Source organism: Desulfosporosinus sp. FKB (assembly GCF_002196705.1).
Classification (GTDB): Bacteria; Bacillota; Desulfitobacteriia; order Desulfitobacteriales; family Desulfitobacteriaceae; genus Desulfosporosinus.
The window spans coordinates 1-90,907 of record NZ_NADJ01000010.1; the positions used below are offsets into that span (position 1 = coordinate 1).

At 40.5% G+C, this 90,907-nt stretch carries 81 protein-coding genes, 1 rRNA gene and 4 pseudogenes; 9 read left to right on the plus strand and 77 right to left on the minus strand.

The genetic code is table 11. The features are described from left to right. Window positions 1–205, minus strand: a 16S ribosomal RNA gene (locus B5Y67_RS01690); the annotation flags it as partial. A gap of 644 nt (window positions 206–849) precedes the next feature. Between B5Y67_RS01690 and B5Y67_RS01695 the strand changes: the two genes are divergently transcribed. Further along, window positions 850–3,546: a PAS domain S-box protein gene (locus tag B5Y67_RS01695; protein WP_348982270.1), complete on the plus strand. Its 2,697-nt coding sequence runs from the start codon at window positions 850–852 to the stop codon at window positions 3,544–3,546. A gap of 183 nt (window positions 3,547–3,729) precedes the next feature. Here the strand turns inward: B5Y67_RS01695 and B5Y67_RS01700 are convergent, their stop codons facing one another. From B5Y67_RS01700 to B5Y67_RS01715, 4 genes are all read right to left on the minus strand, one after another. Next, window positions 3,730–4,989, minus strand: a complete 1,260-nt coding sequence (locus tag B5Y67_RS01700; protein WP_088224859.1) for an MFS transporter — start codon at window positions 4,987–4,989, stop codon at window positions 3,730–3,732. A gap of 379 nt (window positions 4,990–5,368) precedes the next feature. Beyond that, window positions 5,369–6,052, minus strand: a complete 684-nt coding sequence (locus B5Y67_RS01705; RefSeq protein ID WP_088224860.1) for a response regulator — start codon at window positions 6,050–6,052, stop codon at window positions 5,369–5,371. Then, on the minus strand, window positions 6,045–7,628 hold the full coding sequence (locus B5Y67_RS01710; protein WP_088224861.1) for a sensor histidine kinase: 1,584 nt from the start codon (window positions 7,626–7,628) through the stop codon (window positions 6,045–6,047). The genes B5Y67_RS01705 and B5Y67_RS01710 overlap by 8 nt, the downstream gene beginning before the upstream one ends. Before the next feature lie 541 nt (window positions 7,629–8,169). Beyond that, window positions 8,170–8,595 carry a universal stress protein gene (locus B5Y67_RS01715; RefSeq protein ID WP_170932550.1) on the minus strand — a complete coding sequence of 142 codons (426 nt, stop codon included), beginning with the start codon at window positions 8,593–8,595 and terminating at the stop codon, window positions 8,170–8,172. A gap of 329 nt (window positions 8,596–8,924) precedes the next feature. On the opposite strand from B5Y67_RS01715, the gene B5Y67_RS26300 reads away from it, so the two are divergent. Both B5Y67_RS26300 and B5Y67_RS01720 read left to right on the plus strand, forming a co-directional pair. Further along, complete coding sequence (locus B5Y67_RS26300) at window positions 8,925–9,065, plus strand: hypothetical protein (RefSeq protein WP_170932551.1); 141 nt, start codon at window positions 8,925–8,927, stop codon at window positions 9,063–9,065. A gap of 259 nt (window positions 9,066–9,324) precedes the next feature. Further along, window positions 9,325–9,591, plus strand: a complete 267-nt coding sequence (locus B5Y67_RS01720) for a hypothetical protein (RefSeq protein ID WP_088224863.1) — start codon at window positions 9,325–9,327, stop codon at window positions 9,589–9,591. 173 nt (window positions 9,592–9,764) lie between these two features. Here the strand turns inward: B5Y67_RS01720 and B5Y67_RS01725 are convergent, their stop codons facing one another. The 3 genes from B5Y67_RS01725 to B5Y67_RS01735 form a co-directional block, all read right to left on the minus strand. Further along, complete coding sequence (locus tag B5Y67_RS01725; protein ID WP_088224864.1) at window positions 9,765–11,744, minus strand: methyl-accepting chemotaxis protein; 1,980 nt, start codon at window positions 11,742–11,744, stop codon at window positions 9,765–9,767. 248 nt (window positions 11,745–11,992) lie between these two features. Further along, complete coding sequence (locus tag B5Y67_RS01730; RefSeq protein ID WP_088224865.1) at window positions 11,993–12,361, minus strand: hypothetical protein; 369 nt, start codon at window positions 12,359–12,361, stop codon at window positions 11,993–11,995. A 666-nt stretch (window positions 12,362–13,027) separates the two neighbouring features. Further along, entirely contained in the window at window positions 13,028–14,308 is a 1,281-nt protein-coding gene (locus B5Y67_RS01735; protein ID WP_088224866.1) for an amino acid permease, read from the minus strand. A gap of 121 nt (window positions 14,309–14,429) precedes the next feature. Between B5Y67_RS01735 and B5Y67_RS01740 the strand changes: the two genes are divergently transcribed. Then, window positions 14,430–15,377 carry a LysR family transcriptional regulator gene (locus B5Y67_RS01740; RefSeq protein ID WP_088224867.1) on the plus strand — a complete coding sequence of 316 codons (948 nt, stop codon included), beginning with the start codon at window positions 14,430–14,432 and terminating at the stop codon, window positions 15,375–15,377. 113 nt (window positions 15,378–15,490) lie between these two features. On the opposite strand, the gene B5Y67_RS01745 is transcribed toward B5Y67_RS01740, so the two are convergent. The 20 genes from B5Y67_RS01745 to B5Y67_RS01850 form a co-directional block, all read right to left on the minus strand. Next, window positions 15,491–15,787 (minus strand): hypothetical protein, encoded by a 297-nt coding sequence (locus B5Y67_RS01745; protein WP_242975777.1) that lies wholly within the window; start codon window positions 15,785–15,787, stop codon window positions 15,491–15,493. A gap of 376 nt (window positions 15,788–16,163) precedes the next feature. Then, on the minus strand, window positions 16,164–16,529 hold the full coding sequence (locus B5Y67_RS01755) for a hypothetical protein (protein ID WP_088224868.1): 366 nt from the start codon (window positions 16,527–16,529) through the stop codon (window positions 16,164–16,166). A 243-nt stretch (window positions 16,530–16,772) separates the two neighbouring features. After that, window positions 16,773–17,360 carry a poly-gamma-glutamate hydrolase family protein gene (locus tag B5Y67_RS01760; protein ID WP_088224869.1) on the minus strand — a complete coding sequence of 196 codons (588 nt, stop codon included), beginning with the start codon at window positions 17,358–17,360 and terminating at the stop codon, window positions 16,773–16,775. Window positions 17,361–17,754: 394 nt separating this feature from the next. Next, the gene (locus B5Y67_RS01765) at window positions 17,755–18,573 is read right to left on the minus strand and encodes a DUF92 domain-containing protein (protein WP_088224870.1); all 819 of its coding nucleotides are present in this window, start codon (window positions 18,571–18,573) and stop codon (window positions 17,755–17,757) included. Between the two features lie 27 nt (window positions 18,574–18,600). Further along, the gene (locus B5Y67_RS25130) at window positions 18,601–18,837 is read right to left on the minus strand and encodes a hypothetical protein (protein ID WP_170932549.1); all 237 of its coding nucleotides are present in this window, start codon (window positions 18,835–18,837) and stop codon (window positions 18,601–18,603) included. Between the two features lie 783 nt (window positions 18,838–19,620). Beyond that, entirely contained in the window at window positions 19,621–20,463 is an 843-nt protein-coding gene (locus B5Y67_RS01775; RefSeq protein ID WP_242975778.1) for an FAD/NAD(P)-binding oxidoreductase, read from the minus strand. Further along, the gene (locus B5Y67_RS25670) at window positions 20,420–20,824 is read right to left on the minus strand and encodes an FAD-dependent oxidoreductase (RefSeq protein ID WP_242975779.1); all 405 of its coding nucleotides are present in this window, start codon (window positions 20,822–20,824) and stop codon (window positions 20,420–20,422) included. Before B5Y67_RS25670 ends, B5Y67_RS01775 begins: the two co-directional genes overlap by 44 nt. Window positions 20,825–21,130: 306 nt before the next feature. Further along, a complete protein-coding gene (locus B5Y67_RS01780) occupies window positions 21,131–21,391 on the minus strand; it encodes a hypothetical protein (protein WP_088224871.1) in 261 nt (86 codons plus the stop codon). 205 nt (window positions 21,392–21,596) lie between these two features. Then, window positions 21,597–22,181 (minus strand): UbiX family flavin prenyltransferase, encoded by a 585-nt coding sequence (locus B5Y67_RS01785; RefSeq protein ID WP_088224872.1) that lies wholly within the window; start codon window positions 22,179–22,181, stop codon window positions 21,597–21,599. 122 nt (window positions 22,182–22,303) lie between these two features. Further along, the gene (locus B5Y67_RS25675) at window positions 22,304–22,528 is read right to left on the minus strand and encodes a non-oxidative hydroxyarylic acid decarboxylases subunit D (protein WP_088224873.1); all 225 of its coding nucleotides are present in this window, start codon (window positions 22,526–22,528) and stop codon (window positions 22,304–22,306) included. A 4-nt stretch (window positions 22,529–22,532) separates the two neighbouring features. Beyond that, the gene (locus B5Y67_RS01795) at window positions 22,533–23,954 is read right to left on the minus strand and encodes a non-oxidative hydroxyarylic acid decarboxylases subunit C (RefSeq protein ID WP_088224874.1); all 1,422 of its coding nucleotides are present in this window, start codon (window positions 23,952–23,954) and stop codon (window positions 22,533–22,535) included. 252 nt (window positions 23,955–24,206) lie between these two features. Beyond that, on the minus strand, window positions 24,207–24,851 hold the full coding sequence (locus B5Y67_RS01800) for a hypothetical protein (RefSeq protein ID WP_088224875.1): 645 nt from the start codon (window positions 24,849–24,851) through the stop codon (window positions 24,207–24,209). A 197-nt stretch (window positions 24,852–25,048) separates the two neighbouring features. Further along, on the minus strand, window positions 25,049–26,803 hold the full coding sequence (locus B5Y67_RS01805) for an acyl-CoA dehydrogenase family protein (protein WP_088224876.1): 1,755 nt from the start codon (window positions 26,801–26,803) through the stop codon (window positions 25,049–25,051). A 29-nt stretch (window positions 26,804–26,832) separates the two neighbouring features. Further along, a complete protein-coding gene (locus B5Y67_RS01810) occupies window positions 26,833–27,612 on the minus strand; it encodes an enoyl-CoA hydratase-related protein (RefSeq protein ID WP_088224877.1) in 780 nt (259 codons plus the stop codon). Between the two features lie 49 nt (window positions 27,613–27,661). Next, window positions 27,662–28,525: a 3-hydroxyacyl-CoA dehydrogenase family protein gene (locus B5Y67_RS01815; RefSeq protein ID WP_088224878.1), complete on the minus strand. Its 864-nt coding sequence runs from the start codon at window positions 28,523–28,525 to the stop codon at window positions 27,662–27,664. A 60-nt stretch (window positions 28,526–28,585) separates the two neighbouring features. Beyond that, window positions 28,586–29,902 carry a CoA transferase gene (locus B5Y67_RS01820; RefSeq protein WP_088224879.1) on the minus strand — a complete coding sequence of 439 codons (1,317 nt, stop codon included), beginning with the start codon at window positions 29,900–29,902 and terminating at the stop codon, window positions 28,586–28,588. Between the two features lie 61 nt (window positions 29,903–29,963). After that, complete coding sequence (locus B5Y67_RS01825) at window positions 29,964–31,166, minus strand: thiolase family protein (RefSeq protein WP_088224925.1); 1,203 nt, start codon at window positions 31,164–31,166, stop codon at window positions 29,964–29,966. Between the two features lie 401 nt (window positions 31,167–31,567). Next, on the minus strand, window positions 31,568–33,670 hold the full coding sequence (locus tag B5Y67_RS01830) for a sigma-54-dependent Fis family transcriptional regulator (protein WP_088224880.1): 2,103 nt from the start codon (window positions 33,668–33,670) through the stop codon (window positions 31,568–31,570). A 499-nt stretch (window positions 33,671–34,169) separates the two neighbouring features. Further along, window positions 34,170–34,865 (minus strand): hypothetical protein, encoded by a 696-nt coding sequence (locus B5Y67_RS01840; protein ID WP_088224882.1) that lies wholly within the window; start codon window positions 34,863–34,865, stop codon window positions 34,170–34,172. 711 nt (window positions 34,866–35,576) lie between these two features. Next, the gene (locus B5Y67_RS01850; RefSeq protein ID WP_088224884.1) at window positions 35,577–35,789 is read right to left on the minus strand and encodes a helix-turn-helix transcriptional regulator; all 213 of its coding nucleotides are present in this window, start codon (window positions 35,787–35,789) and stop codon (window positions 35,577–35,579) included. A gap of 104 nt (window positions 35,790–35,893) precedes the next feature. On the opposite strand from B5Y67_RS01850, the gene B5Y67_RS01855 reads away from it, so the two are divergent. Further along, window positions 35,894–36,301, plus strand: a complete 408-nt coding sequence (locus B5Y67_RS01855) for a response regulator (RefSeq protein WP_088224885.1) — start codon at window positions 35,894–35,896, stop codon at window positions 36,299–36,301. Between the two features lie 345 nt (window positions 36,302–36,646). On the opposite strand, the gene B5Y67_RS01865 is transcribed toward B5Y67_RS01855, so the two are convergent. From B5Y67_RS01865 to B5Y67_RS01885, 5 genes are all read right to left on the minus strand, one after another. Further along, entirely contained in the window at window positions 36,647–37,915 is a 1,269-nt protein-coding gene (locus B5Y67_RS01865; RefSeq protein ID WP_088224887.1) for a condensation domain-containing protein, read from the minus strand. A gap of 170 nt (window positions 37,916–38,085) precedes the next feature. Next, window positions 38,086–38,877, minus strand: a complete 792-nt coding sequence (locus B5Y67_RS01870; RefSeq protein WP_088224888.1) for an alpha/beta hydrolase — start codon at window positions 38,875–38,877, stop codon at window positions 38,086–38,088. Window positions 38,878–39,054: 177 nt separating this feature from the next. Then, on the minus strand, window positions 39,055–39,483 hold the full coding sequence (locus tag B5Y67_RS01875) for a hypothetical protein (protein ID WP_088224889.1): 429 nt from the start codon (window positions 39,481–39,483) through the stop codon (window positions 39,055–39,057). After that, window positions 39,480–41,003 carry a DNA methylase gene (locus B5Y67_RS01880; protein ID WP_088224890.1) on the minus strand — a complete coding sequence of 508 codons (1,524 nt, stop codon included), beginning with the start codon at window positions 41,001–41,003 and terminating at the stop codon, window positions 39,480–39,482. The genes B5Y67_RS01875 and B5Y67_RS01880 overlap by 4 nt, the downstream gene beginning before the upstream one ends. A gap of 132 nt (window positions 41,004–41,135) precedes the next feature. After that, a complete protein-coding gene (locus tag B5Y67_RS01885; RefSeq protein ID WP_088224891.1) occupies window positions 41,136–41,453 on the minus strand; it encodes a hypothetical protein in 318 nt (105 codons plus the stop codon). A gap of 470 nt (window positions 41,454–41,923) precedes the next feature. Here B5Y67_RS01885 and B5Y67_RS25680 point away from each other — a divergent pair. Then, a pseudogene (locus B5Y67_RS25680) lies at window positions 41,924–42,416 on the plus strand (TrmH family RNA methyltransferase); the annotation flags it as partial. 138 nt (window positions 42,417–42,554) lie between these two features. Here B5Y67_RS25680 and B5Y67_RS01900 read toward each other — a convergent pair. The 3 genes from B5Y67_RS01900 to B5Y67_RS01910 all read right to left on the minus strand — a co-directional run bounded on the left by B5Y67_RS01900 (window position 42,555) and on the right by B5Y67_RS01910 (window position 44,755). Then, the gene (locus tag B5Y67_RS01900) at window positions 42,555–43,181 is read right to left on the minus strand and encodes a type 1 glutamine amidotransferase family protein (protein ID WP_088224892.1); all 627 of its coding nucleotides are present in this window, start codon (window positions 43,179–43,181) and stop codon (window positions 42,555–42,557) included. A 109-nt stretch (window positions 43,182–43,290) separates the two neighbouring features. Further along, window positions 43,291–44,253, minus strand: a complete 963-nt coding sequence (locus B5Y67_RS01905) for a YafY family protein (RefSeq protein ID WP_088224926.1) — start codon at window positions 44,251–44,253, stop codon at window positions 43,291–43,293. A gap of 301 nt (window positions 44,254–44,554) precedes the next feature. Next, window positions 44,555–44,755, minus strand: a complete 201-nt coding sequence (locus B5Y67_RS01910) for a YwbE family protein (protein ID WP_088224893.1) — start codon at window positions 44,753–44,755, stop codon at window positions 44,555–44,557. Between the two features lie 156 nt (window positions 44,756–44,911). On the opposite strand from B5Y67_RS01910, the pseudogene B5Y67_RS01915 reads away from it, so the two are divergent. After that, window positions 44,912–45,288: pseudogene (locus B5Y67_RS01915) on the plus strand (TrmH family RNA methyltransferase); the annotation flags it as partial. A gap of 376 nt (window positions 45,289–45,664) precedes the next feature. On the opposite strand, the gene B5Y67_RS01920 reads toward B5Y67_RS01915, so the two are convergent. The 3 genes from B5Y67_RS01920 to B5Y67_RS01925 form a co-directional block, all read right to left on the minus strand. Further along, entirely contained in the window at window positions 45,665–46,231 is a 567-nt protein-coding gene (locus B5Y67_RS01920) for a restriction endonuclease (RefSeq protein WP_088224894.1), read from the minus strand. A 170-nt stretch (window positions 46,232–46,401) separates the two neighbouring features. Then, window positions 46,402–46,527 carry a hypothetical protein gene (locus B5Y67_RS26100; RefSeq protein ID WP_282432741.1) on the minus strand — a complete coding sequence of 42 codons (126 nt, stop codon included), beginning with the start codon at window positions 46,525–46,527 and terminating at the stop codon, window positions 46,402–46,404. Between the two features lie 274 nt (window positions 46,528–46,801). Then, window positions 46,802–47,776 (minus strand): YafY family protein, encoded by a 975-nt coding sequence (locus B5Y67_RS01925; protein ID WP_088224895.1) that lies wholly within the window; start codon window positions 47,774–47,776, stop codon window positions 46,802–46,804. A gap of 88 nt (window positions 47,777–47,864) precedes the next feature. Between B5Y67_RS01925 and B5Y67_RS01930 the strand changes: the two genes are divergently transcribed. Further along, complete coding sequence (locus B5Y67_RS01930) at window positions 47,865–48,758, plus strand: alpha/beta hydrolase (protein ID WP_088224896.1); 894 nt, start codon at window positions 47,865–47,867, stop codon at window positions 48,756–48,758. A gap of 549 nt (window positions 48,759–49,307) precedes the next feature. Here the strand turns inward: B5Y67_RS01930 and B5Y67_RS01935 are convergent. From B5Y67_RS01935 to B5Y67_RS25690, 6 genes and pseudogenes are all read right to left on the minus strand, one after another. Further along, the gene (locus tag B5Y67_RS01935; RefSeq protein WP_242975780.1) at window positions 49,308–50,426 is read right to left on the minus strand and encodes an IS91 family transposase; all 1,119 of its coding nucleotides are present in this window, start codon (window positions 50,424–50,426) and stop codon (window positions 49,308–49,310) included. Between the two features lie 11 nt (window positions 50,427–50,437). Next, window positions 50,438–51,274: a tyrosine-type recombinase/integrase gene (locus tag B5Y67_RS01940; RefSeq protein WP_088224897.1), complete on the minus strand. Its 837-nt coding sequence runs from the start codon at window positions 51,272–51,274 to the stop codon at window positions 50,438–50,440. A gap of 216 nt (window positions 51,275–51,490) precedes the next feature. Then, a complete protein-coding gene (locus B5Y67_RS01945) occupies window positions 51,491–52,399 on the minus strand; it encodes a class I SAM-dependent methyltransferase (RefSeq protein ID WP_088224898.1) in 909 nt (302 codons plus the stop codon). Beyond that, complete coding sequence (locus B5Y67_RS01950) at window positions 52,389–53,405, minus strand: GNAT family N-acetyltransferase (RefSeq protein ID WP_088224899.1); 1,017 nt, start codon at window positions 53,403–53,405, stop codon at window positions 52,389–52,391. The genes B5Y67_RS01945 and B5Y67_RS01950 overlap by 11 nt, the downstream gene beginning before the upstream one ends. Window positions 53,406–53,723: 318 nt before the next feature. Next, window positions 53,724–53,936 (minus strand): annotated as a pseudogene (locus tag B5Y67_RS25685) (DUF3102 domain-containing protein); the annotation flags it as partial. Continuing rightward, on the minus strand, window positions 53,902–54,108 hold the full coding sequence (locus B5Y67_RS25690) for a DUF2398 family protein (RefSeq protein ID WP_348982272.1): 207 nt from the start codon (window positions 54,106–54,108) through the stop codon (window positions 53,902–53,904). The pseudogene B5Y67_RS25685 and the gene B5Y67_RS25690, both read right to left, overlap by 35 nt. A 195-nt stretch (window positions 54,109–54,303) precedes the next feature. Between B5Y67_RS25690 and B5Y67_RS01965 the strand changes: the two genes are divergently transcribed. Further along, a complete protein-coding gene (locus tag B5Y67_RS01965) occupies window positions 54,304–54,822 on the plus strand; it encodes a Uma2 family endonuclease (protein ID WP_088224900.1) in 519 nt (172 codons plus the stop codon). A 293-nt stretch (window positions 54,823–55,115) separates the two neighbouring features. Here the strand turns inward: B5Y67_RS01965 and B5Y67_RS01970 are convergent, their stop codons facing one another. The 32 genes and pseudogenes from B5Y67_RS01970 to B5Y67_RS02130 form a co-directional block, all read right to left on the minus strand. Continuing rightward, complete coding sequence (locus B5Y67_RS01970; RefSeq protein ID WP_088224901.1) at window positions 55,116–55,508, minus strand: hypothetical protein; 393 nt, start codon at window positions 55,506–55,508, stop codon at window positions 55,116–55,118. A gap of 427 nt (window positions 55,509–55,935) precedes the next feature. Beyond that, complete coding sequence (locus tag B5Y67_RS01975; protein WP_088224902.1) at window positions 55,936–56,526, minus strand: hypothetical protein; 591 nt, start codon at window positions 56,524–56,526, stop codon at window positions 55,936–55,938. Window positions 56,527–56,655: 129 nt separating this feature from the next. Then, on the minus strand, window positions 56,656–57,315 hold the full coding sequence (locus B5Y67_RS01980) for a Uma2 family endonuclease (RefSeq protein ID WP_242975781.1): 660 nt from the start codon (window positions 57,313–57,315) through the stop codon (window positions 56,656–56,658). Window positions 57,316–57,477: 162 nt separating this feature from the next. Continuing rightward, window positions 57,478–58,362, minus strand: a complete 885-nt coding sequence (locus B5Y67_RS01985) for a DUF4163 domain-containing protein (RefSeq protein ID WP_088224903.1) — start codon at window positions 58,360–58,362, stop codon at window positions 57,478–57,480. Between the two features lie 824 nt (window positions 58,363–59,186). Continuing rightward, on the minus strand, window positions 59,187–61,184 hold the full coding sequence (locus B5Y67_RS01995) for an FtsX-like permease family protein (protein WP_088224905.1): 1,998 nt from the start codon (window positions 61,182–61,184) through the stop codon (window positions 59,187–59,189). Next, complete coding sequence (locus B5Y67_RS02000; protein ID WP_088224906.1) at window positions 61,177–61,944, minus strand: ABC transporter ATP-binding protein; 768 nt, start codon at window positions 61,942–61,944, stop codon at window positions 61,177–61,179. Before B5Y67_RS02000 ends, B5Y67_RS01995 begins: the two co-directional genes overlap by 8 nt. 199 nt (window positions 61,945–62,143) lie before the next feature. Continuing rightward, window positions 62,144–63,037 carry an alpha/beta hydrolase gene (locus tag B5Y67_RS02005; RefSeq protein ID WP_088224907.1) on the minus strand — a complete coding sequence of 298 codons (894 nt, stop codon included), beginning with the start codon at window positions 63,035–63,037 and terminating at the stop codon, window positions 62,144–62,146. A 95-nt stretch (window positions 63,038–63,132) separates the two neighbouring features. Next, window positions 63,133–64,176, minus strand: a complete 1,044-nt coding sequence (locus tag B5Y67_RS02010; RefSeq protein ID WP_088224908.1) for a sensor histidine kinase — start codon at window positions 64,174–64,176, stop codon at window positions 63,133–63,135. Between the two features lies 1 nt (window position 64,177). Continuing rightward, complete coding sequence (locus tag B5Y67_RS02015; RefSeq protein WP_088224909.1) at window positions 64,178–64,849, minus strand: response regulator transcription factor; 672 nt, start codon at window positions 64,847–64,849, stop codon at window positions 64,178–64,180. Window positions 64,850–64,875: 26 nt separating this feature from the next. Then, window positions 64,876–65,037: an EamA family transporter gene (locus tag B5Y67_RS25695; RefSeq protein ID WP_242975782.1), complete on the minus strand. Its 162-nt coding sequence runs from the start codon at window positions 65,035–65,037 to the stop codon at window positions 64,876–64,878. Window positions 65,038–65,251: 214 nt separating this feature from the next. Continuing rightward, window positions 65,252–65,440, minus strand: coding sequence for an EamA family transporter (locus B5Y67_RS25700; protein ID WP_242975783.1), 189 nt, complete (start codon window positions 65,438–65,440; stop codon window positions 65,252–65,254). Between the two features lie 90 nt (window positions 65,441–65,530). Next, window positions 65,531–65,674 (minus strand): hypothetical protein, encoded by a 144-nt coding sequence (locus B5Y67_RS25135; RefSeq protein WP_170932552.1) that lies wholly within the window; start codon window positions 65,672–65,674, stop codon window positions 65,531–65,533. A 267-nt stretch (window positions 65,675–65,941) separates the two neighbouring features. Beyond that, the gene (locus B5Y67_RS02030; RefSeq protein ID WP_242975788.1) at window positions 65,942–66,445 is read right to left on the minus strand and encodes a hypothetical protein; all 504 of its coding nucleotides are present in this window, start codon (window positions 66,443–66,445) and stop codon (window positions 65,942–65,944) included. 26 nt (window positions 66,446–66,471) lie between these two features. Next, window positions 66,472–66,591, minus strand: a pseudogene (locus tag B5Y67_RS25705) (YccF domain-containing protein); the annotation flags it as partial. 214 nt (window positions 66,592–66,805) lie between these two features. Beyond that, complete coding sequence (locus B5Y67_RS02040; protein ID WP_088224911.1) at window positions 66,806–67,027, minus strand: hypothetical protein; 222 nt, start codon at window positions 67,025–67,027, stop codon at window positions 66,806–66,808. A gap of 9 nt (window positions 67,028–67,036) precedes the next feature. After that, window positions 67,037–67,270 (minus strand): phosphopantetheine-binding protein, encoded by a 234-nt coding sequence (locus B5Y67_RS02045; protein WP_088224912.1) that lies wholly within the window; start codon window positions 67,268–67,270, stop codon window positions 67,037–67,039. Window positions 67,271–67,284: 14 nt separating this feature from the next. After that, window positions 67,285–69,525, minus strand: a complete 2,241-nt coding sequence (locus tag B5Y67_RS02050; RefSeq protein WP_088224913.1) for a UvrD-helicase domain-containing protein — start codon at window positions 69,523–69,525, stop codon at window positions 67,285–67,287. A 75-nt stretch (window positions 69,526–69,600) separates the two neighbouring features. Continuing rightward, the gene (locus B5Y67_RS02055) at window positions 69,601–70,203 is read right to left on the minus strand and encodes a TetR/AcrR family transcriptional regulator (RefSeq protein ID WP_088224914.1); all 603 of its coding nucleotides are present in this window, start codon (window positions 70,201–70,203) and stop codon (window positions 69,601–69,603) included. 1,113 nt (window positions 70,204–71,316) lie between these two features. Continuing rightward, on the minus strand, window positions 71,317–72,948 hold the full coding sequence (locus B5Y67_RS02065) for a S8 family peptidase (RefSeq protein ID WP_242975784.1): 1,632 nt from the start codon (window positions 72,946–72,948) through the stop codon (window positions 71,317–71,319). Next, on the minus strand, window positions 72,949–73,782 hold the full coding sequence (locus B5Y67_RS25710; protein WP_242975785.1) for a hypothetical protein: 834 nt from the start codon (window positions 73,780–73,782) through the stop codon (window positions 72,949–72,951). A 3-nt stretch (window positions 73,783–73,785) separates the two neighbouring features. After that, window positions 73,786–74,751 carry an ATP-binding protein gene (locus B5Y67_RS02070; RefSeq protein ID WP_088224916.1) on the minus strand — a complete coding sequence of 322 codons (966 nt, stop codon included), beginning with the start codon at window positions 74,749–74,751 and terminating at the stop codon, window positions 73,786–73,788. Between the two features lie 378 nt (window positions 74,752–75,129). Then, complete coding sequence (locus B5Y67_RS25140; protein ID WP_170932553.1) at window positions 75,130–75,297, minus strand: hypothetical protein; 168 nt, start codon at window positions 75,295–75,297, stop codon at window positions 75,130–75,132. A gap of 805 nt (window positions 75,298–76,102) precedes the next feature. Next, complete coding sequence (locus tag B5Y67_RS02080) at window positions 76,103–76,825, minus strand: TatD family hydrolase (RefSeq protein WP_088224917.1); 723 nt, start codon at window positions 76,823–76,825, stop codon at window positions 76,103–76,105. After that, a complete protein-coding gene (gene qatC / locus B5Y67_RS02085) occupies window positions 76,825–78,189 on the minus strand; it encodes a Qat anti-phage system QueC-like protein QatC (protein WP_088224918.1) in 1,365 nt (454 codons plus the stop codon). The genes B5Y67_RS02080 and qatC overlap by 1 nt, the downstream gene beginning before the upstream one ends. Next, window positions 78,186–78,878: a hypothetical protein gene (locus B5Y67_RS02090; protein ID WP_088224919.1), complete on the minus strand. Its 693-nt coding sequence runs from the start codon at window positions 78,876–78,878 to the stop codon at window positions 78,186–78,188. The genes qatC and B5Y67_RS02090 overlap by 4 nt, the downstream gene beginning before the upstream one ends. Window positions 78,879–78,880: 2 nt before the next feature. Continuing rightward, window positions 78,881–80,743 (minus strand): P-loop NTPase fold protein, encoded by a 1,863-nt coding sequence (locus tag B5Y67_RS02095; RefSeq protein ID WP_088224920.1) that lies wholly within the window; start codon window positions 80,741–80,743, stop codon window positions 78,881–78,883. Window positions 80,744–81,259: 516 nt separating this feature from the next. Further along, on the minus strand, window positions 81,260–82,168 hold the full coding sequence (locus B5Y67_RS02100; protein ID WP_170932554.1) for a DUF4238 domain-containing protein: 909 nt from the start codon (window positions 82,166–82,168) through the stop codon (window positions 81,260–81,262). Between the two features lie 242 nt (window positions 82,169–82,410). After that, window positions 82,411–83,691, minus strand: coding sequence for a hypothetical protein (locus B5Y67_RS02105; protein ID WP_088224922.1), 1,281 nt, complete (start codon window positions 83,689–83,691; stop codon window positions 82,411–82,413). Window positions 83,692–83,787: 96 nt separating this feature from the next. Further along, window positions 83,788–84,189 carry a hypothetical protein gene (locus tag B5Y67_RS02110; RefSeq protein ID WP_088224923.1) on the minus strand — a complete coding sequence of 134 codons (402 nt, stop codon included), beginning with the start codon at window positions 84,187–84,189 and terminating at the stop codon, window positions 83,788–83,790. A gap of 205 nt (window positions 84,190–84,394) precedes the next feature. Beyond that, window positions 84,395–85,303: a hypothetical protein gene (locus B5Y67_RS25565; protein WP_207652384.1), complete on the minus strand. Its 909-nt coding sequence runs from the start codon at window positions 85,301–85,303 to the stop codon at window positions 84,395–84,397. Then, a complete protein-coding gene (locus B5Y67_RS25570) occupies window positions 85,293–88,397 on the minus strand; it encodes an ATP-binding protein (protein WP_207652385.1) in 3,105 nt (1,034 codons plus the stop codon). Before B5Y67_RS25570 ends, B5Y67_RS25565 begins: the two co-directional genes overlap by 11 nt. Window positions 88,398–89,038: 641 nt before the next feature. Then, window positions 89,039–90,781, minus strand: a complete 1,743-nt coding sequence (locus B5Y67_RS02130; RefSeq protein WP_088224924.1) for a DEAD/DEAH box helicase family protein — start codon at window positions 90,779–90,781, stop codon at window positions 89,039–89,041. Window positions 90,782–90,907 lie beyond the last annotated feature (126 nt).

Here is a 90,907-nt window from a genome sequence, read left to right on the forward strand (position 1 = left end):
CCCGTCCGCCACTATCTAACACTTAACACTCAGCGTTCCGTTTCCCAAGTATGTTGGCACTTTTAATGCGTGGAGCGCTCATGCTTCGCGCTCTCGCTGTCCCGACTTCACTGAACACTCAGTGTTAAGCATTAGACCGTTCGACTTGCATGTGTTAGGCACGCCGCCAGCGTTCGTCCTGAGCCAGGATCAAACTCTCCAAAAAAGTTATCTCAACTTCTTTAAAGAAGATGATATCTTGCTCATGATTTCATGATTCTTTTGAAACTCTTGCGAGTTTCTCTCATTGGCTGTCCTTGTTGTTTAGTTTTCAAAGACCACGGATGGTCTGGGTGTCGCGAAGGACATGGACGTCCGGGAGCGACCAAAGACCATGGATAGTCAGCCATCATGGCCGGAGTTACATAATAGCATTTTCAATTCTCATTGTCAATTGCTAATTTTCAACTCCTTGCGTCCCTTTACCAAATTTCACTCGCTTGGTATTGAACGGAACTTGATGTTAGCATTTTCGACTTATATTGTCAATTACTAATTTTTAAATTCTTACATCCAAGTTGCCGAATTCTCTCTCAGCTGTTTTGGCCGGAAACACATCTTAACATCTTTATCTTATGCTGTCAATTACCAATTTTGATCATTGCTCTTCTCTATGATAAGTCCTGATGCCAGATAAATTCGGCATTCGTTAAAAGCAGTATTAGGAAATTGCAATTAATTTATACAAAAAGTTATTTTATTAGATATTAAAGCTTAATCAAAATAATAATACGACATAACATTCCGACAACATTTTTTCAAAATTAGGAATATAATTTTAACCGTTGACATAATTTGCAGAAATGGGAAGTGGTTTATTTGTACTACGACTTCTTATCAAATGTACTCAATGTCTTGTTTCTCTGCGCTGCTGTCATATGGATCAACCTATCTTTGAACAAAAAATACTCTCCTTACTTCTTAGGCGTAATGTTTGGACTCATTACTATCCTTACAATGGATGGTAAAATCACAGTCGTTCCTGGTCGCTTCTATGATTTCCGACACATTACCATGACCATGGCTGGGTTTGTTGGCGGTCCCGTGACAGCAGCAATAGCCGCTATCATTAGTTCGCTTTATCGATACAATGTTGGAGGAAGCGGTTCAATGGGCGGTGTAACCAGTATCGCCGTTTTTGCCTGTTTTGGAACTTTCCTAAGAAAATACATTAAGAGTACCCAAACTGGAAAGAAACTCTTTTTTTGGTGTATCATAGGCATGTTTATGGCATGTATCTTTCTATTTATCATAGGATTCATTCCCCCCTGGAAAGGAGATGCTGCAAAAGTCCTTAGAATTGTTACGGCTCCATACTTAATCATTACTCCATTAGCCACGACGATTATTTTTAACTTCTATTTCTGGACTTACGATTTTTTGGGTAAAGCCTCCATCCTTAATACAATCTTAGCAAATAGTCCTCTAAACTTAATGGTCTTTAATAACCACGGGCCACTTTTGCTTAGTAAAAATATAACGGAAAAATGCTCGTTAAAGTCCTTCACTGAAACTCCGAATCTTCTGTTAAACCGTTATAAATCAGTGTTTGATACCACAAAACAGCTTCAACAGGAAATTTTAACAGAGAATAACCGGTATTTTATCGCCGACTTGGCAAGATTTCAAATGCCTAGTGGTGAAGAAGCATATGTTGCCATCATCAACGATATTACTGATCAGAAAAAGGAACAGAAAAAGCTTAGAGGAGCAACAGACCGATTTCGAAAAACGTTTCAGTTGAGTCCCAACATGATGGCTATTCTAAAAAAACCCGATTATCGGTATATAGATGTCAACAATCGTTTTCTAGAAGAAAGAGGCTTCTCTCGTGAGGAAGTTATTGGTAAAACCCCTATTGAAATGGGGGTTCCTGAGCAAGAATTTAAACTAATTACCAAAATTATTAACAGTCAAGGATCAGTGCATAACATAGAAAGTGCACTTATTACAAAATTTGGTACAATTGGAACATCCATCCTTTCCGCTGAAACAATTACTATGGATGATCAAGAATGTATTTTAATAGCGTGTAATGATGTGACCGAAATGAAACGAATGCAGCGAGAACGAGTGGATCAACTTACAAAATACCTTTCCTTAGAGGCCGAACTATCCCGAAGTAACCAGCTTATCGCAGATATTATCAATCATATGCCTGACGGATTTTACGTCCTTGACCATCAATGGCGTTTTACCTTCATCAATAATAAAGCTGAGGAATTATTGCGCAAATCACGAAATAAACTTTTAGGCAATGTTCTCTGGAAAGAAATTCCACAAGCACAAGGGACGTTTTTCCACTTGAATTATCAAAAAGCCATCGCCCATCATGAACCTATGACCTTTGAATATCAAAGCTTTTTAGAGAAAGGCATCTGGTATCAAGTAAAAGTATATCCCTCTGAAAATGGATTATCGGTTTATTATCAAGATATAACTGAGCAAAAAACAACATGTGAAAATTTAATCAAATCGCAGCAAGAGATAGTCTCAATCCTTGAAAGTATGACTGATTGTTTTCTCGCTGTAGATAGAAACACTCAATTGACGTATATCAATCGTGCAGGTGAAATCGCTTTCGGAAGATCTCGTGATGAATTGTTAGGTAAAAAAATGACGGAAGAATGGACCATTATGAACACTGCCCTACTACACTCTCAAGACGTTCTCAGCGAAAACAAATCTATAACCTTTGAAGTTTTCTCTGAGGTGTTAGGCAACAAATGGTTTGAAGTTAGCACTTACCCTACAGAGACTGGTCTAAGCTCTTATTTCCGAGACATTACAGACCGAAAGGTTGCTCAAGATGAAATGGCCAGACTAGATCGCCTGAACCTTGTAGGGCAAATGGCTGCTGGGATTGGGCACGAAATACGGAATCCAATGACGACCGTGCGCGGTTACCTGCAGCTTATGGGGGTGAAACCTGATTATGCTGCCCAAAAATCCACCTTCGAACTGATGATTTCAGAACTCGATCGAGCAAACGATATTATTACAGAATTTTTATCCCTCGCTCAAACAAAGCAAACCGAGCTGAAACTTCAAAGTCTCAACGACATTCTTACACATCTTTACCCGCTTTTAGAAGCTGACGCGTTTACTCAAAACAAGAGAATTCAGTATATCCCGGAGAAAATCCCAAATCTTGAATTGAATAGAAAGGAAATTACTCAACTAATTTTAAATATAGCTCGTAACGGGCTTGAAGCTATGGAAGAAGGCGGTAGTCTAACTCTTAAAACTTATTTGTATAATAACCAAGTAGTGCTTGCCATTAAGGATGAGGGTTGCGGTATCCCTCCTGAAAATATGAATAAACTTGGAATCCCATTCTATACGACGAAAGATTATGGAACGGGATTAGGGTTAGCAACCAGTTACAAGATTGTAGAATCGCATAACGCCAAAATTAGGGTTGATTCCAATTCTAGCGGAACAACTTTTTACATAGTCTTTTCGATTCCAAACTTAGGCGAAAAGCGGGAAGGTATGATTGCCTAAGGATACATTTAGCTGCTGTATTTTATTGTTATCTGGTCACGAATTATAAAAGCCGCTCACAGAGCGGCTTTTAATAGTCCTTTATCCATCCTTCACTTATCCATTATCAATAAAGAGAGGCAATCTATCAAAGTATCGGTGGTAATGATATCCACACAAAGAATTGTTAAACTTACAGAGAAATCAAGCTGCTGAGGCTTTGCTTTCTTCTTGCACTTTTGAACCCGGAAGCATCGTATAGTAGATAATCGCACCAACAAAAGCCAGGATTCCTGCCAGGATCAAAGCGCTATTGAAGGAATGGGTAGCCTGAACGAGTATCCCAGTAATAGTTGGGGCCAGGAAACCGCCGACATTACCGCCGAAGTTTTGGATAGAGGCAACGGAGGCAGCCTGTCCTGCGGGAGCAATTTCCGAAGCAGCGGCCCATGCGGCTCCGTTAGAAAACATAACTCCAAATTCAGATATAGTCAAAAGGATTAGAGCTGTGAAGGCAGAATTTGCGTAAACCGCAGGAATGATGGTCATCGCCAGAATGAGCCCCAGGCTCATGGCAATTTTTCTGCCGTTCGGCGTCTTGCGCACCCAGATATCTGAGGTCCTGCCGCCAAGGAAGGCACTAATCGTACCGGCAATAAACGGCATCATCCCATAAATTCCGGAATGCAGGAGGGTCATATGGCGAGCCTGCACAAGGTAGGTCGGTAGCCAGGTGACAAAGACAAACATGATATAGAGCTGACAAGCGTAGCCGAGCATCAGACCCCAGGTCGACACTTTCTTAAACAGCTGTATCCAGGGCACGCGGGGCTGTTCCTGCACCGTTGTGATGTCGGCGTCAATTAAAGCGTTTTCAGCCGCATTGACCCGCTTGTTGTCTTTTCGGTCACGGTAGAGAACAAGCCAGAAAAGGAGCCAGATGAAACCGAGGGAACCGGTAATGATGAAAGACATTTGCCAACCAAAAGAACTCACGATCCAAGCAACCAGAGGGAGGGCAATAGCGGAGCCCATGTTTACCCCGGCAGTGAAAAATCCGGTTGCAATTCCTCTCTGCCGCCGGGGAATCCAGTCAGCAGCTGTCTTTGTCGCTGCCGGAAAAGCAGGCGCTTCGCCAACACCCAAGAGTAAGCGGAAGATGTAGATCGAACCGAAAGAAGTACCCAAAGCTGTCGCCATCGAGGCGAGAGACCAGATAATGACAGACCAGATATATGTCATCCTGGTTCCGATTTTGTCAATGAAAACACCAATTGGCATTTGCAAAAGTGCATACGTTAAAAGAAAAGCTGAAGAAATAGCGCCCATGGCCGCAGGTGTCCAGTTTAACTGTTTGGCAATGACCGGGAGCGCAACTGATAGATTAGTTCGGTCGAGATAATTAATCGTCGTTGCGAAGAATAACAGGGTTATTACTTCCCAACGCACTTTTGTAGGTTTCATTAAAGATCCCCCCAATTCATTCTGTAGTTTAATGTGTAGTTTGAATTGAAACAACGGCTAATCTGTGTTACGAATATGCAGCAATTCATTCCGGAGTCTTTTGTTTCCAGAATCTGAAAATTAGAAAACCTCCTTTTTATATAGAAAATAAACGCAACTTCATATTAGCCGAAGAGGAGGACCATTGACAATATTCTGTAAATTAAGAGTTATTTTTGTAGATTAAGAACTTTAAATTCATTTTGCTCCTGCGAACTTTATCACCACAATTGTTCTTGACTTGTTCTTTTCTTCAGGTGCTTTCTTAATTTGAATGGATGAGTTCTGCAGCCTTCGGTAAGAAGGTATCACTGTGTGCGTTAAAAACGGGCAGTATCTCCTAGAAGTCCTTGAGTTTGAATTTATGCTGAGGCCGGCCGACTTTTCCATACTCGATCAAAAGTTCTAATTTTCCTTCCCGTTCCATGACGTCAAGATATTTGCGAACGGAAACCCGTGCCATCCCTAAAGATTCTGCTGCTTCATCTGCGGTGAAATACTCTTCACCGTTCTGGACAATGTGATTCCAAATTCGCTGAAATGTATATTTACTCAAGCCCTTTTCCAAAGGCTTATCTGTTTCATCCTCCGCTCTTCCGGGCAGAACGTAGCGATCCAAGGCATCCTGTTCTATAAAAATACTGTTTAGCAAGCTGTCGGCCCGCTCTTTATATTGCTGCATAGCATCTTTGAAACGTTCAAAGGTAAAAGGCTTGATCAGATAGTCGACAGCTCCAAAACGAAAGGCTTCCAGTACACTCTCGCTGCGTTTGTCGGCTGTAATCAAAATAACATCGATGTGAATTTCGTTGCTGCGCAGCCACTTGAGAAAGTCAATGCCGTTTTCTTTAGGGAGAAATAGATCGAGCAGAATCAAGTCAATCTTTTCCTTTTGTACATACTCGCGGGCTTCCGCCAAATTTGCGGCCGTTCCCGCCAAATTAAAACCTGGAACTTTCTTGAGAAATTTTGTGTTCACGTGGCTTACCATGGGATCATCTTCTACGATCAAAACATCAAACATTCATGTTCCTCCCCTTGATGGGCACTGAGATGTACCATGAGGTCCCCTTATCAACCTCAAAGCGAATTGTACCCCTAGCGTCATCGATAATTTTCTTCACAATATACATACCGTAACCTCGTTGTCCGGATTTGCTTGACATGCCTAGGTTGTAGATGTATGGCTGAACAGCTTCAGGAATACCTGAACCATTGTCCGAAACGGTAATATTGAGAAAGTCGTCTTCCTCATCAAGCTTCACATAAATTTCTCCGCTGCCATCACTCTTAACTGCATCAAATGAGTTCTCAATCAGATTTCCGAGTACGGAACACAGATCATCGGCAGTCATTGCTTGAGGAAGTTCAGACAGGTTGGAATTGGGGTCGATTTTCAGCTTTATCCTAGACTCTTCCGCTTTGTTGTATTTGGCAAAGAGCAGCGCTGACACGGAAACATTTTTTATCTTCCTGGTCAAAATGCCATTAATATTGTTTCTCGCTTTCGCCGTGCTCGAAATATAGTCGACGGCTTCATCGTACTCTTCCATCTGAATCAAGGCAGAGATCGTGTGCAATTTATTCATGAACTCATGATTCTGCGCCCTCAGCGACCAGGCCATTTTCTTAATGCCTGTAAGCTCTTCAGCCATCTTTTTCACCGCTGTCAGATCACGAAAATTGATTACGGCACCCATGACTCGGTTTTTTTCGTCCAGGAGAGGACTATATTTGCATACGATCGTAAGTCCTGGTTTTATTCTGATTTCCACATCCTCCAGCAACTGACCAAGGGACAAAGGACCCTGCTTTTCGTTCCTGAAGATGAATTCAAAGACGTTCTTTCCTTTGTCGCTTTCATTAAGGTCCAAGATGTTAGCTGCTTCTTTGTTATATAAAGTGATTTTTCCCTTGTCATCGACAGCGACAATTCCTTCTTTTACATTTTCCAAAACAACTTCCCTCTCCTTGAGTGCTAAAGCAATCTCTTCCGGTTCCATTCCGTAGATTGTGTTCTTAATACTCAACGACAGGAAAGCTGCACCCAATCCTCCGAGAAAAAGGCCAAGAACTATGAACGGCAAAAAACTCAGCAGGGCTTTGTACACATCTGAGTTAAGTTCTGTCAATAAGATACCGACAGACACGGCACCTATTTGCTGCCCGTTTTTATAAATTGGGGCAAAGGCACGTAACGATATGCCCAGCGTTCCATGAGCCTCAGAAACATATTCTTGTCCGGATATCAGGACTCTTTTTTCGTCTCCGCCTTGAAATTTTTCTCCAATTCTTGTTTCTACCGGGTGAGAATAGCGGATTCCTTTCATATTCATGACAACGATGAAGGCAACTCCGGTTTTCGACCGAATCGATTCAATCTGCTCATTAAATGCATTCTCTGTTAAAGTGCTCTTCCCACCTAGAAAGTCCTGAACTTCTGAAAAATTAGCCACAGAATTGGCAATATTTAAGAGACTCTTACTAACCTGGTTTTTTACAAGACTTTTCATTTGATAGACTGATAAAAACACGATGCTTCCAATAGAGACAGATAAGATGATGAGAAAATAAATGCTGATTTTACGTTGCAGACGCATTAAGTTTCCTCCGTATGAAATTTCTTTAGCCAAAGAAGTACGCCCCAGAGCAGCCGGTAGGAAGGAGTTTGTGTCAATTATACCACTTTCCTATCAAAAGTTGACGATTTGACGTAAACCATCTTCAAGCTGTTTGATGTAGTTTTTACGTCCCTACGCTATCCACATGGAAAGGGCTCTCAACGAGAGCCCTTCCACGGATACATTTCGCAAAATTGTTTATTGTTTACATACTTGTCTCCGTCTGTGGATTTGATTTGATTTGATTATCCGTACCATATTCTCCCTCTCCTTCTTTGGTTATTTAAAATAATTTCACCCGACCAGCAAAGGGATGCAGGCCAAGCAGACGGTTTTTCAATGTTCGAAGCACACGCACCCTTTGCAACATAGGAAAAATGCTTGCACAACTATAGCATGAACAAACAACTGGCGGGATATAGTATTACCCACCAGTTGTTTATGGGAATTCCTGATGCCGAAGTCATCAAGGTGATCTGTAAGGAATTAGTCAAAGGAACGACATGGAATGCTTTCTGTTTTATTTAGCGATAAGCACAGAACATTTTGCTCCGTGGAGAACGAATTGGCTGACACTGCCCAGCATAGAACCGGCAATTGCTCCATAACCATGGCTCCCCATAACAACAAAGTCAATCTTCTCATTATCAATTTCATCTAAAATTACTTTCCCCGGTTTGATCCCTACTTTTATCTTTTTGGTCAAATTGATATCACTTAAATCGATTCCTTCAAGTGTTGCTTGCAATACAAATTCGCCTTCTTTTTCAACGAGTTCCGGCGGAAATACATAACTTGAAACACGAGAATTATACACATATGGATCGTGCATGACAAATAAAAGTTCTACTTCCGCGTTAAATTTTCGAGCAAGCTCTAATGCTTGGATTAACGCACGCCGCGAATACTCAGAAGAATCTGTTGGTACCAATATTTTATTCAACACAATCACCCCTTAAAGAATATTAGCCCTTAATATTCTACACACTTCTTTTTATTTCCTTTTATATTTTAAAATTATTATAAACACTTCCTCTGCTCCAGCTGCATTTTCTTGAGCAACAGACACGATGGATTCAATACCCTCTCAAAGAACTCGATCGAGCAAACGAAATTATTGCAGAATTTTTATCCTTCGATCAAACAAAGCAAACCGAGCTGAAACTTCAAAGTCTCAACGACATTCTTACACATCTTTACCCGCTTTTAGAAGCTGACACGTTTACTCAAAACAAGAGAATTCAGTATATCCCGGAGAAAATCCCGAATGTTGAATTGAATAAAAAGGAAATTACTCAACTAATTTTAAATATAGCTTGGAATGGGCTTGAAGCTATGGAAGAAGGCGGTGGTCTAACTCTTAAAACTTATTTGCATAATAACCAAGTAGTGCTTGCTATCAAGGATGAGGGTTGATTCCAATTCTCGTGGAACAACTTTTTACATAGTATTTCTGATTCCAAACTTAGGGAAAAAGCGGGAAGGCATGATTGCCTAATATTCGTTATAATTAATATCCAAATCGAACTCCTTAGGGAAATTTATAATATGTTGTTATCACCTTCTTAGGACAAGTTTCATAGTATGTATTAGAAACAGCCCAATCCAACATCTCCTTTCTCATCTTATCTTGGCTCAATAGCCAAAAATCAAAAAACGAGAGGAGATAATATTTATGGCCGGTTTAGGATTCCCTCCTTTTGGCGTACCCCCTTTTGGTGCCCCCCCATTTAATGCTATTCTGTTTGACACTTTGCCGATAGGAGCCCGTATAGTAATTGGTACTGATTCGAGCACTTGGGTTGGAAATTACGGCGGCGTTATTGACGGTGTGGCATTTGTGACTAACGCTCGGTTATTCTCAAATATCGGAAACCAAATTGACGGAATTCAATCCGTAGTGAGAATCCCTGTCCGACAAATAACCTATGTAAGCTATTAAAATCAACAGCCCCGGTGAACCGGGGCCCATTTTACTTAAGATTTTAGTTTATGGGCTAGGCGCTTTCGGCGGAAGTGTCCACAGGACACTTCCGTCACCGAAGCCCCGATGTTCAGCTTTAGCTGAACGAGTTCACTCAAGACAATATTTATATTATAAAGAATTGTCTTGGCTTAAAGCTTAAAAATAGCCACAGCTTTATCCAAGTCTTCTCCCAACATAACTAAAGTTCTGGCTGCAGCGGCAATTTGCTCTGTTGCGGCACTCAATTCCTCTGTACTTGCGGACACTTCCTCAGCTCCAGCTGCATTTTCTTGAGCAACAGACACGATGGATTCAATACTCTCTGAAATGTCACTGACATGGCCGCCAATTTGTTCTGAAGAATGCTTAACGTTTTCCATTTGCTCACCCATGGACCTTACGATCTCGGAGATTCTTTCAAAGGAATGATTCGTATAATTTACAGCTTGCTCTTGCGCTTCAACTACCGTTTTTGCCTTACTCATCTGATCCGATGCTTCTTGAGCACGACTCTGAATGTTGCCAACAATTTTGGCAATTTCTTCAGTTGCTTGTCGAGATCCTTCTGCTAATTTTCTTACCTCATCGGCTACAACAGCAAATCCTCGTCCATGTTCCCCAGCACGTGCTGCTTCGATGGCCGCATTGAGAGCAAGCAAATTCGTCTGTTCGGCAATGTTGGAGATGGTACTTAAAATGACTCCAACTTCTTGAGATTGTTGGGCTAGATGCTCAATGGTCACAGCAACTTGATGGCTTACTTCTAAGTTTTCCTTCATTTTTATAGTTTGGTTTGAAACTGCTTGCATTCCCTCTTCTACGGATGCTTTCGCTAAATTTGCATCGTCAACCGTTTTATTGATCATAGCATTTACATGATCAACTGCGTGAACGATTTGATTAACCATTTCAACAATTTGTTGTGAGCTCTCAGCTTGATGACTTGCTCCTCCCGCCATTTCTTCTATCGCACGGGCAACCTGTTCAACGGAAGACGAAGACTCATCAGTGGAAGTACTTAATTCCTGAGCCGAAGCCACTAATTGGCTTGAACTTTGATGCACTTCTGAGACGGTATTTCGCAAATTTTCCGTCATAGTTTTTAACGACTGTCCAAGAATACCCAGTTCTCCCATAAAACCGTCACTGATCGTTACGTCTAATTGACCTGTCGCTAAAACGTCAGTTTGTTCTGCTAAAGTTACAATCGGTTTGGAAATCCGTTTGCTAATAAACCAAGCTAAGATTGCAATAAGTAACGCCACTCCGAAGCCTACTCCTAAACTCATGTACAAAAGCTTCGTGGCAAAGCTATAGAATTCACTAACAGGCGCTGTAAGAACCAGATGCCAACCTGTATTGGGAATCGTCGTATAAACCACTTCTTTGTCAATATTTTCAAAGATATATTCCCCGGTACCTTGTTGATTTTTTAACATATGGGAGCCAATCTGATTAAGGCTTTCAGAATTTGATTTTATAACATTGAGTTTTAGAATTTGTGTCTTTTCCGGATGAGCAATAACAAGTCCTGTATTATCAAACAAATATGAATACCCTGTCTGTCCATATTTTGCATTATCAACGATTGCTTGAATAGCATCACCTTTAAGACTCATAACAAGTACGGAAGATCCATTGTTACCCTGTAATGGTATAGCTATTGGAAGGATATCATTTTGGGTACTCTTGGATACAAGCATCGTGGAAATGACAGGCTTCCCTTTGAGAGCAGATTGAAAATAAGAGCGATCGCTAATCGTTAATGTTTTTCCTGAAGAATTAACGGCTTGTCCCTTCTCATCCGCCCAAAGAAGATCCTCCGCGTAAGGAACAGCTTCAGATTCACGTTTTAGATAATCCATAATCTGTGCTTTATCACCTGTGGCAAACACGGGATTTTTGCCGATGGTATTAAGAACATCCATTTTTTCTTTTAACCAATCGTTTAAAACGTCAGCAGCTAAGGTAACAGTTTGGTTCATATTATGAATGGCGTCCTGAGTCATATTATTTTTACTCGTATAATAATTAAAGGTGCTTAAGCCCAAAAGGGGTATCAGGGAAAGCACAAGAAACCATAGGATTAATGTTCCGGCAATTGATTTTAAGAAACTCGTCTTTATCATTTTTATCACCCTCTCAGCAATATGTATCCTATAATAGACTCCTAACTATAAGGTTTATTTAGTTCTTATTAAGAACCATTCCTTTGTTATTATCTATTTAATAGATACTTGATTTCGACAAATTTCCGAAAATTCCTCTATTAATCTGACTGTAAAATGGAGTTTATTTTCACTACCTAGATAAAATACCAAAGACACCTACCCGCTCATCCAAAAAGAGCTGCACGATATTAAGTACTCGATACTTCTCACTCAAATAAATTAATCTGTTTATGCTCAGAAACCCTGAATATCGCTTTTTCCAGCTTCTCATCGTTTTGAATATTACTATCATCCCGAATTATTTCTTCGAATTCCAAATACTCATTGCTGCCGATAGCACTGGCTCTAACTTTGAGGATGGAGTTCTGTTTCAGATCGGATAGACAAATCAGTTGAGTGCGATGTTTCTTAGCGATTTCAAAAAGCGGGTTGAGTACCGGAATACTGGAATTACCCAAATAGATATTCAATAACTCCCGGTTATACATTAGTTTGGCTATAGACTTTTTGATCTCTTCTTCACCTTTTTCCTCTAGCATTGACAATGACAAAGCTGTTGAACCAAAAAAAAACAAAGGACTTACCTACTCCTAGAATACAGAAAAGTCCTTTGTTTTTTTATCCAGTCAGAAAGGGATTTATGTTTATGAAAAACCCATTTCTCCTGAAGGAGAATGTATGTTGTGTTTTACCAGTTAATAATCCTCGACAAGAAGCCTCTTTCACTCATTAGTTTTTACTTCGTCTAGAAAATTCCCTCGGTGGATCGTTACAATATATAATATAGCAGCTTTCCGTGACGAACATGTATTCCTAATATGATTATAACCATTATTTTGCATATTAAACATTTCTTTTAATTTTTAAAGCAAATAGTCAGGATACTTGTCTGGTAAATAAATTCACCTTGTCAAATTATATATTCTATGCTAAAATTAAATTTTGTAAAAGGAGGTGTGCATTTGAGTAAGAAACAGATTACTATGATTCATGAAATTCTCGCTTCAGTTGGGCTTGAATCTTTAAAAGCTTCTGAGCCAAAGAGAGTCCTCAAAAAAATCTCCTAAAAAGGGGCGTGATGAAAATGATGCTAATTTCATATAGCCAAACCTTAAGTGAGTGAAAACGAGTTCCTGATTAAAAATTAGGAACTCGTTTTTTATTTATATCTCTCTTTTCTGCCTTCTTTTCCGCTTTGTTTAATCGCCTCTCTTCACCGCAATTCTGCTTCTCAACCGTAACTAACTTCGATATTTAAATGACAAACTGTTTATATTTCTTAGCCTTCTTGTCACCCCGAAACCAACAATAATGACCAAAGGGTACAAAATTGCCCAACCGACAAATGGAAATACGGCCGCTGTTGAAAGAAAGGAAAGCCAGCTTATGCGCACTCCCCAATAACTACCTTTTAGCAACCGGATTCCAGCTGCACAGCCGCCAAGATATGTAAGAATGAAGGTTGCATTTGGTATTTGTATAAGGGTTGTTAAGGATATTGTTCCATTCGCATATACATAAAGAACAACAACAAAGCATAGAACAAGAAAGGCAATTCCACCGATTGGCGTACCAAATCGTTTAGACATAACACTCATCCAGCGTGGAGCCTCCCCCTCTCGGGCCAAGGCGTACGCAAGACGAGAAGCTGCACCCGTATAGGCGATAATAGTCGCAGTACAGATGAACACACCTGTTAATCCAGCAGCCAAAGCCCCCCATCGCCCGAAAAGCTTACTTATAACCAATACAAGTGAAGCATCTGATCCTGCTGTGTTGTAATTATGGGTCCCAACAGTAGCAAATGCTGTAAGAAAATACAGTAAGCCAACAATGACAGCAGCAATAGTTACTCCTTTTACCGCCGCACGTTGAGGATCTAAGAATTCTTCGGATAAATGAGAGACCGCCTCCCACCCAATATAACACCAGAACAAAATAGAAGCAGCCTTGCCAACACTCCACCAACCATGGGGCATGAACGGCCTAAAATTTACATACTCAATATTAGGAACAGCTCCGACAATGACGACCATCAGCACAGCAACGATTGCCAGGACAACAGCAATTTGCACTTGACCCGCTACTTTCATGCCGACAACGTTGATAAATAGCCCAACCGCAAGCATAACTGCTGCCATAGCAACTCGCATACTATTACTCCAGCCCATAGCTGCTGACATATAGCCAGCACCTGTCAAGGCAGCCACTGGGGCGCCAATAGGTACAGACATGAGAAAAAACCAGCCAACAAGCGATCCAGCTTCCGGCCCAAATGCCTTTGTTACAAAATAGGAAACCCCTCCAGCATTCGGAAACTTAGATGAAAGCAACCCCATAGACAATGCCAGTGGTAAGATAAGCAAAGTCATAAGCCCCCACGCCAGCAGGGAAGCCGGGCCAGCGATCTCCGCTGCCAACCCAGGAACAATTAGAACTCCCGATCCTAGTACGGCTCCGATATAGAGAGCTATTGCCTGGGGCAATCCGATAGTACCCTTAAGTCTTCTTTCATTACTCAATATTCTATCTCCCACTTCACTTGAATTTTCTCTAATAGTACCAGATAATGATATCATCAGGAAAACGGAATATTTCGATGATATGCATCGAAATAACCGATGATAAAAGGGAGATCTGAAATTGGAAATACGTAATTTATTTACATTTCTCAGTGTAGTCGAAGCTGGTAGTTTTACCCGCACCGCTAATATGTTGGGATACGCCCAGTCCAGCGTAACAGCTCAAATTCAAGCACTTGAAGCAGAACTTGAAACGCCTTTATTTGATAGGTTAGGCAAAACCATTGTCCTTACCGATGCTGGACAACGACTAATACCTTTCGCCCAAGAAATTACTAAAATGCATGCCTTGGCCAAAGAAGCGGTCCGGTCGGACACTGCTCTTGCCGGTACACTGACAATTGGCGCTCCGGAATCGCTGGCAGCCTTTCGCTTGCCCGGTATTATCCGTGAATATAAAAGCAATTATCCAGAAGTTAAAATAACGTTAAAGCCCGGTGTATGTTGGGAATTACGTGACCTTATCCGTTCAGGAGAACTGGATCTTGCCTTCCTGCTTCAACCGGAGACTGAAGACCGGGAGCTCCACATTGAAACTCTCGTACACGAAAAAATGGCTCTCATTGCACCACCGGACCATCCCCTTGTCCGTTGTGAGCATGTCGAGCCTGCCAATTTAAAGGACGAAACGATACTGCAAACTGAGCAGGGATGTACCTACCGCACATTGTTCGAGCACCATCTTAACAAACACGGAATCTTTCCCAATCCTGACCTTGAGTTCTGGAGCATTGAAGCCATTAAAAACTGTGTTATGTCAGGATTAGGCCTATCACTTCTTCCGCTGATCACCGTGCAAAATGAAGTGCGTGAGGGTAAACTCGTTCAGCTTGCCTGGGATGACAGGGAAGAACGTCTAGCCACCCAGATTGCATATCACAAAAAGAAGTGGCTATCACCAGCATTACATGAATTCTTGCTTCTTGTTGGGCAGCACGCTGAAAAATGGCGACAGGACTGGGGGTGTAATGCCTTTTCATCTAGTACAAATTTAAACCTAGATAAATAGGCTCCACATATTTTGGGGGCATCACTTGATTGCTCCTATTCTTCTATTACTTTATTCATCACTGGGTCTTGCATAGCAATCTCCTCCAAGGTCTTAAAAAAAATCAAGGGTCTCTAGATGACGCTGATTTCTTGAACCATCTCACTTTGTTTTTCAGATACCTCTCTATAGATCTCTAACACAGCTTTATTCGTAACTGCTCCAAAGTAAGCCGTGATCATTGATCCGATAACTATACCATAGAAACCCATCCGTGTTAAAGAGTAAATACATATCCCTACAACAGAAAATAGAAAACCAAAAGAAAAACCCATCCTAAAGCTTAATCCAAAGTTATTAAATAAGAAACTTATTCCAAGTTTGAAATTATCTCTTAGGCTTACTCTATCAACAACGTTTGAGTAAAGCATCTAAGGCACCCCTGTCAGGACATTTACTTGAATATCTTGATCTCTTCTTCCGAAAGACCTGATATCAGAAATTGATTTAAACTCCATGCCCTTCTTAAGGAGTTTTTGAGTTACTTCCAGCAAACTCTCTACTCTACCTTCTTCTCTACCCTCTTTTCTGCTTAGTTTAATCGCCTCTCTTAACCGCAATTCTGCTTCTTGAACCGCAGCCTTTTCATCGAGTACAAACTTACGCCGAGCTAAATATTCTTCACGTATTTTGGGGTCATTTTACAAGAAGTTTAGGTAGTCCCATGAAATGGATCTCAAGAGCATCGCTAAGTTCAAATCCCTCATTCTCCTTGTTTGCTTGATTAGGCTGTTTATACCCTTTGCCCTAAATTGTTTTTTCAAGCGCAAGTAGGGGGTCAAAGTCAGTCAGTTTGCAAATCTCTTTGAAATAAACGAGTAAAATGAAGATTTCGCGGGGTTCTTCAAATTCATCGACATGCTCGATATTAATTTTCTTCTCTTTAAAGAAACTTATCAAGCTTAACTCTTGGCGTTCTTCCTCGTTAAGTAAATTATACTCCTCGACTAGCTTCAGAAGCTTCGCCTGATTTTCTTCGTTAACTTCTATATTCGGGAAACGACAGTTGCTTGAGTTTTCTCCGAAGTATACCATCTCTTTGAGGGATGATTCCGGGAATTTCGTAACATCCCCATGCTCCTCGGAATTCCAGATTACATATTTTTTTTGCATATTTTAAAAAATCTCCTTTAATGAATGTCAAAATTTATTCCCTATAACTTCATAGCTTTTTCATTTCTAATTGTTCTTTTTTTACTTTACCACCTTGATCCGAAATATTTCAATAGCAGTATGTCATAATTACATCCCATATGCTGTTTGATTTTTAGGAGTTTTAGCTGCATTATGGCCTCCCAAACAAAAATACCGACGCCCTATTTGGCCATCTTGTAACTTTATAATATAATCCACTTCTCAACGTAATTCCTGAGCTTTAATAACTGACCGAATCGCGTCTACAAATCGGTTCCTACATTCTGCATCTTTAACAATTCTGCTTCTCAAAGCATAACTAATTTCTAACTGTACGCCTTTTCCAGTACGTCCTCTATTACAAATATTAGTTGCCCGCTCCCCACGATATTTCTGTTCACAGTCTTTAACAATAAAACCTCGATTTTGTAATTCTATCCGTAACAAAGTTGTAAATTCCGAATCTAACCCGCCAATCATTAGGAATTCTTCGGTTGAGTTTTTAAGGCCATGAATTGTTAACACGATATACGCTTCATGAAGGGCTTGAAGCAAAGTTGGTTCATCAAAATTGTGGCTCGTAATATGGAGCTTCCTGACTTCTATATCTCTTATTCCCTCAAATAAATACCAGGCAAAATCTTCTTTTGCTATCCATTGTGCAATTTCAGAAGTATAGGGCTCAATATTTCCTCCATGTGGAGCAACGACTAAAACTTGATGCCAATTTTGGCTAACCTTTATCCGATAATCCCGATCCTCTTGTTCATGCAACTGTAACTCCCGGAAATTCGAATAAGTATCTGGCATTGTTTCCTCCCATGTTTCTCTAGTAATCAGATATGCAGGAGATAAGATTCCTAGATCATCGTAATTAATCTATTGAAAACTTCAAAAAATTCTTTTTCCACGCCAAGAAAATCTCTCAAAGAGAAATCTGGTTCCGTTGCTTTATCTGGTGGAACATCAAATATCGGAAAATCTATTTGCTTAAGTTCTTCCTCCGATAAGTCACCAAGCCAAACCTTACATAGTCAAATATGTTATCAATTATACCACTGTACTTAGACAAATTGTTGTTCACGTCTCCCGTTTTTGCCTACATAAGTAAAATCCAGAGCAACACGCCCTGGATTACATCCCCGCAAAGCCGTTTAGATTATTTGGTTTTTAACCCCGCTCTCGCAGGTTTGAAAGAAGTTCATTACAAAAAAGTTATAGCACAATATGCAAGACCTGCAGCCACTAGGGAGCTTACGAAATTGACCATATCATTACCGAAAAATTCAAAGCCTTTTACCTTCTTGTTTTTCACTCTACCGTCGGCTCTTTTTTCCGTGAGCTTCCCGGTACTGTCAACATAGGCGGGTTGGAAAAGCAACCCTAAGGCACTGTCTATAGCAGCCCCTGCAAATCCAAATATCGCAATAATTGTACAATTCCTTATCAGTTCAAGGAAAGGAAAATGTACAAACATAAATATTGTATATATTCCAGCAATAAACAAAGCACCGCAAGCACTTGCAAACAATCCAAGGAATGTCACCCCACCAGACATGCCTTTTTGTACAGGCTTTAAATTTATAATGGAAAATGGGGTTGCCTTACTCATAATACCGATTTCCGAAGCCCATGAGTCAGCATTACAGGCTGCTATTGCTACAAAATATGCTACGTAAAGCTGTTTATCAGGCATCAGGAAATGAGCTGCTGCAATGATAAATGCAGCCCCACCGTTGGCTAAGACCTGAACATGGTCTCTGTTTCCTCCCTTTTCATACAATGCCTTTTCGAGCTCTTCTTTCTCCTTTGCACGAAATTTTGTAAAAAAGCTGGAGGCTATAAAGAATCCTAACAAAGCAGCCAAGAAAGGAATACCACCAGAACTATAAATCCCAACAGTCAGGAAAAGGGCAAAAACAGCCCCCAAAAGTGTGAGTGCCTTCGCTTTGTATGCCAAAATACAAATTGCTATAATGCTGACAATTACTGAAATATCTATCCAAAGAGTATCAAAAAGCATTTTCTTCCAGAACCTTTTTAGTTTATTCTAGCATAAAGAAAGATATGGGCTGTACACCTCTTTGTCAACTGAAATGAAGTCAGGTCCCAATCCAGGGTTCTTCTCAGCCACACTTCGCCCAATCACCCGTAATACATTCGGTGCATTCTCCGATATGTAACAGTTTGTTCCGGCACACTGGGCATTGATCATGGCAATTAACCATTCTTCACAGGGTTCCGTACAATAGGATTTCCTACTACACTTAGCACAGACATCTCTCATTTTAATCGCCTCTTAGCACATATACTTGGTATATATAGAACTATTGTTCCTATTACATCCACTTTCCGTTCGAATATCAATCATTTCTTACGTAAGAGTATATATCAACCCTCACCGTCAAAAGATGATGAGGGTTGATTACTGTTTTTGAAATACATCACCTACTTAAAGGCACAAATTCCCTGCATTTAAATTTTCGTATAGGAAATTCTAAAATCATTGAAGTATTAGTTTAGAAAAAGAACGGCGTTTTCTTTACGAAAGAGGTTAATGATATACGAAAAATTGATAACTCTATGGTAGCTGGATTATTGGGTGGATTAATTGGTGTCATGTGTATGGACATTTCGAATTTCATATTATGGCGTAATAAGACAACAGAGGGTCTTTACGGTCATATTGCAGGATCAATGATTATGAAACCATCCAAACTTAATAAGACGAGTAATTTCCTACTTGGGCAGGTATTTCATATGACAGTTGGATCATGTTTAGGGGTTGGTATGTCTCAAATATTGAAGCGATTTGATAAAGATAATTACATAATTAAAGGGGGTCTTTTTTCAGTAGTTGTATGGGCGGTTTTCTTTATAATTTCGGACAAAAAATGAATTTCTTTCGAATGAATCCTCGCCTAACAAAAAGTGGTTATGCATCGATTTGGCACCATCTCATTTATGGACTTGCGACCTCAAAGGCTATAGTTACTCTATCTGCTCCAAATGTTTTTCCTGAAAAAGAACCTATTAATACTCAAGACAAAAGGCTAGTACACTGAGAGGGTTAAGGTAACATACTGTAGCCATACCTTACTTTCCAAAGATAATACTTTTCAAACATTAGTTTGCAAACATCATAAAAGGGATTTGGTATCACTATGGAAAACTTTCGAGGTTTAAGTAAACTATCTGTTATACTCAGCATTTCTTTGTCACCGGCATCCATTATGCAAATGTCCGGTATTTTACTCATCGGCTTCGCCTCTAACTTAGTTTTTCCATTTATTAATCTCACTATATTTTCCGTTGCAGTTTTGGCGGATTCATCTGCTGCATATCCCGTCTTCGGTACACCAATGGGTACTGGAGTTCTAAATTTAACGGGAAGATCTGCAGCAATGCCAACTCCAAAAATATTTGAGTATTGTGTATGTTGGTACGTATTGTGAACAGGTATAAAGGCATCTGTAGTACCTAATTCGATAGAATCTCTGACGACCTTAGCGCCTTTAAACATTGGCATAATCATCGAAAACTTGTAGGGGATGCTTTGCCCGCTTTTAAGAACTATGTTTTTGCTCGAAACCTCTTGGATTTCCGCGTTCGTGATATAGTTTATCCTAAACATAGGTAACAGTTTTTTAAGAATGAAGTTACTTCCAGTGATGCCGCCTATGCCCAAGTGCCCTAAGAAGGGCTCAGGGGTAATAAAGGTAATGTTGACTTTCTTTCGTATACCCAAATCACGACATCGCTTTTCAAGGTTAAACATGAATTCGTAAGCGGGACCAGTACATTGAGAGCCTTGAGTGACGCCAACCACTACGGGACCCGGGTCTTTAATAAATTCTAACCAGCGTTTTCTAGTTTCCAGCGCCGTTTCTGGAGTGACGATAAACGACAACATTGCTATTTAAACTTAAACCTGTTATTTGATCAAAGATCCATTCAGGGCCAGTTGCAATGATTAAATAATCATACTCAAAGTCTTTGTCGCCACATCGGATAAACCTATCTTTCGCTAATATTTCAGTGATTTCACTACATATGAATTGAACCCTTGCTTTCGCCGCTAAAGGTTTTAAAGGTACCGTAATATCCTTGAGTTGCCTCTTCCCAAAGGGGAGCCATATGAGCGAAGGAACAAACAAGAAATTGGGTGATTTAGAAAACATGATAATCTCATGTCCATGACCTAATTTTCGTCTGAGTTCTAATGCACTTGTGAGACCCGCGAAGTTACCACCTATCACGATAATCCTAGCCACAGTTTTTCCACCTTAGTTTCGAAGCGACTATGCCTTTCATTATTTTTGTTGGTATCCGGCATCTATACTTCGTCAATCAATGTTGAATCTGATAATAACATTGATTTTAGTATGTGAATTATAAAAGATAAAATTCAGTTCTGCTACAATTACCAATAAGATTATTGTTTTGAGAGAAACTTCCAAAAGGTAACCCTACCAGTTCAATTTCTCGTCAAAATTGATACGCATTGTACATGAAAATTCAGGTGTACTTGAAGGATCCAAAGGTTCCTCGCTCGGTCCGATACAAGATTGTGTTTAACACTAGGTGTGTATATCCGCTTTTGTCACCATTTTATGTATTTTATTGTAGTCCTCACCTATATACTGTGGTAAAAGCGAGACCAAAAGCACTTTTAGCTCCGTTAGATTATTGGCTCTACATTTTTCACGCTGTTGTAACTCGTTCAACTCGTCATCAATATCAACCAATTCGGTTCTATATTTTGCACGATTTTCATTTTTGTGGTTTAAATTTCTTACTAATTCTACCCATCGTATTAATAGAATTTCTGAACGAGTCATTTAGATCCTTCCTTTCTATTTAACTTAAGCAGCATAATCAAGAATTGTATTTAAAGAAGAGATTAAATTTTCGAATTCTAATCTTTCTGCCATTCAATTTACGACACGAAAAAATCCAAACATGTGATATTTGAATTACTTAGCTTTCATAATAAAGAAAAGTATCTTGGACATTGCGTTCGTAGATACTTTTCTTCTTTACGAATTACGGCAACAATGTTGTGACATGTCCCTCGCCGGCCCAAGGCTTAAAACCACTGTGTTCAAGCCCAAACTGCCTTAATATCTTGCCGGTTATATGATTTATCTGATCGTGGATAGTCTGGGGATAATTGTAGAACGTCAAGACCGGTGGAATAATTGTACATCCCAAATCAGCTGCTGCAAGGAGGTTTTTTAAATGAATTCTGTTAAAAGGAGCTTCTCTTGGGACGAGAACAATACGACGGTTCTCCTTAAGGCATACATCGGCCGCCCTGACAAGTAAATTATCTGCATACCCTTGGACAACAGCGGACAGGGTCTTCATGCTGCAAGGAATAATAATCATGCCGTCAGTCGTAAAGGAACCACTGGCAATTGATGCTGCCATGTTTTTAACGTCATAATAATAATCGGCCATTGCTATTAACTCTTCCATTTTCAAATCAGTTTCAAGGCTTAACGTCTTCTGAGCTCCGTCCGATATTACCAAATGAGTCTCACACTCGGGTTGAGACTGAAGTGCCCTTAATAATTCAACACCCAGTATAGCCCCGCTGGCTCCAGATAGCCCAACGATTATCTTCATTATAATTACCTCCCTTCTCGGTTGATCAGGTTCCATAAGAAATATATCTATTTTAACCATCTTGCTTAGTAGTGGGGATACTCTTCAACATTAACTAATAATGCTTCAAACAAACTATCAAGCTACTTCTTAAGGTTTGGGATGGGGGGTATTATTTCAAGTGACGGTATTTCCTCAGGTTTAATTTTAAATCTCTTATCATACTTAACAGGGTCTGTTATGTCCTCACTTTCGGTCGATCTCCAGGAGAAGTTACATGTATTGCAGAAATAAACTTCCCATACATTGCCAACCGGAGATTGGACCATTAAGTCGACCGTGTCCGAATCACATCTTGGACAAATCATGTCATTACCGCCCTCCCATATTTCTTACAGTGTTTTTCAGATAGTTGGTCCAATAGTCAGTTTTTACGGGCACATCCAAAAGTTCGGTTTCTCTTCCTACATCCGGGGCAACCGGGGTAGTGGCATCTATTATAAGCTTGGTGTGCATCCCGGCCGGTTCTGATGATGGATCCAGCGGCATGCCAGGTGCCCATGGTATGAGGATCACGTCTTTCGAAGGCCGAACTCTGGTAGTTAAGGCCCACATGACCTGCGGCAGGTTAAATGGGTCAACAAATTCATCCACAATGATGACTATTTTGGAATAGGGCATACCGTGAGGCGTTGACAAAAGCCTCATAGCCACTGCCTTGCCATATCCGCCTAACCGTGATTTGGTGGAGACAATTACCCCTATTCCATGAGTGTACATGGCATTAACAGCTACCACTTCGGGAAAATCCCTTTTGAGCTGTCTGAATAGAGGAATACTGGTGTTTAAGGCCATTAGATAATCAATCTCCGTCCAGGGCATGCCCAGATAGAGGTTTTCAAATATGGGGTTTGCTCTATGGGTAATGGTGTGAATTTTTATTTCTGGCTGGAGTCTGGCTCCGGAATAACTGCCCGGAAACTCACCAAAAGGTCCCTCAATATGTCGTTCTCTGGGTATGATGTACCCTTCCAGAATTATTTCGCTGCGGGCAGGAATATCAAGACCAGCCACTTCACTTTTGGTAAGCTCGATTGGTTCTCCTTTCAGTGCTCCAGCAAAGGCATATTCCGATTGAACGTATTCAATTGGAGTACTGGCCATAAAGCTGAGAACGGGATCATTGCCCAGGCAAATAGCAATAGGCAGCGGTTGATTCAGTTCTTCCGCCTTCCTTAAATGAATTGCGATGTCATGGAAAGGCAACGGTTGAATACTCAGCCGGTCTTTTCCTTGGACTTGAATTCTGTATATTCCTACATTTTCTTTATCAACGTTGTCAGGCTCATCCAGATCTTTGCTGACGACTAAGGCTTTGGATAGATAGAACCCGCCATCAAATTTGTTAATACGAAACAGGGGAAGCAATTCAAAAAGGTTGATCCCCTCCGTGATTTTGATTTCTTTGCATGGAGCATCCTTAACCCATACGGGTTTTACCGGATAGTCAGACCATAATTTATCGAGAGTAAAAAATTGATCCTGTATCGAGGTATCCTTAGGCAAGCCGAGCATGAGTGCATGGTTCTGCCACGAACCATGCACATTTAAAACCACACTGTTTTTATATCCAGTTACCTTTTCCACCAGCACAGCTGGGCCGTTATCCAAATTGGGAGCAGCCCTTCCTATGGCGCTTAAATCAGGTTCCGGCATAAGCTCTTCTTCTATTCTTACTAACTGGTTTTCTTGCTCCAAGAGGGCTAAAAATTCACGTAAATCTTTATAAGCCACAATATCACTTCTTTCAAGATCGATTATGAAATCAGTTTTCCCAAGAAACAAATCTTGAATATTAATTCATAAATGCCGGGCAACGGGTTTCTACCCATTGCCCCAAGCATAAGGGGGATTAAGGTTTTTGAGTTCGAACATTATACCGTGCGCATTAAAACAAACCTTTCTTATCACACATGTATTATTTACTCTGCGATCTGGGGAGGTACCCATTACCTTCCCGGTAACATCTTTAAGGGAACAAAGAAATTATGCTCTCGGGACTCCAGTATTCCCTCTTGGCGTATGACCACTCAGAATTGGACCTGGATTAGGTATCACTTCCCTTTCAAAAGCCCAGTTTATACAAATGACACCAGACCACCAGAGGCCTAAACAACCGGCTATAAGAGACAGCCAGGCGGCAATAGGGGCACAAATAGCTGGAGAAACCCAATCTAATTTCATTAGAGTAATGAAAATCGATGAGGTAATCATAGCCATCATAATCAGATTCAAGTATAAAGGAGTGCGTTTGAAAAACGCCGGCGACCATAGTATTTGAGCAAGGGTCAGGCCAATCCATCCCCAGCCTTCAATTGTACCGTCAAATTTTAAACCAGCATGCCCGCCGAAATATTCCATCAGCATGGCAAGACCCGTTGCCAACATAAAATAGCCACTAAACCAGGTAAACAGGTTCCCTCCCAAAATATTATTAATGCGCAATTCAATGATTCCTACCACTATCTGAATAACAAAACCACCCAACAGCCACATAGCAAATATTGGCAGGCAGGTTGGTGCCACTCTTCCAGAAAGAAGGGCAAAAAACATGATTAAAGTTGTTCCTAACGCGACTAAACCGGCTGGACTAGGGTTGGCAAATGCTGAATCTTGGTGTTCGCCTGACATAAAATCTCTCCTCCCAATAATAACGTTTGGCCTATAATTAACTAGTAGTCGTCTGAGGGCATCTCTTGACTCTTTTCCCTCTAAGCGCTGCTTATTTTTTAAGGCAGTACCACTCAATCCCCCAAGATATGCCAGTTGTTGCGAGCAATCCACCTTTATCCAGCCAAGTTTAGATAAGACATCGCTTCAATCCCCTATTAAACTACATACTTACCCGCTTCCGAAACAGCCGAAGCAATCTCTTGTCTCAGCGCTATAATATTCCGAGGAATATAGCGGTGTAACTTCGAAAGATTATCCAGATCGTTTGCTAGTTCTTGACCATCAGTCAATGCTGACAATACTTCTTTTGCAGACTTAACCAACATCTCTATGTTGGAATAAATATAGACTGTGGCCATAATCCGTTTTAGTCTGGCGCCGGCTTCACCATCCGCAGCTATAGCTTTTTGGGCTCGCAGCCAGGCGCTTTCCATGGCAAACGTATACATGGCGATATCAGCTAAGCGGCCAATAATTTCTTGGTGCTTCAGTATTCCTGCCTCATATTTTTCAATACCCGCTCCCAGGGTAAATAGCAGAATATCCTTGGCAGCCTGAATCATCTGCTCTTCGTCTTTCCGAATTAAAACTCCACTGGCAACAAGCTCCTTAACCTTTTCTATGGCAGGCTGTAAGAGAATATCGCCTTTCAGGCCCCGACGAACCAAGGTATTTATGGTCACAGTTCGGTTAACTTCATTGGTGCCCTCGAAAATGCGGTAAATACGACAGTCCCGGTAAAGCCTTTCAATCGGATATTCTGAAGTAAAACCGTATCCTCCGTGGATTTGGACCCCTTCATCCATCACAAAGCCTTGAATTTCAGTAGCTAGAACCTTATTTATAGAACATTCCATGGCATACTCTTCGATGCCTTTGGCCGCAACCTGCCCCCCGTTCGGACCAGAAAGATCCAAGCTATGAAGGATATTGCTCAACAGACCCCCGGTACGATAAACCATGCTTTCCACGACATAAGTTCTAATGTTCATTTCCGCCAATTTTTCTTTAATCATTCCCATTTCGGCAATAGGTTTGTTAAACTGCCGGCGATCATTGGCGTAAGTGGCGGAAAGTTCCAGGGCATATTTATTATTACCCACCACATTAGCAGCCGTTTTATAACGGCCCATGTTGAGGATATTAAACGCAATGACATGCCCTTTCCCGATTTCATAGAGTACATTTTCAACCGGAACCTTTACGTCCTCCAATATCAGGCTGCTGGTATTTGAACTCTTAATGCCCATCTTGTGTTCTTCAGGTCCCGTTGACAGGCCTTCCGAATCCCTTTCGACAATAAAACAAGTGAATTTTTCCCGGTCAATCTTGGCAAAAACCATGAATAAGTCGGCAATGGGTGCGTTGGTGATGAACTGTTTCGTGCCGTTCAGGATATAATGTTTGCCATCAGGACTTAATACAGCCCAAGTCTTGGCCGCCAGGGCATCTGATCCTGCGCCAGGCTCGGTCAAGGCATAGGCCGAGACCGTTTCACCGGCTGCAATGCCTGGCAGATACTTCATCTTTTGTTCCTGAGTGCCAAAGAAGACAATTGGCAGACTGCCAATGCCCGTTTGAGCTCCATGAGTCATGGCAAAACCGCCAGACCAACCCATACACTCGGCTACAACGCTGGTACTGATTTTATCCATCTCAAATCCGCCGTACTCTTCAGGAATATCGATTCCCAGCAACCCTAACCCACCCGCTTCCAAAAGCAGCTGCTTGTTTAAACCTTCCTTTTTTGCTTCCATATCTTCGATAGTTGTCAGAATTCTATCTTTAACGAATCCTAGGGCGGTTCGAAAAATCATTTTATGCTCTTCAGCAAAATCCTCAGGAGTGAAAATATCGTTAGGGTCTGTTGGGCCTAGGAGATAGCTTCCTCCTTTAGGCAGCTCCGACATAAATCTCCACCTCATTTTCCTTGAACTTTCTATTTGCCCGTATAGTTTGGCTTGCGTTTTTCCAAAAATGCTCCCAGGCCTTCTTTGGCATCTTCACTAGCAAATGCAGTGATGAAGCACTGATTTTCATAATTTAAGGCCGAGCTGCTATCCAGATTAACCCCTGCTTGGATGGATTCCTTGGCCATCTTCATAGCGACAGAAGGTCTTGCGGCCAATTTGGCGGCATAGTTCTGTGCCTCGTCCATTAAAGCATCCACAGCGACTACTTTAGTAACAATGCCGAGTTTTTCTGCAGTCGCCGCATCAATCATCTCGCCTCCATAAATCAGTTCCTTAGCCCTACTAACGCCGATTAGCCTCGGAAGACGTACGGTACCGCCGCCGCCCGGTATGATCCCCAAACCCGTCTCGGGAAAAGCGATCTTTACGTTTTCAGCCGCAAAACGGAAGTCGCAAGCCAGTGCCAGCTCACATCCACCGCCAAAGGTTACCCCTGCAATTGCAGCTATGACCGGTTTTCCCAGGTTCTCAATTTTATCAAAAGTCTTTCTGGAGCCCATATTAAAGTTATAGACTTCCACCGGACTCAGATAGGCCATTTCTGAAACATCAGCACCAGCCGCAAAGGCCTTGGAGCCCGATCCGGTGATAATAAGGACTTTTATAGAATCGTCTTCCGCAATTTCGTCCACAGCATGACCTAGTTCCTTGAAAAGTTGACTATTTAAAGGATTCATGGGCGGGCGGTTCAAAGTGATGGCAGCTACTCCATTTTCCTTAGCAAGCAGAATGGTCTCATAAGTCATGGATCTTTCCCCTTTCAAATGGTGAGTTTCTCCAGCCATTACGACCAGATTATTTCTTTACTCTATCCGTATACCAGCCAGCGCCGGTTTTGTCTCCCAGACGACCGGCTCTTATCATACTCTTCAAAGCATGGGGAGCTTTCCATAGTTCTCTCCCTGTTTCAGCGTAGAAATAGTCCGTAACAAAGGCTGCAATATCAATTCCCGTCAAATCCATGAGTTCGAAGGGACCCATGGGATAATTCAGACCCATTTTCACTGCGGTATCAATGTCTTGGGGTGTCGCAACGCCTTCATCCACTAAACGAATAGCCTCCAGGAACTGGGGCATCATACACCGATTTACGATAAAACCAGGTGTGTCTTTCTTGACTTCAACTGAGGTTTTGCCTAAAGCCGACGCGAGATCAGCTGCTGTTTGCATCGTTTCATCACTAGTCATGGCTCCCCGGATAAGTTCACAAAGGCGCATTACCTGAGCCGGATTAAAGAAATGTGTTCCCAGGAATTTGTCAGGACGGCTGGTGGAAGACGCCAGAGCAGTAATCGACATCGATGATGTATTTGATCCCATAATGACTTCTGGTCTCAGAACCTTGTCTACTTTGGCCAGGGCTGTTTTTTTGATATCTAGGTCTTCAATGATTGCTTCAATAAAGAAATCAACCTCAGCAAAGTCCTCCAGATTCGTAGTTTTAGTAATCCTGGCTAATATGGTCTCTTTATCTTCAGCTGTGATTTTTCCTTTCGTAATACTTTTGTCCATGAGTTTTGTCATTTTGGCAACCCCAGCTTCAACAAATTTCATGTCTACATCACACAAGACCACTTCAAATCCCTTTTGAGCGGCCAGATGGGCTATTCCCCCTCCCATTGCTCCTGCACCTAATACTCCAATTTTCTTTATAGTCATTTTTAATTACCTCCTTATTTAAGCCGTTGCTCCATTTTCAATGTTTAACGTTTTATAACGTTAAACCACGATGCCCTTTTCTTTTAAAACTGCAAGTTCACTATCGTTAAGACCGGCCAAAGATTTTAAGATGACGTCACTATCTTGTCCTATACTAGGGCCTCCCCTCCAGATCTTCTGCGGAGTACCGCCCATTTTAGGAGCAAACCCAAAGCCAGTTACTTCTTTACCCAAAGTTTCATCAACATAATTGACAAAATTGCCTCGAGCTTGGTAGTGTGCGCTATTTGCAAGATCCTGTACAGTCCTTGGAATAGCACAGGCCACATTGAACTTACGTAAATGCTGGAATCCTTCTTCGGCTGTTCGCGCACCTACCCAATCCTCGATATATTTTTTAAATTCCTGTCCCTTAGGAGACTCAACTGCTTCCCGGGTGGCAGCGCAGACATGGTAAGGAAATCTCTTGGTATCAGTATCAATCGCTTGAACAAATTTATTGTAGGCAGGTTCTCCATAGCTGCCGATATAGAGATAATTGTCTTTTGCCTTATACAAGTCTCCAGGCTGGAATATGCCGGTTGCATTGCCGCGCCGCCCTCTGATCATTCCCAATAAGAAGTAATTTACGAAGGTGTCATTCAGCCCTTTACTCATAGCTTCGATTTGAGCGACGTCAATAACCTGACCTTTGCCAGTTGCTTTTGCACTGATATAGGCCATTAAAATTCCATAAGTTGCCTGATAGGCGGTTATATAATCATTGATAAAGACAGAACCGTAGATCGGCGGTCCATCGGGGAATCCGTTTAAATTCATCCAACCGCCTTCCAACTGGCCAATGGGATCATAAGAACGCCGTGTGCTCCAGCCTTCGGCTTCACCAAATTCCTTACGTCCAAAGCCGCTTATATGGCAAATAACCAGCGATGGATTGACTTTAAGCAATTCTTCATCGTTTATTCCTAACTTTTCGGTCCAAACAATATTCTCCAAATAGACATCAACTTGCTTAATCAAAGCAAGGAATGCTTCTTTCGCCTCTGAAACTCTCAAGTCCCAATTAAACGTTAAGCTTAGCTTGTTTCTCCCCTCTTGAATCCAGCCTGTGCTTATTTTTTTATCTAAAGGTACTTCCGAGTCAGCAACTGCGATTTTATCCTCTTTCAGCGTAACCACCGGTGATTGGAGGCGGTAAGGATCTCCACCGGGACGTTCTACATGAATAACTTCTGCTCCATTCTCTGCCAATAACGTCGCAGCAAACGGTGCAGCGACTATTGTTCCAGTCATTAAAACACGCATCCCCGACAGTGCGCCAAACTTTGGAATAAAGGCCGGTGCTGGAATTCTCTCCATAGTCTCCCATTTGGCCATTTTTATAATCCTCCCCACAACGTATTTCGCATCAACTCGCCTGGAGCTGCCTAAGCTATATTTAGTTCACTTTCACTACCAGCGAAGCCCCTATATCACCTGCAGCACATCCGGTAAATGCGCCATAACCGCCCCCCTGAACAGCTAGAGCTTCAATAAGTTCTATAACCGCTCTGCCTGCGGTTGGTCCCTGAGGATGTCCATAAATCATGGAAGATCCATAGTTATTAACAATTTTCTGGTTTACCCCAAGTTTCTTAGATAGGTTAACATCATTGACCACAAATGGGTTATGAGTCTTAATCTGAGATAGGTCAGCTGCTTTGAGTCCAGCATCGTTTAAGGCTACTTCCAAAGCAGGGACCGGAGCAGCTGCCATACGACCTGCTCCTACCCTCGTTATTGCATAGGATAGGATCTGCACCGTTATATTCGGATCTTTACTTATTTCTTGGGCCCTTTCTTTAGTTGTTACAATCGTGCCGCAGTTTCCGTCGGCGGGATGAGTTTGACTGCCGAAAGTAAGTACCCCATTAGGCGTTACCGGTTTAAGCTTGGCCAGCCCCTCTTTGGTGCTGGGCGTTACTCCCTCGTCTTCAGCAATTATTTGAATTTTTTTCTTGTTAAGGTGAGCTTCCAGGGGAAACATATAACGTTTCTGAAAGGCTCGGTCATTGGCCAGTGCATCCAGGTATTGTTCATATCTTAAAACTGCTATTTCATCACATTCTTCTCTAGTTATGCCTGCTTCTTTAGCGACTGCTTCGGCTGTTTGGAACATTGCCAATCCAGCACCTGGTGATGGATCACGTTCAAAATTATCCAGAACAATGTTTTCTGTAGACACCGCACCGGTGAGAGGATCAGGGCAAACTAATAAGGGGGTGCTTGAAGTGCGGTCAACCGAAAGAGCAAAAACTTCTCCATGTGAGTCAGTCTCGATATCCTTGGCTGCCAACCCCAACGTCGTACATGAGGTCGCGCATACTTGATTTATTTGCAAAGCCGGTATGTCTTTGCCCTGACGATCAAGAATAACTGCAGCTGAATAGGCATGTCCATAAAAAGACAAAGGCTGAGCTGTCGTTATACCATAATAGAGAAAATCTAATCCATTGGGGTCAATCTGTTTTTCGACAAACCAGCGCCTGGCGGTCGAAGCCCCTAAAATAACGGAATTATCACCTTTTAACGAACCGTTCCAACGAACAAATGGTGAAGAAAAGTATCCTCCATAAGGAATGTAAGCTTTCGTAAATTTCAATTTGATAACCTCCTTTGTTTCATACTTTGTAAACACGATGTTGAATTTAGCCTCCTTCCATAGCAGACTAGTCCCAAGCTTCCACACTCAGCTGCTTACCGTAGTTCATGAAATCAATCGGAACCCAAATATAATTAGGTTAATTAAGTATTTATGCAACAAATATGCCAACTCTAAATATTGTAATTTTTAAATAATTTTCTCCCCATATCAGCTTGTCTCAATAAAAAATGAGGAAGAAATGACAAGAGCCATTCCTTCCTCATGGTGCCGAAAATCACCATTATAGTTTTCTTTCTTAATAAATTAACGACCAAATTACTTACAGACAGCCCATCTCACTCACGGTTCCATTTAGAACCAATTGGTGAAAACCATCACCAATTTTCTATCTTTTCAGATTATTTATTTAAATTCTGTTTTGATATTCCATACTTTGCAGCTTTTTTAACAATGGTAGAATGATCAACTTGAAGCAATTTTGCCATCTGCCTGGTTGTAAGATTTTCGCTATACGCTTTCTGTAGAAGCTGTTTCTCTAAACTTTCTATGGCAGCCTGCAACGGAACAATTCCTGAAACAAGGACACCTGATGGTTTTACTGAAGTTTGGTTAAAATAAGAAGGTAAATCTTTCCTATTAATTAAATATCCAGTACTAGTCACCATCAGTCTCTCAATCAGGTTCTCTAATTCTCGAACATTTCCCAGCCAGTCATAATCTATTAATCTATCTATTACTTCCGAGGACATTTTTTTATTTTGGTCGTACTTTTTATTAAATAAGTTGATGAAATGATTTATCAGAATCGGTATATCTTCCTTCCTTTCCCTTAAGGGAGGAACATGTATTGGCACTACATTTAGGCGATAATACAAATCTTCTCGAAATTCCTTTTTTCCCACTAAGTCCAAAAGGTTGCGATTGGTCCCTGCAATAAAGCGAACATCTATGGGAATAGATTTTTCACTGCCAACACGAGTAATTTCCTTATTCTGTATGACGCGCAGGAGTTTGACCTGCATATTAAAAGGCAAATCTCCTATTTCATCAAGGAAAATAGTCCCTCCATTAGCCAATTGAAACTGGCCTGCCTTTCCCTGTTTTTTAGCACCGGTAAACGCTCCGTAGTCATAACCAAATAATTCCGATTCCAACAGGTTCTCTGGTATAGCGCCACAATTCACTTTAATATAGGGCTCATTACAGCGGCTGCTGTTATTATGGATAGTCTCAGCAATTAGTTCTTTCCCCGTACCAGTCTCCCCTGTGATCAGAATAGTAGAATCGTAATGTGCAAGTTTTACCACCATACCAAGAAGACTCTTCATCTTTTCTGATTTAAAGATAATTTTATCAGAACCGCTATACTGCAAGCGTAATGCGCGCAACTCACTCTCATAGTGTTGACTTAGGCCCTTAATTTCTTCAATTCTCCGTCGCAAGTCATTTAATTCGGTTATATCCCGGACATTACATACTACTCGATAAACATTCCCATGATCGCCAAAGCATAAATTAGCTGTTGTTAGATGAAGTCTGCCACTTTTATTGGTTTGGTGGGATATGGTAACGGATTCTTTCCTCTCCAGCGCAAGCTTAACTGCAGATTCCGAGACCAACCCTTCTTTCTCAAAATCAATCATGCTTCGTCCGAGTATGTCCTCTCTCTTAACGCCAGTAACTTTCTCGAAGGCTTCATTTGTTCGAAGCACTATTCCATTGCCATCAGCAACTAGAATTCCATCAAAGGAAGAGTTTATAATCATATCCAGCTCATTATTTAGGCTTTTATAGTGTTCTAATTCTTCAGCTATGTTATCCAATTCTGTAATATCCTGCAGAACCGCAACCGCCCCTATTATCTTACCATCTTTTTTAATGGGGAAACGATTCGTTAAAAACCAACGATTGAAAACCATAATCTTTTGGGCAAGTTCCGCTTTGCCCGATTTAACTACCTCTTCTAAACCGCTTTCGGGAGCAATATTTTTAACATGAATTCTCTTTAACTCTTCAGCCGTCATACCCAGAAATCTTTGAAATGCGTCGTTTGTAACTTCAACAAAGCCGTTTCGATCCACGGCTATTATTAAATTGTGAATGGAATTAATAATTGCTTCAAGTTCACAGAAGATTTTCGTATAAGACCTAAAAAATTTGTTGCCAAGATCCTTATGAGTGATTATACCCATGATTTTCTTTTCATCCACAACCAATAAATATTCTAAAGAGGGATTTAGATAATCTTCAATCTTATCATCTGGATGCCCAATTACAACCCGATTGCTCATTATATCAGTTATCGAAGTAGATAAATTGCCTTTTTGGCTTACTAAATTTAAGATGTGCCTAGTTGTTAAAAGACCTTCAATATTGCCTTTTTCATCGATTACCGGTGCGCAGTCCACATTTTTTTGTAACAATATGGCTGCCGCTTCTTGTACTGTAAGGTTGGTTTGTAATATTGCAGGATCATGCATTTTTATTTCCCTAAGCTTCATAACACTACACACTACCTCACATTTAAATTCAGATATACTACTGCAAATTGGCTAAATCTTTTCTAATCTGATAAACTATATGTTTTTTGAATCTTATATGAATATTTTACACTAGTATCTTTGTATTAGGTATAGGAACTACTATATCAAGACCTCTTATTGCCTATTGGCGTATCCCTATGCCTCTCTTTCTTTTTAGATAAACGCTCTCACTTCCTTTAGGCGTCTAATTATAAATGCTTTGATTTGTTCGATTGTGGCCCTTTCTATGTCAACATCACCGAATAATGTCATCTGAGACGATTCTTTATCTATTTCTTGTTCCCACATTGTTGTCCCTAATACTTGATTAAGTTTAACTCTATGGGATTCTGGTATATTTCCATGTCTTGGCAATACTCTGTTCACAGCAGATAATGGAAAGAGATACCATACATCAAATGCTTTTGTTTTTGCTATTGAAGTCAAAGAATCCCAATTTAAATTCATAGCATATGGGTCAAGAAATATTACTCCGCGCTATCTTACTTAATTCAGGCTTGTTATAACAGGTTCGATGGGTACAACGATAATTTCCATGAACACGCTTCATAGTCCAGCCACAGTAGGGGCAAATGGCAAATTGATCATACGGATGAGGAACTTCTTCATACAACATCATGATAAGGTTAAATAACTCCTGGTCCTCAAATGAAGAGGCGAAATCATATACCTCTTCGGAGGGAAGTATTGCATTTTTGGGCATTGAAATAAATCCGCGTATGGTCCGATAGAACCCATCGTATTTTTTCTGTATCTCCTCTGTACCTGCGGACATTTTTTCACGACAATATATGAGGATTTGGCGCATAACTTTTTGCTCCGACTCTTCAACTGATCTATGATCTTCCAAAAAATCTTCCGCTTCCTCTGTTAATCCTGAGTATTTTGTTAACAGCGAGCAATCCGGATCGAAAATATCTAAATAGGAATTTATTCCCCATTCATTCAATGGCTTTTGAAGGAATACAAGAAGATCATAGATATTTCCGGGTGGGGCAACCCCGTTTTCTAACGCAAGCCGAATCAAGATAGAATATCCTGTGATTAAGTCTTTAGGAATAGTTTTGCAGTTTTTGTTCCATTCTTTTAACCCCTTAATGAGATAAATGAGCGAATTTTCTGGCTTGTGATATTGCTGCTTCTTCCAAATCATTCCTCCTCAACTAATTGCTTACATTAACAGCATATCATAGCAGGCAGACAAAAAAGTGAATAAAAAATGCGAGTACTTATTTAAGCATCGCATAAACGAACAACAATTTAATGCCATATGTAATTTCTACAAGTAGTCTTAATAGCTTAATATTCTGCACGTACTTTGGTCCGTCGTTCCATATCATGTTTATTTGCTAGCCAAATTTCGATACTTACTTGGACTCCTTCAGCGTCACTGCACGGGATATCCATAACAGATTTCTTATCTTCTTTATATTCCTTATTAATTTCAAGACTCAATAATGTAACCGGTGTAATCTGATTGTCCTGCGGGAGTTTATAAGGAAGCATTTAAAAGACTATAAGAATTGTCTCATTACCCGCGTCTTTTACTATAACCATATAGTATTCTGACAGCAATCAACAGCGAATCTTAGTGATTATTCTAATGTAGACACTGTAAAAACAACATCTAGTATTTGACATTTACGTATTAAAGGAAAAAAGCTTGCGCAGTATTTCCTCTGAAACATGTTACCACTTTAGATAACATTTTGCTCTTATGCCTTTTTAGAAACCACTTCGAAGGCAAAATCAAACGGCAAGTCGCAAATTTGAATGCACTTTCGAATTTGCGACTTGCCTGTCTGAAAAGACCTTAACGGAGATTCTATTATCTCAGAGCGACCATCTACAAAAGCTTCATCACTCAGCGGTAAGGTTTCTTTTCTTCTGTAAGCCCGACCAAATAATCAATGCTGGTTACATAAAACTGGGCGAGTTTAATCATGATGTTCAGTGGAACATCACGCTCCCCGCGCTCATATTTGGAATATAATGATTGATCGCAGAGAAGGTATTGTGCAACTTGCTGTTGAGTCAAGTCATGATCTTCTCTAACATCACGTATTCTTAATTGCATAATTATCACCTAGGCAATTATATCTTAGGACATTTAGTCCTATTGACATTTTGGACTATTTGTCCTAAAATTACTCAACAACGCTTGATGTTGGAGGAGATGTTTTGTTTACGATCGGCATTTGCGATGACAGAACCTTGTGTCGCCGCTTACTAGAGGCACTGATTAATCAGTATAAAGAAGAAAGGAACGTTTTATTTAATATTTACGAATTCAGCAGCGGCGAAGAACTTCTCGAAGGAATTCAAAAGCAGGGCTTGGTTTTTGACCTCCTATTTCTTGATAACAAGATGAAAAAGCTGACTGGTCTTGAAACCGCCAGACAAATACGGCAATCCAAATCCACATCAGCGTGCAACATAATATTTGTGACGTCAGCGGATGATCATGCTCAATTCATTCAGGTCAATCCTTTACAAGTTGTATGCAAGCCCTGTACTCAGGGGTATATTGAAACTATCCTAGACAAGGTTCTGATCAAGCCCACAGATAAATCTATGCATTATTTATAAAGGGCAAGCAGAAAGTACAAATTCATAAAGTATTTCAGATCAATCCTCAATTTTATTGCCATCATGTTATACTGCACAGGAATCAGCTTTTACCAAGTTTAAACCATCTATCAGACCAGACAACATATTTTCCATTCGTAATTCACGGTCATGATGTCCCCAAAAGTTGCCATCAAAGTAAACCTTCCATTCAGGTATCTTCGATTTGATAGGAGCCCACTCCTTCCGTATATTTGCTTCCGTATATTTGATGATCTGTAGTATAAAAAGATAAGGCTTATATAAAGCCCCCATGTTTCAGCCTTAATACGAAGCTGGATTGGAATATCTCAATGAAGAATCGAATCACATAACATTTTGTAATACTTGAACAAGTTGATCCAAAAAGATCGATATTTTATTTCTGTCAGATTGTGATCCGTATAAATTAACACTAAGTGTTGCCCGATCATCAAATGTTGAAAGAGCTAGTTGAAAATAGGGATTATATTTAATTGAACCTGTCATATAAGCTTCAGTAATTTCAACTTTTCCAAAATCAAGTTGCTTTTTATCAAGTATTCCGATATTTGTGAATGCAATCTGAGGATTGGAAAAGCTCTTTTCAACAATGCTTCTTGCCAATTTATAAGGAAGAAAATCAAAAACCTTTTCCAATATAACGAGACTTTTAACGCAGGCAATGTCTGATTTTTCCCTATCCATTGCTTGTTTTACTTTATTGAGGGTTTGCTCAAATGCCGCGCCAATCTCTAAACCTATATTACAGTTAAGATTGGTGACCAGATTGCAGATACCGTCTACCCTGCGTTTTGGAAGATATTTTCTCAGGTCCACCGCACAGGGTATGATGATAGTACGGCCAAATAGTTGATAAAGGACACGCATGTAAGCCGTAAGAATGACATCGTTCACAGTGGCATCATGTTCTTTAGCGTAGGTCTTAAGAAGACAAAAAACCTCCTGCGAAATCGTCCGCATCTCAATAAAAGGATTGTTAAGATCCCCTTCAAATTTGAACTTGGCCGGATCGTGCGTAGACATATCATTTTTACTAAACATTATTTTTATCTTGTCGCGAATTGAAAATGCCCTAAGTAATTGCCTGATCTTTCTATTACCCATTGCCGCCGATTGGCAATTTGGTTTTTCCAACATATTTAAATAAATATCACTCAACATATAAAGATAATTTTTAAATCCAGCAGCATCGCACAACATATGATTCATTGAAACACAGAGAGTATCATTTTTATCGTTTCGAATCACTTTCAGTCTCAGTTGTGGACCATTAAATGCATTCACTTCTTTATTGATAAATTGGGCAACACTTTCATCCATATTATGGGTTTCTGAAAATTCCAGCATATCTTCTGTTGTATAGCCTTTATCTTCCCAGTAAGGCTGACCTTCAGTTTCATTAAACCTGCTTCTTATCAGCGGAAAGGCATCTGCTGATAAGTTAACTGCCTGCCTAAAGCGGTCTAAATCCAGCTTTCCTGAAAACGTTGCAACAAAATGCAGAGTATGGTCATTAATATTTTTCACTTTAAATAGATGTTGAAGAATATCCCATGCTTCAACTTTATATCTAGTAAAACGATTATCCGGCATTTTGTTGCACCCTTCTCATCTGATTATAGACAGTTTGCTATAGTTTCCTTATCTTTCTTAAATTACCTTATATCACTATATTACTTTAGTTGGCTTAACTTTTCATTATTAGCTCTATGAAAATATGGATAATGTGCAGCTTATAATATCAAATCAACTGCCCAGTATGCTCATAATTTACGCTGAATAGTGTTACATAAAATTTTATAAAATTGTTCTTTGGCAAATTTTTCATTAAATGGTGAGTGCCCGCATTTGGGTAAAATATGAGTTTCAAAAGTAACTTTTTGTTCCCTCAAAGGCTTAACGACACCTTCTACAGGATGCGAATCAAATTCACCTTGAATAACAATGACAGGACATTTAAGCCCTTTTAGAGAGTTAAACAATTCACCACTGCTCCTCAATTCATCAGCTTGCGTCCATAGTGAAGCATACATTTCTCCGTCTGTATCAAAGCAGTCTTCTGTATCCTCTTGGTCGATTATATTATAATTATCTGCTTTTTTTGCTAATTGGCCTAAAACACTTAATGCTTTATCCTTTTCAATAAACGTTTTATCATTGAGTTGTTCTAGCGCTTTAATAAATAACTTGCCCTCTTTTTCGGACAGATTTTTTAATCGGCGTTCCATAATCCTTTTGACATATTCTTTTTTGAATGGGCCACTACCAACTAAAACAAGTTGTTTGACCATATCAGGATAATCTTTTGCAAATAATACAATAAGCCATGCGCCCCAAGAATGTCCGATTAATGTTATCGGATTTTTTGTATAAGCGTTAATCTGTTCGCAAAGCTCTGTTAATAATTCAGAGATAGTATATTTACTCTGTATTGGCTCAATAACTCCAAATGTTTTTGATAATTCCTTGGCAATACATGCTACAGAACCAAAAGCTCCCGGACCTCCATGTATGACCGCAGCTTCAAAGGGTTCGTTTCCGTATTTTCTTATCATGGACTACTTCCCCCTTCACCTAATATAAATAATCCACAGTCTAAGCTTCGTGACTAATTGGAATTTGCTTTAATAATTCTTCCTCAAATTACTTAAAGCATTTTGATAATTCATGCGACGTGATCAATATCTTCTGTGTGCTTGTATTCACTATCTGTTCTAACCTTTACTATCGGGTCAAAATATTTCCATAGATTCGAATATTTGCCCATCTATGCTGATTATTTCATCAATGGGGATCGCTGTGCCATCGGTCATAACGACAACCCGTTCATATTCGTCTATCTTTTTAGCCGTACTGATAGCAGTAACATAGGCGCCGCCATTCTTCTTTGCATCCGGTTGAAAGTAAGTAATTGCGATTTCAGGATACTCTTTAATCCGATCTGCTATGATTTGCAGCCTATTACTCAAAGCGTCCTTCATATATTCGTCCAATTTTACTCTCTCGTCAGTCAGTCTTGCGGTCTCTTTGATGGCGGCATCATAGCCGGTCAGTGCGGCGAAAGGGGAAAACTGAGCTGCCCGGTCAATAGCAGTCATATGAGGGCGTGTCGTAGAGACATGGTGAGGTAGATTAATGATATCGTCATATGCCTTCGTCATGCCTTATGCCCTCCAATCTGCTTGTTCCGGTCTATTGTGGTAGCGCCTTCCTCCAGATTCATACCCTTTAGAATGGCGTTCTTTCCGTGTTTCTTTTTTATCTCCAGCATTGCTTGCTGCATCTTTTTTTCTCGTGCAAGCTCAACTTCTTCATCTTCTTTTTTCGCCTGCGCAGCCGCGTAATCCATAAAGAGATCAAGCTGTTCAAAGTTGCCCGCATTTTGAGCAGTTGCCTCATCAACGACATGATTCGCTGTAATGTTGACTCTTCTGATCAGAAGATTTTTGTCAACGATGCGTTCAAACAGATCCGTGACGGCATCCATGATGAGCTTTGTAGAGGAGGTCTGTCTGCCAAGATTTACTGAACCATGCGCGGATTTCGGAACGGTGCGTCCGTAGCGGTCAGTGGTGATGGCCCCGCGATATGATCTCTTTATCTCTGGATTTGTTAGATTATCGATATCATATCCGACCGTCAAAACAAGCTGGTCGCTCATAAGTCTTTTATCTACCAGATCAAGTACCAGCAGATCAGTCATTTCCCGCACGATCAGCTTCGCTTTATCAAAAGTATAGGCATAGTGCAGCACCTGCCCCGATCCAATACTGTTTGTGCTTGGCTTATACGCTTTAATATCGGAAATTGTGCATGGCTCCCACCCCCACGCATGGTCGATCAGCAGCTCAGCGTTGATGCCGAACAGCTTATACAGTAAGTCTTCGTTGCAGTAATCGGTAGGTTTACCGAGAGAGCATCTTGCAATATCTCCCATTGTATAGAGACCTTTTTCCTCCAGCTTGTTAGCATATCCTTTTCCAACGCGCCAAAAGTCTGTTAGAGGCCGATGCGACCACAGGGAGCGACGGTAGCTCATTTCGTCCAGCTCGGCGATCCGCATACCGTTGTTATCAGCAGGGATGTGCTTCGCCTGAATATCCATAGCGATCTTGCTTAGATACAGGTTTGTGCCAATTCCCGCCGTTGCTGTAATGCCCGTTGTTTTGAGTACATCCAGAATCATTTTCGTGGCAAGCTCACGGGCTGAAAAATTGTAGGTGTTCAGATAATCGGTGACGTCAAGGAATACCTCGTCAATGGAATAGACATGAATATCTTCGGGCGCGATGTACTTCAAATAGATATTGTAAATCTGCGTGCTGTACTCTATATAATACGCCATCCTCGGTAGAGCAACAATGTAGTCCAACGAGAGACCCGGTGAGGATTTCAATTCAGTATCGTTGCAGGAAACGCCGGAAAAGGCTCGTCCTGGGGCTTTGAGCAGCCGTGCTGCATTTGCTTCCTTGACCTTCTGTACGACTTCAAACAGCCTCGCCCTACCGGGAATGCCGTATGCTTTGAGGGAGGGAGAGACGGCGAGACAGATGGTTTTTTCTGTGCGGCTTGCGTCTGCGACAACAAGGTTGGTGGTCAGCGGATCAAGCCCTCGTTCCACACATTCGACCGAAGCGTAGAAGGATTTTAAATCAATTGTGATATAGGTTCTGTTCTTCATGCTTATTCTCCGGTTGCCTACTTAAATACAAATTATCTGCTCGACAAATTTCTGTTTATCTGTGCGTTATATAATTAAAAGAAATTCACTTTAATCGTTCATATACCCATTATTAGCCTTATGATTCTCATATTATAAAAAGGGATTTTCCGCACCGGCCACTTCTTGCAAAATCACAATCGGATCTGATATGAGGCCAAATTGCACGTCATCCGGGTAAGTTACGGCTATTGTCGGTTTATTACCTGCATATGCAATCACACTAGCCATTGTATCCCATTTTGTACATAAAAAGAAATGTGCATATTCCCCTTGTTCAACTATCTTCAAATATGCCCCCATGTTTCCTTTTATTATCGTTGTATCTCTTATCCCTGTTTCATATTCATATTTTTCAAACGCATCCTTCATATGAATAGGTACAATACCATGCCATGTTCTTGATATCATCTTATTTTCATTACCTTCTTTGTGTTAATTAATGTGCTCATTATTAGGCTAATTATAACTTACGCAAGTTCCTTCTAATTTCTGGTGCATGTAGAAACACACGCTTTGGGGTTACCTATCTATGAATTAACTGCACTAGTTTTAAAATACGGAAAAGATTACTTTCCAAAACCAGTCAGCGAAAAGATAATCTATTATTCTGACCGCCTATTGTACTGGCAAGAAAATACAGATAAACTTGGATTTGATTGGGCTGACTTCTTATTGGATGACACCAAACCTAATAAGGAAAGATTATTAAGCGAAAAAAAAGTTAAAACAATGAGCTTAATCTTCATTTCGCATTTTTCTTATATTGTTTCGTAGTGTAGAAAGATGTGTCTTATAAGCAATATAGTGTAGTTAATATTATAGTATATTGATGGTGGTGTAATTCTTACTTACGGTAAAGCGATTTTTCATCGTCCAATTTGGATGTCTTTGCTCGCCTGACGGAAACGCAGCTGCGCAACCGGTTGGAGCCGGAGATGGGCATCTTTATTGCGGAGAGTACCAAGGTAATTGGACTTGCCCTCGACGCTGGATGCGAGCCTATTTCACTTTTGATGGAGCGCAAATACATTGCAGGGCAAGCGCACGGTATAATCACCCGCTGCGGAGATGTCCCCGTCTATACTGCCGATAGCAACCTGCTAGCAGGGCTGACTGGCTTTCAGCTGACCCGCGGTGTGCTGTGTGCCATGCGGCGTCCTCATCTACCCAGCGTTGAGGAGGCGTGTGCCGGTGCAAGTCGAGTGGCTGTGCTTGAAGGTATCGCGGACTCTACCAACGTCGGTGCCATTTTTCGCTCGGCTGCGGCGCTAGGCATCGATACCGTGTTGCTTACCCCCTCATGCTGTGACCCACTGTGCCGGCGTGCATTGATGTTACTTTATTGATACTTTGTATAATGATCCATATGCCTTGAGTAGACAAAAATAATGTCAGCAGGACCTGGTTATTCCTTGGCGGCAAGGCTTCTTCCTGAAAACACTCCCCAGAGTTCTTATACTTAAAGAATTTCGCTCAAGTAATTGAACAAACATATCCGCAATTATATTCTTATTGTATTGAATTCATTAACGCATAAAAGTATTCAGATTCGTGAGTCTCATAGAGCTTATACCAGGCATCTATTGTCTTTGGCGAAAACACATCCAAAGCTTTCAAGACATGTACAGCAAATTCCAATGGAGCTACCCCCGAAGCAGTGATTAATTTTCCATCTGTAACAGCAGGCTCATTCTTGTAATACTTTTCACCTTTATAATCGGAACACACCATTTTGAGGTATCCCAAATCATTGCTTGTATGCCATCTTGAATCCAGCAAGCCATTCTGAGCAAGCCCTATTGTAGCGCCACATATCGCCGCTACAACAATGTTCTCCTTTATACACTGCTCTGCTTTATTTATTATAGGTTCATGGATTATTTCCATCCATGTATTTCCACCCGGTAAAATCAAAGCGTCTGTGTTTTTAATGCCGCACTCCTCTAGTTTAATATCAGGTAATATTTTCAAACCTCCCATTGTAGTAACAGGAGTCTTTTCAACTCCCAAGGTAACTATTTTTGATGGGGATAGCCCCTTCTTATAATATCTTCCTGAGTTTAGTTCAGCAGTTAAATAACCTATCTCCCAATCTGCCATCGTATCAAATACATAAAGATATACAGTGCTGTTCATTCTAAATTCCTCCTTTTACATCTAAAAATCGCTAAACAAAATTCGTTGATGATTAATGTCTATCACCATAATAGTACAGCTTCACTGACATCTACTGTCAGTGAAGCTGTTATATTTGATAATATTCCATTAACTCCGATGCTACAGAAACAAGTTTTTGCTTACAGCTCTGCGGTTCGATTACTTGAATAGCTTTTCCGTAAGAAAGAAGAAAATTAGGTACATATGCATGAATTGCTTTTTCATCAACTAAAAAGACTGCTTGGTTTGAAGTCCTCTCTTTTAAATGATGACCTAAAAACCAATGAATGCATAAGTCATCCAAAGCCTCTGCCCTGCCCTTGATGATTAATGGAATCATGCCATTCCCATTGTCCGGATTAGGCAAAAGATTTTGTAAAAAATATTCCTTGGCAGAGAAGGCTTCAGGTCGTTCAAACATCATTTTCGTTTGCTTTATCTGTACAATCCGTTCAACCCGAAAGCTGCGAATTTCATCCCGCAAATGGCAAAATCCAATAGTATACCATTTATTGTTCCAATATATTATTCCATATGGGTCAATCACTCTTGGACGGGACTGTTCTTCATTTTTTGAGCGGTATTCAATTTCTACAGAGTATTCGTTTGCTACAGATTGCTCTAATTCCTCCAACACCACCTTCACAGCAGGGGCAATATCTCGGTTTATCACTTCAAAACCGACTAAATGGCGATTGAGAATACTTTCCTGTTCTTGATTTGAATACAATTTCAGTTTTTCAGTTGCTCTGCTTAAAGCCTCGCTAAAGGGATATCCTGCCTCTTTTGCAAATACAGCAGCATGAAGAAGTGCTTTTTGTTCTTCTATATCAAAAAACAAAGGTGCTTGGATAAAATTGTTCATCAAACAATATCCACCGTTTTGACCTGAGTCCGATATAATCGGTACTCCACTGGCGCACAAAGAATCAATATAACGATAAACGGTCCGTATATTTATCTCTAATTTTTCCGCTATTTGCTTCGCAGTTATTTTTGCTCCTAAATTAAGCATCCATAAAATCGCCAGCATATTATCGTTTTTTGCCATTAGTATGCCCTCAGCTCCTACCTTTCTTACTTCCTGTATCATCTTCAAAATGCTCCCAAAAATCAGAGAAATACAAATACCTTTACAGCATGTTTAATAGTACAGTTCTTCATGTGATATTATCAGTTTATCATTGCTCCCAGACATTTTTTTGATTTTAGTTCAGTAGTGCCATATCTTTCCTTCACCTTAATCCAATGATAGCACCAGATTATACCTAATTCCACAACTTTCAGGGATTTTCTAGATCTACTCATAATTAAAAAGCACCCGCTTTCATTCAGCAGGTGCTCCAATGATTTCAAACTGTCTTTATAATTTCTTGAACTCTTCCAATTTGCCCATCCTCAAGTCTTACTTTAATTCCCCTCGGATGTTTCTGGGAGTTTGTTAAGATATCTTTGACAATACCACGCGTTCTTTTTCCTGTCCTTTGGTTTTCTTTTAAAACAATATCTACTGTGATTCCAGCATGAATATTACTTCTTACTTGACCATCCAATCTTCTTAGTCCTCCTTCTATGATTTAAGCGACTTTAATTTATTCCTTATCTATATTCCCCCCCATGCACTCAGTCACTATAAGAGGACAACCACACCCTCAAACAGGCTTATACCAAGGCTTTCACTTACTTCCGATATAGCACTACCACGGTCTCAACGTGCGGTGAGGGTGAGCATGGGTACCATCTTCCAAGTGCCATGGGCCCGTATTGGCAGCGAGCCCTCGCAGTGGCCGCAGCAGGGCATGAAGAGTCTGCGCAAGCTGGGCTTTAAGACCGTTGCCATGGCTTTAAATGATAACGCTGTCAGCATAGATGATCCGCAGCTCATGGCAGAGGAAAAGCTTNTGATCCGCAGCTCATGGCAGAGGAAAAGCTTGCTATCGTATTGGGTTCAGAAGGTAATGGACTGGCGCCCTGCACGATTGCTGACTGCGATTACACCGCGTGCATCCCCATGTCCCATAACGTAGACTCTCTGAACGTTGCTGCAGCCAGCGCCGTGGCCTTTTGGCAACTCAGGGTCCGGTAAGCTTTTATATTCACATAATACGTCGTAAAATAAGAAAACCGTGAAAATAAAAATAGAGAACAATCCCCATAGGTCAGTTTCCTGTGAGGATCTCTTTCGAGATATGTTATTTCAAGGAAGTATATCTGCTCCAAAACAAGTAATTTATGGGTATTACTATATATCTCCACCAAATATTCGTGGTTTGATCGTCTAATGACTCACAGAATCAAGCGTCCTTAATTTTTACATCTCCCGAAAAAGTGATAAACATTATTTTTGATGATCAAAGCAATATATACGGCCCCTAAACCGTTGAGGATGTGCCAAACAGTATTCTATAACCTTACTAGAAACTGTTTTGCCGCATATGTAGCACACTGAATTATCCTCTAATTCAGTAGTAACTACCAGTTGAGCTGTGGTTTTTTAGATTAGTGTTGCTGGCCTTGTTCACTGATAACAACGCTTTAACAAGATCATCTCGACTCCATAACGTGACTTTATTGGCCTTGGCTAATTCCTTAGCTTGTTTTGTGTAATAACTATTAGTCACTGCCATCGCATGAGGGCAATCATAATAGCCTTTGGCTGCCACGGCCTCTTGAATGGCCTTTACTCCAACTTTGTTTTTAAAGCGTTTAGCCTGTATAACAGTTCTCAAACCGTTTTGTAAGACGACCAAATCAGCACCATAATCTCCTATATACCTTGTGCGCTCAACTTTATAACCAAGTTTTTGGAACAATACCTCTAAATATTTCTCAAAAGTCCTTCCATCCATTCGATCAATTTCATAAATCCCAGACTTTGATAAGCGCTGCTTTTCAAACAAGTGGAAAACCAGTCTTCCAAGAGTAATTAAGCCGAGAAAAAACCACATTTGCCAGGTTATCTTAAATATCTCAAAAGTATAAACAAAGATATCTCTCCACATTTGCCATGGTGAAATCCCAAGATTCATTTCCCACCTCCAAATCCATATTATCCCTATCAATTCGCGAATTTTATGCTAATTCCTTTAATACTCCACCAATTGTTCAAAAAAACCCCTAGTTTGGCAAGTGCTCGTTAATCCTCTAGTATTTCGATAGTTTTAATTTAGGGTTCCGCAATTGATATAATGTGATCTCCTTAATCAAGCCCTATTGAGTTGTAATATAAATCTTCATCTAGACCAACACCGAAACTTATGGCATAACCTTCAAACGTTTGCCCATCTTCCATATTATAATTTTTTCGCTTAAGACGTAAGGGCATTCGTAGATAATCTCCTCTTTTACTAGTGTAATTTGTAGAACTCAAATAAAGATCTTTAGCAACAGACCTTGCTAAAGACCCAATTAACGAAGTCAAGAGGACGCCGGTGGCGTCCCCTTGACTTCGTTAATACCGCATTTTTGGAGAAAACACACCTGAGTTTATGGATTTGCGAAGTTCAATTAATGGTCCTTTGGCCGCGTTCGAATTCCATTACAAAATAATAGCGATCCATCTATGTATTGGCAGAATAGTAAAAACCGAAATTGGAAGACTAGCATTGTAGAAAATCGTACTTTTCCAGAGTACGGACCAACTCTGATCTGACAGCTTCTCTAAGTTCTTCCGGTTGAAGCACGATCGCTTCCGCCCCAAACGAGAAAAAATATTCAGCGAAGAATGGTATTTCTGAAGCAAGAATACCTACCTCAAGCATACCTATTCCGTCATCAGAAATACTAACTTTCCCCCATGGAAACAACCAACTCTTGTCGCGAAATATCTCTATTCCTTTTGCCGATAATTTCACTTTGACATCGACGCTTTCTAATTCGCTTTGAAAATGAAGGCCAAAGTTCGATAAATTCACCTCGCGAACATCGACTGGGGTCGCTATCGTTTCGACATCCGCTAAAGCGGCTGACCATATCCGATCCACTCGGAACAATCGGTATGCCCTTCGCAAATAACAGTAAGCTGGGCAAAACCAATATCCTTCATGCGCGTATATTCCAATAGGTTGAATGGTTCTGAGTGTGGTTTCATCCATCCGAACGCCATAATTGATGGTCACGGGTAGCCTTTCAATAGATGCTTGGAGCAAGACCTCAAGATATTCAGCTCGTTGTGGGCGCTTATGCGTAAAGAAGTCAACTCGATGTCGTATCTCTTCAATTCGATTTTTCATGTCATCCGGTAAATACGCGAAAAATTTTCGGAGAGCGGAGTCAGCAGATGCCTTGAAGGGCAGAGAACTATAGTGTCTAAGTGCGTGGCAAGCAAAGAATATTGAGAACGCCTCGTTCTCTGTAAACGAAATAGGTGGAAGGTTCCGCTCAGAGAGTACCCGGTATCCACCTCCTGCGCCAACCTGGGAGTATAGAGGCACCCCCATTCCGCTCAATTCCTGCAAATCGCGCAGCATGGTTCTGGTAGACACGCCAAATTCTTCAGCAAGCTCTTTGACCGTAAATTGTCGTTTCCGATTAACCGCCATCATCAATTCAATCAGGTGCCTCGACTTGCTCATTTAGTTCACCTCATAACAATAGTGACATGTTTTGTCATAATTATATTCTATACTAAAAATACAACGATTAGAAGAGGAGACTATCATTATGAGTAGAGAACAGCGTAAAGTAGTGAATGAAATGCTACGGCGCCCCCGAACTTCCAATTCGAAAACTGTCGAGGAAATGCGCACAGGTTTCGCAGCCATGATGGCGACGATGAAAGTACCTGCGGGCGTGCGGATCACGCAGACTACCCTCGGTAATCGACCCGGTTTGCTCGTCGAACCCGCACAGGATGCCCATTTAGGAACAATCCTCTATTTTCATGGAGGTGGATATGTGTTCGGTTCTCCCGACACTGCCATGTCCCTCACTGCGAACCTCGTCAGCAAGACCAGTATTCGGTCTGTCTCGCTCGATTATCGTCTTGCTCCGGAACACCCGTTCCCAGCGGCACTGGACGATGCGCTCTCGGCCTATCGCTCACTCTTGGAAAGTGGTGTTGAGGCAACATCTATCGCGTTCGCTGGTGACTCTGCCGGCGGCGGTATCGCTGTCTCGACGTGCCTCATGGCACGGGATGCTGGTCTGCCGATGCCAGCAGTAGTTGTAGCGTTCTCGCCAAGTTTAGATAAGACATTTTCCGGAGCGAGCATAGATAGTAAAGCAGGAATCGACCCGTTCTTTACTCGTGAGAGCCTTGCCTATACAGCAGCGATGTACCTCGCCGGACAGGACCCGAATCAGGAACTTCTGAGCCCGGCCAGACTCGCCAATCTCACGGGATTCCCACCGCTTCTGCTTCAGGTCGGAACCAATGAGGTTCTCCTTGACGACTCCACGCAGATGGCAGACCGCGCACGGGCAAGCAGCGTAGACGTAATCCTCGACGTTACCGCCGACGTCCCGCACGTTTTCCAAGCGTTCGCTGGTATCCTCGATGAAGCTGATCAAGCCCTAGACCGTGCCGCGTTCTTCATTACGCAGCATCTCAGTTGATGTTGTGCCGAACAGGCGAATTTCACTTAACGGGTGTGACAAAAGCCCTTTTTACTGACAAGTTTACAAGTCAACGGAACGCGGTGTTTTTATAAACCGCGTTTTTTCATCTTTAATAACTAGTGTAAAAAAATCCGACATTGCAACCCAACAGAATTTCTTAGCGAGCGATTTTCACATTTTATTTTTCTCCATTTCCAATGGCTCTCAACACATGGAATATTATTTGCTTCGCTAAACTCATTAGAGATTTATGATGTTCGTAGACAGAGAAAAAAGCCAGTGATGAAAATCAGTGGCTTGAATAATATTATTTGGGTTAAAAGCGAATAGAACATCATAAATCTCTAGTTGTACTGAACCGCTGCCGACGGCAGTTGGGGTATATGGGAATTCATTCTTTCTCATTTAGGGTTAAAACTCAATTAGCAAAGATATAATAACAGCATTGTTGCTTAAGCTGCTTTTGATATATGTCGAAAATTCGAAAATGGACAAACTTCCCCCCTCCCCAAATGGGTAACTTTAAAAAATTCAATTCCTAGATGATCATGGACCTGCACTCGAGTGTTTAGGGAAAAATATAATAATATTTTGACTTCCACAAGAGCGACAACTCTTGGTTTGTTTTGGAGTAATAGGGTCAAAAGAAGGTTTCTTTCCAGCAAGCATCATACATTTCGAAAGCTTAGTACTAATATTACGGCTACACAGAATTCCATAATGTCTGATCCTTACAAAACGAGAAGGGAGTACATGCAGAAGAAACCTTCTAGCAAATTCTTTAGCATCAAGAATCATTACTTTAGACCTATTACCATCCCTATAATCCTTCCACGAAAAACTCACCGATTTGCCATCAAATGCCTGAATCCTAGAGTTACTGATTGCGACTCTGTGAGTATAACGACCAAGATATCTAACAACATGAGCTGGAGATTTAAATGGTTTTTTACAGAAAACAACCCAGCCTTTAAGATACAAACTATCGATTAAGGAAAGAAAATTGCTTCTGGACGAAAGCCTGACAGCATCGTTAAAGAAGCTTATCTTCCCCTCATTAAAAGCCTGTTTCAAAAGACAAAGGAACTTACCTTTGAATTTTTTCGAAATTACTTTAACCGGAATAAAAAATTTCTTTCTCGAACGAACGAAACGAAGACCATCATTGGAAAGCCCTCCACCGGGAACGATACAGTGTACATGAGGATGAAAAGATAAATTCTGACCCCAGGTATGGAGAACGGAGGTTACTCCTGTTGTTGCCCCAAGGTATTTAGGGTCTTTAGCAAGTTCGATAAGTGTATGCCCAGCCGATCGAATAAGAAGGGAATAAAGAAGCTCCTGATTCTGTAAAACAAGGGTATTCAGTTCCTGAGGAATCGTAAAAACAATATGAAAGTATCCGATAGGCAAAAGCTTAGACATTTGAGCCTCAACCCAATGCTCTTGAACAGAGTGTTGGCATTTAGGGCAATGCCTGTTTCGGCAGAAATTATAAGAAACCTCAACGGTACCACATTCAGTACAAACCTCAGAATGGGAACCAAGAGAAGGAGTTCGGCAATGACGGATCATATTAAAAGCTTTTGCTTGATCAGGTGACATAGAATTCAGATGAACGTGATTAAAAATCTCCTGAAGTTCAGGCATTCGGATCACGACCATCAAGAGGGCTTCTAACTGAGGCAATCTGAGGCAATATGGGCAGTAGAGAGGTGAATATATTTAGAAGTCGTGGAAATATTACTATGCCCCATCAGCATCTGAATGGTTCTGAGATCAGCACGATTCTCAAGCAAATGAGTTGCGAAACTATGCCGAAGTGTATGGACTGTAGCGTGTTTTGAAATACCTGCCTTTTGTTTAGCAGTTGAAAAAACATATTGAATATTGCGCGCGGAAAGAGGTTTGCCCTCAATAGGGCCTGGAAAAAGTAGATCAGTTGGTCGATAAAGTTTCCAATAACGCCTTAATAGTTTAAGGTTTTTGATAGAAAGAACGGTTAGACGATCTTTACCACCTTTGCCATCATTGATTCTAATCAGCATGTTCTCAGAATCAATGTCGGAGACCCGGAGACTCAGAGTTTCACTAATTCTCAAGCCAGAAGAATACGTGGTTAGGAGAATGGCTTTGTGTTTAAGATTACTTAGTTGATCTGTAATTGAAAGAATCTCGTTTTGAGAAAGCACATAGGGAAGTTTTTTTTGGCGTTTTGGACGAATAATTACATCGTCAGACCAGTTGTAGTTTAAAACTTTGTTAAAAAAGAGCTTAAATGCACTGCAGGCAATATTAATACTGCTGTGACTAATACCGGATTTGATACGATAATAAAGAAAATGTTTAAGTTCATCAGGTGAAATTTCAAAGGCAGGCTTATTAAAATATTTCTCCAAGAGTTTTAAATGGATAAAGTATTGTTGCAGGGTTTGAGGGGATAAACCGCGAAGTTCCATTTCTATCTTCATTTTTTGAAGATGAGGTGAAAGAGTACGAGAAGTTTGAGGCATGAATATCATCCTTTCCAAAGTAAATTGGGTTAGCAAAAGAATGATATCATGCCTCAATTATTATTTGGGCCTAAAAAAACCACCGCGCAGCGGTTTAGTACAAACTCCCTTTTAACAACTCCTAGGAAACTCTATTCCTAGGGGTTATCTGTAAACTTCCAATTATTAGCCTTTGGCGAAGTTCGGATACACTCTAATCAATAACCTGACCTTAATTTACCACGTAGCATGTGCCAAATGTACATGTTCACTTGCTGCATAGCCTTCATTACATTCCTTGAAATATTTCTGCTGTATCTCTTCAGGACCTAAATTATTAAGCAGCCGTAACCCCAGAAGAGCAAGTTCCATGCTAAGTTTTGATGGATCAAATCCTGTGATGATGGTCTCTCCAATAGCCTTTGTATTTTTCATAATATATTTAATACGATTCGAGCCTTTGTCAGGATCAAAAGCTGATTTATCGTAATAATCGAATACAATCTCGCTGCCGCTACTTGATAACCTTATTATAGCCTTGAGTGTCGACAATACAGACTCATTTGGCAGGTAATGGGTCACTCCCATCCAGCTAAAAAAACTCATTTGCCCTGAATCATATTTTGATTCTGAAAGGGCCGAGGCTAGATTGTCTTTAGTAAAATCTACCGGGATGTAGTGCAGGAAATCCGGTTTTTCAAGGTTTAAACGGCTCAATAATTGACATTTTATTTCTTGCGTATAAGGTAAATCAAGCTCGAATACTTGGAGGCGATCTGTCAGATCAAGACGACGATAAGCAAAGGTATCAAGTCCTGCACCCAGAATTATATATTGTCTTATACCTTTCCGGATGGCTTCTTCAAGCCGTTCTTCAACAAATCGTGCTCTGGCTAAGACGGGACCAGCCATGATTCTCACAGCCAGGCGTAATGAGGTTGCGGCATCAGTACATTCTTTTGCTAGCTCCGGGGCCATTTCTGCAACGGATTTAATCAAATGCTGTTTAAATGCTTCTCGAACTTCCTCGGGTATTAAATCATAAGCAAGCGGATCATTAAATATTTTCGCATTATCATAAACTGCATGAAATCCTCGTAGAAATGCCATCATAAATGCTGTGCCACTAGGATTTCTATTGACCATTATAATATCCCTCCCCAGAAATAAACCTTTGGTTAGAAATCACATTACGCCCGAAAACTTTTTCTTCCCTATTAACTATGTACCCCATCGATTCATACAATGTAAGTGCGTTTCTGTTCTTGCTCATTACCTCTAGCCTTGCTTCTCTTAGACCATGTTGAGCTAAGTAATTTAAGCCCTCCATAATTAAATATTTTGCTATCCCACGTCCTCTCCAATTAGGTATAACAAATATTTCCTCTGTAAATCCGCACTTTTCATTTCCCCTATTGTTCTGCGTTTCATCCCAATAGACCATAATACTACCCACAATCTCTCCACTAATGTCAAAGGCACTTATTGCCGTACCAGTTGCCCATTGCGGAGACTGTAACAAATATTCTAATGCTTCAATAGTTGTGGGCGAATCAAGAAATGAAAGATTGTCTGCTTTTATGTACTTTTGTCGTTCTTCTTTTGTTTCAATCTTCCACTTTCTGATCTCAACATCTTTCGTTATTGATTGATTTGGAATCCGGATCGTCAAATCCCTAGTCATCTGAAACAAACTTTCAGTATGAATGAACCCTCTGGAAAGGAAATATTTAATTGCTTCTATCTCACTTAAAAGAAGGCCTGTACATAATCGAACACTTCTCTCGGGTAACGACTTGCTAATGGTAGCTACTCTTTCAAGTACTTTCTTAATCATGTTATCTTTTATTTCGTATTGCTTTTCCTGTACCGGATCGACCTTGACTTCAATCCATAAACTATGAGGCAAATTACTTGGGACATCGTCATCGACTGGCCTTGGGAAAATCGAAGCATAAGCTATCATCTTATCTTTACTGTCAAATCCGCAGAAAATGTTCTTTCCCTCTTCATAAACTGGATGAGCTGGATGCCTTAAATTATCATCTGTACATATAGGTACCTCGGTATATATTTTACTGTACTTATTCTGTAATTCCATTACTTGGGCAATGTCACTAGGGACATAATTTCGTATATATAAATCCCCCATTAAAATCAGCCTCTTTCAAATTAGAGTCAGCCATTATGCTTCAAAAAGCGTTTAACGTAAGATTAGAATATTTCATTAGGTTCGCAATATAGACGAAACGGCTATAAAGTCATTGACTAATTTTCTTAGCGTAAAAAGCTGTTTCTTCCATCCGGACAACCTTTATCATTACATAACTTCTTTGCAAAGTAAGGGGAATCTTGTCAAAAATGTTCTGAGTGAAATAATAGCTTACTACAAAGCAGAGATGCCTTTAATGTTAGTTAGATCCTTGCTCGGCCAGTTTGAGATACCCAATTCAAAGTGTACAATAGCCGGCTATTTCTCTTGAGTTGTTCGCTTCCATTCTTTAAGAGCCTGATCCAGCTCCCCAGTGGTCATTTTTTCAACATCATGCTGCAGGATAAAGTTCTTCCTCTCATCTTTGGGAATCCTCAGTAGGAGAAGGGCCTGATAGTAGGTCAAATTCGTCACCAGTGACGAATTTGGATAGCCGTCACTGTCGGAGTTGGCAAGCAGTTTCGACCCGTACTCTTCGCAAAGCTATATTAACCGATCGGACGTTCGCTAAGAGTTTTCCCATCCAGACCTCGGGAGAAGCCGGGATTTTTTCCAGTTTGACGAAATGTCTGTGCACAATCAGGTGATAGCCTAATTTGTCCAGAAAATAATCTTTCAGAGCGTTCTCCCGATCACGAATGATTTGATAAAAACATTGTTATTCCCGATTGTTTCCATAAAAGGGATGTGTTAATCAAACAAAACTGTTCCATCTCTCGGTTAGTTGGCTGCAGAAAAGCAGTTATTATAAATAGCTATTACCCAGCTAATTCTTCATCTGGGTAAGACCTTTTAAAGCTAATCATACCATGGTATAATTTTACAAAGAGGGACTAATTTGGAGGATAAACCATTGGAATTAGAGTATGAGCGATGGGAACGTATTGATAGTGTAATTTATGATATGACACCTCCGCCCTCATCTCAACACCAAGCCATTGTAGGAAATTTGTATGGAGAATTTTATACTTATCTAAAGGGTAAACGGTGCAAAGCCTTTCCAGCACCTTTTGGAGTATGGTTAGATGATGAAAATGGCAACTATGTTGAACCTGATATAACTGTGATATGTGATCAAGCAAAGATACACCAGAAAGGCTGTGTCGGTGTGCCTGATCTTATCGTTGAGGTCTTAAGTCCGTCAACAGCGTTAAAAGACAAACGAATAAAATTGCGTCGCTACCGCTTGTCAGGAGTCCGGGAATACTGGATCGTTGATCCCTTGAATGAAATTGCAGATGTCTATAAATTCTCAGAGAATGTATTTGTTGAACCAGAAGTATATGGGAAAGCCGAAATAATTAGAAGCCGGCTATTTGATAACTTAGCAATTGACTTGCGTAACATATTTGCTTAAGTTGGCATTTGTTCAAGACTTATAAGAGCTTCCAGCAAACATCTGAGTATTTGCTGGAAGCTCTTTGCTATGGAAGGCTCTCAAAATTCATTAGCTAATGATGTGACGGAATACACTTTATCTAACTTACGGGAATATTGATGGTCTCATTATACGTTTTGACATAAGTTATACACTGGATATCGAGTATAAGGTTTTGCCCTGTTCCCAGGAAATGCAGGGTTCGCGTATAGCCCATGGCAGTGTTTCGATTGTGTAAAGATTAGAGCTTCAACAAGGATCGCTCAGAACGTTCATTTAACCAATCCTCTTTTTAGGAAAACCAAATCAAGAAAAGATACCCCAAAGGCAAGACTTACAGACGTATAAAGGATTTTAACAAGATTTAATTTCGAAGTTTTAAAAAAATAATCGGACGCAAATATTAAACCATATAATAAAACACAATTTACAAAAGTTAATCTGAGAAACTTCAATAATCTCTTCCTTAATTCAACCCATTTCAACCCTCTCAGGCGAAAAATAGTAATACCAAGAAAATAAAAGCTTAACAAAAATAGATATATTACATAACCTATTAAAAATCTAATCTCAAATGCACTTTCAGCATTTTTGTAAACAATAAACATTGCTATTATTAATCCTATGACACCCATTGCATAAAGAATCCTATTTAATTTTGACAAATCCACACACCTGCTTTTGAAGTTGGTTCTAGTACTAATATAACTTCACCTTTAGAAATTCTACATTCATACTTTACCTCGGTTATTGCAAATTCCAATTATCTGCCTAATCATCTCATAACATTCTTGCAAAGTAAGGGGAATCCTGTCATAAATGGAAACGCCACAATTCCATTTTTAGGTTGTGATCTTAACTAGTCCCTTCGAACCGTCAACATTTTTGAAGGTAAGTTTTATATTCAAACCAATACAAGTCTTATCTTTTCTCAATTGGCACAATTCTATTGTGATTTCACCCATTACGTCTGGCTAAAATCTTAGAGCAAAACATATGGAAATCGCTCGTGATGACCAGGTTCAGGCCGCCTCATAACACGAGGCAGCCTGATTTTTTTCATAATAATCTGCAAATCACGAGCGATTTTACTCAATTTGCTTGCTGTTTTGCCTTATTTCCATAGTATAGGCCGACACAAATCGTGACCGCCATTATTACGAACATCATTGGCAAAAATTCAATTCCAAATAAAGGTTTAAAGTAAATTGCTCCTATATGCATGGTGTTATTTTGATTTAGGAGTTTTATTTCTTCACCAATTACCTTACTTTCAGCTACTTTTATAGTATTCCAGGTTAAATAAACAAATAGCCAAACAGTTTCGACTTTGATACAATTAATCGTCATTCTTCTAATATGGTACTGTTTTTCAGCATTTATTGAAGTTATTACCCAAAGACGATTAACCATATTCGGAAATATACATATGTACGTTAAAAATACATATAACGCAATACCAACCCCAGTAAGTAACCAAAGATAGCCTTTTCCTTCCCAATCAACCTTTCCACTCATACCAACATTTGTTGGTAGAAGATCAGGGGTTTTCCCCCACCAAACAAATGGCATGATTAATATCAACACAACCCCAATTCCAGCAACTATCTCAACCTTAATTTCGCGTTTAGTGTAGGGAATTTGTTGTAGGTGCCAATGACCTGAAATCTGTGAATTGTCCAACCAGATCTCTCCTTTCAAGCCATCCTTTATTTCAAATAATTTGGTATTTGAACTTTATTAATAAGAAGCATGTATCATATCAGCCTTTTGTATGGGATAAAGATATCAAAGATATGTATTGATTCTTATCTAAAATACGTTAGGATATGAACGCAAGCATCCTCTTCCCAACCGGCAGAGGATGCTTGCGTTCATGGTCCTAAAAATTGAGAAATTAAGGTCTTCAAGATCCATACTAAACCCTTTCAAAACATCTGAATGGGCTACCCCTGTTTCCTTCAATACCTCTACCTGCTGATATTGCCCTTCTTCATTCAAACCATAGATCTGTACAGTATTCAAAAGAGGATTGACAATCCAATATTCTTTAACCCTATATTGCATATATAAATTAAGTTTCTTAACGAGATCATGAGCTTGATTTGAAGGAGATAAAATCTCAATAATCAGTTCTGGTGAACCGACATATTTATTTTCGTCAAGTTTCGTTTTATCACAAATAACCGATAAATCCGGAATGACCACCTTGGCCTTTTCAGTCTGGTCTCCTTGGTCATCATCAGCTGTCCTAAGCTCAATGTCAAAGGGTGCTGGGAAGACTTCACATTCTTTTCCTTCAAGGAAATTGAATAACTTTGCATGTAATCTACTGGAAATTCTTTGATGCTTCGTCGAAGGAGATGGTACCACATACACTATGCCATCGATATATTCTAAATAACTCTCGGTATTCTCTCTGAGTTTATTATATTCAGCGATTGTAATTACTTGAGGTTCAGTTAAACTCACTACGAACCCCCCTCATTTGCCAAGACTTATGCATTTACCATATTATAACACAAGCAACCTGTCCATTCATTAATATCCTCTGATTCTCATTAACCGCTCGATACCGGGCGCTACTCCAGCGGGCTTTATATACTAAAGGTGTTTCCCCTCCGTTTTGGGCCCTTATGTATTTATAAGTTCTTTCCAAACCTTATTCTCTGATTTTATGTTAGCCTTTATATCTCCATATTTTATTTCAAGCTCTGCATAATCACCAAGAGCATGAGGAATATAAGAAGTCATTCCAAAATAGTCTTTTGTAAAATAAAAACTATAGTCATCTGCATTGAACTGGTCAATTAAATCTTTATTTTGCGTCATACTCAATCCGCTGGCGAGTGCTCCCCTAAGCTCTTTATTTATTTCATCCGTTGTTTCAATACCTGGTAAGGGCTTGGATATCCACAATCCACTTTTAACATTTTTAATTTTTTCAACAAAATTATTATTTATATTAATGAGGTCTTTAAATTTCAATATAGTTCCGCTCTCAATAGCGATGTTTACAGAATGAACAGAAGTATTAGGATGTGCTGAACCTGGAATATTTCCATTCTTTACATATAGAATACTAAGAAGTTTGGTACTGTTTAACTTTATATAATAGTTCACATCTTCAGTTAAAGCATCTTCTGCTTCAGCATTGTTCTTATAATAATATTTCACCAAGTTAGCAATGTCCTTTTGATAGTCATTTAATATATCATTTTTAATCAAATTATTAATTTGATTTTGCTTATTAGAATCGCTAAAGCCTGTAATTTGTGGATAGTTTATCTTGATATTTTTATTTGTATATGTCGAAGCTGTTAGATTAAATGCTAAGTTGTTTCCTGTATCTGACTCCGGCTTATTGTTCGACTTATGGACTTTAGTATTTTGATTTGTTAATTTGTCAGTGCTCTGCTGCACCTTACTCAAATTATTATTCGTTGTTTTGGGGCTGCATCCTGCCAAGACAATTGATATGATTAGGCTTCCTACAAAAATTAGGTTACCTTTCTTCATTTAAATCTCTCCTCAAATTATGACTATTAAATTGTTACTGCAAGTCTCATCGAAAACTTACAGTAACAAATGCCTAGATATTAATTGTACAATGCTACAATCAAAGAATGGTTACAAAATGATTGCAAAATGGTAGAAAATTAGGCTGAGTCGATATGCCTATTCATCTGTAGGATCCGCCTTTGATCATTCTGATACAACAGACCTTTTCAATCAATATGCCTAAGAAATAGATAGCATAAAGGTATAAAAGGTGACGGAGGTGAAGAAAATGCGTATTTTACGTATCGGATTAACGGGAGATGATGTTGTTGAACTACAGTCCTAGCACAAAATACATCCCTGATTGAGCTCCTTTCTTTAAATCCGGGACTAGATTCTAATAAGCTTATAATCGGGCAAGCGATTCAACTCACTCCTACGAATATGACGGATCCTTCTTTTCGTATCAAATCCCCTGAAGATGGATCCATTCTGCCTTACGGTAACGTTAATATAACCTGGACCGCTGCCCCTGGCGCAGTTGATTATAAGGTTATTGTTACAGATTTGGAAAATTATTCAAATCACACGAACGGTTATGAAATAGATTTGCCCGGTGGGGCGAGCAGGCTTTTGTTGACTGCCAACCAATTAATTAGTGGACATCAATATAATGTGATAATTTATGAAGATACCACGGATAGCATAACTCTTAAAACTAATCCGATACGATTTAAACGAGCCGATTAGCCTCGTTATGTTTTCAATACCGTGGGATCAATCGGCCATCACAAGTCCCTGTCACAGGTATACAGGTCGACAGGGGCATTGCTTTCAACCCTTTATACAGACATTCCCCAGCTGACAATCCGATAATACACTTTGGCCGTCAGACCGTAGACAAGGGCATAGAACAGGGCAAAAACCAAGATGGTACCTGCTGTGCACCAGACGAACAAACCCACATTGGTGAGATACAGTACAGCCAGCAATTTACTGATGATGGGAAAAGCGAAGGCAGTATGGATCCCAGCGGTAACCAGGGGCAGAAAAAATACGGTCAGGATCTGACTGCGGATGGAGCCCTTTACCTCTTCACGGCTCATCCCCACCTTCTGCATGATTTCAAAGCGGGCTTTATCGTCATACCCTTCGGAAACCTGCTTATAATAGATGATCAGTACCGTGGCCATAATGAACAGCGCCCCCAGGAAAATGCCCAGGAAGAATAAACCTCCATAAACGGCGAAAAAGGATTCTTTGGCTGCCACCGGGGATTCAATGCTGCTGCCGGGATAATCACTGCCCACAGCAGTGCGGATGTCTTGGTAAACAGCTGAGATGTCAGCCTCCCCGGCGTCCAGATTAAAGCCCAGATAATAGTTATAATCTGAAGGCTTATCCCCATTTTCTTCAGCAAGAGTTGCCTTCATGGCTTTGATCACATTCATATCTTTGACCACGATATAATAGCTTCCCGAGATGGATGACCCCTCCAGGGTATTTTCAAAAAACGAATCCAGCCTTTCCTTGACAGTAAATGTCCGATTTAACACCGTCAGGGTATCGTTTTCATACTTGCTGGGGCCGGAATAAATCAAAATCTCCCGATCCCCCAAGCTGACCGTTTTATGGGTCAGCCGGTTATAATCCTCCAGGGGAATCAGATAGTATTCCCGGAGCGAAGATGTGGCGTTGGATATTTTGCTCTCAGCCGTGATCACCCTGCCGCCCTCTTGATTGCCGGGAAAGAACAGATACCTGTAATCCAGCCTATCCTTCACCACCAGCCGGTGCTTTGCCAATACTTTGTGAACCGACCTCTGCAGACTCTCGACGGATTGTTGAGCGGACACGGGGGCGGAGATCATGATAGTTTGGGGGTACCGGGTGCGCAGCACGTCCTCCATCCCAATGTACAAAGACACGGTGGTGGACACCATCACCAGCACAGCCGTGGCCATAATACAAATACTGGCCAGCCCCACGGCGTTTTGTTTCATTCGGTACATCATCCCCGCTACGGCGGTGAAATGCCGGGTCTGATAATAGTACCCCTTGTTCCGGCGCAGCAGTTTAAGCACAGCGATGCTGCCGGCGGTAAACAAACAATAGGTGCCCACCATCACCAGGAGGACGGCATAGAAAAACTGGCTCAGAGCGGCCAAAGGAGACTGGGTGGTGAGGGAGATATAATACCCTCCGCCCAGGCTTAAGGTCCCGATCACCACCAGAGGCCATTTTGTTTTCGGCTCCTTCTCCCCGGTCTGACCGCCCTGCAGGAGTTCAACAGGCTTAGCCAGATGAATTTGGCGCAAGGTATTGAGCAGCGTCAACAGAAAAATTCCCGCGAACAATGCAAACGCATCCGCCAGAGCGGGGCCGGAGACGTTAAAGCCCAAGGGCACCTCAAAGTTGAGGATTTTGAGCAGGACCATGAAGATCAACTTAGAGAGAAGTATCCCGCCCAGCAGTCCTGCTCCCAGGCTGATGACCCCCACATACAGGGTTTCGAACCCCAATACCTTGGCGATATGCTTCTTCTCCATGCCCAGGATATTAAAGAGACCGAATTCCTTTTTACGCCGTTTAATCAGAAAACTGTGGGTATAGAAGAGAAAAATAACTGCGAAAATAGCAATCACATAGGAGCCCAGTTTGAGGATGGTTTGCACCTGAAAGCCGCCGGACATTTTTCCCAAGCCCTCGTTCTCAGCCAGAAAAACCATAATGTAATACATCATCACCGTGCCCATGCAGGTCAGGATGTAGGGCAGATAGGTTTGGGCATTCTTTTTCAGATTGGTGGCGGCCAGTTTAGCATAAAAGAATCTACTCATGGCGCACACCGCCTGTGGCCATGGTGGTCAGGGTATCGGAGATCTTCTGGTACATAGCTTCATCCGACATGCCGGCTTTATAAAGCTGATGGAAGACCTCCCCATCCTTAATAAACAGTACCCGTTGGGCATGACTGGCCGCTTTCACGCTGTGAGTCACCATTAACAGGGTCTGCCCCTCCTGATTAATTTCTTTAAACAGGCGGAGCAAACCCTCGGCGGCCTGGGAGTCCAGGGAACCGGTGGGTTCGTCCGCCAGAATCAGCTGGGGTTGGGTAATCAGGGCGCGGGCTACGGCACAGCGCTGCTTCTGCCCTCCCGACACTTCATAAGGATATTTGGCCAGGATATCGCCGATCCCCAGCTTGTGGGCAATGGGCTCCAAACGCCGGCTCATCTCCTCATAGGACTTGCCGGAGAGCACCAAGGGCAGGAAAATATTATCCTGCAAGGAGAAGGTGTCCAGCAGATTAAAATCCTGAAATACAAAGCCGAGATTTTCCCGGCGGAAAGCGGAAATCTCCCTTTCTTTGATGGTACTGAGCCTTTTTCCCTTGAGCAGAACCTCACCGCTGGTAGGTTTGTCCAAAGAGGCCAGAATATTGAGCAGGGTCGTTTTGCCTGACCCCGATTCACCCATAATCGCTGCATATTCACCCTGCTCCACGGAGAAAGACACATTGGCTAAGGCCTGAACATGACTGCCGCCAAAGCGGGTAGTATAGACTTTTTTAAGATTATTCACCTCTAAAATGGTCATGAATAAGAACCTCCTTTGCTGAGTAGGTTCAGTATAACAAAACTGGAAAATGCCCTGCCATAACTTTGGCTTACATTTTCCAGTTTAAGCTTACCCTTTGGTAAGGTGGATCATAATTTCACTCCATCACTGTATCCACCCTAAATAATTAACAATCTATTATCTGCTCATATAATAAACGTAGTTGCATCTTTTCTGATTAAAATGAATGAGACGTGTCGTTTACCTGACTAGCAATAGCTTTAACCATGCATTTCCATGTTCCCTTAGGCATATCATGTCCCATTCCTTCGATCAAAAGTAATTTAGCCTTAGGTATTGTGCGTGCTGTATCTTTTCCTGCTTCAACATGAAACAATGTATCTTCGGTTCCATGGATTACCAGAGTTGGAATTGTTAATAATGAAAGGTGTTGTCTCCTATCCCCATTAGCAACCAACGCTGCATTTTGGCGTATAGCTCCTTGTGGATAATAAGAACGATCATAGCTTTCTTCACAATACTTCCTTGCACGTTCTTCTTCAAAAGGAAATCCCTTACTCCAAAGACTTTTCCACATACGTAAAGTAAAATCAATATATGCATCCCGTCCAGTTGGAGGTGTTGCTGTAACAATCGCCAATGTTTCTGGTGATATTTGCGGATTATTCGGATTACCTGTAGATGACATAATAGAAATTAGACTACATATACGCGAAGGCTGCCTATAGGCAAAAACCTGAGCAACCATGCCTCCCATAGAAGCACCACAGATGTGAGCCTTCTTTATTTCCAACGCATCGAGCAAACCAGCTACATCATCAGCCATATCCTCCAATGTATATGCTGTCTTAATTGGTTTTCCCTCTTGTGCTGCCTGGTATATTATTTTCATATCAGGAATACCAGCCGCATCGAATTTTGTAGACAGTCCCGCATCGCGGTTATCAAAGCGTATAACTTGTAAATTTTCTTTTGCAAGCATTTCACAAAAATCTGGTTCCCAAAAATTTAGCTGAGCACCATTTCCTGCAATAAGTACTATTGTAGGATTTGTTTTCTTTCCAAAAATTTCATATTCAATTTGTATGCCATTTGCCTTTACGTGTGCCATACCATATACCCCCCGTTCTCCCATGGGCTAAGTCAAGACCCCCATGCCGACCGTCATCTCAACAGCTTGGATGTCATTGGAGTCATGGGCCATTTTTATTCCATCACTGTATCCACCCTGTCCAGGCCGATTTTCACTTTCGTGCCCTTGCCCGGCTCCCCTTCGATCACAATGGTATGAGAAAGCTTGGTCAGGATCCGCTTGCACAGGTAGAGGCCGATTCCTGTGGACTTTTTATCCCTTCGGCCGTTATAACCGGTAAAGCCTTTTTCAAAGACGCGGGGCAGGTCTTCCCTGGCAATACCTATCCCTGTATCGGCGATTACCAGAGTTTTATCATCGTCATTTTCCATACAAATGAAAATCTTCCCCTCCTTGGTGTACTTCAAAGCATTGGACAAGATCTGCTCAATGACAAACACCAGCCATTTTTCATCCGTCAGCACGTCACAGTTCAGTTCGGAGAAATCCAGGCTGATCTTCTTGCGAATAAACATCTTGGCATATTTGCGCACCGCCTGCCGGACGATATCGTCCAGAGCATAGCGTTTCAGCACAAAATCGGAAGAAGGGCTCTCCAACCGCAGGTATTGGAGCACCATTTCCACATACTGTTCAATTTTGAACAGCTCCATGGTCAGCTCCCTGTTCTGTTCCATACTCTGAGCAGTACTCCCGTCATCCCCTGAAGGGAGGGACTGGAGAAGGAGGCCCATGGCGGCGATAGGGGTTTTGATCTGATGGGCCCACAGGGTGTAATAATCCACCAAATCGCTTCGCTCATTATCGGCCTGGGAAACCAGTCTGATCTTATCCCGGTAGAGGACGGCGATCAGTTCCTGATACTCCTCTTCCAACAATCCTTTAGCCTCAGGGAGCCCTTCCAAGCTGAACATGATCTGTTGCTGCAAATCCCGAAGCACTCTCTTGCGCTGATAATAGTTATAAAAATCTGCCATCAGGACCAGGAAAGCCAGAACGGCACAGAGCAAAGCAGCATAGAGCACCGCTTCCAGCGGCAGATGATACAGATAAAATACCAAGGCAAAGACACCTATAAAGATGCAGTACAAAAAGATTCCCCGGCTGTGCCCCCGTAGGTACTGCTTCCCCGCTGACCATAGACTGATCTCCTTCATATCACGTCACCATATACCCTATCCCTTTTTTGGTCACAATAAATCCGGCCAGCCCTGCCGCTTCCAATTTTTTACGCAGCCGGGTCATGTTCACCGTCAGGGTGTTTTCATCGATATAACTATCCGTTTCCCACAGACGGGCCATGATTGCTTCACGGCCCACGGCCTTCCCTTTATTCTCCATCAGCATTTTCAGAATCTTATAATCGTTCTTGCTCAGCTCAACTTTGATGTCATTATAGGTCAAGGAAGCATCACTGGTATTGAGGATGGCTCCCCGGTGCACCAACAAATCCGTCTGTCCGGCGAAATCATAGGTCCGGCGCAGCATGGCCTGCACCTTGGCTGTCAGGACACTCAGGTCGAAAGGCTTGGCAATAAAATCATCACCGCCCATATTGATGGCCATGACGATGTTCATATTATCGGAAGCGGAGGAGATAAAGATGATGGGTACCTTGGACACCTTGCGGATCTCACTGCACCAGTGGTAGCCATTGTAAAATGGCAGCGCGATGTCCAGGAGCACAAGATGGGGATTGTAGGAGACAAACAGAGACATCACCTGCTCGAAGTCCGTCACACATTCCCCTTCACACCCCCAGGTCCGGATATGGTTTTTAATCGCTTTAGCAATGACGGCATCGTCTTCGACAATCAGGATCTTATGCATGAAACAGCCCCTCCCTATTCACGATACTATTCTATCACAATCCTTTCAGTCGCGATAAGGAACATACCGAGGATTACATGAAAACCGCCCAACCATTGCTGACAGCCGGCCCTTTCCCCCAACACTGCAGTCGCCAGCAGCATGGAAGTAAAGGGCATCATGCCCGAAAAAGCCGTCCATTCCATCATGCCGATTCCTGAAAGTTCCTGCAAGGGATGCTCAAACAGTGCAAGGATCAGACAGAAAATCAGAGCAACTACTGATACAATTGCGGTCTAAGCAATAGGACTTGATGGTTCTTTCAAGTCCGTGCCGCTCTGACGGCTGAAATACGTGACAGAGTTTTAAAGGCGGACTCACAAGCCGCCGCACAAAGTACGAGCATATTGCCGCCAATGTGTTCTAAGGATAAACCGGTTCCTTTAAGGCCATCATAGCGAGAAGCGCTGTGATGGCTGGCGTCGCGCCGGCGAGTATGCCTGCTTCTCCAGCGCTAGTATAATCAAGACCCCTTAGTAAAAACATACGGAATAGAAAAATACCGCATAATGGAACCAAAAACACGAGGGCAAACGATGATGGCAGATTCATTACCCATAGTATTCTTGAGCATCTAACAATTCTCCAACTTGATATTTAATATTTAAGTTAGAATTTCCTCTCTTGTCCTAAAAAATTTCCTTACTTTTTTTCCCTTAATTCCTTCTGGTATGCTTTCCAGCCTGGGCACCATCGAGTATGCCAGCGCCAGAATTTCGCTAAAAATGAATTGGGCTTCTCTTCTGCTTTAATACGCATCTTGCAATTTTCGCAGTTTGAACTCATCTCCGCTCCTCCTCTAGTACACATCTTGCCTTACACCATAAAGAATTTAACACTCTCTCAACTTTTTGAAAATCAATAAACCGGCTTTCTCTAAGAACTTCTCTGCCCTTATCCATGACTAGAATCGTCGGAACTGTAAAAAACCAGTAATTGTCCTGCAATTTGCACTTGCTCAGTGATATCTATTTTTAAAACCTTAATTAACTGATCTTTAAGTAAATTCATTAGCTTCGGGAAAACAGCATGGCAAACATACTTAAGTTACGCTTATTTTGATCGGGATACAATAATGCATTCCGGAAATTCATGGTTGTTTTTACCGAATACTTTTTCTAAGTCTAAACAGGTTAATTGTTCAATATTTATATGATGTTTTTTTATCCTTGGCATTCCATCATCGAACCATTGGCCTAACCATATACGCCAGAGCTCAATTTCATCAGCATTCAACAAATGGGCTTGTAGATAGCGAATGAGGTTTTCAGCTCTGCTTTCAGTATAATCCCACTCCAAATAGGCCAAAAACCTTTTTTGGGTATAAAGATCGTCACAAATGTCGGCTCTTTGGAATTCTCTGATTGATATTTCCCCAAAGTTTTTTTCATCATCTACCCATAGTATGACATTAGGTTTGTCTTTATCAAAGGATGGTTCCAGCAAAAAGTCAGGAACTTTTATTCCCAGCTCTAAAGCCTGATTTACAGATAGTTGTTTGACATGGGCATTTTTCACTTCTTCCAGGGGATAATCGCTTGCAAGATAGGTAAGCACACTCAATTTACACATCACCTTCTCAATTAATAAATCGTCGCCCCAAAAGGTATCAAACCAAGTTTTGCAAATTTAAAATGTTGGAGTCCAAAGGGTATCCCAATAATCGTAATACACAGGATCAGACCGGCAATATCCCAGGCAACACCTACTATTTCCACCACTATCCTCCATTTCCTGCTTACGGCAATAAAATAAAAATCCAGAGCCTACTATCGCTCTGGATTACTTTTCATCGTTCTTAATTTCCCGCAAAGCCGTTTTAACCCTTTCCCCCTCCGATGATGATGACCCGCAATTTTTAGGGCATTTTTGCACTCTTACCCTCAGGAAGTATCTTACCAAGGAGCCGCCGCAGTATTAGTCCTCGTCAAATTTCTCTGCAACCTCAAATCCCTCCTCGTTAATGGCATCACATAATTCGTCCTCCGTTAATACGCCTCGGCCATACTCTACAATGATGGATTCTTCCTCTAAATTTAACCTTACCTTATCAACACCGCTCAGGCCCTCTAAAATCCGGGATACAGCACGGCCCATCGGCATATTGTCCATGCCCTCAACAACAATAACCTTTTTCATTTTCTCCTCCTATTCTGCAATCAGTGCCTCCACATATTTGACCACATCATTCACTGTCTGGAATGTATGAACATCTTCATCGTGAATTGTCACTTCAAAACGCTTTTCAATTTCAATCATCAGTTTTGCCATATCAATCGGCTCAATATCGTATTCCGATGTCAAAGGTGTTTTTCCACTTAAGTGATTTTCAGAAACACTTATGACCTGGCAGAGCAAAGAAATAATAATATCCAATGTCATATTCCGATACCTCCTTAAATGAATGAGCTTTTTTCACCGGCATAAAACAGATTGAGCCGGTGCAGAGCACGGGTGCTGGCAATATACAGCAGCTTTTTATCATCAACTGAATTATAATGGCGTTTATCGACACCGTAAATTAGCACAGAATCAAACTCCAATCCTTTTGACATAGTGATAGGGATAATAAATACTCCTACTGTGTTTAGGTTTTCACCCGAATGCACTAAATGGAGGGGAATTTTAGCTTTTAAACGGCTATAAAGAGATTCCGCTTCCTGTGCATCTTTACAGATAATCCCGATAGACCCATAGCCTTGGCTTTTACTATAAACAGCTTCTGCGATTATTTTTTCATCAAGCAGATCCAGGCTACCGGCTTCGATAACCTGCGGTATGTCGCCGTTGCGGTTAAAACTTTCAAAGAGGGTACCATTGTCCAAAAACTGCATACTGAATGAGAGTATTTCTTTGGTACATCGAAAGCTTTTATTCATGACCATTAAGCAGGAGCTGTTCGGCTGTATAATCTCCGTAATTCCCTCATACAAGCTCATAGTTTCCTGTTTTTCAATCGTTTGATTGATATCACCTAAAATAGTATAGCGTGCATTGGGAAACAATCGCTTTAATATCTCAAAATGAAGACTGTAGTAGTCTTGCGCTTCGTCTATAACAACCTGTTTGATCTGTCGATAGCTATCCTTGGCACCATCATTTGTACCAATCAATAGCTGCAAATAGGCTGCTGCCAAAGCATCTTCATTTTGAAGCGTAGAGTCTGCGAGCTGTTTTTGTGAGTAAGACAGTATTTCTTCAATGTTGTCCGGCAATTCAATTTCTGCTGAAAGAGAACGTAATAAACCAGCTGTGTTTATCAATTTTTTATACAGCGAAACACTATCCAATTTAATAAATGCATCAACTTTTTGAGCGAGAAGTGTGCTTTCTTCGATAGACAGCTCTCTGGCATACTCTTCCCAATCAAAAGGATGCTCAGGGTCTTCCCTTGCTTGCCGCAACAATTTAGGCATCCGATCTTTACGCATCTCATGTATTTCGTCAAAAATATGCTTGCGCAGGTGGCTCAGTTTTACCGTTAAGCTCATATTACCGTTCATTTTCAGCAGGCGGTCTTTTAGATACTGCCCCGTAAAAACTGTTTTTCCATCATACTCTATATCGGGAAAGACGATATGAGATGTTGGCAGGCTGTCGGCATATCTATTTAGTATTCTGCCAAAAGCTCTGGACATTTTAAAGGCCATGGACTGCTTTTGCAGAGCTTTCCCAGCGGGTGATGCATAGGAGATCAGCATTTCGGTTTGGCTGTAGCGGGACTGGAATGCTATTTTATCCGGCAAACTACCGGTTACCAAATCATCAAAGACAACAGATCTCACTTCATCCTCACCAAGCTCCGGCAGTACATCAGAAATATATTGTTCGAATAGTGTATTAGGCGATAGAATAATAATATCCGATGATTTTAGCCGGCTTGAAAGCCCCTGATATTTGAGGTAAGCCACACGATGCAAAGCAATAGAGGTTTTGCCGCTTCCGGCAATCCCCTGCACCATAAGCAAGTCGTGAGTTACATCACGGATGGCGATATCCTGATCTTTTTGGATGGTTTCTACGATGGTTTTCATTTTGCTGGAGGTATTTCCGGATAGCATTTTACGTAAAAACTCATCCGCGATCTGAACATCGGCATCAAAAAAATACTCCAAGACTCCTTTTTTTATTTCATATTGCCGTTTCAGCCCAATATCTCCGGCGATGCGGCCACTCGGTGCATCATAATAAGCATTTCCGGTTTCAAAACGGTAAAACAGGCTGGCGATAGGAGAACGCCAATCGTAGATGGCGATTTTTTTCTCCTGATCATTAAATAATGTTCCTCTGCCAATGTATACTTTTTCGTATTGTTCTTTAGCCTCCGAACAAAAATCAATCCGGGCAAAATAGGCTGACCGCAATAATCGTTCCAGCAACTGTATTTTTTTTGCACTGGATTCTATTGCCAAAGTGTTATTGGCAAGCGGTTGATAAAATTGACTTAACTGAACAGCTCCATCAAAATCATCTGCGGAATGGGAGGCATTCTCCCACATATCCCGGTTTGTTTCTCTTAAAGCTTCTCTGCTTTGGGAGTTGTCTTTTTCAGTATCCTCCAATTGCTGGTGAATAACCCTAAGAATCTCATTGTAATGAGCAAGTTCAATATTTAATTCCTGTTCATAGTTTTCCATATAAGCACCTCATTTCCAAGAGCGAAGTCTAAATTCAGCGGCCTGACAATCATTTACATTGCCCGCTGCTTACGCCTAATCACTGCTTGCAAGACATAATCGAAACATACGGACGGCTTCACGGGTAATATAGGTCTTCAGCTCAGCTTCATTTGCAATTAAACCTCTGCCTAAAAGATAATTTGAAATTTCACCCACAATGTAGCAATGGGTATTATGAAGCACTCGTTTGGTCGTATCTGCATTTGGGTATTCGCCGTAAAGTTCTTGCCATATGTCGGATATATGCTGATTCAGCATTTTGTTTGTTGCTTCTGTCGCTTCAATATCTCCCTGTGGACGGTCGCCATCAATATATTCATGCCACGCCAGTCGGAACCATCCTTTGTTATCCAGATACATTTCGACAAAGGCTTCAAAGAAATAGGTAAGTCGCAGTTCCGCAGTATTAGCTATATCCAGCTTTTTTCTGAGCATCTTCATAAATATCTCCTGTACGGCAGCGTGTGTTTCCCATAATAAATCATTATATGAGGGGAAATAATTATATAAATTTGTATGGGCGCACCCTAATGTCCGGGCTATTCCACGAAGATTAAGCCCCCGCAAGTCACTCTTATTCCGCATAAGCTCAAGAGCCGTATCCACAATTTGCTCTTTTGTTATATTCTTTTTCACTTTGCACCTCCAGCTTACATTACCACCGGTAATTACCGTCGGTAATGTAAGCATACGCCTCTGCTCCCTTTTTGTCAAAAAAATATGCAAAAACAGGGTGTAGGAACCGACTGCCGGCTGCTACACCCTGTTTGGTATATTGATTATTCTACAATTATGATTATCGTAACCAGCAATGCCGATACCGATTGCTTCACAAATACTCTCCGGGCTTGTACTAAGAATCTTACGCACGTAAGATTCTTAGTACAAGCCCTTATCTTTTAGGTTACAAGCCTCTCTTGACTATACCGTCTGGACGGTATATGATCTTGAAACTGACTAACCGGAGTTAATCTATGATGGCTTTATATCATGGGGCTGCAGCTAATTGGCGTTGTTAATATCAATTTGCCGGGTTTACAGGCTATGCCCGAGAAAAAGGGCGGACGGCGTCCTTCTCATCCTATTAGGATTATATTTTTTCACACGAACTAGCTAGAAATAAACGAGGGTCCGATGCTCTACGAACTCTGTTCTTAGAGCATCGGACCCAAATCATCTGGAGATTTTTAATGATCCTTTTGTTTCTGATCCGCTATGGCGGATTCACTTATTGCCGATAGAGACTTTAGCAATCAATTGAACGAGATTAAACTACTTTCCCCCCTCAGCCTCCATCATCTTAATGTCACCCACTTTTAGGTTGACAAATACAGTATTCATTCCGCTGACACTTATTGCCTATAAGCGCAAGGCGTGATCCTTGCGAAGTATGGTGAAATTATTTACGTTGGAAGCAGATGTAATCTTATTATATCCCTCAAAATTTAGAAATCGAAACAATATCCAGTCACTACAAATCTTGAGGATACAAAAATAATGCCTGAAAAGCTGGTATCTCCTTGGCGTAAACAGGACTAAGTACACAACTTTTTTGGCATGCTCATTTTCGATATTTAGTGCCTTTGCCATAATTTCAAACTTTGCATCTCCTTAAAGTAAAAATCATACCAGATGGAGAGACAAAAAACGCACTTTCCGACCCAATAGGATAGATAGTGCGTTGGCTAACGTGAACAGTTATACCGCTTACATTACAGAAACGTTTGCTTATAAAATTTTATACAATATTTATTTAGGGATTGTTATCTCAATAATTTGAGTGGTTTCAACTTTAGTAATAATAGGTGTGTACAAATCAACTTCAACCTCAGGTGTTTCGATCGAAAGGACAAGAGCATATCTTACTTTCTCGTTGTATTTACCGAGATGGCTTCTTTCTCGCCACCAACCGATAACCGGATAAACTGCAACATAATTTGCATCACACAAATTAACAGCTAAGTCTTCACAAAAATCAGAATGTATTGAGCCCACGTCGCGATTTCCAACACCCAAATACCAATCCCGACTACTTCCATCTCCACTATCTTTTCTGTCATCACCACGCATTTTAATATTAACGCGTTTTTTGAAATCTTCTAATGTTTCATTAGAGTTGATAACATCAAACCTAAGACCGCAGGAAGGATATCTATACTTGTCTTTCCACCCCACTTCTCCCGGACCTGGCTCTATAAAATAGGAAAGAGTAGCCCTTATTATTGCTTTTGTCTCTCCTAAAGACTGTAATACTTCTTTTGGCCAGGGTATATCGTGCAAGTGCATTTCATTCATTTGCTTTTTAGTAAATGGCTGTAATTCGCCTTGTATAATCAAATTCACCGAATTATCAACGCACTGAATTGCTTTTGACAAATCTGGAACACCATAACCACAAGTACGCAGCAACAATTTCCTGCCCTTTGTTTTGGTATCTTCTTTGCAAAACTGTCTATGCATACTTTCGGTCCATCTTGCAGAATGCACTAATAAAGCTCGTACTGTTTCGGGCCATATACCCGGATATTCTGCATAAATCTGTGCCGCCATCCATGATGCTTGCGCAGTCGCTGAACTCGTTCCCCAAGTAGTTGAGAACGGGCGTACTAAATGTTTGTGATATGTAGTCAAAAGCGATAAATCTTCGCACTCAGTATAGTCTGTATCATTTGTAGCCATATTACCGCCATCTAGAAGTATTTCAGGTTTGATTGGCCATTTATTACTCCATGTTACAGAAGTAGAACTATAAGGTGACAATTGCCCTACATCAGCAACCGGGTGGAAATGCTTATAATTAGAGTCTGAAATCCGGATATCATTTGCTATGGCCCCGACAGTGACTGCATTCCAAGATTGCCCCGGATTTTCAACCCCATGAAGAATACTCGAATCAGGATAGTCATTATTAGCTAGTTCTGCTGGAAATACATTACCGGCGCTAATAAAAAACAAACGTTTTTCGCCGTTTTCGTTTGCGCCTGAAGTGATACTATCCACTGCAGCAGACCAGGAAGTAGGGCTGCCATCTTCTGTATTATAATATGGTGAAGTTACAGCCATGCATAAGGTTCTATCCGCTGACGGATTAGATATCTCCGCCAACGCAACAGCTTGTTCAGTAATTGCCCCATATAACTCTATAGGATTTTCTCCTTTTGGTGGTAGAATTTTAACGGACTCAATTTCATGGTTAATGACTAACCTATTGTGGTCTAACAATTTATCCTTCAAATTGTGATATAAAGCTATCCCCGCCATTTCAGTCCCATGCCCCATATGGTCAGTTGTTCCCCAAGAATCGTTAACAGTTTGTACAGTATTTGTACCTTTTATTGCCCGAGAAATTAAAGGATGTGAATTGTTTAGCCCTGTGTCCAATTAGCAGACAGAAGAATTACTGTCCATAAATTCCGTTCGATTCAATAATTCTTCAGCCCATTCCTGTTGTTCTTCACCATATAGTGTATCAAAGAAACTCGTAGGTTCAGATGCTCTGCGAAATTCAGTGATATATTCGCAGCAACTGATCAGGTTAGATAATTGAGGTTTATTGGCCTTGATCAGATGAACTATACGTTCCGGAAAAATCAATTTGTTGTGATCAATATCTATTTCCAATGTTCGGCAACACTCTGAGATGTCAGTTAAAGCATTTTCAAGAAATAAATTATCGTATCTAATCCATACTTCACACCATTGAGCGACTTCGTTGGGAATATCCTCTGGTTTTCCTATCCAAAATGAATCTAACATCGCAACTCTTATGTCATCAATGCTGCGCACTAAATCATTATGTTTGGGGATTCCTTTTTCAGTAACTTCGGATGAATATGCTTCAATTTTTTTAATGAAGTAGGATTCCTTTCCCGCAGGGATATACACCGTTGCCCTAATTGTTCCCGTTTCTTCATCGGTTTTTACATTCAAAAGGCGTATACCCTGAGTTCTGTTTTCCAAGCTTTTAATTGCCAAATCATGTTTGACTGCGCTGGAAAACTCTAGGTACACGCCTTCTTTATATCTTATTGCAGCAACTTGCTTTTGAGTTGCTGAACGCTCGTAGCATTCGTTCAATTTTCTCTCAATAAACATAGCATGTGCCTTGCTATTTTCTCGTTGGGGGTATTTTTTCTCAACTGGAGTTGAACGAGAAACGTACGAAATGGATGTGTTTGTGTCATGCAAAAAGATATTCTTCTTCTCAACCGACAACCGTTACGCCTCCTTTCCAGAATATAGCGTTAACCTTTCTTTAACCAGGTTCAGCATCTTGGCCTGGGTTATTTTATTATCAGCCAAGATGGAATCCTTAATAGCATCTTCACATACTCTGATTATTTCGGCATGACTTAATACAAGCGATTCTTCAATTAATTGAGTAGAGGGCACAAAGTCACTTTGATAAGCTGCAAGCTTATATTGATACAGCCGTTTTACTTCGCTTTCAGTGGGCATTGAATAATGCAAAACATCGTCAAAACGCCTAAACAATGCTTGATCCAGCAATTTTTGGTTGTTAGTAGCCGCAACAATAATGCTCTCTGATTTATCCTGTTCAATAAACTGCAGAAAGGAGTTCAGTATTCTTCGCATTTCTCCAACTTCATTATCCAAGTTTCTATCTGCCCCAATAGCATCAAATTCATCAAAAAAATATACGCCGATTGAATTCTCAACTGAATCAAAAATCTGTCTCAATTTCGAGCTGGTTTCACCCATAAATTTTGTAACCAACTTATCCATCTGGACTGTATAAAGGGGTAACCCAGTTTCAGAAGCTATTACTGAAGCCGTAAATGTCTTTCCAGTTCCCGGCTTCCCTTCAATAAGAATTTTACGACGATTACTCATCCCATAACTTCTCAGTTTGTTTCTATTTTTAAATTCATTTAAGATTCTTTTGATTCTATCATGAATCTCGTCAGATACAATTAAATCCTTCAATCTTTCAGTTGGAATGGACATTGTAAGCATAGGATTATTTTGCATCTGATTAAAATGAAGTATATTCGCTCTGGCATTTCCAGTTTTTTCAGCCAGCTTCTTCAATTCCCGTGCAAGGGTTTCGTGGTTAAGTTTGGCCTCATAAGCAGCAATTTGCAGTACTACAGTTTTGAATTTCTCATTGTCATTATCATTATGAGCTTTGATTAAGCTTTTAATTTGATCTGCAGTAGCCATCCCACCAATACCTCCTTGCCCATAAACATAGATATTATATTATATCCTTTATCCTGGTCAAATTCAATCAATAATACATTTTTTACCAATCTGCGGTGAACTGGGGCCCAACGACACACAGGGGCTGACCCCAGAACCCGAACCCGCTGTCGTGAAGGAGATTGAGAAGAATAAAGGAGTTCGGGGGCTGCAGTACTGAAGTTGGATCTGACTCAAATATCGACCTTCGAGGGAGGTCTACTTGACATGAGCCTTCGATTTGAACTATCCGGAATTTCCGGATAGTAACTTCATTGATAATTGGTTTCCTTTGGCCCGGGCTTGTACCAGGAATCTTACGCGCGTAAGATTCTTGGTACAAGCAGTGATCCTTTTTCCCTATTCAGAATCACGGTCGTCATCTTTAATGGCAACGACTTTGAACCCGGGAAACGGCTCTGCATCCATGAAATCCGCCTCGCCCTCCTGCAGTGCTTTTAAAAGGATATCCATGGCATCAGCTACTTTAGCCGCCAGCTGAAAATACATTTTTCTGTAATCCAACATCTTATTCTATACCCCCTATTTCAAGCAGCGGCAAGGCTCCGGGCCAGGACCCTGTCCTGCCGTCTGCTTTTATAGGGGAAATTAAAAAGCGCATGCGAGGTTGTTCTTTTTACCCTACACATGCGCCGTGCTTCGTTATTTGCTGAATCCTAAACACCTGAACCCATTAATGTTCCTTTCCGCTGCCTGGGTCAGGAATAGGCTGATCTCCTGCTGCGTGAAGCCGCACAGTCTGCGCCCTGGCGACGTTTAATTATACTTGGTTCACCCGTAGCACAGGAACCTTGCTTGTGCATAAATGGGCAACATTGTATAATAAAAATGTCGTCGTGGACAGTCTGTTACGTGTAGGTGCTTGCGTCACCTGCTCGTGCCTGGAAGTGCGCCAACACTTTCAGGTCACGGCGACTTTTTAATTTCCACCTATTCCTAATTATAGCTTTTTTGACGGGGATTGCAAGGTATGAGAGAGGGGTAGCGGGAAAAAAGCATCTTGTCCGCTTTTAGGTCAAAGTATTTAAGAACGGGAAGTTTGACCTAAAATTTTTGGTGGTACTTGCCCTCTTCTTCCCAATGACTTTTGATACCAAGTTGGGGCACCCGGTTTCCTACCCAGTTGTTAAAATATATTTCCCTCTTTTAATTAATAATATGGATTTTGCGAAGTTCATTTGCGAGAAGAAGATTGCGAAATTAAACATCATGGGAATGTAGCACATGAGGTTGAATAACGAACCGTGTATATACCAATAAACATCACCTTTCCTGTTTTGCGGTTTTTACATTGTTATATACCCACGTTCTTTCACCTTGATAGTATGTTCTTAAAATTTTCGAACACATTGGCAATTAAATTGGGATTACCATAGAATTGCGAAATCGAATTATAAGATTGAAGCAAAGATTCAGGCGTGTATTTTTTCCCAGCTACCTTTGTGTAGGGGCCATCACTTTCAATCAACACTTTTTCTTTAGGAATCAGTATATATTTCTTACTGTTTCTACCGACTACCATATTGCTGTTAATTGAGAAATAACACCCCATATCCATTAGCTCAGCCATATGTTTCTCACTGCCAGTAAACCAATGAATAATTACCTTTTTAGGTACATACTTCCTGAGTATAGTAATTGCTTCGGTTTCTGCATTTCGAATATGTAGTGTCATTAACTTGTTATCCCCAGTGCACCTTTCTACTATTGTTTCAAAGCAGCGCACCTGTTGAGATTTTGACATATAACTAGATTTTGAAAAATCAAGACCAATTTCTCCTATATAATCTGTTCTGTCAATCAGCCTCATAAAATCATATAGATCTTGATTTGATAAATCTCGATCTTGCGGGTGATATCCTATAGCAAACTTCAAGTACTGTGTTTCTGGAATCATTCTTTGGCAAGACAAAAAGACCCCTGGTGAATTGGTCACACAGATAGTGTACTGTTTCAATTCTGTAATTTTCGCTGCAACTTCCAAATAATTACGATAGTGATCCAAATGGAAGTGTGTATCAATCAAATTCTTCATTACATGTACTTTAGCATTCCGGGATCGGATGATAGAAGTTCAATCAAATCATTCATTCCAGATATGTATACTCGTTCATATTTACTAATTTCGTCTGATGTAAGCTTACCGGTACACCATATTAATCTACGGATGTCTTTACTCGAAGAATTCTTAAATCTATATATACTGTTAAGAATTGCGTATAAATCGTCGCTTCTTTCACTTTCTAATACGGTTTCCAAAAAAGTTGAAGGCATGAGTTTACTTGAATATTTACCATCTGACTCCACATCCTGTAGTGAGCTTTTCCGTATTAAACACGGATAACAATACCCGCAATTTATTGGGTATTCTCTGCTTCCGTTTTTGTTATACCGTGCAAGACAAGGATGAGCGCATGAAATGGTCTCAGCATATCCGCGCTTAAATACTTCCGTATTTGTTACCATTTGAACAATTTCACGTTTTGTATTGAACGCAAAAAAGTTATAGATTTGATTCCTTATTCCTATCAGTTGAAGGATTTCACTAAATTCTTTTAGAAAAGCAGGATGAGTTGTCCGTGTACTACATGATCCCTTTCTGCTATTGGTAAGAGCGACGTTGAGCCCAATAAACCCGTTCTCCGGAATATAAATAGGTGTTTCTTCTCCAAGAATACCGGCAATAGAAACAGCAGCACACAAGAACAGAAGAGAACGTCCTCTTGATGTGTTTTCTGTTTGTGTTAATGCACTGCCATTTTGAGTAACAGGTGCACGAGCGCCTGCAGTAAATCCTATAAAAACTGATGATTGCTCTGAATAGCATTCTTGAAAATCATGGCAGAACTTTTCCTGTATATATCGCAATTTGGGATATTCATTGTGTCCGATTAATACAGGAGATTTTCCCTTTGCAAGTAATTTTATTGCACCACAATAAGAGTCCAAGCCTCCTGAAAACAGGCTGACGCAATCACATTTTGACACATCAATTCTCTTTCGATTCTTTTTCTTGTGTTTACTGCAGACAGCATCTGTTTGACGAAATTTAATATTCCATACATCTCCCGTCAAAAAAGATAGCAAGGCATTCAATTTTTCTACCGTAGGCAGCCACTTTTGAATTTCTAAAACAGGAATGGAAACTTCAATTTCACGTGTCCAGCAATCAGAAAATTCCCGTCTGCTTACTCTTTTATCAAGAGCAAAAATACTCATTCCAATTATAAAGAGGTCTTCATATACAGGGCTTATCACTTGCTGATCAAGGTGATACCAAATACTTGGCAGACTTGAAAACATTGTACTCCCTGAATCACGATTTATTGTCAAAATATATGAAGTTTCCCAGCTTTTTATTGGTTCGCGATCATTTTCCTTTTTTATCCAGAATCTCATTTCATAGCCTCCCCATAAAAGTTGGTGCATATATTAAGCGCCTCTTTTAAAACTCTTTGAACAATATTGGAAGTAATCATATTTGCAAAATCCATTTTTTTAATTTCTTGCTTGGACAACAAATCATGTATAGTGTCGGCTATATAACTGTGCACTTCCTTGAGAATTGAAGCTTTCTCAGCTGGTGTTCTACCATGCCCAATTTTCTCATCAAATCTCAAGTCAAAATTGATATTGATAAATTCAGTAACCATTTCTCTTAAAAGCGCATCCAAGTCAGTAGTTCCCAAATCATCAATGGAAACAATATCTAAATTATCGAATGCTTGAGAAAGCGCATCTGCGGCCATTGAATCTTCAATAGTGGCCGCATTGTTGGTAAACTGATTAAGAAGTTCACTTAGCACATATCCAGGCTCTTTCCCAATCAAATCATCTCTACCAAAAGTCGATAAAGTATTGTCCAACCCATTTTGGCCGATACTTCTTACAAATCCCAATACGTTGCCCGCTGCTGAAGCGAATGACGAATTAATTGCTCCACCGCTTACATTCATAGCCTCGGCGTATTTTTGGACTGCCACAGCCTTTGATTCCGAATCTCTGTTTCTAAGATACGATGAAACAGCTCGTTTAGCATTACTCCATTCCGGCTTTGTTGGCGCTATATAACCTTTTGATGTTCCCATGATTATTTCGCTCCTTTACCTTGAATAGAATTAATAGTCTTTTTATCAATTACGCCAGTCTTTTCCCAAACGGACATCAACGAATCAATTTTTGAATTATCTACTTCACGCATTTTCTTAATGGCTGCTATGTTACCCAGCGTTACCTTTACTGGATACTTTTCCAATGCTGAAATAAGTTTATCTCGATACGCTTCAAATTCCACGAAAAGGTTACGTACTATGTAGAACTCTATCTCTCCTTTTTCAATCTTCAGCAATAACACGCTAAACACACTATTTTGGTCAAGTGCTGATAAGCCTTTAAAATCTCGAGTGATAGGATCAATGAGCCCCCTTGTTGCATTGCCAAAACGCTGAAGAATATCCTTTGCCGCTGCCGAAAGTGTGGATTCGTCTATATCTGATTTTTTCAAACTTTCCCTCGTCAGGTAGAAATATCTATCCAATCGTTCTTTTTCCAGTTTTACTGGTTGAGAATTAATCCACCTGACAATGCTCGGAATTCTCCAAGCGTTATATTTTTTATCACTATTTGTATCTTGTGTAATACTTAGACGCATTGCTTTGAAATCTTCGTTTTCTGTGGTAAATCTTTTGTTCCACTCATTGAGCTGAATAAATAAATCTTTGTCAAGTTTTTGTAGAACCAGCAGTTTTGCAAGAATTCTTATATTAATTGTTCCCTTACCATAATACAATTCAGCAAGCTTACGTTTGGTTGTAAATGTATTCAAAAATCGTTTTGTTTGCCTCGGATTTCCCATCAGGTTTCCAGCGACAATACTTTTGATACCGGCGATAATATCTGCTGTTTCATTAAAATCAACTTTCTGATTTTCTAATATATAATTATCTGCTAATTCCTGCAGTTTCTTTAAATCTAAAGCATCATCTGAAATCATTATTTCAGATTTTTTTACATCATTGAGGAACTTTTTAAATACATCTACACTGCAATACTGTTGAGCCACTAACAGCATGAGATAATTTTCAATATCCTTAGAGGAAAGCTCCGGAATATTAATAGGCAACTGAATGATTTTTTCTATATATTCTTTATCCAAATTTACTGCATAGTCTCCCAGCGCCGGATATTTCTTTCTAATCGAATACTGAATCACATTCTCATCTGCCGCGATTATGAATGTCATTTTTTTCACGGAAAGGAACAACTTAATAGCTTCAAGCGATTCAATAATTCGTTCCGGTTGACATCTATCCAGATCATCTATAAGCACAATAACATTTTCAATTTCTTCGTGCTCTAATGACTTTGCGAATTCTTCCTTGAATTTGCGCACATTATTAACAATGCTATTATCACTGTAGCTATTACTACTTCCAGAAGAATCATCATCTTTCAAATAATTATCCTGGATATTCTGAAGTGCATTAGCTACATTCTTAACTCCGTCTCCAATACTTTCAGCACTTCCACTAAGTCCCAAAACGATTGGAAGCGGGTTTCCCATAGCAATACTCGTTGCAATCGGAGCGCCTATGGACACCGCTTTCGTAGCCAACTTAAAATAGTTTACTTTTTTCAGTAATTTTATAATGCTATTTTTTGCTTTTTCTGGAACACTTTCTTTCAACTCATCAAGTAGCGATTCCATCAAAGCTACCTTAGCATCCTCATAGCCTTCAAAAGTCCATGCATTTATGCTAATGCATATCGTTTTCTTTTCCTTTTTCACTTTTTGCTGAATCAAATTCAGTAGAGTAGATTTACCCGCTCCCCAAATGCCAAAAACGCCTACAGTGAGAGGTTTATAGCCCTTATTTTGAGCAATCTCAGCGACAACATCTGCATAAGGTTCATAAAACAAAATATCAACTTCTGAGGCATTATCTAACCACATATACAATCGCCTTCCTACAACACCAAATTTTAATAATAGCTACTGTTTTTCTTTCACTTCATCAATATTATTCTTCTAAAGAAAACACGAATGCTTCTTTTGTGTATGATTCATCCCGTATGATAGTCTGTAGCACATGCAAGATTTGAGTATCAACACTATCGAAAGGTGATCCCGTTGTGCTTTAATATTCTGAACTTCTGATTATTTGCTATAATTCGGACTCAACCGAGATGCGCATTATTAGCCTTACGTGAAGATGGAAAGCTAGGTCTAGCTTGTCGGTAATAACCATAATGGAAAACCCGAAGGTTTCATATTCATATAAGCCTATAGGTACAGCTTTTCTCGTGGATTGCTTTGACACTGTCCACCAGAGCACTGATTTCCTGTCTCGTTATAACAGGATCATAGTTGTTGCGCTTAAACTCAAGCCACTGCGTTTCATTTGACAGCTTGCGCAGTTTGTTTACTAATCTATCAATATTTTCCGTTTACTCATATTCCTTTGCGTTCTTAGAATTGTTTCATCATGCCGACTGATCGAGCGAATGCGTGTTTGTAACACTGGCTAATCTGTTTTTTGTTTATTGAGGAAATGAAACCGACTTCTTTGCAAGCATCAAGATTAACGAGATGGCAGTCCTGATCCGAAAGCACTCCAAAGTAGGCTAACGGATGGATAGCACATAAGAGCAGTTTTGGCGAGATCGGATAATAAATCATTGTGGTCGGCTTTATGAGTCCATTGGCAAATGGACGGGCGTTATTCGTAATACTATCGATGAACATGACCGGGTTATCACTGGTTATGAATTCCATATTCCCTTGTATTCGATAGATGAGAAAATCTCGGCTGCAAAGGATTCCAGCGTATTGTGCAATTCTATCCGAATCCAGCGTAACGTCCATAGCCGTCTGCTTGAAGTAATAGTCATCGCTTGCGAATGCTTCCAGCAGCTTATTCTGCTCATTGCTAAGCGGCCCAAACAAGTTTTTAGCTTTATCTATTGCTTCCGGCAGATAATCCGCATAAAGCTTTTGTTCATACTCGCGGCTTTGCTTTCCGCGGAGTAGCTGTACGACCATAATAACCGCAAGTTGCTCCTTTTCAGAGGGACTTATAACTGTTGCTCCGTTTTGCACCAAAATGTTCGTTTGAGAAATTAACTTTGATAAAAGTTTCCCCATAAGTGGCTCTATACTGGAAGCATAAGTATGTTCCCAGCAATATGGATCTTCAAGCTTTTCCAATGTATAGAAATCATTTTCTGCACCTACGGCACGAACTCCAGTCGAGAATATCCGGCGTTCACGCTTGTCCATCACTGCAATACAACCGTGTAAATCACAGAAGTTTTTTAAATATACCTGAGGCACATGATGCTGTCTGGTAGGCTTGTTTTCCTTACCGATCTTTCTCACCTCGATTCTGCTTAAAACAAAAATCCATCACTCCATCGCTTTTACCTGCCTTTGGCTGTAAACTGAATAGCAATAGATTCTACGTGTTGCTCTTAATAACTTATTGTTCCGTTTCGTATATAAGCTTTTTATCCAGTAGATACTTTATTAGCGAAATGGAGAGTACCTTTTCCGATTTCAAGCAATGCGCTTTCAATTGGTCTATAGTGATATAGGATCATCGGGGCTCCTCTCCTTTTTGTTCACTGCTTGTCTATATAGGCAGTGCATGGGGGACAGAATCCGTGCTCAAGCGCATCCGCATCTACCAATTCGCCGCAACGTTCACATTTCACCAGTTCATTTTCATATCCACAATAACAGCACCGACCTATAGGCAGGAAAGTTTCATCGATGGATACGCCAAACTTTCCGCATTGCTCACAGGGGAAGTCGGCGACAAACTGCACCGCACCCTTATTCTCGTAGGCAAGTGCGTCAAGCTTTGCCGGATAAGGATTCAAAGACTCAATGGTATCAAACAGTTCATCTCGAAAATCATCCAGTTTAGAAGTATCATACTCGGAATCATCGGTGGCTACCATGATACCCTCTTCACCCTCATAGCCATTCCCATTGTGGAAATGTACTTCTGCCTTGCAGATTTCATCTCCGGCTCCGTCTTTTGCAACTATATAGCAAGTGCTGTCTTCGCCGAGGTCATCATCGACAGAATACTGCGCTATAGTATCAATCCTTGCACTGCCATCCTCCACTGCCGGGCATGATATCGAGAAAACGATCTCCCCCTCAGTGGGTGTGGCAAAATCGGAAATTTCATAACAAACATCTAAATGATACCGTTGATAGACGGCACCGAAAAGATCGTGCAGAACTTCATCAAACCAGTCTTTGATTCCACTTTCATCCAGTATGTCCATCCCAGTCTCACTCGCCAGTCGATCACGATAATACTCGCGCTCGTATTCGGTATCTTCATGTTCTGCTTCCCATGTTTGAAGTACTTCATCTGCTGTCTCTTCATGCTCAAACTTGGCATCGGCTGATAAGATGAGTGAGCCCATAGTATTAAAATCCTTTAGAATTACCTGATAGGCACTCCACGACAGCATTTTGCTGTGGGCAACATGATTCCGATCTTCGATGAAGGCGTGGGCAGCAGTTTTGAAGGCATCCGGATTATCAATGTACGGGACGAAAAGATCATCCCATATTTTTTTATCTACAGTTCGCCGGGCTTTGATATAATCAGCTACGCTGCCACCTGTGACCTTTTGTTTGGCTCCCATCTCCTGAACCTTTGCATAATCTTGTCGGCTCAGGATAACATTATCTTTGAAGATAACACCTTCAAATATTACCCCTGCCAAAGTTTCAAGCGTCATGGAGAGAAAATCCGCATTGATGTTGTCAAACTCAGGAACACGCTGAATAAACTTTTCTTTCAGGCTCTTTACCGATTCAGCATATTTCTCCAGCCCAGCTTTTTTGATCCAGTTCACACCAAGAAAGTGAATCAGCACTTTGCTGGCGAAGGCCCTCAGGTTGTTTTCAACTGTGAACGCCTTCTCATAGGCTTCTTTACATAGCGCGGCCGCTTGCTCATCTACAAGCCATGTTCATTCCTGCCAGTCAGGGAAGAGCCGGTTCTTCAACGCAATTTTCAGATCTTCGAGTTTCTGGTCGTAACTCTTCGTTCCTGGCGCCGTGATGGCAATTTCCAGACGAGCCGCTTCACCGTTATAGGTGTTGATGGCGAAAGATATGTTGTACTCGGAACCAACTGTTGAAGAGATTGTAAACGTCTCATTTGCAATGCGCTCACATGCACCGAGGTATATTTGATTATCCCAGTCTGAAGGTGCGAGGGCTTTGAATACATCCGTTACAATATTCTTGCAGTAGTCATCACCATGGTAACGTTCTACACGGATGTCTTCAAATTCTTCAGAATGCTCCATCGTCCAGGTATACAACTGATTCATATTCTTAATGCCATCCATTGACAATAATATATGCATTTTACTGTTTGCCTCTCGTTCCTTGCTTTCTTTCCCACATATTATTTGTTTATTGTCCTAAAAACATTTTACTTTATCAGATGTTTAATTTCACCTAATAGTACAAATGACCTGTAAATCTATTAAACATAATAGGAAATTTCTAACTCTTGTAAATAATCCTGCTGATATGGATAAGGAGAAGCTGATATTTTAATAATATGGATCAATGAATCCTAACGCAAATATGATACAAATTAACCGTTCTGCCCGATCGGTTGTGAACAGTTTTCATTATCTTTAACTCCGAATACCCATACTCATTATCTATACTCGTGTCAGATGAAAGCAACGGAACGTCATAACTGTAATTCGCAACATGAGCGGAGTAATTGCTCCAAAATGAAACAAAATCCGCAACTTTTACATATGACAAACAGATGTTAAATCTATTACCAGATGTGTCATATAAAAACACCTTGTCGATATGTTTATTAATATAGCTCACATTAACAGAATCAAGGTTCATCGCTTCAATGACGGTAAAAGGAAATCCGTCCTTTGACACAAAGATGTCTACCTCACCTGCATCCTTTCCGGTCGATGAACTGCCGCGCCGGGTTTGGTCTTTTACGCCATAACCAATAGCTCCAAGAATATCTCCAATATAATCATTGCGCTCATCTTCACTTGAATTGGAATATAGTTTTCTTGCTTGTAAATTTAGGCAAGCTCTGACTACATTCTTAACGAAAGCACCTTGTGAGTCGAGGTCTTTTGTGAATCCCAAAGAAAGGGCTTCTTCACTGTTTTTCAGCATAATTATGAAAATATTTTTACCATTAATGGAAACATTCCCATACTCCGCCTCAATTTCATGCGATATAAGGCTTAGAGCGGTTGATATAGGTTCTTTTGCGCGCTCGTGAATCGTGGAGCTTACTCCTTCAATTGCATAACTGTCTATGGTTTTCGTGACCCCCATCACGACATAACCATATTCCTCGGAATGATTAAGCGCTTGAAGCATATATAAAGCTAATTCATAAGGTTTTAGCTCCATACCTATTCCGACTAAATTTCTAGCAGATGTAGTGCCTAACAATTTGCCGATGGTATCTCTTTCAATCAACATTTTTTAGGCTCCTTAACGGTATTTTGTTTATCCCCGTCAACTTCAATATTCTCCCAAGTGTAATCTTCTTCGGAACTGGGTCAACCCCATTCTCTACCCACAATTCGCAGTCCTTATCGAACTCTAACAAATCTATTTCTGTGTCGTAATACAGAATTACATGCTCGAAATCCGAAGGTCTGGCTATGATATAAATTTCATGCCCTAGCTTACGCACTCTGAAAATTGTATTCGCAATAAACTGGATGTTATCTTTATCAAACTCATAATCGTCATGTACATATAGATAGTTGATGATGTTGGTTTTTGCACGATTGAGAATGGATTTGACATAATCAAAGAGTTCGGCACTACTTGTGGAGCGATGAATCTGAGCAGAACCAAAGACATTTTTTTCAAGAGCCTTACGGAGTTCTTCTTCTGATGTTATGCCCCATTGAGCAAGCAATTCTTTTGAGATACTGATAGTTTCACTCCCTGTCGCACTTGCGACAGAATGAGAATCGAGAATAGTCGCCAATTCTTTTATGTCCGTTATGTTGTATTTTTTCAAAATTTCGTCATACTGTTCTGATTTTGCCATGCTCTCGGCAATTTCCTCGTCGTCATAGAACCAATGGAAATTGTCTATAAGCTCTTTGAAGCATTTGCTTACTCTCGCATCATTACGATGGTTTCTAATCCAGATGGAAGTGTTTCTAAATGTCTCCCAAATTTCGTATCCCAGTTTACTGATGGATTTATTGTTGCTCCGCACAAAAGATGTAATAGCCTGAGCCACACTTTCTAACGATACTACCCTGTTTAGAGGCAAATCAAGTGAAATACCCTCAAACAGCATTTTTGCTCTTACATCGTCGCCTGTATACGTGGATGCATCTTTCAAGATGTCATCAACGCTACCATCATCAAGGAAGATTTCGCTTTTGCGCATAAAAATACCGTGTTGGTTAGGCAATACAGCGTATTTATCAAGCAAGTTATCGTTTTCGCAATTTTTTAGATGATTCGCCAATGCTGAAATCCATTCAACGACCTCTTTTTCGCACCCAAAGCCATACTGTGCGATTGCACCATCAATTTTGGTACATTCACAAAAATCAGCACAAACCTTTTCTCTCCAAAATTTTAGAGCTTCAGTAAGCAATCTATCGCTCAGATAAGACACCTTAATCGGTTTACTGAAAGCATCAGGGTATAAGCACCTTGCTATCTCAACAAACGCAATCTGCTTATCATTTTTATTCACACGAAGATTGATAATACTCTTGTAAAGTTCGGCACTTGCATCATCATCAAGTTGAACCTGACGAATTTCAGAAAATACATGGTTTAGGTTTATTTCTTGCAAGCCTTTCAAATATGTCCTTGTTACGCGGTTATCAAGCAACCTCTCCCTAAAATCAATGCCTGCTATTAAAGCTATATTTTTGTACATGTCCCCGATACCGTTTTCAAGGTATATCTTGTCCAAAGATAAGAAAACACCATGTTGGTTCGGTAAAATGGACGGATTACGTCCTAATTCCGCAATGAATGTTCCAGAGTTATAATAGAAAAGTGTTATTAGCTCATTCAACCATGATATTGCGTTGCCTTTAAGCTGGCTTTCAAGCGTTCCAATATCGCCGTATTCTTCAACTTTCAATATTAAGTCCATAATACCGAAGGTTCGACAATCTCCCCATAACGAGCCATACCAATGCTCGATTTCGTCTTTTTTTGTCATCATCGCAGGCATCAGTCTATTTGATAACTCCCAGATCTTGTTTCTAAACTCAGGTGTTCCGTCTTTCATAATAAAAATGTTCGGGATTCCCCAACCATCACAAAGCGAACAGACTTTCCCCAAACTATTTTGAATGAAAGCGGTTGTTTTAATATGCTCTTTAATGGGTTGAATAAGTTCCTGCTCAACCCATTCTGCGTCGAGCCAGTATTTTTCTGGTTGCTCCGCAATCCGAACGATATTATATAAGTCTTTGTAGCCTTTCGTCGCAAAATAATCGAGCATAGCGTTATAGAGGGGTATTGCTTTTGTAATTCTGCTTTTGTTTTCGTTTGAATCGCCACCCTCACGCTCAGAATGAACCAAAGGGATGCCATCACGAGGCTCGGTTGGGTTAAACATTGGGCTATTGACTACTACCGGGAAAGCAAAATCATTGGTTCCTAATAGCGGGAAATCGCAAAAAATACGCGGCAGTTTATTATGGAGTTTTAATAAATGCTTCTCGCTATCTTTTATTTCAATTTCTGCTGCTATCGAAATTGAATCGTTTGAAAGCATAAATACATATCTATCTGCGATTGTCTCTTCACCGTTTTTAGTCGTAGACATGCAAACATGAGTAACAGTTGCCGATCCAAGCTCTACGGATACTTTTCTTTCTCTCTTTATTATTCTTCGGAAATTGTCTGTAATAACGGTTATCGTATTTAATTCTTGGACAAATGCAAACACATACGGAATTGAAACAAGAAGATTCTGCAAGCCGGAAATTGCTGTCTTAACCCCCATTTCATCAAGCTCGTATATGAACTTGGTGTTCATTTGAGTCTCGTCAACCCTACATTCTGCTCCATTATCAAGCATATCACAGCTATCGCTTATAGCTTTCATTATGGATGCTTTGTCTTGACCGGTTCTATCCAATAGCGTCTTGAAAGAACGAGGATTTTCGCCTTCATCTTGTAAATAGCCGTGTATTTGTACTTTTTCAGAAAGTAAATGAGTAGTTAAAAAGCCGGTACCGAACTTTCCGGTTGACTTCTTTTTGATTTTATCAGTCAGCGAACGCTCTTTTGATGAAACCTGCTCAATCAAAAACACAATGTTTTCGGTTGTAAACAACCGACCATTATGACAGAATTCAATAATCTTATTAGTTTCACTAAACGTAATTTGAATATCAACCGAACCGCTTGCATTTACGACATCTTTGGCGTTTTGAATCAATTCCCATATCCATCTGTACGACGTGTCCGGGCTGTTGTTATCTTTAAGTGCTTTGAGTTTATCAATAATTTTAGACGCAGACTGCGCTTCACTTGCCCCCTTGCGTAGGCTTGCGATTTTTTCCCTGAATGTCATAGACTCTCTCCTCCTATAGCAAGGGTTCGTATTATTTCAAAAACGAATATCAAGTATAACTGTTCCAATTCACAATAAAAATTGCCTTATTTCTTATTCCCAACTTGGCCACAATGTCAAGTCTCTGACTAGACCTTACATGTAAGCGTAAGGGGGCAAGGGCTTGTCCCTATTAAACAAAATGCCTACTTCTCGCTGTATAGCTACCTAATCAAAATTTTACAATTATGCTCTCGCTTTACGCCCCAAAACCATACAATTTTTATCATCTAATGACCTGAATGGATAAATTATTTGCATCAAGCTGTCCTAAATACATTATAACTCTGCCATCATTGTATTCTATATAAAATTAAATATTTTCCAAAAAATGAATATCTCATTACCTAAGTTCATCCTAAAGAAATTTAGATAAGTTGCTGAAAAAGCTGCCTACGAGGCCTAAACCTTGGTGACAGCTATCATCTTATTGCCAGCCAACTTCCTAAGCTGACATTCAATGCCCTTCCCGACTACGTATTCCCAGCCGAAAATAGCGACTGTACCAAACTCTCCGGCTTCAAGAAAGCTATGAAATCTAATGGCAACCTTTGTAAACTGGTGAACCTCCAAGAGTTATGCGCTGTCTCAGATCCCCTTGTTTAAAAATTTTCATTTTCATCGCTCGTCCAATAATCAGAGAAACGCGCATATGCTAGGGATGGACCTAAACGGTGTATATTATCATAGAAATCAATTACACAACATTCATTTGTTCCACCGAAATTGGGTCCTCTTACACCACGGCCAATAATCTGCTCATACAAAATCGCACTGGTCATAGGCCTACAAATGACAATGCATTCAGTCTTTGGAGCATCAAAGCCTGTTGTTAATACACCATAATTGCATAAAAAATCTATATTTCCATTTTTAAAATCCTGGATTAATCCTCTACGTATTGTTAACGGAGTATCGGAAGAAATGGCTCCAGCTGGGCGTCCTTCCGAAGTCAATATCACTGACAAAAAATGAGCTTGCTCCACCGTACATGCATAGACAAGCGTAGGCTTCCCTTTGGGTATGCTCAAAAGCTTATTAATTATTAATAAGTTTCGATCATTATCTTTAGCAAGCCTCTTCAAAAACAATGGTCCAAGGTGTTCATCAAAATCTACAGATATTTGACTGATTTCTTGGTCAGTCAGTGTATACTCCTTACCAGAACGATATGTAATATGTTTTGCATAAGCTAAAAATCCGTTTTCTCTAAAATAGCGCAAAGGATCATTTTTGTATTCCTCTCCCAAATCTGGTTCAATAAGATATGCTTGAAATCTATTAACTAGCTTAGTTATTTCATCCTGTTTGTTAATCCCTGTTCTCCCCGGAGTAGCAGATAGCCCACAAATAGGAAATAGCTCTTCACCCTTAAGCCTTATTGCTTCATTCAGCAAATTATCATACATTGCGGAGACAGCCCTATGAGCTTCGTCAATAATCATGGCTCCAGTATTTATTAATATTTTATCTAATGCCTTATCGTCGGACTTAATACGGCTATGAAGTTGCTGTATACTGGAAACCACCACACCTCCATGCAATTCCTCATTAGGAACATCACGTCCACCATAAAATCTATAAATCCTTAAGGAGCTAACAAATTCTCTACTACCCCACATTTGCTGGACACAACTTATTACTTGTTCACAAAGTTCTTCACTCTGAGCAATCCAAACCAAATATTTGCCTTCTGAAAATCTAGGTTGCATCCAATCAATAAAAGATTCAACTGCAACTCGAGTTTTCCCCCCACCGGTAGGCAATGTTACAATACAACGTGTTCTATTTCCTTCATTGTTTAAAACTTGTAACATTTTTTCTTTAAGATTTTGCTGGAATTCTACAAGTTTTGGAACAGGAGACAAAGGCTCAATATCTGTGATTGTTGGTAGATTCTTCGTTTGTTTTACACCTGCAAGTATGTCAGGAAATCCAAGCAATTTAACAAAGTCTGTTGACCATTTACCATTTGGATGCCACTTTTTGTTTACAAGTGGAGTAATCATAAATGAGGGGCTATTAATTGAATTATCAGTACTGGCATGTTTTTCAAAAAGAATTCTTAAGTCTTTTGTATCTAGTTGAGATAGCAAATGTTTTCTAAGCTTTTTCACTTCTTCAGAACTTCCACTAAAAAGAGCAGACCCTTTTCTAAAAATCAATAATTTCGCTAGTTCCATCCTGGTTAAAGTAGAGTGGCCAAGATTCTTCAATATGCCGTTTGCTTGATCCCTAGATTCCACCCCAAAAAGTTGCCCAAGTAACTGACTAGAAACACTATAGCGGTTCACTAGCAAATCGGCAGCTTCTTCGATTTCAACTTTGTTTGGACTTATTTTCATTATCTCCCTATATTAATTTAATTTTTCGTTGTTTTCCTCTTGTTTTCATAGAATTGCTAACTTACCAAAAGAACTTATCACGGATAGAACTTGCATAAAATACTCAATTCAGAGAAATTAAGTATG

Excerpts from the sequence above, each read along its gene's own strand:
- B5Y67_RS01700 (WP_088224859.1), bottom strand. The coding sequence starts at position 4,989 with ATGAAACCTACAAAAGTGCGTTGGGAAGTAATAACCCTGTTATTCTTC.
- B5Y67_RS01705 (WP_088224860.1), bottom strand. The coding sequence starts at position 6,052 with ATGTTTGATGTTTTGATCGTAGAAGATGATCCCATGGTAAGCCACGTG.
- B5Y67_RS01710 (WP_088224861.1), bottom strand. The coding sequence starts at position 7,628 with ATGCGTCTGCAACGTAAAATCAGCATTTATTTTCTCATCATCTTATCT.
- B5Y67_RS01720 (WP_088224863.1), top strand. The coding sequence starts at position 9,325 with ATGGCCGGTTTAGGATTCCCTCCTTTTGGCGTACCCCCTTTTGGTGCC.
- B5Y67_RS01725 (WP_088224864.1), bottom strand. The coding sequence starts at position 11,744 with ATGATAAAGACGAGTTTCTTAAAATCAATTGCCGGAACATTAATCCTA.
- B5Y67_RS01745 (WP_242975777.1), bottom strand. The coding sequence starts at position 15,787 with ATGCTTTACTCAAACGTTGTTGATAGAGTAAGCCTAAGAGATAATTTC.
- B5Y67_RS01755 (WP_088224868.1), bottom strand. The coding sequence starts at position 16,529 with ATGCAAAAAAAATATGTAATCTGGAATTCCGAGGAGCATGGGGATGTT.
- B5Y67_RS01760 (WP_088224869.1), bottom strand. The coding sequence starts at position 17,360 with ATGCCAGATACTTATTCGAATTTCCGGGAGTTACAGTTGCATGAACAA.
- B5Y67_RS01765 (WP_088224870.1), bottom strand. The coding sequence starts at position 18,573 with ATGCTTTTTGATACTCTTTGGATAGATATTTCAGTAATTGTCAGCATT.
- B5Y67_RS25130 (WP_170932549.1), bottom strand. The coding sequence starts at position 18,837 with ATGAGAGATGTCTGTGCTAAGTGTAGTAGGAAATCCTATTGTACGGAA.
- B5Y67_RS01775 (WP_242975778.1), bottom strand. The coding sequence starts at position 20,463 with ATGTTGTCGTTTATCGTCACTCCAGAAACGGCGCTGGAAACTAGAAAA.
- B5Y67_RS01780 (WP_088224871.1), bottom strand. The coding sequence starts at position 21,391 with ATGACTCGTTCAGAAATTCTATTAATACGATGGGTAGAATTAGTAAGA.
- B5Y67_RS01785 (WP_088224872.1), bottom strand. The coding sequence starts at position 22,181 with ATGAAGATAATCGTTGGGCTATCTGGAGCCAGCGGGGCTATACTGGGT.
- B5Y67_RS25675 (WP_088224873.1), bottom strand. The coding sequence starts at position 22,528 with ATGATTTGTCCAAGATGTGATTCGGACACGGTCGACTTAATGGTCCAA.
- B5Y67_RS01800 (WP_088224875.1), bottom strand. The coding sequence starts at position 24,851 with ATGTCAGGCGAACACCAAGATTCAGCATTTGCCAACCCTAGTCCAGCC.
- B5Y67_RS01805 (WP_088224876.1), bottom strand. The coding sequence starts at position 26,803 with ATGTCGGAGCTGCCTAAAGGAGGAAGCTATCTCCTAGGCCCAACAGAC.
- B5Y67_RS01810 (WP_088224877.1), bottom strand. The coding sequence starts at position 27,612 with ATGACTTATGAGACCATTCTGCTTGCTAAGGAAAATGGAGTAGCTGCC.
- B5Y67_RS01815 (WP_088224878.1), bottom strand. The coding sequence starts at position 28,525 with ATGACTATAAAGAAAATTGGAGTATTAGGTGCAGGAGCAATGGGAGGG.
- B5Y67_RS01820 (WP_088224879.1), bottom strand. The coding sequence starts at position 29,902 with ATGGCCAAATGGGAGACTATGGAGAGAATTCCAGCACCGGCCTTTATT.
- B5Y67_RS01830 (WP_088224880.1), bottom strand. The coding sequence starts at position 33,670 with ATGAAGCTTAGGGAAATAAAAATGCATGATCCTGCAATATTACAAACC.
- B5Y67_RS01840 (WP_088224882.1), bottom strand. The coding sequence starts at position 34,865 with ATGATTTGGAAGAAGCAGCAATATCACAAGCCAGAAAATTCGCTCATT.
- B5Y67_RS01850 (WP_088224884.1), bottom strand. The coding sequence starts at position 35,789 with ATGCAATTAAGAATACGTGATGTTAGAGAAGATCATGACTTGACTCAA.
- B5Y67_RS01865 (WP_088224887.1), bottom strand. The coding sequence starts at position 37,915 with ATGCCGGATAATCGTTTTACTAGATATAAAGTTGAAGCATGGGATATT.
- B5Y67_RS01870 (WP_088224888.1), bottom strand. The coding sequence starts at position 38,877 with ATGATAAGAAAATACGGAAACGAACCCTTTGAAGCTGCGGTCATACAT.
- B5Y67_RS01875 (WP_088224889.1), bottom strand. The coding sequence starts at position 39,483 with ATGACGAAGGCATATGACGATATCATTAATCTACCTCACCATGTCTCT.
- B5Y67_RS01880 (WP_088224890.1), bottom strand. The coding sequence starts at position 41,003 with ATGAAGAACAGAACCTATATCACAATTGATTTAAAATCCTTCTACGCT.
- B5Y67_RS01885 (WP_088224891.1), bottom strand. The coding sequence starts at position 41,453 with ATGATATCAAGAACATGGCATGGTATTGTACCTATTCATATGAAGGAT.
- B5Y67_RS01900 (WP_088224892.1), bottom strand. The coding sequence starts at position 43,181 with ATGAACAGCACTGTATATCTTTATGTATTTGATACGATGGCAGATTGG.
- B5Y67_RS01905 (WP_088224926.1), bottom strand. The coding sequence starts at position 44,253 with ATGGCAAAAAACGATAATATGCTGGCGATTTTATGGATGCTTAATTTA.
- B5Y67_RS01920 (WP_088224894.1), bottom strand. The coding sequence starts at position 46,231 with ATGAATCTTGGGATTTCACCATGGCAAATGTGGAGAGATATCTTTGTT.
- B5Y67_RS26100 (WP_282432741.1), bottom strand. The coding sequence starts at position 46,527 with ATGCCCTTACGTCTTAAGCGAAAAAATTATAATATGGAAGATGGGCAA.
- B5Y67_RS01925 (WP_088224895.1), bottom strand. The coding sequence starts at position 47,776 with ATGAGCAAGTCGAGGCACCTGATTGAATTGATGATGGCGGTTAATCGG.
- B5Y67_RS01930 (WP_088224896.1), top strand. The coding sequence starts at position 47,865 with ATGAGTAGAGAACAGCGTAAAGTAGTGAATGAAATGCTACGGCGCCCC.
- B5Y67_RS01935 (WP_242975780.1), bottom strand. The coding sequence starts at position 50,426 with ATGGTCGTGATCCGAATGCCTGAACTTCAGGAGATTTTTAATCACGTT.
- B5Y67_RS01940 (WP_088224897.1), bottom strand. The coding sequence starts at position 51,274 with ATGCCTCAAACTTCTCGTACTCTTTCACCTCATCTTCAAAAAATGAAG.
- B5Y67_RS01945 (WP_088224898.1), bottom strand. The coding sequence starts at position 52,399 with ATGGTCAATAGAAATCCTAGTGGCACAGCATTTATGATGGCATTTCTA.
- B5Y67_RS01950 (WP_088224899.1), bottom strand. The coding sequence starts at position 53,405 with ATGGGGGATTTATATATACGAAATTATGTCCCTAGTGACATTGCCCAA.
- B5Y67_RS01985 (WP_088224903.1), bottom strand. The coding sequence starts at position 58,362 with ATGAAGAAAGGTAACCTAATTTTTGTAGGAAGCCTAATCATATCAATT.
- B5Y67_RS01995 (WP_088224905.1), bottom strand. The coding sequence starts at position 61,184 with ATGAGTAGATTCTTTTATGCTAAACTGGCCGCCACCAATCTGAAAAAG.
- B5Y67_RS02000 (WP_088224906.1), bottom strand. The coding sequence starts at position 61,944 with ATGACCATTTTAGAGGTGAATAATCTTAAAAAAGTCTATACTACCCGC.
- B5Y67_RS02005 (WP_088224907.1), bottom strand. The coding sequence starts at position 63,037 with ATGGCACACGTAAAGGCAAATGGCATACAAATTGAATATGAAATTTTT.
- B5Y67_RS02010 (WP_088224908.1), bottom strand. The coding sequence starts at position 64,176 with ATGAAGGAGATCAGTCTATGGTCAGCGGGGAAGCAGTACCTACGGGGG.
- B5Y67_RS02015 (WP_088224909.1), bottom strand. The coding sequence starts at position 64,849 with ATGCATAAGATCCTGATTGTCGAAGACGATGCCGTCATTGCTAAAGCG.
- B5Y67_RS25695 (WP_242975782.1), bottom strand. The coding sequence starts at position 65,037 with ATGATGGAATGGACGGCTTTTTCGGGCATGATGCCCTTTACTTCCATG.
- B5Y67_RS25700 (WP_242975783.1), bottom strand. The coding sequence starts at position 65,440 with ATGAATCTGCCATCATCGTTTGCCCTCGTGTTTTTGGTTCCATTATGC.
- B5Y67_RS25135 (WP_170932552.1), bottom strand. The coding sequence starts at position 65,674 with ATGAGTTCAAACTGCGAAAATTGCAAGATGCGTATTAAAGCAGAAGAG.
- B5Y67_RS02040 (WP_088224911.1), bottom strand. The coding sequence starts at position 67,027 with ATGAAAAAGGTTATTGTTGTTGAGGGCATGGACAATATGCCGATGGGC.
- B5Y67_RS02045 (WP_088224912.1), bottom strand. The coding sequence starts at position 67,270 with ATGACATTGGATATTATTATTTCTTTGCTCTGCCAGGTCATAAGTGTT.
- B5Y67_RS02050 (WP_088224913.1), bottom strand. The coding sequence starts at position 69,525 with ATGGAAAACTATGAACAGGAATTAAATATTGAACTTGCTCATTACAAT.
- B5Y67_RS02070 (WP_088224916.1), bottom strand. The coding sequence starts at position 74,751 with ATGGCTACTGCAGATCAAATTAAAAGCTTAATCAAAGCTCATAATGAT.
- B5Y67_RS25140 (WP_170932553.1), bottom strand. The coding sequence starts at position 75,297 with ATGTTGGATTACAGAAAAATGTATTTTCAGCTGGCGGCTAAAGTAGCT.
- B5Y67_RS02080 (WP_088224917.1), bottom strand. The coding sequence starts at position 76,825 with ATGAAGAATTTGATTGATACACACTTCCATTTGGATCACTATCGTAAT.
- qatC (WP_088224918.1), bottom strand. The coding sequence starts at position 78,189 with ATGAGATTCTGGATAAAAAAGGAAAATGATCGCGAACCAATAAAAAGC.
- B5Y67_RS02090 (WP_088224919.1), bottom strand. The coding sequence starts at position 78,878 with ATGGGAACATCAAAAGGTTATATAGCGCCAACAAAGCCGGAATGGAGT.
- B5Y67_RS02095 (WP_088224920.1), bottom strand. The coding sequence starts at position 80,743 with ATGTGGTTAGATAATGCCTCAGAAGTTGATATTTTGTTTTATGAACCT.
- B5Y67_RS02110 (WP_088224923.1), bottom strand. The coding sequence starts at position 84,189 with ATGCATATATTATTGTCAATGGATGGCATTAAGAATATGAATCAGTTG.
- B5Y67_RS25565 (WP_207652384.1), bottom strand. The coding sequence starts at position 85,303 with ATGTTGATTGAAAGAGATACCATCGGCAAATTGTTAGGCACTACATCT.
- B5Y67_RS25570 (WP_207652385.1), bottom strand. The coding sequence starts at position 88,397 with ATGACATTCAGGGAAAAAATCGCAAGCCTACGCAAGGGGGCAAGTGAA.
- B5Y67_RS02130 (WP_088224924.1), bottom strand. The coding sequence starts at position 90,781 with ATGAAAATAAGTCCAAACAAAGTTGAAATCGAAGAAGCTGCCGATTTG.